Source organism: Paraburkholderia polaris (assembly GCF_012927345.1).
In the GTDB taxonomy this organism is placed as follows: domain Bacteria; phylum Pseudomonadota; class Gammaproteobacteria; order Burkholderiales; family Burkholderiaceae; genus Paraburkholderia; species Paraburkholderia polaris.
In genome coordinates, this window is the sequence record NZ_JABBGJ010000017.1 from 1 (window position 1) to 112,855 (window position 112,855).

The following is a 112,855-nucleotide window of genomic DNA, read 5'->3' on the forward strand; positions in this document are numbered from 1 at the left end:
TCTCCAGCACCACCCTGAACTTGTCGGCGCTTGACCATCGATCGCTGGTTTTGCCATTGCCCGGCATGAATTTCCCTGTCTGTCTTGCACTTTGCCGCCAGGTCCGTAGCGTCACCGTCGTGATGCCCGTCGCTCCTGACAACTCGATGACCGCACGATTGAACGGCGGCATCATCTGCTGGATTGCCCATTCCCGGGTTTCCGCTGAATAGCGTTTCATTTCCCATTCGCTGTCCGCCCCCCATCTTTACATCAATCGGTTCGGGTGAGGCGACAACTAGCCTGACATGGAGGGCCGCCGCAAAGAAAGATAAGCAAAGAAAGCGGCTCAAACCGCTCATGCTAAGTGGGCACCGTGGCCTGCAAGTGGTAGTGGCTCCGTAGAATCTGTGTTCGTGCACCTGCATGCGCTAGTGACAAGGGTGTCATTCTTCCGGCGGCGCTGCGCGCGCCGAAGCGTACTTCACCAAACCGTCCGCTAGTCTTTGCGCGCGCCTTCAATTCGGCATAGGCCTTGCTGCATTCAATTGAACGCGAAAACGAGGATAACCGACATGCCGGAATACGCCGCTGTTCCCACGCCTCCCCTCCCGATGCACGCTCACCGTCCCGAGCCAATCGAGCCGCCATCGCCGCCGCCGGATCCGGGCGAGCCCGACACGATTCCAAATCCCAGCCCGACTCCGGACCCCATCGAACCGGTCGCGCCGCCGATCGGCGATCCGCCGCCACAACCCACGCAAACGCCACAAGCCAGCGAGCGTCTGCCGTCGCGCGCTGTGAGCATGCACCTCTGACACGCTCCGTGCGCTGGACCACAGTCCGGCGCCGCGAATTTATGTACTTGTTACAAAGCCGGCGCATCTTTTACAGGCAATTTACCGTCGTGAACCCTACACTGAATTGATGCCGTCTCGATGGCGGCGCGCTTCCCGTGGAGGCATCGATCATGAGACATCCAGCACTGCGACGTTCCGCGCGCCACTCGAAGCGCGACTCCCGACCGGCCACCAGCAAGAGCAGCCCGGAAGAGTCGCCGGACCCGGCCGCGCAGAATCGCGTCGCGCCCGATGCGCCGCCAGACGGCGAGCACAATCAGGGCGGCGTGCGTCGGGAAGGACTGGAGTACCAGCGCGATCTCGGCTCGGAACAGGACGCATGAACCCGTCTGACAGCAGGTAAGAAGGGTTCCGGTTTCGTCGTACAAAGCAGAAAAAACTTCTTCGCGATGCGTCGATATCGCGCGTTTCTGCTCGTTCGTCACATTTGCATACATTTTTATTTTCAGCATCTCAAAAAACGGCACGCGACTTGCGTGCACCTTCTTGGCACATATCCGTATGCAACGAAACAACTGACTAGGTGGAGCACCAATGAGCAGACTGATCGTGGTATCGAATCGTGTGGCGCCGACCCAGGAAGGCCGCCCCGCAGCAGGTGGGCTCGCGATCGGCGTGCTGGACGCGTTGAAGGAAACTGGCGGCGTCTGGTTCGGCTGGAGCGGTGAAACGGTGAGCGAGTCGTCCCCTCCGGTGATCGAGAAGCAGGGCAATGTGACGTACGCGACGGTGGGCCTCACCAAGCGCGACTATGACCAGTACTATCGCGGCTTTTCGAACGCGACACTGTGGCCGACGTTCCACTATCGCAACGACCTGTCGCGCTACGACCGGCAGGAATACGCGGGCTATCAGCGTGTCAACGCGACGCTCGCCAAACAGCTCAAGGAGCTGCTCAAACCCGATGACATCGTCTGGGTGCACGACTATCACCTGCTGCCGTTCGCGCGATGCCTGCGCGAGCTCGGCGTGAAGAATCCAATTGGCTTCTTCCTGCATATCCCCTTTCCGGTGCCGGAAGTACTCCGCACGATTCCGCCGCACGAGGAATTGGTCAAAGCCATGTGCAGCTACGACGTGGTCGGTTTCCAGACCGAGGCGGACCGCCAGTCGTTCGTCGACTTTATCGAGCGCGGCCAGCACGGCACCTCGAGCGAAGACGGCATGGTGCACGCCTACAACCGTTTCCTGAAAGTGGCGGCGTACCCGATCGGCATCTATCCGGACGCGATCGCCAAGGCCGCCGAGCAATTCACCGATCGCAAGCCGGTGCGCAGCCTGCGTGACGGCATGCGCGGGCGCAAGCTGATCATGAGCGTCGACCGGCTCGATTATTCGAAGGGTTTGGTGGAGCGCTTTCAGGCGTTCGAACGACTCCTGCTGAATGCACCGGGTTGGCACGGACGCGTATCGCTGGTGCAGATCGCGCCGCCGACGCGCGCGGATGTGCAGACGTACCAACGCATTCGTCAGACGCTGGAAGGCGAGGCCGGTCGCATCAACGGCCGTTTCGCGCAACTCGACTGGACGCCGATCCAGTACCTGAACCGTAAGTACGAGCGCAATCTGCTGATGGCGCTGTTCCGTCAGTCTCAGGTCGGCTATGTGACGCCGCTGCGCGACGGGATGAACCTGGTCGCCAAGGAGTACGTTGCATCGCAGGATCCGGCCGATCCGGGCGTACTCGTGTTGTCGCAATTTGCCGGTGCGGCCGAGCAACTACCGGGGGCGCTGGTCGTCAATCCGTTCGATCTGTCGCAGATGGCTGAGGCGCTCGAGCGCGCATTGTCGATGCCGCTCGCCGAGCGTCAAGCGCGCCATGCGGACATGATGGCGCCGATGCGCGAGAACAATCTGTCGGTCTGGCGCGATACGTTCCTGGGTGATCTGCGCAACGTCGCGACCGCCTCTTCGGTGACGGCCAAAGCGGTAAAGCTCGCTGACGTGACGGCATCGTCGTAGTCGCATCAGCGGCGGCGCGGCTTTGTTCCAGAGCCGCGCGGGCTGGTCACGTCGAACTGTTTGCTTGCACCCGCTGGAACGTTTACGCGCGCTGCATCACGCGCAACGTACTGACCACGGCGGCGACCGCTGAAAAGCACGCGGCCACATACAGCACGACAGTCGGCCCGTGCTGCGGCGCAATGCCGAAGATCAGCGCGACCAGTGCCGCGCCGAGCGTCTGTCCGGTGAGGCGCGCGGTGCCGAGCATGCCGCTCGCACCGCCGCTGCGCTCACGCGGCGCGGCGGACAACATGGTCCGATTGTTCGGCGACTGGAAGATCCCGAAGCCCGCGCCGCACAGCGCCATGCGCCACGCGATCTGCATGGGTTCGGGATGCGCGCCGAGGGTGGCGAGCAGCAGCAGGCCCACCGTCATCGCAACGAGTCCAACGCCGCCTAGCCAGCCTGACGACACCTTGTCCGACAGTACGCCGGCAATCGGCGCGGCGATGATGATTACCGCCGGCCACGGCGTCATCAGCAAACCGGTTTCTACCTGCGAGAAACCGAGCGTGTCCTGCAACAGAAACGGCAACGACACGAAGGCCAGCATCTGCGCGCAGAACGAACAGACCGAGGTGCCGATCGAGAGGGCGAACACCGGAATCCTCAGCAAATCGATTGGCAGCAGAGGCGCGGACTGGGTCAACTGACGGCGCACAAAGAAGTAGCCGATCACAACCGCGCCGAGTGCTTCCGCGACGACCCAGCCGAAATGCTCGCCATGACCGAGACCGTCGACAGCGAAAATCAGCAGACCGAACACAAACGCGTTCATCACCGCGCTCAGATAGTCGTACGGAGACTCGTGGCCGGGATTCATCGGCAGCGCCTTGAAGCCGCCGACAATCGCCGCGATTCCGATCGGCACATTGATCGCGAACAGCCACGGCCACGAGGCGACAGCGAGCACGCCGGAGGCTACCGTCGGCCCGACTGCCGACGATACCGCCACGACCATCGCGTTGATCGCAACGCCGCGCCCAAGCTGCGCGGGCGGATAGATCATGCGCACGAGCGCGGTGTTCACGCTCATGATGCCCGCCGCACCGAAGCCCTGGACCACGCGAGCGAGCGCGAGCGTCGGCAGCGAGGTGGACAATGCGCAACCGAACGACGCCACGGTGAACAGAATCAGCCCGGCCAGATAGATCCGCCGGTAGCCGATGCGATCGCCAAGCGACGCGAGCGGTAGCAGGGAAATGGTGATGGCGAGCTGGTAAGCGTTGACGACCCAGATCGAGCCGGCTGCGCTCGCATGCAGATTGCGCGCGATGGTCGGCAGCGCCACGTTGGCGATCGCGCTGTCGAGCACTGCCAGCGTGAGGGCGAGGGCGATAACCAGCATCGCCCAGTAGCGTTGCGGAATCGGCAAGCCTTGTTCGGTGCTATCCGCGAGTGGTGTGCCGGCGGCGAGTGGGGTAGCCGAGGCGGCATCGGCCGGCATCGAACTGTCCTTGCGCGATGGTTGTGCGTGCATCGTTCTTTTGGATTTGGGGTGGGGCGGTTCATCGACCCTGCGACCCTGCGATGAACCACGCGCGCTGCGTGCCGCCCTGGAAAGACAAGACGGCACGCAGCGACGATGCCGGCGCCGCAACAGCGTACCGGCATCGCGTCTCACGCATTATTTGAGTTCGTACAGACCGGTGTGGGTGGTCGAGTCGAGTTCGTTCAGATGCGTCATGAAACGCGCTACCGCATTGGTGGTGTCCGCGTTGATCGGCAGGTGCGGCACCTTCAGCGCGTGCAGGCGGAAGATGTAGCGATGCGTCCTGTCGCCACGCGGTGGCGCCGCGCCGCCGAAGCCGACCGTGCCGTAGTCGTTGCGCAACTGCAGTGCGCCTTGCGGCAGCAGCGAGCCATCGGCCTTGCCGGCGTTGCGCGGCAGTGAGCGGGCGTCTGCCGGAATGTTGACGACGACCCAGTGCCAGAAGCCGCTGCCGGTGGGTGCGTCGGGATCGTGAACGGTGAGCGCGAAGCTTTGGGTGTCGGCCGGCGGCGCATCCCACTGCAACGAGGGCGAGATGTTCTCGCCGTCTACGCCGAAGGCCTTGTCGTGATATTCGTGGGCTTTCGGCATAAAGCCGTTGGTGGGGAAATCGTCGGACCAGAGACGGAATTCAGCCATTGTGTGCCTCCCTTCTTGATTGGTTCTGGGATGGTCGGGGCGTGCTTGCTTGCTGCCGGCTTGCCATTGGATTGTTGGCAAGGCGTTAGCCAGGTGTTGCCGGCTTACTGCCCGATTTCTGCAGGTTCGGCACGCAAAAAATGCCCCGAGCTAGCCAATCGAGTGTATCACCAGCGGCCTCCGGATTTGTTCGAACCGGGCAGGCTACAAGCGGCTTTCAGCCGCGCTCCTCGAAGCGTGGCGCGTCGCTCTTCAACCACTCGACAAGCCGCTGCAATACGCCCTCGATATCGCGATTCGCTCCACGCAAAGCACATTCCCACACCACTCCGACGCGCCAGCCAGTTGCGAGTAACGCCGCCTGAACCTTGTCGTCGTTGCTGCGATTGCGGCCGATCTTGTCGCGCCAGAATTCAGGCCGCGTTTGCGGCCACTTGAAAAGATGACAGTCGTGACCGTGCCAGAAGCAGCCGTGCACCAGGACGACAGCGCGGTATCGCGGCAGCACGATGTCCGGACGGCCCGGCAGGTCGCGCGCGTCCAAACGGAAGCGAAAGCCCTGGCCATGCAGCAGGCTGCGGATCAGAATTTCCGGTTTCGTATTGCGGCCGCGAATGCCGGACATCATCCGGCTGCGCGTGGCGCTGTCGACGATATCGACCATCGCTAGCGCCTGGGCAACGGATCGGACCGCGCAGGATCAGACCGCTCAGGAATAGAGCGAAAGGGCTTGCTTCGAACCATTGTGCGTTTCCTCGGCGAGCAGGGTTTGCACGTGCGGCAGCATGATGCGCGCGACTTCCCGCATCACCGGCATGACGACGCTGTTGCCGAATTGCCGGTAAGCCTGCGTGTCGCTGACCGGAATCCTGAAGGTATCGGGAAAACCCATCAGCCGGGCACATTCGCGTGGCGTGAGGCGCCGCGGCCGCAACTGCTCGCCCTGATAGACCAGAATTTCGCTGCCGTCCTTGTGATAACGCGCGGAGAGCGTGCGCGTGACGCTGTCGGGATAAGCCATGCCGAAGCCGAAGCCGTTCCCCGCCGCGCGATGCTTCGCCGCGTAGTTTTGCAGATAGGTCCAGAGATTCGGCGTGAGCGTGTACTTTGCTTGCACGCGTTTGCCGGAGTGGTCGAAAAAGCGATCGTGGTCCCACGGCAGCACCGGTTCGCTGCCGTCCGTGCGATGCAGGATCGAGCCGAGGCGCGGACCGCTTTCCGGCAGACGCAGATCGTCCCAGGAGAACGACGTCTTGCCGCGAAAGCCGACGATGATGATGCGTTCCCGGTGCTGCGGCGTGAAATGCTGGCCGTCGACCACGCGGTAGTGCACTTCGTAGCCGAGTTCGTCGCGCAGGGTCTGCAGGATCACGTCGAAGGTGCGGCCTTTGTCGTGCGAGAGCAGATTCTTCACGTTCTCCAGCAGGAACGCGGCGGGGCGCTTTGCCGCGATGATCCGCGCGACATCGAAAAACAGCGTGCCTTGCGTCGTGCATTCGAATCCGTGCGGGCGGCCTAGGGCGTTCTTCTTGCTGACGCCGGCGATCGAGAACGGCTGGCACGGAAAGCCGCCGAGCAGCACATCGTGGCTCGGCACCTCTTCAGCGGGAAACGAAACGATGTCGCCAATCAGCGCGTGTTCGCCGTCGGCCGGGTAGTTCTCGCGATAGGTTTTAGTGGAGAAATCGTTCCACTCGCTCGTGAAGACGCAGTCGCCGCCGTGCGCCTCGAAACCCATACGAATGCCGCCGATACCGGCAAACAGATCGATAAAGCGGAACTGGGCGCCGTCCGTAGCCGCACTGGCCTTCGCCCGGCCGCTGCTGTGCAGCAGATCGCGCAAAGCCGGTTCGAGCATGGATGGGCACGGCGTTTCGCCTTTTTCCCAGCGGCGCACCGTCTTGATGTCCTTGCCGACGTGCGCTGCGATTTCGCGTTGAGTGAAGCGGGCGCGTGCCTGTCTGAGCAGGTCGAGCGGTGCGGCGAGGGTCACGGAGGTCCTTGCTGGGAATTTTTGCGGACATTATGACCTAAGGTCGTCCCTTTTTCCTATTTTCGCCGACGAGGGGCAGAAAATTTCCGGCAATGCAAAGACCACTTTCGCCTAAATGCGACTGTCACGGTTGGACGTGTAGGCTTGTGGTGTGACGCGAATTCCCCGCGTTGCGACGTGTTCAGGCCGCGACAGGTTTCGCGGCCTTTTTTTAGCGGGGGAGGAGTCGGACTGGCCGGCGCGGAAGGCCGGCCATCAAGGCTTGCAGCGTGTCAGATATTGTCAGATATGACGGTCAGCGGCCATGAGGTGTAGCCGCCGGGGTAGCGCGGCGGCTGCCTGGGCTAGCTCATTCCATACTGGCTGGGGGCTGGCTTCGAACAGATCGAGCTGCAGCAGGAGGCTGTCGACCCCGCACAGTTGCGCATGGGACAGATGGCCGGTGTCGAGCAACTGGTGCAGACGCTTGCGCCAGTAGGTGGCCGGCAGAATCGGTCCGCCCAGATCGCCGTGTAAAGACGGCCGCATCACGCGCCCGATATGCGCGATGTCCTGGTCGATCAGCGCCGCCTGGGTTGAACCCGTCAGCGTAATGAGTGTGCGTTCCATAGCCCCTCCATGGCACCTTTACGGCAGGCTACGGCGGGACTTTAGGGCTGTTTTGAAATATTTTCCGCGACCGGCTTCACCGGGAAAAACGGGCGGGAGGCGGGCGTGGGCACACCCGTTGCTGAGTAGGGGATACTGGCGTAATGTCGCGCCGGCATTCCAAATAGTGGAGCCGAACATGAACAAGGACCAGGTGAAGGGTGTGGGTGAACAGATCAAGGGCAAGGTCAACGAAGCGGTTGGCAAGGCCACCAACAACCCGGGCAAGGAGCTCAAGGGCGACCTTCAACAAGGCGCCGGCAAAGTACAAAAAGCCTATGGCGATGCTAAGGAAGACGCCAAGGACAATGCAAAGCGCAACGCGCCGTAATTCGGCTCGCGGTGTCGCTTGACGGAAAAGGCGCTTCGGCGCCTTTTTCGTTTTTACAGGGCTTTGGGTGTCGGGTTTTGGTTGTCAGGCATCAGGAATCGGCTGCTGGGCTCCAGGCGCCGCGCCGCTTTCGCCTGGGAGTAACCCGGGTTCGGTGCCACGGATGTTCCGCGCGCCGTGCGCCGCCTTTAGACTTGGCGCATCCAAACCCGGAGGAGGCGCCCATGACACCTGAAAAAGTGCTTTCGATGTTCGAACGGTTGTACCTGGAGGGCAAAGTGCCCGTCGACCTCGAAACCACTTGTGCGAGTTTCGCCACCTGGCTGGCAGCGACATGGGAGCAGCTCGATGGCGAGCAGAAGACGTTGTTGCTGACGGTCGGCGCGACGCTCTGGCGCGATGGGTATAACCTGCGCGCCGGTACGGCGACCAAGGATTTGTGGTGAGTCCCGGTGGCTTCTTGCGGTTATGGGGTAGGGAAGCGCGTTGAGTGGCCACGTTCGCGTTGGGGTGTTTGAGGCGAGCTCAAACGCGTTGTGCTGAGTCGGTTTATATTTGTCGGTCGCGCGTTCGGGTGTTTCTTTTCGGCTTTCTGGCTGATCGCCAATTCCCGATTCCCCGATTCCGATTTCCAGCCGCAGCTCTCGCACAAGGGTTACACCATCACCATGACCGATCTTTCCACCTTTCCGATCACGAAGAAATGGCCTGCCGAGCATCCGGACCGGATTCAGCTGTATTCGCTGCCGACGCCCAACGGCGTGAAGGTGTCGATTATGCTCGAAGAGACCGGTCTGCCCTATGAGCCGCACCTCGTGCGCTTCGATACGAACGATCAGATGTCGGCGGAGTTTCTGTCACTGAATCCGAACAACAAGATTCCGGCGATCATCGATCCGAACGGCCCCGACGGCAAGCCGCTGCCGCTGTTCGAATCCGGCGCGATTCTGATTTACCTCGCGGACAAGACGGGTAAATTGATTCCGCAGGATGCCGCTGGCCGTTACGAAGCGATCCAGTGGGTGATGTTCCAGATGGGCGGCATCGGCCCGATGTTCGGCCAGGTTGGTTTCTTCCACAAGTTCGCCGGCAAGGAATACGAAGACAAACGCCCGCGCGACCGCTACATCGCCGAGTCGAAACGGCTGCTTGCGGTGCTGGATCAGCAGCTCGAAGGGCGCGACTGGATTCTGGGCGATACGTACTCCATCGCCGATATCGCGACCTTCCCATGGGTGCGCAATCTGATTGGCTTCTACGAAGCAGGGGATCTGGTCGGGATCGACGACTTTTCGAATGTGAAGCGGGTGCTGGCGGCGTTCGTTGCGCGTCCGGCGGTGGTGAAGGGATTGGACATTCCGAAACGGCCTGCGTGAGTGATTGGTGCGGCCGGGAGGGCGTGGGTTGCTACCGGCCGTAGTTCACTTCGGTTCGCGCGTTCTGCGTGGGCTACGCGTTCCCTTCCATCGAGTCAAGGCAAAGCGTTTGGATCGCCACCCATTGCGCGATAAAGGTCGCGCACAAACTGCTCGCTGACGACGTCCCATGCAGGTGAGCCATAGAGAACGTCTTCAGGATTCTTCTTGCCCTGCGCGTGACGCAAGGTGCGCACGGTCAATTCGAGGGCCATTGCTTCTTCATAAAGCGGGTGGCCCGGGCGGAGGCGGTCGTCGTTGTCCATGCCTGATTTTCGGCGGCCGCTGAGAATACTTTAGGTGTCGGCGGGCGACGCGCTTTTACAAGCCGCATAGATTCCGCGGATACGATCAGGCGAGTCCGGTCTGCACGCAAGGCAGAGTGAGATTTAGCTTCAGCCGTCGCGTATTCAGCAAACGTGGGCAATGACGGCGACAAAAAAGCCCCGCCAGGCAGCGCCGGGCGGGGCTTTTTGAGGTGTTTGGATGTTGCTGATTGGTCCCCCGACAGAACTCACGGATCCAGCTATATGAATCGTCTGGGATTGATTCATGAATTTTATACCCCCACCGATACCCCCAAAAAAGCGTAGCAGTGAAATTTACGGCTTCGGTTTCGCTTGTACGGAGCACCTGCCGGAGCGCCGAAAAGTATGCGGCATTTGTCCCGACATCATCGATACGTCGCGAGCTGGCGGAAGACTGGGTGACCGATAGGTTTCGCAGCGCAGCCGGGTTCCTCATACCATACCCCAACCTGTACAAACTCACAGTACAATCGTCCGCAACCGTTGCCCAATAGCGGCAACCATATCAAATCGCGCCTAGGCTGATCCCGAAAGCCGGGCCCCCACCCGGCCGGCGCGGTCCTCTTCCTGGGATGACTGCAATGGGAAGCAGATGGCTGACATTGATAAAGCGAACGCACGTACTAAATCTGCGCTGATCTCCGCCATGCAGGAAGTACGGCGACAGACGGGAGAGGAGCCGTTGAACGACGAAGAGCTTGCGCAATTATTCGCTGATGAGTCACCAAAAAAGAAGTGGATTGGCCCGAGGCGATCGTCTTCAGTGCTAGAAGATTTCATTGAGGAGACTTACCGTGAGCGTTATGGTCTGAAACAAGATCCGGGCGCCACTGCGAGCCTTGCTCAAAATCTAACGGCGATCGCAGACGCAAACTCGGAAATTGAGCGGCTAAGGGCCGAAGTGGAACAACTGAAGGCTGAGTTGGCACAAGGTAAAGGGGGTGAATCGCTCGCCGACCATCCCAACTGGCCGGAAGAACTTGATATCTCAATTACCGCTTGGCGAGCCGCCGTAAACGGGGCCGCGCAATCTGGACGGAAGCCAGGCGCGTTTTTGCGCGATTGGCTGCGTCAGAACTACGGAACGCTCAAAGAAGAACAGATAAAACGAATAGCGATCGTCGCAAACTGGGACAAGACGCCCGGTCCCAAATAGACCCGAGCCAGTTTCTGCTGTCCAGCCGTTAAACCAAACTGTGATTATCGACGTGGCGAACACCGGGGCCCCTACTCGGTGGGAGCGCTTCTTCATAGGGGGCTTGCGTATTGGGTGTGCAGATGGGTATCAAAGAACTGCTCGAGGAACAGGATCCCGACTTCATTAGTCTTCAGGATCTGTTGGAGCAAATGTCATCGGAAGACGGTTCCTCGGAAGAGGATGCCGCCATGCTGCTTGACAACAAGATTAGGCAGGCTTCCCGAAAGAGCCGTCCAGTACCTCGTTGGCATCAACTGCATCCGCACGGATGGGAAGCCGCGACAACCGACACCGCTGAGCGATTCCTGTCTGACATTGCCGCCTTCGGGTATCCGCTGTGTGACCTCGCCCTCGAGCTTGAGGACGGAGTGCTAATCAGCACTGAGCCGGGTGTGAGTGATTTTGGTTTTCTTCGTTCGGAAATCTACGACTTTCTTGACAGCCGAGGTCTGGAATTGAACCGTGAGGCTCATGCTCCGAGTACCTCGAAGCCATATATGAATCGTTCAGATGATGCCGGACTACCGCAAAATGACTCCGCGCCCTGTCCAGACTCGCCTGGTGATGCATCAATCAGAGATTTACTGCCTGTAGAAAAACGGGGCGCCCCAGAGCACGGCGGAGCTTGGGAAGCCAAACTCGCCTTACTCAATGGCCAACTAAAAGACGCAAGAGCGGAAACCGAGAGGGTGCGGGCCGACCTTATGGCGGCAAGCGAGAAGGATGCGCGGCGATTGCAAGAAGATCTGGATAAATATCGGAGGCTTAATGAACAACTGGCAGCAGAAGTTTCGCGGTTAAATGACCGGTTTGGTGTCGTCGGCGAGACCAACGACATACCCGGCTGGATGAAGCCTTATATCGGTCAGAGGCGTATCGCTTTCTGGGATATTTCGAAAATTCTGGCCGGGATATTACCCAAACAAGTGCCCGTGTTCGACAGCGATAAAGATCAGGAAATTCGCGAGTGGTATGCGGCACTTGAGGAGGCAGACACCGATGGAGAGTTGGGCGAAGTTATGTGGAGTGGGATCAAGGGAGATAATTTAGCTCTTCAAGCGAACGTCCGCCATTGGTGTGCGAAGCGTGGGTACCCTTGGCCGATCCCCGATCCAAACCCGTTGCCGACGACGGACAGCGAAGCACTTGCCGAGATTGAACACCTCAAAGCCGAGGTGGCGGGACTCAAGGCGGAGCTAACCGAAGCAAAGGATGGTGCCGCTTTTGCGGACCATGAAAATTGGCCCTACGAACTCGATCTGGCAATGATCGCGTGGCGGGCCGCATTGTCTGGCGCCGAGCAGGCAGCAAAAAAGCCTAAGGTCTACATGCTCGAATGGCTTGAAAAAAACTACGGCGTGAAGCTCAATCCGACCCAGCGCGATCGCATCGCGACAGTGGCGAACTGGGACAAAACCCCCGGCCCGAAGTAATACCCTGCCTATCTCAAACCCTTGCCACATAAGGGTTGCAGGCACAGCCAGCACCGATACCCAGCCTATCTCGCCCGCCACTGCTCACCGGTTAGGCAGGGTAGGCGACGTATCTTTTGCTTGATGGCCGCCATACGCTGCACCCCATCGCAATTAACGCCCATCAGGGCAAAGGAACAGCGATGGTTAGCAAAGTAGCGAGCGCGCAACCGACCGGTGGCGCGTCCCCGAATAAAGCGAAGCGCACGCCGCGCGCACTCCCGCTTCTGCCCAATCTGGACGCGTTTCCCGAGACGGGCCGTAGCCGTTGGCGCGACATCGAGCCGTTCGTCAGATACAGCCGCGAATGGGCACGTCAACATGAAATGGCGGGCCGCTTCCCGAAGCGCCAGCACATGGGGCGCACAGCCCTTTGGGAAAACTCAGAAATCAAACGCTGGCTTGCTGATCCGGTCAACTACCGCGCGGAAGCCTAAGCGATGCCGACGACCACACAAAAGCAAAAGGGCCGCGACTCTGGCAAGTACGCGACCCCGACGACCACGGCTAATGATACCGCGCTAGCGCTTCGAGAGTCACGCGGCGAATCACGGGTCGATAGTCGGATTATCGCGGCGCACCTCGGCGTCCAGCATGAAAGCTCGATGCGCAGCATCACCGACTACGCCGACGACTTCAAGGCGCTCGGAATACTCCGATTTGAAATCGGAGAAATACAGGGGCGTGGGCAGCCGGAACGCTTCGTGTTGTTGAGCGAGGATCAGTGCTATCTGCTGCTGGCCTACAGTCGCAACACGGATCGCGTCCGCGCGCTCAAGCTCAAGTTGGTGCTGGCATTCCGCGAAGCCCGCGAACGCCGCGCCCTGACCGACGCAGCATACCTGCCCGGTTATCACGCCTTGCACGACGAGGTGATGGCGCTGGCCCAACTCGCTCACGACCGAGGCAGCGTGGCCGGAGACGACGTGTTCCATTGCAACGCCAACAAGCTGGTCAACAAGGCGGCAGGCATTGGCGCTGGGATGCGCGACAAGCTCACGGATAGCCAACAGTTGATGGTTATCAACCTGCAGGCTGTGATCCGCAATACGATCCATGCCGCGATCTCCGGCGGTGCCGACCACAAGACGGCGTATCAACAAGCGAAGGATGCGGCCATGTCCTTCGCCGCGACGGCCGGCAGGTTGCTCGGAGGTGTGCAATGAACCGCAACTCTGCCGCCGCCCAGCGCGAACGCTTACTCGCCGCAGCAAACCAAGCGGGGGGTTGCTTAATGGCCGAAAAAAACTTGTTGACGCCCGTAAACCGGCAGCGCTATTCTGTGCTCGTCGCTGAAACAACAGCGACCAGGTTTGGCGACCTGAGAATGTTGGCGGACAACCGCCTCAGCGCGGTTTTTTTACGTCCGTACGCCTTCGCGCGCCCCTACGATCAACGGGCGGGCCTGGGTGGGGAGACCTTCGGGTCTGCCGGTGCCAACGTTCCGGTTCGCCAACCCCGTCCAGTGCCCGCCCACCCATTTGGCGATGGGAAGCGGGCTTTCAACCCCAACGTTGGAGGCCGCATTATGTTGCGCCGTACCCCCGCTCGTTCTGAGCAAACTCAAACACCTGATATCCAACCTGGCGATCGCGTTCGCAGCATCTGGCTTCGTCGCACCGGAACCGCCGTCAAAGTCTATCCCGATGGCTCAGCCGCCGTTCGCTGGGACGACGGCGACAAAACACTCAAGCATCAAACGATGCCGCAGCACGTGCTCGAGTTGATCGAGCAGCTGGCCCGCAGTCGCTCCAACCACGCACCTCTCCCGAATAGTCTCACCGAAAGATTTCCACTCTTCGCATACGCTGGCCGCAATGCTGCCGAGTTGTGGCTCGTTGGCGCACCGATGAGCATGGCCGACTCCCGTGATCTCCGCTTCCGCAACCTGGTAGCCGGTGACACGGTTTTCGCGGGCGATGCCGCACGCCGCGAAGCATTCAATGACGCATTTGCCCGTCAGATCGCTGTGTCGATTGCTCAGAAGTCCCGTGCGGAGGTGCGCCATGGCTAAGACCATTGTCGACAAAATGCCGACTCGCGCTGACGTGCTGCGCGAAGCAACCGACGATCTGGGCGCTGTGGCTGAAGTACTCGGCTGGATCAACACTCTGGTCCTTCACATCGACGAGCACACCGGGAGTCAAGATTCGGATCCATGGCTGCAACTTCTACGAATCAAAGAACTGGCAGGCCTAGCGCGGTATCTCTCCACGAGTTGGCGCGGCGAGGCCGAAAACATGGCCAGCAAGTTCGAAGAAGCGCTTACGGAGGTGCGCCATGCATAAGCAACTCTCCGCAACCGAAATGGCAAAGCGTGCTGCGGCTGAGTTGGCCGGTGCGCAACGCGCCATCGAGCAGGCGAATGCTCTTTTTGGAGTGATTCAAATGCTAGTCAACTGCGGCGACCCAGCACAGATTTTTCTCATGGCGCAAATTGGCGGTGAGATGACTGGCTATTCCGCAGAACGCGCGGAGTCGGAAAGCGAATATTTTGCAGGGGCCGGCCATGATTAAGCTTCCTACGTTCGAACACTGCCCGAAGGATGGCACCGTAAGCGTGACACATAGCGGATACGACATTCGCACCTATGCCGAGGTGCGCTCCGGACAACTAACCGCGCTTCTATCGGTGTTCCAATCATGCAAATTGGATGACGAGCACGCGGACATGGTCATCGTCTACGGCTTGGCCGAGGAACTCGCTCGCGAAGTCTCGGGCCTCGTTGAGACGTTCACGCGGACTGATTGCCTGGAGGTGAGCCATGAATAAACCCGATCAATCCCTCAGCAATCTTGATCGCGCTCAAAAATTGGCAACCCAACTCGACGCGCTACTTGCAGTCACCACAGGCGAGGTGGGCGAAAGCTTTCGCATACTCTCCGACTCTTTGCAGAACGGTTTCCTGTGGGCCTGTTCAGACATGGCGGGTGAATTGGCGAACATCATTGGCGAGATTGGGGTGCGCCATGAATAAGCCCACTCCACGTTACGAGCAAACCGATTTTGGCCTGAAGGTAATTTACGTTAGCGGCACGGTGTCGGTCGTTCGAGCATCCGTTTGCCAAAACCCTGTCGGCGAAGCCGCGGTCATTTCCGAGCGCCTGTACGCGCTCACAAACCTTCTGACCGGGCCGTCGGGCGCCGAGGCATTCGACAATATTCTGTCCCACGAGCAGCAGTCGATTTTCGAGATCCTCCATAGCCTTGCCGCTGAAACGGCGGCGCTGTCGGTGATGGCGCGCGATCTGGATTGCGGGTTTTCGCGTGACCACTCCGATGAGGACTCCTCATGGGGGGGCGAATGAACGCAATCGTAGATGAGCAGCAACGCGTCGAAGCGGCGCTTGCGACAATTCCTCCAGACGTAGAGCGCGAACAGTGGTGGCGTGTCGCTGCGGCCCTTAAGGATGAGATGGGCGACGCGGGGTTCGACCTATTCGACGCGTGGAGTCGGGGTGCTGAGGCGTATGTCGTAACGGACGTAAAAGATACGTGGCGCTCCGTGCAACCGGGCCGCGGTATTGGGATCGGCACCTTGTTTGATATCGCGAAGAAGCACGGCTTCGACACTCGGTCGCATCCATCCGTGCCGATCGATTCCGCCGAGTTCGAGCGGCGACGCACGGAGCGTCAGGCCCGAGCCAGGCATGCCGAGGAGAAGCGCGCGAGGGAACGGGCGCACGCGGTAACGCTTGCACTCGCCGTCTGGAGCAGGGCCAAGCCGGCAGAGGATGACCACGCTTACCTGTTCCGCAAGGGGCTGGCCGCTCCGCAGACACTGCGCGAGATTAGCGCCGACAAGCTGGCCGGCCTGATCGGCTATAAACCGTCGTCATCGAACGAGGTGCTGACGGGGCGCATCCTCGTCGCTCGTGTGCACGTTGGTTCGATTGTCACGACCCTTGAATTTATCGATGAGGCCGGACGCAAATCGGCACTGTCTGGTGGTGCCAAGGCTGGCGGGCACTGGGCGGTAACAAAGATAGGACCCGGTATCGATCGCATCCTCATCGGCGAAGGCGTAGCAACCGTGCTTTCCGCTCACGTTGCGACCGGCTGTGCGGCCGTTGCGGCACTGTCAGCAGGCAATCTAAGAAAGGTAGCTGAAGCAATGCGACAGGATTATCCGGCGGCGGAGATCGCCGTGCTGGGCGATATTGGAAACGGTCAGGAACAAGCGTTCGAAGCCGCGCAGGCTGTCGGCGGTGCCCTCGCTCTGCCCGATTTCGGATCTGACCGGCAGGAAGATCAAACGGACTTCAACGACCTGCATGTCGCGCTTGGTGCCGATGCGGTGAAGCGTTGCATCGACGTGGCTGTCGCGTCAACCGACGAACCGGAGTCCACGGTGGTCGATTCGCAGGCCGATGCTCAATCCGCCGACCGATTAATCGATGACCTGAGCTTTCCGGGACTGGATGAACGCCCATGCTGGCGTGTGTATGAAGGGTGGCACAGGGTAGGCGGGAGCAAGGTCAAGCCGGGAGTTTACTGGCATGGAGTGAAGCCGGGGAAGAATGACTCACCGCCCGCGATGATCGACAAGTGGATCTGCACGCCGATGACGGTCAAGGCCGTGACGCGCAACCGTGAGGACGCCGAGTATGGACGGCTCCTTGAAATCCTTTCCCCTGCCGGTAAGCGGAAAAAGTGGGCTATGCCCATGTCCATGCTCGCGGGGGATGGCAATGAGGCTCGCGGTGTACTGCTGAGCGAGGGGCTGGTGTTCGACCTGCACGACAAGGGCGCGATTCTTCGCTATATCGCCGGTCAGTTTCCCAAGGAGACAATGCGAGCCGCCAGCGTAACCGGCTGGCACGACGATGCATTCGTTTTGCCGGATGCGGTGATTGGTGCGGACGATATCTGGTTTCAGGCATCAGGCCGCACGGCACCCTATGCGAGCGCCGGCACGTTTGAGGGCTGGTGCGAACTCGCTGCGCTGGCGACGGGCAATCCGTTGCTCATGCTGGCGATGTCGGCGGCACTGGCGGGTCCGCTGCTAGGTTCGCTAAACGTCGACGGCGGCGGCGTGCACCTGTATGGCGATTCATCAAGTGGCAAGACTACTGCCCTGCTGGCGGCAATCAGCGTATGGGGCGGTCCGGCGTTCAAACGGACGTGGCGCGCCACGGCAAACGGGCTCGAGGGCGCTGGCTCGCTCCATTCCGACACTCTGCTTGCGTTGGATGAGTTGGGCGAGATCGACCCGAAAAGCCTGTACGAATCAGCATACGCACTTATCAATGGCATGGGCAAAACGCGAGCTAACCGGCACGGCGAGGCGCGGCAGGCGACACGCTGGCGCGTATTCCTGCTGTCGACCGGCGAGCTTACGATCGGGGCGCGAATGGGCGCCGGCGGCATCGAAGCCAAAGCCGGTCAGGAGTTACGCATTCTGGACATTCCCGTGAATGGTGCTTACGGCTTATTCGACGATCTACGCGGGCGGCCCGCTGGGGGTGTGCTGTCGGATGACGTTCGCAACCTTTCCGCGAAGCACTACGGCCATGCAGGGCCTCGATTTGTTGAAGCACTGGTCAGTAACCTGCGCACCGGCTTCAGACTGACCGACTCGCTTCAACCGCTTGTCGACCGCTTCGGTGCGGCGGAGGGGCAGGAGCGGCGGGCGGCGCGGACCTTCGCTATCTGCGCGCTGGCAGGCGAACTGTCTGTGCTGTGGGGCGTGACGCCGTGGGTCAGTGGTGAGCCAATTCAGTCCGCGATCCACGCTTTCAATCTCTGGCGCAATCGTCGCTCGACCAACGGCCACAGCGCGGAGCACGCGGCGATCCTGCGCGCCGTCTCCGACTTCATCGACAGACACGCCGATAGCCGATTTTCCAGTATCGAGGGCAGCGCGGACCTTGTTCGCGACCGAGCGGGGTACTGGAAGCAGGACGGCGGCGGCAGGCTGTACCTGTTCACGTCCGGCGGCCTGCGGGAAGCGACGAAGGGTTACGACATGTCTCGCGTGACGGCAGCGCTTGCGAAGGCTGATGCGCTTGACAGCGAATCCGGGCGGCATACGAAAAGCACGCGTACCCCAGACGGTCGAAAGACGAAGCTGTATCACGTCAACCCGGAAAAGCTGACAGAGGGCGAATGATGCAAGTGCTATCGCAATTTCGATCGGGGACAACGGGGACAACGGGGGCGGCCTTATGTGGCAAGCCTTGCAGGCGTCCCCACTTCACGAGATCTACCGGGGACACCGGGGACGAGTTGTACTCCGGATGGACGCCGGATACACGTTTGTCCCCGCCGCCCCCACTAGCCCAACAGCAATGGGGACACGGCAAATCCTTGTGCAGCAAGGCTGTCCCCACCGTCCCCGCTGTCCCCACTCAAAACGCTGGAGGCAAATATGCTTTCTAAGAAGATCGATGCGGCACAGGTTCAGGACGGCCGTGATCAGCCAGAGATCGAATGGCCAGCTTGCCTAGATTTCGCCGTCAGTTACGGTATGGGGCGACACATCGACTCCGATGATGCGCTTTCCGAGCGCTTCTCGTGGACGGTAGAGCCACGCTACCGAGGTTTGTTCTGGCCGTGGCGCGAAAGCATGACTGTGCTGGACGCCCGCTATATGCGCGTGGACTTGATCGGCATGATCGAGGAACTAGCGGGACTTGAGTGCTGGCCGAGCTCACTGCTGGACGAGGTGCTGGCTACTGCTGTGCGCGCTCCATTGTCGGCGTTGTTGCCCGACTTGTACCACTTCAACGAACGACTGTCGGCGGCGCGCGCTGAGGCTGCGACGCGAACCGCACTGGACCAGTCGCAGTGGGGGCATACCGATGACCATTGATATGGATGCGCTTCGCAAATCCGGGCTTTGCTTGGCGATCGCAGCGACCGGCACGGCAGTTTGTATCTCGGTGCTCGCCGGATGGCAGCGTGGCGGCTGGCTGTCGGAGCGCCTGCTGTGGGTCGCGATCGGCGCGGTGCTGGTCGTAAGTGCTCATCTGCTGCCAGCACTCTGCAAAGCCTCGCCCGTTGCGGTTCGCTGGGTTGGGGGAATCCTATGGGCTGCATGCATGGTTGCGACTTGCTACGGTCACGCCACATTCTTCCTGATGGCTCAGCAGCACGCCGGGGAGGTTCGGGCCGCGGTAGTCGCGGTGCCCGCCAGCATCGTCACGACCGGTCGCGGCTTGACGGAGATTGCCGATGAGCGTGCTGCGACGGTCGCTGAGCTTGCGACCTTTACGGCGCAGCGGTGCATCGGCGGGTGCGCGACGGCGCGGGTGAAGCGGGCGACGCTCACGGCACAGCTCGACGCGCTTGACGTAGAAGCGACTGAAACGAAACGACGGGAAGCGGCCGAAGACCGGCTGACAGTTCAGCAGGATCATGCCGTGACGCTGCGTGACGCGATGCGCGCCGATCCAGTCACAACTAGGGTAGCGGCGTTCGTCGGCATCCCGGAGTCGCGGGTTGACCTGGTGTCAGGGTTGGCGTTTGCCGGCGTGCTCGAGGGCGTCGCCTGTTTGCTCTGGTTCGTGGCCTTTCAGGCCCGTGACTCAGGGGCGGCCGGCGCAGTCACGTCCGCTCAGACCGCGCCAGTCACGGCGAGTAACGAGGCAGTCACGACCCGTCACGCGCCGGTCGACGAGCTTGTGACGCTTCAGTCGGAAGATCCAGAAAGCGAGGTGACGCGACTGGCGAGCGAGATCGCAGCCGGACGTGTGCGCGCGACCGTGGCGGATATTCGGCGGTATCTCGGTTGCTCACAGGCGAAAGCGGCGGCACTGCGCCGGCAATTCAGTGAATCGGCAGTGAACCAATGACCGAAGGTAACGAGGAGAAGAATGATTGGCGGACTGCAAACGGCAAGCTGTACGGCACGGCGACGAGCAAGACCGGCGCGAGCAACAGCGCGAGGTGACGGCTTTGCTTCGGGCCTGCATGACTGGCTGAAACGTATTTGAAAGTACAATTCGACTACGCGCACACTGGCCAAGGGCTATGTCACAAGTTCGTAGCCGTCAATCGACAGGATGAAGCGCGAAATGTCTTCTCGCTCAAGGTAATAGGCCGGAAGGCGCGTAACACTATTGAGATGCGCGTACGCCAGTCGGTGATTGCCGTCGATAACCACGTACGTTCCGTGCCACGATCCATCATCTCGAACCTCTGTCATGCCACTCGAGTCGGGGCCAACATCGGCCACGATTATTGGGCGCTTTAGTGCGCCACTCTGGGCGACAGTTTCGACATGGCTCCGGCTAAGGGTAACGCGGTCCCGTCCCGAGGTTGGCGTTGACTCATCGTCGAATCGTAGCATCTCAGTTAAATACCAATCCATTAAACCTTTCCCGATGTAGGTCAGGCGCGGGATTAGCAACCGTTGTTCGATTTCAGACAGAATGGCTGATATGTCGTACACGGTCGACTTCCATTCGAACGTCTCTGACTTCGACTCTTTGCTACCCATGGCGTCACCTAATGAGGTCAATTGGCCGCAGTGTAAGAGCGAGTGTCAGGAATAGCCACCCCGCCATTTCAGACGTTAGAGAAGAGTCATGTAGCTGCCTGTGACGCTCCGACTTCGCAGCGCCGACGCGATGACCGGAGAAATTGAGATTCAGCGCCAGGTGCCGCTCGATACGTGGCTGCACGAGAACGCAGGCGCGCGGACTATCTGGCGCTTCGGCAGTCCGCGTCTGATTGACCCCGCCGACACGGGCAAATGGTTACGGCGGCACGAAGCGAGACTGACCGTGCGGGGCGCGGTGATGCGCTTGGGCGCTGCGTGACGGATTTCGGAGCCGACGCTCCGCCCGGCGCTGTTCGAGATACTCGGCGAGGAGCGTGAGCGCGCGAGCAAGACAAGGCCGTGACGGGATTTACCTTGACCCAGCCTTGACGGATTCCGATCGCTCATTTCCCTGAAATCCTTGCTAGGCGGTTCTTTCAGGGAAACCGGCGCACATTGCGGTCAAAGTAAACCGGCCTGACGCTGGACCCAGATTGCGCGGGCGGCGCGCTGGTTTCAGATAGCCGTGTCTTCCTTGCATCCTCCGACGGCGGTAGTATCTTGTTCCGTCGTCATGCCGGGAAAAATCTCCATGTAGGTAGTGGCAGCGCGCATCCTCGCCATATCAGGCCCGGAAACGCGCCAGGTAATAACGGCGGGTACACCGCGCGGCCCCGATACCTGATATTGCGGACCTGAGTCGCCCTGGCATACTCGCTGCACGGTGACCCCTGCGCTTTCGAGCGCTTGCCGAATATCGCCAGTGCATACGCTCGAATCAATGGACGTGCAATCGTTTGTGCCGATGCCGATCTGGGTCAAGCCATCACCTTTGGGAGCGATATGAATATCGCCAATTGCGCCGTTCTCGAACACTAGGATGCCGTCACGGCTTGGTATATCGCTCTGCTTGGTCCATTTCACTGGCAGACCACCGCTGTTTGTCCACGCCGCCTGCGTGCCTGCGGTTGATAGCAAGGCAGCGGCCAGTTTTCCGATGCTCACCACAGGCGTACCGCACTCATATCTGTTGCGCGATGGATTGCATATCATGCTGTCACTGCCATGCGCTGTCACGGCCGCAGCGACCCGCTGTTCGACAGTCGCCGGGTTAGCCTGCCGCTCAGTTGCGGACGAGTTCACGGAAGCTGCTCGACTGGGACCATAACTTCCGTCATAGCCGCCGTCCGGCTTCTCCCATGCGCTGAATCGATAGTTCTTGTCGACGTGGCCGTCGTCCCAAGAAACGGAAATCGTGCAGTCGATTCGGTAGCGGCCATTACCGATTTGACGTGCATGGGAATTGCCGGTCGGAACGATTCCCATGATTTTCGGGCCGTCCGAAGCGATGTGGAGCAACTGCGGTATAGCCGACAACTCCATGGAATTTGCCATTGGCGCTCGGCAGTTCTCTGGCATCCCTTGGGCGAACGACAGCGTTGGCACCGCCAGCAGTGCAGCAATCCACAAACGATTCATCATGGTCCCCTCTTGGTCTGTGTTCGTTCTCTAGATTCTATCGAAGACGACTTCGAGATTAGAAAACGCCGAATTTTGCCGCAAATTAGTTCGCACTTTTCCGCGCGGTTTCGAAACGGTCGGATTGGCGGGAAGGCATGGGCGGCAAAGGGGAAAGGGCCGGCGCGGCCGGAAGTTTCGGAACGATTTCCGCGCAGATAAGTACGCAGATAGATCCGAACGCCGAGCGCAACATTACGGCATAGCTTGCGAATTGCATACATTGAGGCGCGGTATGCACGGCCGAGGTACGCAGCGCGGTACGCACGGAAAGTTGCAGGCTGACGGACAAAAAAGCAGGTTCGCACCGCAGAGGTTCGCAGCAAGGTTCGCAGCGAAACCGATGGTTACCATCGCGCGGTTACCAAGCGGTTACCAAGCGGTTACCACGGTTTCGAGCGTTTTCGAAACAACTCCATATACGGTATCGGCAGCGTGTGCGCCGAGTTTCTTTAGTCCCTAAAGGGCTGCGTGGATAGTCGCGAAACAAACCTCATGAATACAGTGGTTTGAAACAACCCCATGGACGACGGACATGGCTCGTCGAAGCACCCCAAAACCGTCGTCTACCTTGACAGCGCCTTTGCGGATCGGGGGGGCGCCGGAACCCCTTGCTGACGGAGGCCTCCAGAGAATTGGCGCCGCTCGGCATAAATGTCGTCGGATAACGCGAAGCCACAATACGATAATCCACGGGCTGCGGTAGATTTGTCGTACCTAGCAAAAAATAAGCGGTCAAATGGGGAGGGGGAACAAATGATAAAGATAACGGCGACACTTGGCTGCCTCAGCGTAGCAGTGTTGATTTTGTCTGGATGTGGAAAGGATTCGGGGAATCAGCCATCAGTTGCCAGCCAGCCGGCTTCTGCGCCCCCAGTTGCCGCGACGCCCGTACCGGCGCCCGCTCCTACGCCAGCGCTTGAACCGGCCGAGCCGCAGCCACCGAGCCATAGCTACGCCATGGTCGATAGCGGCACCTACGGGTATGAGCCTGCCCTAAGCGAGGAGGACGTTCGTAACGGGACGGCTACGAAGCCGCTCATCATGATGCGCTATGAGGGCAACAGGAATGGGACGTTTGTAATCCTCATATTGGGCACCGACTTAAATAATCCCGGTTTTGTCAATCGTGTCAGTTGTCACGCACCTTGCGAATTTGCGAAATCGGAAACTCTATCGGGTGACGTCATATTGAAGACGGAGACGCTACGGATTACTCCCGACTCAATCGTGGGAGCGATGTTCCAAGATGCTGTATCTGGACAACTCATTCCTTTTGGCCAGGGACAAGATGGCGGACATATCGCGATGCCGCCCCAACAGGTGGCTACACAACAACCGGCTGAACCGCAGATAGTGGTTGCTCAGCCAACCTCCTCCAGACCAATCTCCGAAGGGACAACGGATATGTGGCTAGGCCCGCTGGACATGAACCTCCGATCATGTCTTGGCACAACCTGTTCAGCATTGATAGTAATTCCAAAGCACGCTAAGGTCAGCGTCGAAACGGCATCAATCCGCAATGTTACGGAAGCATCAGGTGCGCAGACGCCATGGGCTCGAGTCACATACTCAGGTCCGTATTGCGACCCGGCGACGCTGGATCAGAAGGTCGGATGCGTCACACTTCATGAACCAGGTAATCCCATTACTGGCTGGATGAATTACCAACGTCTGTCCGCGACGCCGACCGGGCAGTAGGGCAATGACTATTTGCTGACTCGCCCGCTGCCTAATTGAGAATCCGGCGGCGGCCCTCCACACCAGCATGATGTAATTCTTCGCGCCGGCGATCACATCGCCGGTGGGGTATCTGGGTCACATCCTCGCCCAAATCGTGGGCCATCCAATCAGCCGGGTTGATGAGTTGTTGCCGTGGCGTGTCGCCGCGTCGCTGCGCTCGGCGCCAATCTGACGCAGCCACCCTCCGAACGTTGCTGTCGACCACGGTCGCGATGCAGCGCTTACCTATGTCCGATAACGTTCGATTTCGTACATGTTTCTCAAGTAGTGTACGAAAAATAGCCTTGACATTAAAAGTACATCCTATATGATTCGTACATCGTCAACGTACATCAACGGGGTTCAACAAATGTCACGCACATTCATCTACGCCCGCGTCTCGACATCCGACCAAACTACCGAAAATCAGTTGCGCGAGATTCAAGCCGCCGGCTTTGCGATCGAGGAAGACAAGCGTAAGCAGCGCATCGTTACCGAATGCATTAGCGGAAGCGTTGCGGCGAGCGAGCGGCCCGGCTTCTCGAAGTTGCTGGACCGGCTTGAATCGGGCGACGTACTAATCGTCACGAAACTGGATCGGCTGGGTCGGAACGCGATGGATGTGCGAGCAACGGTCGACCGGCTTTCCGAAATGGGCGTGCGCGTGCACTGCTTGGCATTGGGTGGTGTGGATCTGACGAGCGCTGCTGGCCGAATGACTATGGGCGTGCTTAACGCGGTTGCGGAGTTCGAACGCGATCTGTTGATCGAACGTACACAGTCCGGACTGGCTCGAGCAAAGGCTGAGGGAAAGGTGCTGGGTCGCAAACCGGCTCTCACACCCGAACAGCAGGAGGAGGCCCGCCAGCAGCTAGCCAAAGGTGTTTCCGTGTCAGAACTTGCCCGCATCTACAAAACAACCCGTCAGACCATCATGCGCGTGCGTGCAGCAGGGGAGGCAGTATGAGCGCAGCTATTGAAGGTGGAATTTTCCGTGATGCCCGCGAGGCGCTTGTCTTCGCATTGAACTACCAGTGTGATCAATACGCGACATCGGCATTGGCGCGCCTGGCTCAAGAAGGGGCAATTGGTAGTGGCCGTGGCTTGGTCGGCCTTGATGGGGCGGCGCAAGCGGGTATGGTTAAGTCCCGGCTTCAGTGGATGAGCGACCATTCAGTCGCGGCGTTGATAGCCCGCTGTGTGCCACACCAGGTCAAATGCGACGGTGGCGGCACTGCCGGCGCCCAGCTGAAAGATAGTGCTGTATGGCTGGCTGCGATTGACGAGGTACGCCGGTTTATCGAGACAACACAGGCCCATGCGGTCGTGGTCGACGTTGTGGTTGTAGCCGCCATCCGGAAATTCTTTGGCGAGCGCAAAACGGTTCAGGAGATCGCTGACCACGCCCGAATGCACCGCGTCACAGCAAACCGGCAAATCCTGCTCATCAAAGCCGAGCTGGAAAGGCTCGAGGTCGAAGCGTGGGCCGAGCTTGATAGTTCACTTCGTGCGGCAGGCATGATCCAGTAAGGACTACTGAAAAAGTTCTTGCGCTACAAAACGAGGTATGTTCTAATTCAATTTAGATACATTGAAGAAGTGCGCCCAGTCTGGCGCGCTTCGAGATGGGCCGCGGATCGCTCCGGGGTCCAGTAGTTGAGAATCAGATGTTCAATCGGCCATAGCGCCGTCCACCGGGACTATCCAGACCCCGGCAAGTCTTCCGTAGTACCTCTCAAACTAAAACTAAAACTCGCGTCATCCCACCCGGGCCGCGTTCGTGCGTCCTCTTCTCCTCAACTCCTCCAAAGGAGCGATTCGCCGTGTCTCAAGACGCAATTGAATACCTAGATACGCACCAGGTTGCGCAGCTTTTTTGCGTTAAACCACAATCCATTAATGCCCGGATTTGTCGAACCGGGTCTCTGTGGGGCGTTAAACCCCTAAAAGCGCCTAATCGCCGCAACCTGTTTCTCTCGGCAGAGATCCACGCATTGATCACCGAACGCCGTATGTCTGACGACAGCGCCAAGGCGGAATAAGGAGATCGCGCAATGAATGAACGAAAAAAAAGCCCGCGCGGTGCGAGCTTTCCTAAAGAGCCTGTGATTCGTGGGGGCGAATCCACAGCGTCAATTCAAATGCGGATGGGTCGATATTATCACGCGCTCCGGCAGTTCTGGAAATCAAATGGCATTGACGTCCAATCGACTGAAACGACCGCGCAGTGCGAGCGGCTGGCGGCAATTTTGCGTCTGCAGGGCAGCCGTGGATTGGGTTCGTTAGAGGGTCGCGCAGCCGGCGGGTTCGTGCAATTGCCGACGCGAATATCCGACCTGAAAGAAGACGGGTTCGATATTGCGAGCATCCCTGAAAACAAGCACGGCGGCGATGGCTTGTTTCACATGAGAACGGCTCGTTACGTCTTGATCTCCGAACCAAAGCGGGCGGCAGCATGAAGGATCGCAAGGGTAAAGGAAGCGAGCGCTTCGTCGGCGTTCCGTTTTGGGTGATGAACCATCCTTCATTTCGAGCAGCGTCGCACCGATCGCGCGCGCTCCTGCTAGATGTGCTGCTTCAGTACAACGGCCGCAACAACGGCTCGTTAGTCATCTGCGATAAGGCGTTAAAACCGTTGGGCTGGAATAGTCGGGACGGTCTGACCAAAGCAAAGCGCGAACTGGTCGAGTTGGGGCTGCTGGTGGAGACTCGGCAGGGCGCAAAACCGAATCGCGCGGCCTGGTACGCGCTGAGCTGGCGACAGCTTGATGTGAAGGACGGGCTAGATATCAGTGTCCGTTCCTACGTCACTTTGGCGGCACAAAAAATTGAAGTGAGACCCCCGCACGGCGGTCTAGAGCCCGCCAGCATACGACCGTCACACGGTCAAAGGGTTGAGCTTGCTAGACCGCACCACGGTCCTATGCGCGCAAATTCCGATACCCCGCCTAGACCGCCACACGGTCAGTATCTAGAGGTTGCCATACCCAGTGCAGCGAATGAGGGGGTGCAGCATGCCTGAGGTCAGGGAAGCGAGCACCGTTGACGTGCAGGCGCGCATTCGTCACCTCGAGCAAAAGCGTGGTGATCTGTGGTCCATTGCTGGCGGGTCAAAGTCGGCGGCGAACATTTACCGGGCATTCCTGGATGGGCGGCGGTCACCGTCTGATGCATCGCTCGCTATGGCGGCATTCGAGGGTTTCGACCTGATGGACCGTTACCGTCACTTGCTGGCGGAAAAGCTCACGCGAGCGGCAATCGCCAAAGCACAGGCCAAATGCCTGACCGACGAGATCCGGAGGCTTCGGGTTGGGGATGCCCCATGAGCGCTATCTGGGTACACATAGAGTCATCGGACGAAGCCGGACACGCCTGGGTGCGTCACCGGGCCCGTCCTAATCCCGCCTGGATGCCGCGGGCCTATATCCGCGCCGACAAGCTGAACTCCTATCTGTTGTCGATACTGGACGCGACCAAACCAAACACGGAAACATCGGAATGAAGCTATTCAACAAAAACAGCAACTCAGACACGACGACGGACAGCGCAAAGCGTGACGTGACGATTACCGCCGAGGCACCGCGTTTACCGAGCCATGTGGTTGCCGAGACGGACGACGCCCGCTGGAAAATACCCCTCACGCTCGATGAGCAATACCATCTTGCGCACGAATATGAGCGCGGCGTAAGCGACGAGGCGCGGGTGCTGCGCGACTTTCTCGAGCTCATGTACCAAGGCAGTGATGGTGGCGCGGTACGGCTTACCGTCGAGATCAAGCTTGAAGGTCCGGGCGAGGTATCGTTGGTAGCCACCCCCAGCGGGCACGGGAGCGTAAGCAGGGCGGTTGCCCCATCAATGAAGTACGCGGATGTAGGCCGCCATATCCTCGGATGGGTAGCGGAGGCGCAGACCCGCCCCGATTTGGTAGCGGACCTTGTGGCCTCACTCGCTGACGAACAGGAGTGAGCGTGGCGTCGACAAAGAAACCACGTGCGAAAGAGAGGGCACAGGCCAGCGAGCGGGTTAGCGCGGTTGACCGGTTGTGTATCGTCCTGACCAAGGCGTTCGACGCCAACGCCAAGGAAGACGACCGAGGCCGAGCCATTGGGGCTGTTAGCCAGCTACTGGACGGTGCGCGCCGTCGCGGGTTTGCGAACACGGGTGCCCTGCTGACAATGGCCGCCAACGGCGCGGAGGCGCGATGCTTCGAATCGCTGGCACGGGAGGCTATGGCCGGCGCCACGGATGAGGAGCTGGAAGCGGCCATTGGCCAACTACGGGAGGGCGGTAAATGAAGAAAAGAAACCCGGAAGCAATCGTGCCAGCAGACCCGCCCGCCACGGTGCGGACGCCGGAGCAAGCCAAGTTGAGATCTGAGAGGCTGGCGCGTATCACAGTGTCCGGACAATTGGCGTCCACGCAATTGATGAGTATGTTCGTCCCGCCACTGGCTACCGAATCAATCCCGATTGGCGAGCTTGCTGAGGCGCTACGCGGTCTGACGGGGCAGGTTACTGCCGGCGATATGTCGGGCGTAGAGGTGTTGCTCGTCAGTCAGGCCGTTGCGCTCAATACGCTGTTTGGGGAATTTGCCCACCGTGCTTCTGTGAATCTAGGTACTCACCTGGGTGCAACCGAAAGCTATATGCGCCTTGCCCTGAAATGCCAGCAGCAATCGGCAAGCACTCTGCGGACATTGGGTGATATCAAAAACCCGCGTGCGCCGGTCTCGTTCGTGAAGCAGGCGAATATCACGAGCGGTAATCAGCAAATCAACAACCACGGCACCGCGCCCACCGCGACCAGTACGCACGCGCACACGCGCACGGGAGAAAAGCCGGTCCCGACGAACGAACTATTGGAGCATCAGGATGGCGAAAGGCTGGACACCGGAGCGGCGAGCGGCTCAAGCCGAGGCGATCAAACGATGGCGGCCGTGGGAGCGGTCCACAGGACCGGCGACTGACATAGGCAAAGCTATTGCTTCACAGAACGCACACAAACACGGACTGCGTGGCCGCGAGTGGATCGAGATGCGCAAGCGCATGAACGACATGTTGCGTTCCTGCCGGAAGCGTCTGGAGGAGCTGTGAGTGATTGCACCGTAATCCGTGCCCGCCGCGGCGCAGCCCGCATCGATCCGCGCAAATAACAATCGGCTGCCCACATCGATAAATTGATCATGCGCAGTGGTCGAAAGCCAAAACACATGGAAGCCAAAATGATCCTTAACGGAAAAGCACTTAATACCACGCCACTCATTGTGCGTGCTGTAACTCCCCAGCAAGAAAATGACGCCACGCATACGGACGAAGATGCATCGCGAACCGAGCAGCCCGCGGAGCATGAGCGATGCGCCAAGTTTCTTGCCAACGAGCAGGAGGTGTCATAGGCAACTCACCCACACGTAGATCGCCACACCCTCCAGATAGCTTGGCGGCATCGCCGCCGGACATCAACATAGGCCGCCTTCGGGTGGCCTTTTCATTTCCCGTCCGCATTCGCGGCACTTCCTGAGGTAATACAGACATGACGACTTACGTCATTGCGAACAACGTCAACACGCAGCTCGCCTCGGCGATCTCGTCGGCGTCGACCACCATCGCTCTATCGAGCGCTGCGAACCTGCCGACTCTTTCGGCCGGCCAGATCATGCCGCTTACGCTCAACGATGCGTCGACGGGGCTGAACTACGAAATTGTCTATGTGACGGCAATCAGCGGAAGCTCGCTGACCGTGACGCGCGCGCAGGAAGGCACAAGCGCACTGAACTGGAATGTGGGTGACTACGCTTATTGCGCGTTCACGGTAGGGACGACGGCGGTTTCGACGGGCAATCCGTCGAATACGTTTCAAGTCGCCCCCGGCACCGCAAGCCAGCATGCCGTGCAGCTGGGGCAGGCCTTGGGGCTTGGGCAGTCTTGGACAGTCCTTACTGGTTCACGAGCGGCCGGCACGACCTACACAAATTCGACGAGCAAACCGATTTTCGTGATGGCGACCGTGAGTATCGCCAGCGGTGGAACGGCCAGTATCTCCGTGAATGGCGTAGTTGCGTCCACCACGGGCGGCCCGGTTTCACCGGGTATGGCGGCATGGGTGGGGGCAGTTGTCCCGCCCGGACAATCATATGTCGTATCTCTTTCCGGAACACCCGTTCCTACGCTTACGGCGTGGGCTGAATTACGTTAAGGCGAAAAAATGCAGACTTTCATTGATACAACGAATCAACAGGTTTGGGCATTTGAAGATGACGTCGTCGTTTCACAGACTTCGGGTGGCGCGTACGCATTTACGGCAGCGGAGGGATTTACCCTTGCGGTCCCTGCAACTCTCAAGCCGTACACCGTGCCCGAGCCGACAGAGGCTGAACTTGCTGCGAAGGCCCTGCTTCAGTCTGCCATGGCAGCCATGGCAGCCGGGCTGACTATTGCGAGCACTGCGACGCAGGCGATTGATGCCACCTACGCCGTCGACCAAGTGAGCCAGATGGACATCATCGCCATCGAAACGAGCCTGAACGCCGGAAAGGGCTTCCCTGGAGGTGCTACGACGTTTAACTACCCGGATACGTCGGGCATGATGCACACGTTCAGTGAAAGCAATTTCACGGACTTCGCCGCCGCAGTGCGTGATTACGTCTATGCGCTGAAGTCGGTGATTGCTGGTAGCTCGAGCGCGCTGCCAACGGCGTCGACAACCATCGCTTAAACTAACGACGGAGAGACGGGCGCCTTCGGGCGGCCCTTCTATTTTTGCCTGCCGGTGTTTGGTGGCGGCAACAGGTCCGCGATCGGGCGCGCATCTGCCCACTCCTCCACCTCTCGCACCAACCAGGCAACCCGGCGCCCAGACAAGAGCCGTGGTTCTGGGAATGTCTTTTCCCGGACCATCTTCTGTACGGTCGTGGGGGACAAGGAAAGCGCTTCGGCCACGCCCGAGAGATCAAGGTAAATTGGCTTCATCGTGACGATGGTGCGCTGAGATTTGGTGGCCACTCGTTTCTCCCTTGCCAGTTCGAGTCCGGTCCCCAGCACTAGAAGTGCCAGTATGTCAGTGTACGAAATTAACGTACGAATTGGCGTTGATGTACAAAATGGCATTTGCTAATTTTCGTACAGAGCATTTACCGATGTACGTAACCGGTCGTCATCGGACATGTCCGTCCCCGCGGCGGTGAGGAGTCCTATGCGAGCGTTGCTGCGGTCGTCACTATCGACCGCACATACTCGCACATCCCTGACTAGCCACCGCTTCCTCGGCCTCGCTTCGACGACCCTCATTGAGCAAGGGTTCAATCCAGACCGGATAGAGCGGCGGCTTGTGCAGTCGGAACGCGACGAGGAACGCGCAGCCGACAACGACGCCCAGTGCTTGCCGGAGCCCCGGAAGATGATGCATGGCGGGGCGACTATCTGCATCTGAAAAAGGGGCATAATGCGATGCCAGAGGCCGTCGAGCAGTCCTGATACCCAAGCGCCAGAAGTACCGGAGGCGGCTATCTGCTAAAAAATAACCTTCGGGGGACATATGGAACGCTTGGCGGTACTCCTGTTGCTGTCGTTTTCGCTGGTTTCAGCGAACGCGGCATATCAACATCCCAGAGAATCAGAGCTCCGGGAGCATGGGCACTACACAAACCGGAGTGGGCATAAAGTCCACTCGCCTGCTCACGCGACCAATGGCGGCGTTCCGACCGGTGCCACGGCACACTGCGGCGACGGCACCTATAGTTTCAGTGAACACCATTCAGGAACATGCTCTGGCCATCGCGGCGTTGCGGAGTGGGAGTGATGCCGGAGCTAAGGAAGTGCCTGAGGCAGTGAGTCCGTAAATAGACTAAAATGACAAGTCAATTCGAAACGATAGCGATCCGTTATGAGGGCGGCGATGCTGCCAATCATGAGATCGATCTCAACCAGCTTGGATTGTCCCTCCAGGGTTTTGCGCGTATCCTGGCTGTATGCGCAAACTTCGTGGAAACCGGGCGATACAACAAGCAGTTCGACAGCCTGTCGGTGAAGGTGCTTGCGAGGGAGCCGGGCGAGCATCAGTGCTACGAGGTATGGGCGACAATCACGAGCGCCCTGTCCTCGGGAACCTTGTGGACGGGCGTTGGAGCCGGTGCAACGCTGCTTGCCCCTGTGATTGGATATGTACTTAGTCGGCGCGACCAACAAGAGATGAAACTGCTAAAGGATGCTCTTGATAAATCGCTGGCGAATCAGGCCGAGACTACCGGCAAACTGATTGCGACCATCGAGAAGATGGCAGATGCCCTAGGTCCGGCTGCCAGGTCTGCACTTGCGCCGATCGGGCGCTCTGTTTCGAATATTGATCTGCACGAAGGCGCGACACGTTTCGTATCGGCTGACGAAACTCTCAAGGAGCATTTCGCCAAACCGTCTGCGTCAAAGTTCGAATCGACCAGAAAATACTCCGGCCTGATTTCCGAAATGGACATGAAAACCGGTGGCTGTAAGGTTTCATTCCCGGACGACGAAACACGCATCCAGGCAGAAATCACCGATCCCATTCGGGCGCTTCCAAACAACGCCTATGCGATGGCGTTTGCCAGCCAGACGCCGCTTGCATTCATGGCGAAGGCGGAGATGGATGAGGACGGTGCGATTGCCAAGCTTTACATCAGTGATTTGGCGTAGTCCGCATCTCCGGCGCTCACCGCGTCCAAGTTAGCAACTAGCCCCGCCCCGAGCGGGGCTTTTCACTTCTGCATTCCAAAAAAGAAGCCGCGGAAACACTGCGGCCCAAACCACACGCGGTAGATCACCGCGCACCCAGCGTCGCATAGGCCACCCATGCCGGCAATCGGGTTTCTGGTCTGAACAACACCTCCCTTGACTTCTACGGGCCGCATATCCGCTGCCGCCGCGGAAACCGCTAAGAAACGACAATCAGGCGTCGAGCGGGTCACTCTTCGAATAAAGAACCGCAGTCCGCCATTTTGGACGGAAGGTCTCGTCTTGCTTCTGGTTTCCGAAAATCACGCCTTCGGATCTTTACGGTCGTGGGTGCTGTGAAGTCCGTGCGTCGTGCGCCTCCATGCTTCGTCGGCGCGTTGCTGCGCCGATTGGAGAGTATGGGCGACCCCTCGTTTGCTCTTCGGTGCGGGTGCCAATGCCGAAGTCAGACCGGAAAGTGTCCGGCGGACGGTCTTAGCGACCATAGCGCGCTCCGCATTCGTGTCGGGATGGTAAGTCTAGGCCTTTACGTGCAGCTCGCGATACTGTACGTTTACACAGTACTTTGACGAGGCCACTATGGACGAGAGAGAACGCCTCGCGCGCAACCGTGCCCCGTACGATCCCGCCACGCCCGGAGAGTCGGGGACGATCCACTACGCGCTCAAAACAGTGCTAATGGGGATCAGGCAGGCCTGCGTGATTATCCGCGGCGTTCGCATTAGCAACGAGACTCAAGACGCACTGGAATCGCTCGAGCGGGCCCGGCACGAACTGGACGGGTTCATCCGCCGGGAGGATCGAAATGGCAGATGACCTGCGGCGACAACTCCGCGAAGTTGAGCAAGCGCTAATGGCGCTCGACGGCGTCATTGCAGTACGACGGGAATACGTGGCACTGCGAGAGCGGGTTGGCTGGTGTGAGCGTGATCTTGCGGGCTTGGAAGCGCTGGTGGATGCGGCTGAGAAATTGCGATCGCAACGCGACGGACTGGAGACGAGAATTGCATGCCGGGGCGTGTAGATCAGCCGCGACTCGGAGCTATGCCTCCACAGAAGCCAGCCGCTTAGCCGCGAAGCTGATCGCATTCCTTCTGGGCTTCCGCCCGCCGCGCGTCAATGTAGTCGGCAAGATCCTGGATGTGGACTCCCTTCGCTGACTTCTGGCTCTTCTCGATGCGGACAAGCGGCAGCGCGATTTCCCCAAGTGCGATCTTGCGCACGAGTTTGTCGACCTCCAGGTGCGGGAAGTAGTCTCGGCACACTGTGTCGATCGGTATGATTGCCCTCGCGTCGTACTGGGCCAGAAGCAGGAAGACGGTTTTCAAGTTAATCCTTTCCTGATGGAGGCGGCAACAGGTCCGATACCGGCCTCGCTTCCATCCATTCCTCGAGCTCGCGCACGAGCCATCCGACGCGCCTCCCCGACAGTTGGCGGGGCTTCGGAAATCTGCCCTCCCTGACGAGGCGCCTAACGCCCGTGGCGGACAGCGAAACCGCGTGCGCTGTGTCTTCGAGATCGAGACACAGCGGCTTCATCGTGACGATGGTTTTCTTCTTTCCTTTAGCGTCGGTAATGTCCAAGGCTTCTTTTCCTTAAGGCTGCCGTCGTTATTGTAAACATCCGGTTGCCACTTCTTTGTCTGTTGGTCCGTCAATGCCTGCGGCACCGACTTCCGCCTTGGCATTGGCTCGCTATGCGGCCCCGTGAAATACGCGCGAGCGATGATCGGCCGGCCTCGGGCATTTACCCAGAATGGAATGCCACTTGTGCGCATCCATTCGGCCTGCAACTCCTCGCGCCTTTTGCCGCGGCGCCCCGTCTTGATGCCGGTCAGTTCGGCGACTTCTTCTTCCGTCAGGAACAGTTCGCTCATCGTGATCCACCTGTCATCCGCCGGATCTTCTGTACCACCGGATCGAAGTACTCGGCATCTGGGCTGCAAAAATAGGACCGTCCGACCTTGGTGGGCATCGGATAGATCTTTCCCGCCTTGACCCAGCTTAATAGTGTGTGCCGATGCGGCGCATATTCACCGAATGTTTCTTCCGCCCATACAGCGATGGGGATTAGTTTGGGGCGTCGCTTTGTTGTTGTCGTGGGTGCCGGCGCTGGAGGCGGAGCCTTTGCGCGCGCTTCCGTCACCGCTTTCACGAATCTTTTGTCACCGTCTTCAATACTGCGGCTCACGCGCTCGAGGAAAGGCAGTTTGCGGGCATCCTTTTCCTCTCTGAGCCATTCGAGGTACTCGGTAACGTTCAGTTCGAACTCGCCTGCGCCGACACGACGGAAATGCCGGTCGCGCTGGATGCGACCGTTCCGCATCTGACTTTTGATTATCCTCAGGCTGCGGTTCATTACCGCTGCTGCTTCCTCGAGCGGTAGCCAACGGTCTATCTTCTTGTCCGCCATCACCTGTCCCTCCGTAATCGGACTAGCGCGACCTTCTGTGCGCCACCACTCCTCGATCAGGTCAGCTTGCCAGCGCAAAATCCGAGGCGCCAGCCGGACCGAAGGAGGGAAGTCAGCAGACCATCATGCCATGCCGGCGAACTACCTTAGGCCGCGACGGATCGCGTCACTTTGCAAAATCGGGCGTAAGACCAATGCCGTCGCGAAAATGGATATGCGTCACTCTGTAATCGCGATCGTCATACTGGAAGCGGCGCATGTCGGAGATCGGCCGGCAGCGAAAAAGTGGTTGCGGAACCGTACTCGTCCAATTAACCTGTGCAGGCACAGCTCGCCTCGGATGGGGCATCGACGTCCGCTGGAACATATCCAGCCATTAAGTGAAAGCTCGCATTGCGGGCGCGGTGACTAAGTCTCCGTTTTTTAATCGAAAGTTGGGCCCGACACCTAAAATCCGTCCGCAGTTTCCCGACGGCATGTGAAGAAGCGCCGCCGCCCGGTGGCGCTGCTGCTTTCTGCGTTCTGCAGGAGGCTTACCCCGTAATCCGTTTGTTCGTGAAAAGCCGCATGCCGGCTATCAACTTGAGACGTGCGCTTCCCCAAGCGCCATCGCCACGTCTTGGCTCGTTTGCCCATCGCCTCGCTTCGAGGCATCGGGCGGCGCCGCCGTGCGCGTGCGCCGGAATCGGTGTCCAGCAGTACCGGGCACCCATCAATTAACGAGGTCGGGCCGTGGCGCCCCCGATCGGTCGAGAAAAGCCACATTCACGGTAACAAACGGGGGAAGTGTCCTCCCGCCGCGCGGCCGCCCTAACGGGCCGTCGTGCCGCGGGCTACGTCGGCTTGCCGACGCAGAACACTCCCGAACTCACCAGCTCGAGGCTCGTGCCCCTGTTTGTTGTCTCCCCAGCGTGCGCGCTGGCACACCGTGGCCCATCGGGGGAGGCAACCTGGGGTCGAGCCTCAAGACTGGATTGTCGGGGGTACGCATGTCTCATCAATCACTGACGGCTGACCTGTGCCGTGCCGCGCGCCGTGCGCGTGGCAAACAGGCCGACGACACCCGGAGGGGTAGGGAGCAGGCGTTCGCGCGCTTTGCCCAGTTCCTCTGGAACGCGGGTTACCAGATTCACACGGTAGGGCAGATCCGGGAGAAGCATTTCAGGGCCTGGATCGATGACATGGTCGCGCGCGCTCGCTCAAAGCGGACAATCGCGAACAACGCGACGCACATTCGCACGGCGCTTGAGGGCATCGGACGGCGCCCGTTTGCGGACAAGGTCAGCAACGCCTCGCTCGGCGTTGCTGGCGCCAGCCGCGCTGGCACCAAGCGGCCGATGGGGCCGGACGTCTTCGAGACGTACCGCGTCGAGGTTGCTGTGACCGATCTCGGAGTTGCACTGGTAATGGAGCTTCAGTTTGAGCTCGGTCTGCGCGCCGAAGAGGGCGTCCAGTCCGTGAAGTCGCTCGCGGACTGGCATCGTGCGCTTACCAATCCGATTGGCGATGGCTTCGTAACCGTCCTCCACGGCACCAAAGGCGGAAAGACGCGCCGCGGCCCGCCTCTGGACCGGGAGCGGGCAGCGGAGATCGTGCGGCGCGCGATGGAGTTCAGCAGGCAGCACCGCGGCAGGCTCGTGCGCAAGCCTGACATGGAGAAAGCTATGGAGCGCTACCACTACGTGGCGGGCAAGGCCGGCATGAAGGGTGAGAATGCGCCACACAGCCTTCGCTACTGGTACGCGACCGAACACCTGCGACGTCTCAAGGCAGCGGGCGTATCGCGCCGCGAGGCGGCCGCCGCGGTGTCGACGTGGCTCGGGCATGGTGATGGCCGTGGGACGTGGGTCGAGCTTGTATATGGGCGCGAAGAGCTCGCCGGCGGGGAGGTGAGCAATGGCTAAGCGTGTCGACTCATTGCCACTGATCGGGCTCTCCCGCTGGAAGCAGATTGAACCATTTGTTGGCGTTTCTCGGGAGACTTGGCGCAAGTTGTGTCTCGAGGGGCGGGCACCGCGTCCGATTCGGTTGTCGCCGCGGTGCACAGTCTGGGACAACTGCGAACTCCTGAGATATCTTGCTGACCCGCTGAATTACCAACCTGCGTACCACGACATTCACCATGCGGCGGTGGGCAAAGCTATCGGTTAGGAACGCCTATGGGGATGATCGTCGCGCCGGCTTGGAGCGCATCCAGGTGGTCCGCCCAATGCTGCATCATCTTGCGGCGATCGGGCAGAAACTCTGCATGCACGTACGCAGCTGTGACCTGGTTGCGTTCAGCGTGCGCGAGCTGCCGATCGACAAGGTCGCGGCTGTAGCCGAGTTCGCGCAGCACCGTTGCCGCGAGCCCTCGAAAGCCGTGTCCCGTCATGCGCGACTTGTACCCCATGCGATACAAGGCGTAGAGCATCGTATTGTTCGAGATCGGCCGGCGTCCTTGGACGCTGTGGAACACGTGCTGCTCCGCGCCGTTCAGCTTGCGCAACTCCTCGAGCAGTTCAAGCGCCTGGCGTGACAGCGGCACAATGTGCGGATCGCGCATCTTCATTCGATCGGCTGGAATCCGCCATTCTGCGGCCTTCTCGTCGAACTCGGTCCACTCCGCCTGGATCATCTCGGTCGTGCGCACGAACGTGAGCGCCATGAAACGCAGCGCTAGGCGCGTCACCACGTCGCCCTGATAGTCCTTGATGTCGCGCATCAGCTGCGGAATCTCCATCGACTTCACACGCGCCATATGCTGCACCCCGGCATTCTTTTTGAGTACCGTCTCGGCGTCGATGTCACTGGCGGGGTTGCGCGAGCACCGCCCGGTCATGATTCCGTACTGGAAGACTGCGCGCGAACGCTGGAGCACGCGCTTGGCCGTTTCTCGGACACCGCGGGCCTCGACGGCGCGCAGGATTTCGAGCATTTGGGGCGCCTCGATGTCGGCAATCGGGTTGGTGCCGATCTTCGGGAAGACGTCGACTTCGAGCGAATTAATCACCTTGCCGGCGTAGACCTCTGTCCAACCGTCGCGTTGAGACTCGAACCACTCTCGCGCAACTCCTTCGAAAGAAGATGTGGCTTCCAGCGCGCGTAGCCGTTTTGTCTCCTTCTTCTGCGCGGACGGGTCAGTGCCGGCTGCCAACTGCTGCCGAGCGACAAGGCACGCCTTTCGCGCATCCGCGAGCGATACCTCCGGATAGACGCCAAACGCCGCCACTTTCTCCTTTCCGTCGACTCGGTACTTCATCCGCCAGTACCGGGACCCGTTGGGCATGACCTGGAGGTACAGGCCTTTACCGTCTGCGAGGCGATAGGGCTGCTCGGCCGGCTTCGCCTTTCGTACCTGCAACTCGGTCAGTGAGGCGATCTGCTTGGGCATGTGCGGTTTTGGGGGTATCGGTTTTGGGGGTATGTGGTGATAACCCCACCGATACCCCCAAAACATCTTGCTTGTATTGGGCAACCTTTGGCAATGATGGCAGCAAAAAGCCCCGCAGCGCAAGGCTTGGCGGGGCTTTCTAGGCAAACTTGGGAGGTGCTGGGAACTAAGATGGTCCCCCCGACAGGAATCGAACCTGTATCTAGCGCTTAGGAGGCACTTGTTCTATCCATTGAACTACGGGGAGAGGACCGAACCAAAATAATCGCTGCAATCCCGCCGACTAACAACCCCGGCAGGGACCAGGCGAGTCCAAATTCGCCAGCGAGCGCAGAGTATATCAAACACGCCCAGCCGCGAGGAGGGCTGCAAAGCCCGTCCCACAGAGCAAACGGCCCAGCGGGCATCACCCACTGGGCCGCGCGAACCGCCCGGCGCACTACCGCAGCACTACGTCAAGCAGCGCACCCCCGGTTCAATCGAGCTCACTCAGAATTCCACTACCGCAAACTCCGCCTTGCCCACATCGCACAGCGGGCAGCGCCAGTCGTCCGGAATCGCGGCGAAGCGCGTGCCCGGGGCGATACCTTCTTCGGGAAGGCCTTCTTCTTCGTTGTAGATCCAGCCGCAAATCAGGCAGACCCAGCTCTTATATTCAATCACTTCAATGACTTCGCTCACGACGTACTCTTCTTTGGTTCAATGCAATGATCCGCCAAGTCTGCCCCTTTTTTGGGCACGGCGGCGACCCGCAATATTACCGGAATTTGTCAATTGGGCCGCTAATTACCCATGCGGCATCGCCGCAAAGCGCCTGAGACATGTCCGGGCCCGCGTGACGGACCCGTCATACACAGCGTGTATGCTCTGATCCGCAGCTCATCTTTTGGACAGGCGCAGCGGGCGCCTGGCATGCCTTGCGACGATCGGCCTCAGGTAACCGGAGCCGCAATCGACGCCTGCATGGCCCGCGCATGACTCTTGTTTCCCAAAAAGGAGAAAAACGATGTTTAAAAACAAATGGTTGGCCGGTACGGTACTGGCCGGGTTGCTCGCTGTATCGGGCGCGGCGCAGGCCGCAAGCGTGTCTTTTGTGCAGCCGCCGGACGGCGCAACCGTCAGCAATCCGGTGCACGTCGTGTTTGGTGTCGACGGCATGACGATCGCGCCGGCCGGCACGATGACGGAAGGCACGGGCCATCATCACCTGCTGATCGACGGCAAGCCGCTTCCCAAGGGCGAAGTGATTCCCGCCAACGACAAATCGCTGCACTTCGGCAAGGGCCAGACCGAAACCGATCTGACACTGCCGCCGGGCGACCATACGCTGACGCTGCAATTCGGCGACGGCATGCATCGTTCGTATGGTCCGGAATTGAGCAAGACCATCACCGTGCACGTAAAGTAACGTGACGGGTGAGGCGGCTGGGCGTGCGCGAGCGCCGTCCGGCCGCGTTTTCCGTTTTGTATCCTGGCTTGCGCAGGGCTTGAACGCAGTCGGGTCCAGTCTGCCTCGGGCCTGAGTACGGTTCATCCCCGTTTTGCAAGCCGGCCATTTGGCCTATCTCTTCCGGCATACAGGCACCCGCCCGTGCGCCCGGTACAATGAGCAGTTCCGACTCATCGCTGTCTTCTCCAATTCTCCATGTCGCTTTACACCATTACCGGGGCCCAACTGGCGTTCGGTCACGTCGCGTTGCTCGATCACGCGGATTTCTCTCTCGAAGCGGGCGAACGCGTTGGGCTGATCGGCCGTAACGGCGCGGGCAAGTCGTCGCTGTTGAAGATCGTTGCCGATCTGACCAAGCCGGACGACGGCCTCGTCACGCGCCAGCAAGGTCTGACTTCGGTCTACGTGCCGCAAGAGCCGGAGTTCGATACGGACGACACGGTGTTCGAAGCGGTCGCCGCCGGCCTGACCCACGCCCGCGAGCTGCTGGATCAATACGACGCGGTCGCTAATCAGCTTGCCGACGAGCCGGAAGGCCCGGAGCACGACGCGTTGATGTCGCGCATGAACACGCTGCAATCGGCGCTGGACCATTCGGACGCCTGGAACTGGAGCACGCGCGTGGCCACCACGCTGCAGCAGATCGGTTTGAATGGCGAGGCGCGGGTCGGTTCGCTGTCGGGCGGGATGCAAAAGCGCGTGGCGCTGGCGCGCGCGCTGGTGGTGCAGCCGGACGTGTTGCTGCTCGACGAACCGACCAACCACCTGGACTTCGACGGCATCCGCTGGCTCGAGGAACTGCTGGTCTCGCTGCGCGCGGGCCTGCTTTTCATCACCCACGATCGCGCGTTTCTCGACCGTGTCGCCACGCGCATCGTCGAACTGGATCGCGGGCGTCTGCTGTCGTATCCGGGCAATTTCAGCGCCTACCAGACCAGGAAGGCGCAGCAGCTTGAGGTCGAGCAAGTCGAAGCGGCCAAGTTCGACAAGCTGCTCGCGCAGGAAGAAGTGTGGATTCGCAAGGGCGTGGAAGCGCGCCGTACGCGCAGCGTCGGCCGGATCGCGCGGCTCGTGCAGATGCGCAATGAGCGCGCCGAGCGCCGCAATGTGCAGGGCAACGTCAAGCTCGACGTCGGCCAGGGCGAGAAGTCCGGCAAGATCGTCGCGGAACTGACCGACGTCACCAAGCGCTACGGTTCGCGCACGGTGGTCGATAATTTCACGGCTACCGTGATGCGCGGCGACAAGATCGGCTTCGTCGGTCCGAACGGCGCGGGCAAGACCACACTGCTGAAGATGATCCTCGGTGAGTTGCCGCCGGACGAAGGCACGGTGCGTATCGGCACCAATCTGCAGGTCGCGTACTTCGACCAGATGCGCGCGCAGCTCGATCTGGACAAGAGTCTCGCCGATACGATCAGCCCGGGTAGCGAGTGGGTCGAAGTCAACGGCCAGAAGAAGCACGTGATGAGCTATCTTGGCGACTTCCTGTTCGCGCCGGAACGCGCGCGTTCGCCGGTCAAGTCGCTGTCGGGCGGCGAGCGCAATCGCCTGCTGCTGGCGCGTCTGTTCGCGCGGCCGGCCAACGTGCTGGTGCTCGATGAACCGACCAACGACCTCGACATTCCGACGCTCGAACTGCTCGAAGAACTGCTCACCGAGTACGACGGCACCGTGCTGCTGGTCAGCCACGATCGCGCGTTTCTGGATAACGTCGCGACCTCGGTGATCGCTTCGGAAGGCGCCGGCAAGTGGCGCGAGTACGTCGGCGGCTTTACCGACTGGCAGATTCAGCGCGACCGCTCGCAGCAGATGGCGCAGGAAGCGCAGAAGGAAGCCGCTAAAGAAGTGGCATCGAAAGACGGCAGCGCAAGCGGCGCGGGCCGCAATACGCAGCGCGCCGCCAAGCTGTCGTTCAAGGATCAGCGCGAACTCGAGGCGTTGCCGGCGAAAATTGCCGCGCTCGAAGCCGAGCAGAAAACCATCGGCGCTCAACTCGAAGACGGTTCGGTCTTCGCGAAAGACGCTCAGGAAGGCACGCGTCTGACTGAGCGCTACGCCGCGATCGACGAGGAACTGCTGATCGCGCTGGAACGCTGGGACGAGCTGGAAAACAAGCGCAAGTGATGCACGGGGGCGGCGCGATCCGAGGTTGCGCCGATCCCATGCGGCGGTCGGGTGCCGCAGCCAGGCAGAGGTCCCGTCACAGTTTTTTCACGGTCCCGCAGCGGTCTTGTCGCGGTCGCATAATTGGCCGAAGCTGTGCGCCGCCCCTTATCCAAACGGCCAATCCCGCACGTCGTGAATTGCCGCCTGTATCGAAATCAGTAAAATACCCCGCGAACAGGCTTCCCCCGGCGTTCGCACCGGGGCCGTTGCCGGGCTGCGGAGCCCGCATCGAGCCGCCGTCGAGCGCGCCCATGGGGAGTCAGGCGACAAAACAGCTTGCCCGCACTGCGGGCACCCCACCTAACCCCGTTGTTTCGTTTCGCTTTTTTTGAAAACTCAACGCATTGTCCACGGACCTGTCCACAGGTCCTGTGGACAACGATGAACCGACGCACCCGAGTCAACCATGTCTACGAAAAAGCCAAACGCCGCGTATAGCGAAGCGTCGATCAAGGTGTTGAAGGGCCTGGAGCCGGTCAAGCAACGGCCCGGGATGTACACCCGCACCGAAAATCCGCTGCACATCATTCAGGAAGTTATCGACAACGCGTCGGACGAGGCCCTCGGCGGTCACGGCCGGCAAATCACGGTCACGCTGCACGCGGACCATTCGGTCTCGGTCGAAGACGACGGCCGCGGCATTCCGTTCGGCCTGCATCCGGAAGAAGGCGTGCCGGTCGTCGAGATCGTTTTCACGCGCCTGCACGCGGGCGGCAAGTTCGATAAAGCCGCCGGCGGCGCGTACACGTTCTCGGGCGGCCTGCACGGCGTCGGCGTGTCGGTCACCAACGCGCTGTCCACGCGCCTCGACGTCACCGTGTGGCGCGACGGCAAAGTCGCCGAGTTGAGCTTTGCCAACGGCGACGTCGCGAAGCAGCTTGAAGTGCGCGCCGCGACCAAAGGCGACAAGAAGTCCGGTACGCGCGTTACCGCGTGGGCCAATCCGAAATACTTCGATTCGCCGAACTTGCCGCTCGGCGAACTGCAACGTCTGCTGCGTTCGAAAGCGGTGTTGTTGCCGGGTGTCGAAGTCACGCTGATCAACGAGAAAACCGGCGAAACGCAAACCTGGAAATACGAAGACGGTTTGCGCGGCTACCTGCTCGAAGGCATGAACGGCAGCGATCTGCTGATTCCGCTGTTCGAAGGCGAGCGCTATGTCGAAAATTCACGCGCCAGCGAAGAGACGTTTGCTGAAGGCGAAGGCGCCGCATGGGTCGTTGCATGGAGTGAAGAGGGTACGCTGATGCGCGAGTCGTACGTCAACCTGATTCCGACGCCTGCGGGCGGTACGCACGAATCCGGTTTGCGTGACGGTCTGTTCCAGGCGGTGAAGAGCTTTGTCGAGTTGCATAACCTGCAGCCGAAGGGTGTGAAATTGCTCGCCGAAGACGTGTTCGCGCGCGTGTCGTTCGTGTTGTCGGCAAAGGTGCTCGATCCGCAATTCCAAGGGCAGATCAAGGAGCGCCTGAATAGCCGTGATGCGGTGAAGCTGGTGTCGTCGTTCTCGCGGCCTGCTTTGGAGCTGTGGCTGAACCAGCACGTCGAGCACGGCAAGAAACTCGCCGACCTCGTCATCAAACAGGCGCAGGCACGTACGCGTGCCGGCCAGAAGGTCGAGAAGCGCAAGAGCTCGGGCGTCGCCGTGCTGCCGGGCAAGCTGACCGATTGCGAATCGACGGAAATCGGCCGCAACGAACTGTTCCTCGTCGAGGGCGATTCGGCGGGTGGCTCGGCGAAAATGGGTCGCGACAAGGAATACCAGGCAATCCTGCCGCTGCGCGGCAAGGTGTTGAACACGTGGGAAACCGAGCGCGACCGCCTGTTTGCCAACAACGAAGTGCATGACATCTCGGTGGCGATCGGCGTCGATCCGCATAGCCCCGACGACAAGGTGGATCTGTCGAATCTGCGCTACGGCAAGATCTGCATTCTGTCGGATGCTGACGTCGACGGTTCGCACATCCAGGTGCTGCTGCTCACGCTGTTCTTCAAGCATTTCCCGCAGCTGATCGAACGTGGGCATGTGTGTGTGGCGCGTCCGCCGCTGTTCCGGGTCGATGCGCCCGCGCGCGGCAAGAAGCCGGCGCAGAAGCTCTATGCGCTCGACGAAGGCGAGCTCGAAGCGATTCTCGACAAGCTGCGCAAAGACGGCGTCCGCGATACGCAATGGTCCATCAGCCGCTTCAAAGGCTTGGGCGAAATGAGCGCCGAGCAGCTGTGGGACACCACGATGAACCCCGACACGCGGCGCCTGACGCCGGTGGCGCTCGGCGAACTCGACTATGACGCCACAGTGGCGCGCATGACGATGCTGATGGGCAAGGGCGAAGCGGCGTCGCGGCGCAGCTGGCTGGAAGAAAAAGGCAACGAAGTGGAAGCGGATATCTGAGCGAGCGTTCTTAACGACGCTCTGCCTTCGCACGAAACTTCACGCCAAACACGGATACGGAATCTAGATGGACGACGATAACACTCTCGACCTTTTCACCGAGCCGCCGCCCCCGGAAGGCGACTTCCTGACGCTCGGCAACTATGCGGAACGCCAGTACCTCGACTACGCGGTGAGCGTGGTCAAGGGCCGCGCGCTGCCTGACGTATGCGACGGCCAGAAGCCGGTGCAGCGCCGCATCCTGTTCGCCATGAACGACATGGGCCTCGGCGACAACGCCAAGCCCGTCAAGTCGGCGCGCGTGGTCGGCGACGTGCTGGGTAAGTACCACCCGCACGGCGACCAGTCGGCGTACGACGCATTGGTGCGTCTTGCGCAAGATTTTTCGATGCGCTATCCGCTGATCGACGGCCAGGGTAACTTCGGTTCGCGCGACGGCGACGGCGCAGCGGCGATGCGGTACACCGAAGCGCGCCTGACGCCGATCGCGAAGCTGCTGCTCGATGAGATCGACCAGGGCACGGTCGATTTCATGAAGAACTACGACGGCGAGTTTGAAGAGCCGAAGCTGTTGCCCGCGCGCTTGCCGTTCGTGTTGCTGAACGGGGCATCCGGCATTGCAGTGGGGCTGGCCACGGAAATCCCGTCGCACAATCTGCGCGAAGTCGCAGCGGCTGCGGTGGCGATGATCCGTAATCCGAAGATCGAGCACGCCGAGTTGATGCAACACATCGCCGGGCCGGACTTTCCGGGCGGCGGCCAGATCATTTCGAGCGACGCCGAGATCTCCGCAGCCTACGAAAGCGGCCGCGGCAGCCTGAAAGTGCGCGCTCGCTGGAAGATCGAAGAGCTCGCGCGCGGCCAGTGGCAACTCGTAATCACCGAACTGCCGCCGAATACGGCCGCGCAGAAGGTGCTCGAAGAAATCGAAGAGCAGACCAACCCGAAGATCAAGCTCGGCAAGAAGACGCTCACGCCCGAACAGTTGCAGACCAAGCAGACCATGCTCGCGCTGCTCGACGCCGTGCGCGACGAGTCGGGCAGGGACGCGCCGGTGCGTCTCGTGTTCGAGCCGAAGTCGAGCCGCATCGATCAAACCGAGTTCGTCAATTCGCTGCTCGCCCATACGAGCCTCGAATCGAACGCGTCGCTCAATATGGTGATGGTGGGCGGCGATGGCCGGCCGCGTCAGAAGGGCTTGAGCGAAATCATCCACGAGTGGATCGCGTTCCGCTTCGCGACGGTCACGCGCCGCACGCGTCATAGGTTGAGCAAGGTCGACGACCGGATTCATATCCTCGAAGGCCGGATGATCGTCTTTTTGAATATCGACGAAGTCATCCGCATCATCCGCGAATCGGACGAACCGAAGGTCGCACTGATGGCCGCGTTCGGGCTTTCCGATCGTCAGACCGAAGACATTCTCGAAATCCGCTTGCGTCAGTTGGCGCGGCTCGAGAAGATCAAGATCGAGAAGGAACTGTCCGAGCTGCGCGACGAGAAGGCCAAGCTCGAAGAACTGCTCGGCAGCGAATCGGCGATGAAGCGTCTGCTCATCAAGGAAATCGAAGGCGACGCGAAGCAATACGGCGACGAGCGCCGCACGCTGATCCAGCAGGAAAAGCGCGCCACATTCGAAGCGCGCGTGGTCGACGAGCCGGTTACGGTGGTGGTGTCGCAAAAGGGCTGGGTCCGCGCGCTGAAGGGTCACGGCCTGGATGTGGCCGGCTTCACGTTCAAGGCCGGCGACGGACTCTACGCAGCGTTCCAGTGCCGCACGCCGGATACGCTGGTTGCGTGGGGCAGCAATGGCCGTGTCTATTCGGTGGCGGTTGCCTTGCTGCCGGGTGGGCGGGGCGATGGCGTGCCGGTCACGTCGCTGATCGAACTCGAATCGGGTAGCCACCTGATGCATTACTACGCGGCTTCCGCGGATCAGGCATTGCTGCTCGCATCGAGCAACGGCTTCGGCTTTATCGCCAAGGTCGGCGACATGGTGAGCCGCGTGAAGGCCGGCAAATCATTTATGACGATCGACGCGGGTGCCGCGCCGCTCGCGCCGATGCCGATGCTGCCGGATGCGACGCACATCGCGTGTCTGTCTTCAGGTGGGCGCCTGCTGGTGTTCGGCCTGGACGAGATGAAAACGCTCTCGGGCGGTGGACGCGGCGTCACGCTAATGGCGCTCGACGACAACGAAACGCTGCTGCAGGCACTGTCCATCAACAAAGCGGGCGTGGTGTTGATCGGCACGCGTCGCGGTGGACGTGTCGACGAAGAGAAGCTGAGCGGCGCCGCACTCACGCCGCAGATTGGCAAGCGGGCGCGCAAGGGGCGCGCGCCTGAGAGCAAGATGAAGCTCGACGGTATGCGTCCGGTGCTCGCCGCGTAACTGTAGTAGAAGTAGATGGAAGTAGGGTACGGCCAGGCATGAACGCGGCGTGTGCTTCGAAGCGCGAGCAGCAACATCGCGCTTTGAAGCGCACGCCGCGCGTAGCAAAAATACGGGGTGCAGCGCCGTCGCGGTATCGGGCGCGCTGCAATAACAACTACAAAGAATGTGAAGACGCTGCCAGCACACGGAACTGCACGCATAGCGCGCGGTCGAATGCGCTCAATAGCCGCTACTAATATCATTCGTCATAAGCGGTGTGGCGTCGTCGGGAGAGGAAAACAACATGAACAAAGCTATCGAACTCGCACTCTTTTTGCATCTGCTCGCGGTCGCGGTGTGGGTGGGTGGGATGGTGTTCGCACATTTCTGTCTGCGTCCGGCCATTGCCGATCTTTCGCCGCAACTGCGCTTGCCTTTGTGGGAATCGGTGTTCGGCCGCTTCTTCAACTGGGTCGCCGCAGCCGTGCTGGTGATTCTCCTCACCGGTGGCTTTCTGCTGATGCAATTCGGCGGCGGTCACGCCACGTGGCCGTTGCACGCCATGGCCGGTCTCGGCATCGTGATGATGCTGATCTTCGGGCACATCCGCTTCGCTGTGTTCCCGCGCATTCGCCGCGCGGTGCAGGCGCAGAAGTGGCCGGACGGCGCGCAGGCGGTCGGCACGATCCGGCGTCTGGTGCTGGTGAATATCGTGCTGGGCGTAGTGACGATCGGTGTGGCTGTGCTGTCGCGCGGGTTCTGAAACCCGGCTTTTTACGGTCGACCTCGGCGCGTGCTGTGAAGTATGGCTTTACGGCGTGGCCGTGACTGGTGGCTCCGAAGCTCCGAGCGCGTATGAAGGCCCGCTATCAGGCGCGTGCCACTATCGCCTACGGCGTGGCGCCGAAGGCAAGCCACAACCCACACACGATCGCCACGGTCCCGTACACCGCATATACCGGCACCTTGAGCTTCGCGAAGCACATGCCGGAGAACAGCGCCGTCACCAGATACACCGGTTTGAACGGCACATGCCCCGCGATACGCAGCACGGCCACCGCCAGGAACGCGGTGGTGACCGCGCGCAAGATACGCATGCCGTGCTCGAAACGCGGATTGGCCTTCAACTGATGCAGATGCCGCTGCGCCAGCACGACGAGGCAGCCCGACGGCACAAAGAGCGCAAGCGTAGCAATCAGCGCGCCTGCCCAACCATCGACCAGATAGCCGAAGAACGGCACTACATTCAACAGCGGTCCGGGCGATAGCGGGGATAGCGAAAACGCCAAGGTGAAGTCGTTATCCGACACACCGATCGCCGGCGTGACGAACAGCGTCTTGAGTACCGGCAACGCCGAGAAACCGCCACCAAATAACGTCATGCCCGCACCGGCCAGCCGCGGCCATAGCAGCGCCAGTTCATAGCGATGCGGCAACGGCAGTGCGAATATCACCAGCAGCACGCACAGTGCGGCCAGCATGTGCCAGTCGCCGCGCCCGAGCGACACCACGATGCGCGTATTACGGACTGGACTGACCAGCCAGCCGGTGCCGAAAGCCGCGCTGAGCATCCCCACGTAGGCCGCGGGGCTGTGCGCATAGAAGAGCGCCACACACCCGAACACCGCCGCGGTCCATTCGAGCTTGCCGCGCACCAGTGCGCGTGTCTGTTTGTACCAGGTGATCGCGATCAGCGTGGCCAGCACCATGCTGAAATGATTGAGCAAAGTTTGAGAGGCAGCGGCGCGCACGAGCGGCGTGCGATAGAAGATCGCGAACAGCGTCATCAGCGTGAAAAAGGGCAGCACGCTTGCGACGCCCGCCACCCAGGCGCCGGCACGTCCACGCAGCGCGTGCCCCAGTTGCACGGCGACGTTGCAGCCCACCGGTCCTGGCACCATCCATGCGAGCGCGATCAGATCGGAAAAGGCCACGCGCGAGAGCCGTCCCTCGCGTTCCACGTAGTGATTTTCAAGTTGCGCCATCAGCGCGAGGCCGCCCCACGACAGCGCCGACAGGCCGAACACGACCCGGAACAGCGTCCGTAGCGGCTCCCGTTTCCCTCGTCTGGCGGCTTCCTGGCTCGTGATCGTCTGCATGGCGCCGCGGGCCCCCGCACGCGCGCGGCCCACCCTTTGAGATCATCATTATGTGTGTTGGCGCGGCCGATGACCGGCGTCGCACCGTAACGCAGTACAGCGTGAATGTAGCTGGTTTTGTAATGCAGCGGTTGGATAAGCGGGCGGCTCGCCGGTTATAGGCTGTATGCGGCTCACTGGTGTGTCGCAAGCGCCAGCGCCGAACTACCTACGCCGGGCCGTCAGCCGTCAGCCGCCAGGCGTGCAGGTCGCGCTCAGCTATTGGTGCTTGTGCTCGTGCTGGACACGCTGCTGGTGCTATCGATGTCACGCGCGGGCTGCCGCCCCTTCATGCCACACACGCCGAAGCGTTCGAGCAGTGCCGGAATCGCGTCGACCGGCACCGGACGCGAGAACAGGAAACCCTGCGCCTCAATATGGCCAAGCGCGGCGAGCCACGCAATCTGCTCTTCGGTCTCGGTGCCTTCGACCACCACCGTGAGCCCGAGCGAACGCGCCAGGTTGACGATCGCGGTGACCATCACGCACACGCTGCGGTCGCCGGGAATCGCCTGGACGAACGAACGGTCCACCTTCAGCGTGTCGACCGAGAAGCGGTTCAGGTAGGACAGCGAGGAATAGCCTGTGCCGAAGTCGTCGAGCGCGATGCGCACGCCGAGGCGCTTCAACGCGAAGATCTTCTCCGACACGAGTTCCGGATATTCCATCATCGCCGTCTCGGTGATTTCGAGTTCCAACCGGCGCGCGGAGATGCCGCTTTCCTCGATTGCGTGTGAGATGGTTTCGTACAGATCGCCGCGCCAGAACTGCACCGCGGAGATGTTCACCGCGAGCGACAGCGTGTCGTAGCCCTGTTGCTGCCACAACGCCAATTGACGGCAGGCGGTTTCAATCACGAAGTCGCCGATCGGCACGATCAGGCCGGTCGACTCGGCGACCGGAATGAATTCGTTGGCCGGAATCAGACCGTGTTGCGGGTGGTTCCAGCGCACCAGCGCTTCGAAACCGGTGATGCAGCGGCGCGTCAGATCGATCTTCGGCTGATAGGCGAGAAACAGTTGGCCTTCGGCGAGCGCGACGCGCAACTGCTGTTCCCACTTCATCAAATGGTCCGCACGGTGCGACAAATGCGGCGAATAGAACTGGTAGCAGTTCTTGCCCGCGTCCTTCGCGCTGTACATCGCCAGGTCGGCTTTTTTCAGCAGGTCGATTTCACTCTCGTTGGCGACCGAGTAGAGCGCGATGCCGATGCTTGCATGCAGTACGAACGAACTGCCGCGCACTTCGAAAGGCTTGGCGAATGCTTCGGCCGCCGCTTCGGCGAGTGTGACCGCGCGCTTTTCTACGTCGTCGCCCTTGATCACCACGACGAACTCGTCGCCGCCGATGCGGCTCAACGCGCCGCCGTCGCCAACCGCGCCGGCGAGGCGCGAGGCCGTCATTTGCAACACGATGTCGCCGGCGTTGTGGCCAAGCGTGTCATTAACGGTCTTGAAGTTGTCGAGGTCGATGAAGAGAATCGCGAGGCGCCCGAGATTGGAAGGCTGCGCCACGTCGTGCCGTAGCGTTTGCAGCGTCGCATAGCGATTGCGCAAACCGGTCAGCAGATCGTACTCGACCAGATGCGTCATCTCGCGCTCGCGCCCGAGCAGCTTGCCGATCAAACCGGTGGCCACCGCGAAGAAGCTCAACATCGCGAGCGAGATGAAGCCGGCCATCAGCAGATAGACGTTGCGCGTGTGGTTGTAGTCGGCGAATTCCTCGGCTTGCGACAGGCCCACCAGCACGCCGAGCGGATAGCCGTCGATATGCCGGTACGAGACGATACGCGTGACGTTGTCGATCGAATCGACGTAGGTGCCCGACACATGCTCCGAGGTCGGATATGAGCCGCTCGCCGAGAATGAGCCGTTGGCACTGTCGGCGCTGCCCGTGCGGCGCGCCAATACGGTGCCGTTGTCCGAGATCACTGCGATCACGCCTTCGCGGCCAATGGCCGCGTTGTTGTAGAAGTCGCTAGTGAAATAGCTTGGGTCTTCGGAGACCACCACGACCCCTGCGAAGGAGCCGTCGGGATGATTCAGACGCCGCGTCATCTGCAAGGTCCAGTGGCCGGATATGCGGCCGAGTACCGGCTTGCTGATATACAACTGGTCGTCGTTTTCGTGTTCGTGGACCTTGAAGTGTTCGCGGTCCGACAGGTCGATGTGCTTGGGATTGAGTTCGGCCGTGTTGGCGATCAGCGTGCCGTGCTCGTCGATCAGCGACACCTGCACCAGCGTCTCGCTTTGCACCACGCCTTTTTCGACTGTGCTGGCGAGATCGAAATGATTCGGCGTTTTCTCGAACTCGTATTTAACGAAGCGGGTAATCTGGTCGACCTGGTGAATCGCCTTGACCGTGTGCTGCTCCAGCGCCGCGGAGAGAATCGCGGCAGAGGCCGTCGCTTCACGATTCGTGGCTTCTTTCTCAACCGACAGACGCGCGAAGATCACGGTCCAAAGCAGGATCAGCACCAGCACGCCGAGCGCGGGGATGGCGAGCAAGGCACGGCGGCGCGACACGGCCGGATCGCGGCGGGGTTTGGTTTCGCGCTGGTCGGAGAAGCGGAACTGGCTCATCGGGTGGCCCGTTCCCTGGTGCCGGCCAATTGCAACTGCGCGAGCGTCGACTGCGCTAATTTCATGGGTGGCTGCATGGTGACCAAGGTGCCGGTACTGCTGCGCAGGGGAAGAGAGCGTGGCGTCGTGCCTGACCATCCGCAGGTAATCGGGTACGTTTCGATATTACTTAATGCCACTGGATTAAGGAAGGGTCCGCGCATCGGGTATACGCGGGCGCGACAGACCGCCCCAGCCGGACGAATTCGCAGCCGGCGCGGCCAGCCTTGGGGCCGCAGCCTGGCAGTCGTTTTCGAATATTTCATCGGGCTCCGGAATTCAGGTGTGCCAGGCCTCTCGTCATGCATGACGCATTAATCGTGCAGGCGGTGCGGCGTTTTGTGCTTAAGCGTGGCCGGAAGCGGCGAGACACGGTCGACGTTCAGCGGCAGGACAGCGGTCGCGAGGCTGCAATCGCGAGCCGCGCCGGTCATGGCAACCGGAACGTGCCGTCGACGATCGTTACCGACGGCCCACCGATCCACGTCTTGCCGGCTGCGTCGTCGTAGTGCACCGAAACGTTGCCGGCGCGGCCCAGTACGGTGCCTTGGCGGGCCGTGTAGTGTGAGCCCGGGCGCAACTGCTGGGCGCTCAGGAGGCCCGCGACCGCGGCGTTCGCGCTGCCCGTTACCGGATCTTCGCCGACGCCGAAGCCGCCGCCTGTCATCAGGCAGCGCACCTCGAAAGTGGCCGGCCCGTCAGCGTCGTGCGGTCCGTAGACGGCTAGGCCATGAGTGTCCATCGCATGCACGATGTCGGCGAGCGCAGCGGCATCAGGTTCGAGTGCGAGGCAGTCGCGCGCTGAATTGACGCGCACCACGAGCCATGGCGCACCATTGTCGACCGCGCAGGGCGTTGCACTGAAATCGATCGCATCGCTACGCAAAGCCGTAGTCAGTGCCGCGTACTGATCTTGGGGAAGCGCCGTGACGCGCGCGGGCGGCGCGGCGAAAGCCCATCCGCCTTGCGTCTGGCCGGCCGATCCAGATTCAGTTAGCGCTTGCAAGTCGACGAGACCCACGCCGCATTGCTGTACCAGCTTGCCGGCCTGCTTCGGTCGATACCCACTTTCGAGCAACGCATGCGCGGTGCCGAGTGTCGGATGACCGGCGAACGGCAATTCGCCATGCGTCGTGAAAATACGCACGCGATAGTCGGCGGCCGGGTCGGTCGGCTTCAGCAGGAAGGTGGTTTCGGACAGATTGGTCCAGTGCGCGATCGCTTGCATCTGATCCGTATCGAGCGCATCGGCGTCGAACACGACCGCAAGGGGATTGCCTTTGAACGGCACCGACGTGAACACGTCGACCTGTTTAAAACGAACGGTGTTGGCGGGCATCGGGCGCAATCCGGAGAATCCAGCAAATGGGTAGGATTCGCGGATTCTATCTGGTGCCAAAGGAACGATCTACCTCGCCGCAAAAGCAAAACGCGCCGCAGGTGACAGACACCTCGCGACGCGTTCAGTAAGTTCAGGACGATCCGCTGGGCGAACCAGCAGCCGAACCTGTTGGCATGTGTTATTCGACTTCGGCGATCATCTCGATCTCGACGCATGCGCCGAGCGGAATCTGCGCGACGCCGAACGCCGAGCGTGCATGCTTGCCGCGCTCGGCGAACACGTCCGCGACCAGTTCGGACGCGCCGTTGGTGACCAGATGCTGCTCCGTGAACTCCAGCGTCGAGTTGACGAGGCTCATCAGTTTAACGATGCGCGTGACGCGGTTCAGATCGCCCACATGCGCGTGCAGCGTGGCGAGCAGGTCGATCGCGATCGAGCGTGCGGCGGCCTTGCCTTCTTCGGTGGTGAGCGTGGCGCCGAGCTTGCCGGTCCACACCTTGCCGTCCTTCTTGGCGATGTGACCGGACAGGTACACCGTGTTGCCGCTTTGCGCGCTCATCACATAGGCGGCTGCGGGAGCGCCTGCGCTCGGCAATTCGATGCCCAGTTCCTTAAGCTTGTCGTACACATTCGTTTGAGCCATGGTGTGTCCTTGGTCAGTAGTGGAATTCGGTAACCCGGCGGGGCCGCCGGGGTCGCTTAGACCTTCGCGCGGATCAGCGCCGCGAGACGCGATACGCCTTCGTCGATCTTGGCCGGCGGCACCGTCACGAACGACAGGCGCAGCGTGTTGTGCTGGGCTTCGCTCGCGAAGAACGGACCGCCTGGCACGAATGCGACGTTCTGCGCGACAGCTTCTTCGAGCAGCTTCATGCTGTCGATCTGTGCGGGCAGATTGACCCACACGAACATGCCGCCTTCCGGACGGTTCCAGCTTACGCCTTCGGGCATGTAGCGTTCGAGCGAGGCGAGCATTGCCGCGCATTGGTCGCGATACAGCTCGCGAATGGTCGGCACGTGCGTGTCGAGGAAGCCATCTTTGATCACTTCGTACACGATGCGTTGCGTGAAGCTCGGCGTGTGCAGATCGGTGGCTTGCTTGGCCTGCACGAGCTTGAAGATCAACTCTTCGGGCGCAATGATGTAGCCGACCCGCAGGCCCGGCGCCAGCACTTTCGAGAACGAGCCGAGATGGACGATGTGATCCGGCGCCATCGACAGCATGGTGGGCAGCGGCTCACCGGCGTAGTCGAGCGCGCCGTAGGGATCGTCTTCGATCACCGGGAACGGTGCGGTCTTCGCAAACGCGGCCAATGCACGGCGGCGCTCGACCGGCAGGCGGCGGCCCGTTGGATTCTGGAAGTTCGGTTGCGCGTACAAGAGGCGTGCGCCGGCCGTCAGTTCGGGCGTCAGCGCCTCGGGAATCAGGCCTTGCTCGTCGGTCGGCACCTGCACGTAGCGTGGTTCGTACATCGAGAACGATTGCAGCGCGCCGAGGTAGGTCGGCGTTTCGACCAGCACGGGGCTGTCCGGGCACACCAGCACTTTGCCGAGCAGGTCGAGCGCTTGTTGCGAGCCGGTCGTGATCAGCACCTGCGAAGGGCGAATCTGCGCGCCGTTCACCGAATAGCGTTGGGCAATCCATTCGCGCAGCGGCAGGTAGCCTTCAGTCGCGCTGTATTGCAAAGCCGCGGCGGGCGCGTCGCGCAGAATGCGGTCGGATGCTTCGCGCATGCGTTCGGCCGGGAAAGTCGCCGGCGAGGGCAGGCCGCCCGCGAACGAAATGACTTCGGGCCGTTCCGTGACCTTCAGGATCTCGCGGATCGCCGAGCTCGTGAGCTTGCGCGCGCGTTCGGACAGTTGCCACGTGGGGGCTTTCAAGTCGCTTTGGTCCATGGTCTCCTCTGCTGGTATCTCTGGAACCGGTCAAAACTGCAATTATCGCGCGAGTTGGCGACCCGCGCGCGCTGCTTATTTAAGGGTCCGTAGACCCTCGGGTGTTTCAAATTCGGCGATGAGCGCCGCTGCGCCTTCTGTGGCCTCGAGTGCGATCAGGTGCGCCGCGCCCAGCCAGTGCAATTGCGCAGCAATCACGTCGGCTTGCGGATGTGCTGCTTTCAAAGCTTTCAGTGCAATGTCTGTTTCCGGCAATACCGCCGACGGATGCCGCGGCGTGTCCCACTGGATCAGCGACGGCAACACGCCGTCGCCGGCGCCTTGCCACGCGGGGAACGCGCCGTCGTCAGGCACCGACAGCCCCCAGCTGAAATCGCCACGCGTCATCGGCACGATCGGTGCAAGGCGCTGCGGGTACTGCGTCTGCCACGCCGCGAGCCGCTTCGGGCGGTCGACTCGCGCGACCCAGTGCGACAGGTACGGCCCTTTCTCGAGCCGCGCTTGCGTCGCCGGGTCGTCGAGCGCGAACAGGCGAGCACGGGGCGCGGCACCCTTCGTGGGTTCCGCGGCCTGCGGGTCGACCGCGATTACCTCCAGATACACGCCGCCCCACAGGTTCAACAGGCGATTGTGCGTGCGCATCAGCGGATGCGTGCCGCCGCCGGCCGGTGCGACGCCGAGCGTGTCGGCAACGTACTGCGTGCCCTCGTCGAGGGTACGGGCGGAAATCACGAGGTGATCGAGACGGAGCGAATGGGCAGTCATGGCGGATCAGGAAAACGGTTTCTGCGGTAAGCCGGAACGCGCGCCGGATGCGGCAGCAGCGTTGCCGGGGTCGTAAGCATAACCGTTTGCCGGGTCGGCGGGGCAGGCGGATGGCGTTTGGGCTGGTCTTGTCCGGTGCCGCTCGCGTGCAATGCATGCCGCCCGAGCCGCTTCATCATCCGTTGCTTATCTCAAATGTAGCCTTGAATGTAGCGGCGGCGACCGGCACAGTAACGGTACAATCGATTCAATACTCTACGGTACAGTTGGAGCCCGTTATGTCCGTCCCGCTTGCCCAGATTCCTACCCCGCACGATACGGCCTCGCTGACGCTGGTCGAGCAGCTCGTCCAGTGGGCGCGCCGCCGCATCGAGGAGCGCGTGTTCCGTCCCGGCATGCGCATGCCGTCGATCCGCAAGCTGGCGCAGGACAAGGGCGTGTCGCGCTTCACCGTGGTCGAGGCGTACGAGCGCTTGGTGGCGCAGGGCTATCTGGAGTCGCGGCGCGGTTCCGGTTTCTATGTGCGTGAACGATTGGGCGGTGCGCCGACGGCTGAGATCCACACGATCGCCGCAGCGGCGCCCGCGCCGGCCACGATCGACGTCGTCTGGCTGCTGCGCAATATGCTGCATACGGGCGCGCGCCCCGAGCGCAGCCCGGGTCTGGGCTACCTGCCGGGGCGCTGGCTCGACGGCGATCTGATCACCAACGCGCTGCGCACGCTCGGCCGGCAAAGCGGCGCGCAGATGCTCGGCATCGGCACGCCGCAGGGCTTTTTGCCGCTGCGCCAGCAATTGCAGACGCGGCTGGAGGAGCTGGAAATCGGCGCTTCGCCGGATCAGATCGTGATGGTCTCCGGCATTACCCAGGCAATTGACCTGATTTCGCGGATTTACGTGAAGCCAGGCGATGCGGTGATCGTCGGCGATCCCGCCTGGTTTCAGATGTTCGGGCGCTTCGCGTCGCAGGGCGCGCGGTTGGTTGGCATGCCGTACACGCCGGATGGGCCGGACCTCGACGCGCTCGAGTCGATCGTGCAGACGTGGCGGCCGAAAATGCTGGTGATCAATTCGGTGCTGCAGAATCCCACCGGCACGTCACTCACGGCCGCGCAGGCGTTCCGCATTCTGCGTCTCGCCGAGGCCTACGACTTCATCGTCGTCGAAGATGATATTTACGGCGATCTGTGCCCGCCGAGCAATCCCGGCACGCGGCTCGCGAGCCTCGACCAGTTGAAGCGGGTGATTTACCTCGGCAGCTTTTCGAAGACGCTCGCGCCCAATCTGCGCGTGGGTTTTATCGCCTGCGCGCCGGAGGTGGCCACGGCCGTCAGCGATCAGAAAATGCTGGTCGGCATGACGAGCCCCGAACTGAACGAGCGCGTGCTCTACAAGATTCTCACCGAGGGCCACTATCGCCGGCATGTCGAGCGGCTACGCGCGCGGCTCGACGGCGTGCGCGAAAAATCCGTGCGGATGCTCGAGAAGACCGGCATGAAACTGTTCCTGACGCCCACGGCAGGCATGTTTCTGTGGGCCGACACCGGCGTCGATGCGAGCGCGCTGGCGGCCGCCGGCCACGAAGACGGCTTTCTGTTGACGCCCGGGAGCCTGTTTTCTCCGCAACAGTCGCCGACCACGTGGATGCGCTTCAATATCGCCAACTGCGGCGATCCTGAGTTGTCGACGTTCCTGTGCCGCTATCTGGACAGTGTTGTGCGGCGCGCCTCTTGAAAGCGTGCCGGCTTGCCCCAATTTAGGCGGACAACCCAGCTGCACGGCGTCCGGCGTCCGGCGCCGGCGATCCAGTCCGCTGGCGTGCAAAAAAGCGCCGACCGCGGCTGAAGCAGCCAGCGGCCCAGCGTCGCACCTGACTAGAACCCCATTCGTAACAGAGAGGAAGTCCGACCATGGCACAAGAAACCATGAGCTTTCAGGCAGAAGTTAAACAACTTCTGCACCTGATGATCCATTCGCTGTACAGCAACAAGGAAATCTTTCTGCGCGAGCTGATTTCGAACGCGTCCGACGCGGCCGACAAGCTGCGCTTCGAAGCGATCGAAAACAGCGCGCTGTACGAAAACGATCCGAATCTGCGGATTCGCGTCTCGTACGACAAGGCCGCGCGCACCATCACGCTCGACGACAACGGCATCGGCATGAGCCGTGACGAAGCGATCGCCAACCTCGGCACGATCGCGCGCTCGGGCACCAAGGAATTCTTCGGCAAGCTCTCCGGCGACCAGCAGAAAGATGCGGCGCTGATCGGCCAGTTCGGCGTGGGCTTCTACTCGGGCTTCATCGTCGCGGACAAGATCACGGTCGAAACACGCCGCGCCGGCTTGCCGGCCTCGGAAGGCGTGCGCTGGGAAAGCGCGGGCGAGGGCGATTTCGCGGTGGAGCAGATCGAACGTGCCGCGCGCGGCACGACCATCACGCTGCATCTGCGTGCCGATGAAGACGAACTGCTGTCGTCGCATCGTCTGAAGTCGATCATCCAGAAGTACTCGGATCACGTCGCGCTGCCGATCCTGATGGCGAAGGAAGAGTGGGACGCCGAAAAGAGCGAGATGGTCACGAAGGACGAGGACGAGACCGTCAACCAGGCGAGCGCGCTGTGGACCCGTTCGAAGAACGACATCACCGAAGAACAGTACAAGCAGTTCTACCAGCACCTCTCGCACGATCATCAGGATCCGCTGACGTGGACGCATAACCGCGTCGAAGGCCGCAGCGAATACACGCAACTGCTGTACGTGCCGACGCATGCGCCGTTTGATATGTTCAACCGCGATCATCGCGGCGGCCTGAAGCTGTACGTCAAGCGCGTGTTTATCATGGACGACGCCGAGCAACTCCTGCCGGCGTATCTGCGTTTCGTGAAGGGCGTAGTCGATTCGGCTGATTTGCCGTTGAACGTGTCGCGCGAAATCCTGCAGGAAAGCCGCGATGTGAAGGCGATCCGCGAAGGCGTGACCAAGCGTTCGCTGTCGATGCTCGAAGAATTGGCCAACTCCGAGAACGACGCGGATAAGGAAAAATACGCTGGCTTCTGGAAGGAATTCGGTCAGGTGCTGAAGGAAGGCATCGGCGAAGACTTCGCCAATCGCGAGCGTATTGCGAAGCTGGTGCGTTTTGCATCGACCCATACGGAATCGCCGGAGCAGACCGTGTCGCTCGCCGACTACGTCGCGCGGATGAAGCCCGAGCAAACGAAGATCTATTACGTGACTGCCGACACCTGGCAGGCCGCGACCCACAGCCCGCATCTTGAAGTGTTCCGCAAGAAGGGCGTGGAAGTGCTGCTGCTGACCGATCGCGTCGATGAATGGATGCTGTCGTTCCTGAACGAATTCGACGGCAAGCCGCTGCAAAGCGTCGCGCGTGGCGATCTCGATCTGGGCGCGCTGAATGACGAAGAAAAGCAGGCGCAGGAGAAGGTCGGCGAAGAGTTCAAGCCGCTCGTCGATAAGATGAAAGAAGCGCTGAAGGACAAGGCCAAGGACGTGCGCTTGACGTTCCGCCTGACCGATTCGCCGTCCTGCCTCGTGGCGGACGACGGCGAAATGAGCGGCTATCTGCAGCGCATGCTGAAGGCCGCCGGCCAGGACGCGCCGTCGTTCCACCCGATTCTCGAAGTGAATCCGGAGCATGCGCTGGTGAAGGGCTTGCATGCAGACAGCGCGAATTTCGACGACTGGTGCCATCTGCTGTTCGATCAGGCGCTGCTTGCCGAAGGTGGCGCGCTGGAAGATCCTGCTAGCTTTGTGAAGCGTACCAACGCGTTGTTGTTGGCGCGTGCGGGTTGAGTTTTCGAGTTTAAATTGAGCTTGGACCGGCGTCGCTTTGACGCTTGTGTTTGAAAAATGCGCTGCTTCGGCAGCGCATTTTTTTTATCCTATTGCCTCACCGCCGAACTGTCCGGCGGAGCGTTTGCGCAGGTACTTGGCTGCGCCGCGGCAAGGTTTTAGTGTGCGGGCGCTTGCCCATGCAAATGACGCACTTGCGAAAGCACGGAGCCGGCCAGTTCCTTGGCCTCGATGCAGGAATGATGGTCGGCCAGTACTTTCGCCGCGAGACTGCCGATCGCCGTGCTTGTCTGTTTAGACGTGTGGTGCTGCGCGAGCGCAGAACCGGCAAGTTCCTTTTCCTGATACAAGGCGCCCGGGCGCCGCAAAACGACCGCGGCCAGATGAGCGATGCGGTCGGAAGTTTCTTTTGAGTTCGTCGTATTCAAGCCTTTACTCCTGTGTGTTTTTTGTCGATTCAGACGAAGCTTCTTGCTGAAAAAATCGCCTGAAAAATAATTATGGTTAACTAATCAAAACTCTTCAACGATCATAAATTGAGATTGGTTTATGAGATGTAAAAGCGCCAATTTGTCTTATGCTCGCGCGTTCGAAACTCAGAGGCTTAGAGGATTATTTGCAATCTTTAGGCTGCTTATGCACTGAGTCTTATTTCTGCGATGACGCATCCACGCAACCCCGCGTTGCGACCCACTCCTCGTATTTCCATGTCCGACTCTGCCTTGGCGAAAGCCGCCGATCCTGTTCATCTGTTGTTGTCCATTTTGCGCGAGCAAGGCTTCGATGCCGCCGCGCGATGCGCCGTCGAGTTCGCTGCGCAAGGCGTGACGCCGCAGTTGCACGCGGACTTGTGCGCGAGCGCGGGCCGCTTCGAAGAGGCCTATCACAGCGCATCGCAAGCGCAGGCCGTGACGAGTGGTGCGCGTCATGCACGGCTGGCGCTCTTCGCCGATGCACTCGGCCATGCCGAGGCTGCGCAGCGCAACAGCGAACTAGCGGTGGCTGCTCATCCGCATGCTGCGACGATCGACTGGATTGTCTGGTTGATCGATCACTGCGGCGCGCATTCGGCGGCGGCGCACATGCTGCGCGCGTATGAGCGGCACGTGCCGCAGGACGCGCGTGCGTCGTGGTGGCTGGCGATTTCGCTGGCAGCGCAAACGGATGCGAGCGCGCGAGCCGAGCGTCGCCAGGCGTTGCTGCGGGCCTATGCGCTGGATCCGTCGATCCACCCCGCGTTGCCGTTGCAACTCGTGTTGGCGTTCCGGGAGATACGCGATTGGCAGACGGTTGAACGTGTTTGTCGCGAGATGCTCGCGCGCAATCCGACCGATGCCGAGATGGCCTGGCAATTGAGCCACGCGCAATGGCAGTGCAACGACGCAGCCGCGGCAGAGGCGACCATGCGCGCCGTCGATGCCGCCGCGCCCGGCAACGCCGACGTATTGGCTGCAACCGGCATGTATCTCGCCGAGCAGGCGCGCTACGACGAGAGCGAAGCGGCACTGCATGCGGCGCTCGTGCTCGATTCTTCGACGGTGCAGGCGGCGGTCGATCTGGCCGACCTGGAGCTGCGGCGCGGTGCCTGGGCGAGCGCATGGCCGCGCTTCGAGGCGCGCCTGACGCGCGACGACCGCGAGGCGAACAACGTGGTGGCCGTCATGGGACGCATGGCGCCGCGCTGGCGGGCTGAGCCGCTCGCCGGCAAGACGCTGCTCGTGCACAGCGAGCAGGGCAATGGCGACGACATCCAGATGGTCCGATTCGTCCCGGAGCTTGCGGCGCGGGTGCGCGACGAGGGCGGCCGACTGGTGCTTGCGGTGCGCCGGGCATTGCAGCCGCTGTTGGCTCGCTATTACGCCGATTGCGTGTCTATCGAAGACGGGCCACTTGGCAAGCCACACTACGTATTGCCGATTATGAGCATACCGTCCGTGCTCGGCTTGCGGCCTGAGCGGGTTGGCGGTGCGGCCTATCTGCACGCCGATGCGAACAACGTAGCGAGATGGCGCGAGCGGATAACGGCGTGTGCTGCGGATGCAAAGCTGCATATCGGTCTCGTGTGGTCGGGCAGTCCGACACACCGGCGCGACGCGAAGCGATCCATCCCGCTGGCGGCGCTGGCGCCGATACTGGCGCAGCCCGATGTCGTGTTCCATCCGCTGACGCCAGGACGCAGCGCCGATGTGATGGCTGTGACTGCGCAGGGCCATCGCTTTTGCGATCTGACCGGGCACTACGAAGCCGGTTTCGATGACGTCGCGGCACACCTCACCGCGCTCGATGCGCTCGTGACGATCGACAGTGCGCCGCTGCATCTCGGTGGCGCGCTGGGGCGTCCTGTGTTGGCGATGCTCGATCACGTGTCGCACTGGTGTTGGGGCAATCAGGAGGTGCAGCCTTGGTATGACTCTGTCGAGCTGTTCAGGCAGCCGCAGCCGGGAGAGTGGGGGGCGGTGGTCGAGCGGGTGGCGGCCCGTTTGCAGGCGATGTTAAGCGCGCGATAGTTGTTCGCGCGAATCGCGCTGAAACTGGAAGGTCACATCTATAAGAACGCACACGTAAAAACGCCCGCATGATACGGGCGTTTTTACGAGACCAGCATCAGGTGGCGAATGCCTACTTCCGCCCCATCAGCGTATCCATCGTCTCGCCGCGCACCAAAATCTCCGTGCGCCGGTTCAACGCGCGCCCGTCGGCCGTATCGTTGCTCGCCACGGGGTTGTTATACGCGTAGCCCTTAGTGCGAATGCGCTCCGTCGTCACGCCGCGTGCCACCAGCGCATACCCTACCGCAATAGCGCGCTCTTCCGAGAGTTGCTGGTTATATTCGAGCGTGCCGACGTTATCGGTGTATCCCTCCACCACGATCGGCTTCTTGCTGCGTTTGAGCAACACAGCGGAGCGGTTGATCACCATGGCCGCGTCGCCGCGTACTTCGGATTTACCGAATTCGAACAGCGCGGCCTCCGGCAGCTTCACCGATACACCACCGGCGACCGGCGCCACCTCGATGCCGACCGCCTTATTCAGCGACGTTTCCGTATCGCGGTTGAGCGGTGTTGCGCAACCCGCCATCAGCAGGACCGACATTGCGCATGCTGTTGTGCCGAGGAACGTTCTCATGTCTCTTCTTCTCCTTCTCTATCCGATCAAATGGCGCGCCCTTCGATCGCAGGCGAGCCGCCGACTTTGTAAAGCACGAAGGTTGTAACGCGCGTCGCTGGCGAGGGAGAATCGGAACTATCTGAAATCGACAATCTTATTGAGGCGGGTCAGCATCCGAAGGGCTGTCAATGGAACTTCCTGACGGGAGAGTAGTGCGAGGTCGGCAATGCTCTGACGGCCGCGCCGTTATAATCCGACACCATGCCTATCCGTTTCGATGCCGCCGACGCCCACTGGCGTGTCGGTCCCTTACCCGGTTTTAGCGCCGCCCAGAAAGACTGGCTGACGCGCGGTGGTTCATTGACCGCGCATCTGCGCACGCTTGGCGCGGTCGCGGTGCGCGTCACGCGCGAAGCCATCGCGCTGCCGTGGACCGACGAGCACGCCGCGCTCGGCCTCGCGCCGCGCGCGCCGGTGTGGGTTCGGGAAGTGGTGTTGTCGGTCGACGGTGTGCCGTTTGTCGCGGCGCATAGTGTCGCGCCGCTGGCCGCAAGCGTCGGCGTATGGCAGGCCACGCGCCGGCTGCGCACCCGGCCACTCGCCGAGTTGCTCTACAGCGATAGCAGCGTCGCGCGTTCGTCGCTGGTGAGCCGCAGGTTGACCGCGCGCCATCCGCTGTATCGACTGGCCGTGCAGGAGATCGGCACAACGTCGCCGCATGCGCTGGTCGCGCGCCGCTCGGTGTTCGAGCGCCACGGTGCGCCGTTGATGGTGACTGAATGCATGTTGCCCGCGCTGTGGGCGCATCTGGCGTCTACGGCGAGCAGATCGTCTGCGCACACGGTGTCGGCGCAGGCGCCGCAGCGCACCCATGTGCGGGAACATGGCCGGCCGCTCGAGCATACGGTGTCGCGCGCTCATGGCGCACCGCGTGCGGAGCCCGAAAATCATGCCGAACAGGGCGCGCGTGAAGCCGGGCACGCTCCGGCATCAGACAGCAAGGTGAAGCGCTGATGCTGCGCGGCTTTCCCCCCGTCGTCGCGGCGGATACGCATACGCTGATACTCGGTACTTTTCCCGGCGAGGCATCGCTCGTGGCGACGCAGTATTACGCGCATCCGCGCAACCAGTTCTGGCGTCTGCTCGGCACGGTACTCGACGAACCGCTTCCCGAGCTCGCCTATGAAGAGCGTTTGCGCCGCGTGCTATCGCACGGCATCGGCGTGTGGGACGTGCTCGCCGCCTGCGAGCGCGAAGGCAGTCTCGACGCGGCAATCCGCAACGCCAGCCCCAACGATTTCGCTTCGCTGCGTGCCCACGCGCCGAAGCTTGCCAAAGTCTGCTTCAACGGCAAGACGGCGGGCCGCTTTGCGCCGGTGATCGGTGAAGCCGGTTACGCCACCCTCGTATTGCCTTCGTCGAGTCCGGCGAATGCTATGCTCTCGTTCGACCAAAAATTGTGCCTCTGGCGCGACATCCTTACATGACGAAATTGATCAAGCGTGCTTCGGCTGAAGCGCGTGCCTTCCGCAATCAAGACGCTGACGCCGCCGGCAGCAAACAGAAAGTAGTGCGCAACAAAAAGCGCACGCTGCACGACGACGACCTGCACGACGCGCCGCAAATCGAAGCGCCGCGCAAGCCGCGTTTCGCGCCGGTCACATTCTCGGAAGAGGGCGGCGTGCGCTTCCTGCATTTCGGCACGGAATGGGTGCAAGGCGCGATGCGTCTGCGCAAACCGGATCACATCGAACTCGAATACGCGCAGCAGATGATGGCCTGGCTGCTGTTCATCGAAACGCCCAAGCGGATCGTGCAACTCGGTCTGGGCGCTGCGGCGCTGACCAAGTTTGCGCACCGCTTCCTGAAGCACGCGAAGGTCGAGGCGGTCGAAGTGAACCCGGCGGTGGTCGTGGCCGCGCGCACGATGTTCGAACTGCCGCACGACGACGCACGTCTGACCGTGCACGAAATGGACGCATGGGACTTCGTCAACGACCGCGCTAACCACGGCACGATCGGCGCGCTGCAAATCGATGTGTATGACGCAACCGCGCGTGGCCCGGTGCTCGACAGCGTTGGCTTCTACCGCGCAGTGCGCGCATGTCTGACCGAAGCGGGCGTGGTGACGATCAACCTGTTCGGCGACCATCCGAGCTTCGTGCGGAACATGAAGCGTTTGAACGAAGCGTTCGACGGCCGCGTCGTTGCGTTGCCGGAAGTTCATGACGGCAACCGGATCGCGATCGCCTTCTCGGGCCCGGCGCTCGACGTGCCGTTCACGGCGTTGCAAGCGCGCGCAAAGTTGATCGAAACGGAACTGGGCTTGCCGGCACGCAAGTGGATCAAGGGTCTGCAAGAATCGACCGGGCAGAAGGAAGGCTCGTTCTCGATCTGATGAGTGAAGCAGTCGGGCCGGGCAAGCCGGCCCGCTTGCACAGATCGAAAAGCCTGCTGCCGCCGTGCTGTAAGTGTCCGCGCCGGGCGAAGCGCTGCCGGATGGCCTCAGCGGCAAGACCGGCGCTCCAACAGAATCAACCGTGTCGATCCAACTGGCGCCGGAGCCGTCTAGCGCTGTGCACAGCCGCTTCTCCCTTTAGGCCGTACCCGCCGCAGTACAAAAGTCTAATCTTGCCGTTGCGCCCACGCGACGGTCCTCAGCGTCACAACCCATCGCGCATCGCCCATCGCGCAGCCTATCGACGTCGCGCGTGAGGGCTCATCTGCGAGCGAGGCATAGGGCGCCCGGCCTGAGGCTTGTGTCCTGCCGCCGCACCAGTATCGCGTCCCGCGGCGAAGCCTTGTCCCGCCCCCTCGAAGCACCAGCCCACCTGCCTCAGAAGCACATCCCGCCTCGGGTCGTCCCTGCTTGACCGGACGTTCGCCGCTCCTATACTCTTTCGAAGCTTTCGGGGCGCCCGTGGCCATCCGCTGTGGGATCCACCACCCGTCAAAACACGGGCCAACATTTCAATAATAGGGAAGAGGAGACGTCATGGCTCACGACGCCGACGCGAACAAGGCCAGCAAGCACTGGCTCTGGTTGCTGCTGTTGCCCTGGATCGCAATGATCTGGGTGCCGTCATATAACAAGGTCGAACCGCAGTTGTTCGATTTTCCGTTCTTCTACTGGTACCAGCTCCTGTGGGTGCTGATCAGCGCGGTTATCACGGCGCTCGTGTACTTCAAGACCAAGACCCGCTCAGTGGGCAAACCGGGCAGCTCGCAAGGGGGCGCAAAATAATGAACGCCACCGCAACCTTCGTCTTCGTCCTGTTTTTCATCGGCGTTACCATTCTTGGCTTTGTCGCGGCCCACTGGCGCAAGGGCGACCTGGCCCATCTGGAAGAGTGGGGCCTCGGCGGCCGGCGCTTCGGCACCATCGTCACGTGGTTCCTGCTGGGCGGCGACCTGTACACCGCCTACACCTTCATCGCCGTGCCGGCGCTGGTGTTCGGTGCGGGCGCAACGGGCTTCTTTGCGCTGCCGTACACGATCCTGATCTATCCGTTCGCGTTCGTCGTGTTCCCGAAACTGTGGAGCATTGCCAAACGTCAGGGCTACGTGACATCGGCCGACTTCGTCTCGGCTCGCTACGGCAGCCGCATGCTTGCGCTGGCGATTGCCGTGACCGGTATTGTCGCGACGATGCCGTACATCGCGCTGCAACTGGTCGGTATCGAAGTGGTGATCGGCGCGTTGGGTTTCGACACCAAGGGCTTCGTCGGCGATCTGCCGCTGATCATCGCCTTCGCGATTCTGGCGGCGTACACGTACACGTCGGGCCTGCGCGCGCCGGCCATGATCGCGGTCGTCAAGGACGTGCTGATCTATATCGTGATCTTTGCCGCGATCATCGTGATTCCGCCGCAACTGGGCGGCTTCGGTCACATCTTCAGCGTAGTGCCGCCGGCCAAGCTGCTGCTGAAGGCGCCGGACGTGTCGAGCCTGAACGGCTACAGCGCGTACGCGACGCTTGCGGTCGGCTCGGCGCTCGCGTTGTTCCTGTACCCGCACTCGATCACCGCGGTGCTGTCGTCGAAGTCGGGTAACACGATCCGCCGCAATATGGCGATGCTGCCGGCTTACTCGCTGGTGCTCGGTCTACTCGCGCTGCTGGGCTTCATGGCTTTGGCCTCGGGCGTGAAGGACATGCCGGAATTCGCGCCGTACTTCAAGGCGTTCGGCCCGAACTTCGCGGTGCCGGCGCTGTTCCTGCACTTCTTCCCGTCGTGGTTTGTCGGTGTGGCGTTCGCGGCGATCGGCATCGGCGCGCTGGTGCCGGCGGCGATCATGTCGATCGCGGCCGCGAACCTGTACACGCGCAACATCCACAAGGAGTTCGTCAACCGCAACATGACGAACGAGCAGGAGACCAATGTCGCGAAGCTGGTCTCGCTGATCGTCAAGGTCGGCGCGGTCGCGTTCATTCTTGGCCTGCCGTTGACGTACGCGATCCAGCTGCAGTTGCTGGGCGGTATCTGGATCATCCAGACGCTGCCGGCCATCGTGCTGGGTCTCTACACGCGTGTGCTCGACTACCGCGGCCTCCTGATCGGCTGGGCGGTCGGCATCGCAACGGGCACGTGGATGGCGATTTCGCTGAAGCTGGCGGGCTCGATCTTCACGATCCACCTGTTCGGCATGGCGATCCCCGGCTATGCAGCGGTGTGGTCGCTGATCGTCAACCTGGTGGTCTCGGTGGTGGTGAGCCTGCTGGTGCGGATGTTCGGCATGCAGCGTGCCGAGGACCGTACTCGTCCGGAAGATTATCTGGACGTGGTCGAAGGCTAAGTCAGCCGTTCCGTCCCGCCTGAAAAAGCAACGCCCGCAGATTAAAGTTTGCGGGCGTTTGTCTTTCCGGGGCACTCCAGGGCAGGATAGCGGAACCGTCCTTCAAAGCGTCCGTCGCGCGAGCTATGGCTTCTGCCGATTCCCGCCGTGTAATTGTCCGCCGCTCGGCCATTAGCCGTATGGTCCGAACGATCACGTCGCCGTACTACCGCTATCGCCACGCGAAGGTGCTGCATAGCCTGCGCGTCGGCGTCGCGATGCTGGTGTCGATTCTCGCCACCACCGGGATCGACATTCCCCACGGCATCTGGTCGTCGGTGACCCTGCTGGTGGTGATCGGCGGCTTGCAGCATCACGGCAATATCCGCAAGAAGGCCGCCGACCGGGCGGCGGGAACCCTGCTCGGCGCGGCGATCGGGCTTCTGCTCATCCTGACGCAGAATCTGACCGGCTCGCTACCGCTCACCTATGTACTGATGGCGATCGTCGCGGGGGTCTGCGCGTGGTTCGCTATCGGTTCGTCGGGGTATATCGGCCTGCTGACGGCGATCACGATGTGCATCGTCGCGGGACATGGCGACAATCTGATCGACGTCGGCCTATGGCGCACGCTGAACGTGCTGATCGGCATTGTGATCGCGTTGGCGTTTTCGTTCGCGTTGCCGCTGCACGCGACTTATTCGTGGCGCTATGGGATTGCCGCCAATTTGCGCGACTGCGCGCGGATCTACAGCCGTTTGCTGGAAGGGGAGACGATCAGCGAGGACGAGCAGGTGCAACGCTTCCTCGCGATCAACAAGCGGCTGGTTCAGTTGCGCTCGCTGATGCCTTCGGTGGCGAAGGAGATCGATGTGCCGCAGGCTAAGCTCGACGAGATTCAGCGGCTGCATCGGTCTGTGCTCAGTTCGCTGGAATTGCTGGCGACCGGTCCGCTGATGCGCGCCGATGCTGCGGCGCGCGCTGCGTATGCGCGGGAGTGCGGCGTCGAGGTGCACGCTGTGCGCGCCATTCTGCTTGCGATGGCGCGCGGCTTGCGCTTTGGCCGCGCGACGCACTTCGGCATTCCGGCCGCGTCACCGCTCGCACCGGCGTGCGGCGATGCGGCATTTAACTTGCCGCCCGACTTGCAAGGGCCGTATTGGCTCGGGCAGCGGCTTGCTGAACAGGTGGACCGGCTGCGCGCTTTGCTGCTGGAGACTGAGCCGAACTGGAACATCGAGCGGCATTCGCGCACTTCGCTGAAGGCTTAGCTCTTCACTTTGGCCGGGTGAGGCGGCGTGGCGGCCTGACAGGCTGCGGCTACATACAGCATGGCTGCTGCATGGTTACGACGATCGCGTAGGCAGACCACCGCAGCGGCAACCGCCGAAGCCGCAACCGCCGAACCCGCAACCGCCGAAGCCGCCATGCGTAACGCGCTCAGGCGTCTGGTATCGTCACCATCCACGCGAGACCGAAGCGGTCCACCACCATCCCGAAGCCCTTGCTCCAGAAAGTGGCTTGCCACGGCATCGTCACGGACCCGCCGTCGGCCAGCGCGTTGAAATATTTCTCGCCCGACTCGACATCGTCTGCCGTCAGGGAGAGGCTGAAGCCGCTGAACGTCGCCTGGGGGTCGCAGTGGCCGTCGGAGGCCATCCAGTTGGTCGAGCCGAGCTTGATCGTGGCGTGCATGATCTTTTCTTCCAGGCCGGGCCGCGGCTGGTTCTGCGGGTCGGGGTTCGGCGGCGCGTCCTTATAGCGCATCAGTAGCAATACCTCGGCGCCAAGCTTCTCGGTGTAGTACTTGAGCGCTTCTTCACAACGCCCGTTGAAAAATACGTAAGGCTGAACGTACATGATCGTCTCCCGGAATATGGGTCAGCGGCGCCGCGTTCCTTCGGCAAATGGCAGCGAGGGAGAGCGGGCGTGCAGACGATTGTAGTCGTCCGTTGGGGCGGCGATTGTGACATTGTGTCGGCGGCAAGCGGCAAGCGGCAAGCGGCAAGCGGCAAGCGGCAAGCGGCAAGCGGCAAGCGGCAAGCGGCAAGCGGCAAGCGGCAAGCGGCAAGCGGCAAGCGGCAAGCGGCAAGCGGCAAGCGGCAAGCGGCAAGCGGCAAGCGACAAGCGACAAGCGACAAGCGACAAGCGACAAGCGACAAGCGACAAGCGACAAGCGACAAGCGACAAGCGACAAGCGACAAGCGACAAGCGACAAGCGACAAGCGGCGGGCAGCAAGCAGCAAGCGACAAGCGACAAGCGACAAGCGGCGGGCAGCAAGCAGCAAGGCGCTGCGGCGCGGGGCGCTTCCAACCCGACTCGGTAAACGGCATGCGGCCCTGAACCGGAAAGGCTCAGGGCCGCATGTTTGACCGCGTGCTTAAGCTATACGGCAGTGGGCTTTAACGCAACGCTTCGATCAGCTTTTCCAGCTTGACGGCGTCTGCCGCAAACGCGCGGATACCTTCAGCGAGCTTTTCGGTCGCCATGGCTTCGTCGTTGACGAGGAAACGGAACGACGATTCGTCGACCGGCACGCGTTCGATATCTGCGCCGTTGCCCATTTCAGGCGACAGCTTGCGCTCGACCTTCTCGGTGCTCTCCTGCAGCTTTTGCAGCAGATCCGGGCTAATGGTCAGCAGATCACAGCCGGCCAGTTCCAGAATCTGGCCCGGGGTGCGGAAGCTCGCGCCCATCACCTCGGTCTTGTAGCCGAACTTCTTGTAGTACGCATAAATGCGGCGCACCGATTTGACGCCAGGATCGTTGGCGCCGCCGTCTTTCGCTTCGTCCCACGCGCTGCCGGCGTTCTTCTTGTACCAGTCGTAGATGCGGCCGACGAACGGCGAGATCAGTTGCGCGCCCGCTTCGGCACAGGCGGCAGCCTGCGCAAGCGAGAACAGCAGCGTCATGTTGCAGTGGATGCCTTCCTTCTGCAGCACTTCGGCCGCGCGGACGCCTTCCCACGTGGAGGCCAGCTTGATCAGCACGCGTTCGCGGCCGATGCCGTGATCTTTGTACAGGGCGATCAGCTCACGGCCCTTGGCGATCGACGCTTCGGTGTCGAACGACAGGCGTGCATCCACTTCGGTCGACACACGACCCGGGATGATCTTGAGAATTTCGGTGCCGAAGGCGATCAGCAACTGGTCGATGATCGCGGCGACCGGCTTCGACGCGTGCGCTTTCACGGTCTTTTCGAGCAGCGGCTTGTAGTCGTCTTTCTGGACGGCCTTCAGAATCAGCGACGGATTGGTGGTCGCGTCCTGCGGCTTGTACTGGGCAAGCTGCTGGAAGTCGCCGGTATCGGCCACGACAGTGGTGTATTGCTTGAGTTGATCGAGTGCGGTTGTCATGTTCGAGCCTTCATGGCGCGTGCGCCGTGGTTCAGGAGAAATGAGGTCGCCACCGGACGGAAAAGACAAAACAGTTCCGGCGGCCGCGGGTCACGCTGCAGCGTTCGTCCGCCATGTTGCCGGGAAATTTTGACGGAAAGCGCTGCCGGATGCTTCTATTCTATGGCGGATCGCCTGATGCAGTATTGACACTTGCCCGCGGTGATCCGTTCACACGGATTTTGGGTGACGGCTTTCGGTGCCGGTTTCAGGCAACGGCCTCTGGCATCGACTTCTGGCACCGACGTCCATTGACTCCCGGCGTCGACTTCTGACACCGATTCGCCGTCGACAATGTGCCGCCCGCCAATTTCGGCCGACGATTCAGCCGCGCCGGGCGTTCAGCACCAGTTGCGTCAGCACGCCCGCCACCAGCCCCCAGAACGCCGAGCCGATCGACAGCAGCGTGAGGCCCGAGGCCGTCACCATGAACGTCACCAGCGCCGCCTCGCGCTGCTTCAGGTCCTGCATCGCGTTGGCGAGGCCGCTCATGATCGAGCCGAACAGCGCCAGCGCTGCGACGGAAACCACCAGCGCCTTCGGCAAGGCGGCGAACAGCGCGGCGATGGTTGCACCGAAAATCCCGGCGATCAGATAGAAAATACCGCACCAGACCGCTGCGGTGTAACGTTTGTCGCGATTTTCGTGCGCTTCGGGGCCGGTACAGATCGCCGCCGTAATAGCCGCAAGATTGATGCCGTGCGAGCCGAACGGCGCGAGCAGCAGCGAGGCGATGCCCGTTGTCGAAATCAGCGGCGCGGAAGGCGTGGTGTAGCCGTCCGCGCGCAGCACGGCGATCCCCGGCACGTTCTGCGACGCCATCGCAACGACAAACAGCGGAATGCCGATGCTAATGCTCGCCGCGACCGAAAACACCGGCATCGTGAACACCGGATGCGCGAGCGCGACGTGAAAGCGACTGAAGTCGAGCAGCCCGAGCGCACCGGCGGCGGCCGTGCCGACGATCAGCGTCGTCACAATCGCATAGCGCGGCGCGAGGCGTTTGACGATCAGATAGGTGAAGAACATCGTCAGCACGAGCGCGGTCTGGAACTGCGCCGCGCGGAAAATCTCGATGCCGATCTCGAACAGAATGCCCGCCAGCAATGCCGAGGCGATGCCTGCCGGGATTTTCTTCATCAGCGTATCGAACCAGCCGGTCAGGCCGACCACCGTCAGCAACACCGCGCAGACGATGAACGCGCCGATCGCCTCAGGGTAGGCCACATGCGGCAGCGACGACACCAGCAGCGCCGCGCCGGGCGTCGACCATGCAATCACGATCGGCGCGCGAAAGCGCAGCGAGAGGCCGATGGTGCAGACGGCCATGCCGATCGACAGCGCCCAGATCCACGACGAAATCTGCGCATCGGTGAGATGTGCGGCCTGGCCTGCCTGGAACATCAGCACAAGCGAGCTGGTATAGCCCGTCATCATCGCGACGAAGCCGGCGACGAGGGCGGACAACGACGTATCGGCAAACGGTCTGAGCCGCCCGGGGTGTGCGTTGACAGGGGACAAATCGGGCGATGAAGACGGATTCATGCTGAAGCTTTCTTATAGTTGGAGTGAAAACGTGACCGGATTATTTGCTCAACATGCGCATCGCCGTTTCGAGTCCGGCGAGGGTGAGCGGATACATGCGGTGACCGAGCACTTCCCGGATCGCGCTGACCGACTGCCGGTACGCCCACAAACCTTCCGGCTCCGGATTGAGCCACGCGTAATGCGGGAAATGATCGGCGAGGCGGCGCAGCCACACGGCGCCGGCTTCGGCGTTGTTGTATTCGACCGAGCCGCCCGGTTGCAGCACTTCGTACGGGCTCATGGTCGCGTCGCCGACGAAGATCAGTTTGTAGTCGGGTGTGAACTTGTGCAGCAGGTCCCACGTCGGCATGCGCTCGGCATGACGACGGCGATTGTTCTTCCACAGGAAGTCGTACACACAGTTGTGGAAGTAATAAAACTCGAGATGCTTGAATTCGGCCTTGGCGGCGGAAAAGAGCTCTTCGGTGCGCTTGATGTGATCGTCCATCGAGCCGCCCACGTCGAGCAGCATCAGCACTTTCACCTTGTTGTGCCGCTCTGGCACCATCTTCAGGTCGAGCCAGCCGGCGTTTGCCGCGGTGCTGCGGATCGTGTCGGGCAGATCGAGCTCTTCGGCCGCGCCTTCGCGGGCGAAACGGCGCAGGCGGCGCAGCGCAACCTTGATGTTGCGCGTGCCGATTTCGACCTGGTCGTCGTAGTCGCGATAGGCGCGCGCTTCCCACACCTTCACCGCCGTGCGATTGCCCGCCGCGTCGCCGCCGATGCGCACGCCCTCAGGGTTATAGCCACCGTTGCCGAACGGCGAGGTGCCGCCCGTGCCGATCCATTTGTTGCCGCCTTCGTGGCGCTCTTTCTGTTCGTCGAACAGTTCTTTCAGGCGCTCCATCAGCTTGTCGAGGCCGCCCATCGCTTCGATCTGCGCCTTTTCTTCGGGCGACAGATCGCGTTGCAGCTTCTTCTTCAGCCAGTCGAGCGGGACGTCGAAAGCGAGCTCCGAGGCTTGCGCGACGCCGTTGAAATACGCGCCGAACGCCTGGTCGAACTTGTCGAAATACTGCTCGTCCTTGACCAGCGTGATGCGCGCGAGATAGTAGAACTCGTCGAGCGACGGCGCGATCACATTGGCTTTCAGCGCCTCGAGCAGCGTCAGGTATTCCTTCACCGACACCGGCAGTTTGGCGGCGCGCAGCGAGTAGAAGAAGTCGATCAGCATGCTGTGTCCTCGGCGGCGTCTGGCGTGCGGGGGAGTGCGGTCCGCAGTGCGATCCTCAGTGAGGTGTGCGGTGCGGTCATCCGTAAGCGCGTCAGAGGGCGCACCGCTGCGCCGCTCGGCGTGCTCCTCGCTATGCTCATCGACGGCGCGTTCACGGTACGAATGGTCTTAACGGTTGTTGCGGTTCATGAAGATCAGCCGCTCGAACAGGCTCACGTCCTGCTCGTTCTTCAAGAGCGCGCCGTGCAGCGGCGGGATGATCTGCTTCTGGTCGGACGAGCGTAGCGCTTCGGGGGGAATGTCTTCGGCGAGCAGCAGCTTCAGCCAGTCGAGCAGTTCCGACGTGGACGGTTTCTTCTTCAGACCGGCGACGTTGCGCAACTCGAAGAAGCTCTGCATGGCCGCGGCGAGCAGTTCCTTCTTGATGCCGGGGTAGTGCACCTCGACGATCTGCTGCATCGTCACCGGGTCGGGGAACTTGATGTAGTGGAAAAAGCAGCGGCGCAGGAACGCGTCGGGCAGCTCCTTCTCGTTGTTCGACGTGATGATCACGAGCGGGCGCTGTTTCGCGCGAATCAGCTCGTGGGTCTCATACACGTAGAACTCCATGCGGTCGAGTTCGCGCAGCAGGTCGTTCGGGAATTCGATGTCGGCCTTGTCGATCTCGTCGATCAGGAGCACCGTCTGCTCGTCCGACTCGAACGCCTGCCACAACACGCCCTTGACGATGTAGTTGCGGATGTCCTTGACGCGCTCGTCGCCGAGTTGCGAGTCACGCAGGCGCGACACCGCGTCGTACTCGTACAGGCCTTGCTGGGCCTTGGTGGTGGACTTGATATGCCATTGCAGCAGCGGCATGCCGAGCGCGGCGGCGACCTCTTCGGCGAGCATGGTTTTGCCGGTGCCGGGTTCGCCCTTGATCAGCAACGGGCGCTTCAGCGTCATCGCGGCGTTGACCGCGAGCTTGAGGTCGTCGGTGGCGACGTACTGCGATGAGCCTTCAAAACGCATGGCGAGATGCTCTTTTTTGGGAAAAAACCCAGTATAAGTCAGAAGGCCTGTTGCGCTGAAACGGGCTCGCGTATGGTTTCACCCGCAGTGTCGGACGCCGAAGCGGGCGCCCATGCGGCGCTCGCGAGCGGCCCGTACTCGCCCGGCGTGCCCGGTGGGCGGGCGCGCCGGGCGTTGTGGGCAAGACCGGCCGGATCGCGGTGGTTGGCACAAAGCCATGCGGAACAGGCGCGGCGGAGCAAAAATGGCGCTAGCTGTGGTTTTGCGGCGGCCGGATGCGCCGCTGGCCCCGCGCGGTGGACGTTCGGCGCGGCGTCGCGGTACAATTAGCCCGATTTTTTTGGCCTGCGTGGCTACCCTATAAGAATAACGGCGCGGGCCGTTGCCTTTTCGGGCGCCCGTTTCCCCTCAAGCCAGGTTACATGCTATGAATAAATTCGTCGGCAAACACGTCGTGATCGCAGCGCTGTCGGTGCTCGCGGGCTATGCGGCCAGTGCGCAGGCAGCGGATGTCGTCGGCAACGCGAAGGCGGGCCAAGGCAAGGTCGCGATGTGTATTGGCTGCCACGGCATCCCTGAATACCGCACGGCTTACCCTGAGGTCTACCGCGTGCCCATGCTTGGCGGCCAGAATCAGGCGTACCTCGAAAACGCGTTGCACGCCTACAAGAAGGGCGACCGCCATTTCGAAACGATGCGCGCGATCACCACGTCGCTGTCGGATCAGGACATCGCCGACATCGCTGCCTACTACGCAGCGCAAAATTCCTCTTCGAAGAGCAATCCCGACAAGTGATCGGCTGCGGTCATCCAACCGGTCACTCAGCTATTTATATTCGCGGGATAGGAGAATTCATGAATAAGCCCCAACAGGCACTTCATACGGTGTTCAAGGCTGCATGCGCGTCGGTGGCAGTCATCGGTCTGGTTGCAGCGAATGTGGCGCACGCCGCTGACGCCGGCAACGGCAAGGTGCTGGCCAGCAACCACAACTGCGCGGCTTGCCATGGCGTCAACCTGAACAATCCTGTGAGCCCGGAATATCCGAAGCTCGCCGGTCAGCATGCCGACTACGTCTACTGGGCGCTGCGCCAGTACCAGATGGGCAACGGCAACCCGCACCTCGGTCGCAACAACGCGATCATGCAGGCGCAGGTGCAAAGCCTGTCGCCAAGCGACATGAAAGACATCGCGGCCTACATCGAATCGTTGGACGGCGCTCTGGTGCAGAAGAAGTAATCGCGTCCCGCCGTTTTTGCGCTGCTTTCAGATTGAACGACACCCCGCTTCGGCGGGGTGTTGTGCTTTTGAGGCTGGGGTTTGGTGCCGGGAGCGGGGTCGGGCAGCATGCTAACCGCTGAGCCCGCTGAGCCCGCTGAGCCCGCTGGGTCGCTTCAGTCCCGCGTGGCGCGTTGCTCGATACGCTGCAAGTAAGCGTCCGTGTCCGGCGGGGTGCCGGTGCGCTGGGCTTCCCAGATGGTTTCGCCGAGGCAGTCCATGATCGCGTGCTGCGCCTCGTGGGTCGAGCCGAGGCGGGCGGCGAGCCGTTCGTGCGCCGCGCGGATGCCCGGTGGCTGGTCGATCGACAACTGTTCGGTGATCGCCAGATGCATCGACAGATGCAGGAACGGGTTGGTCTGGCCGCGTTCGGGCGAGTAGTCCTGCGCCTGGGCGGCTTCCGTGCTGGTTAAGTCGGCGTGATATTCCGGATGCTCGACGATCCAGTCGGCAGCGATCGCTTCGAGCGGCGTCAGAATCTCGCCTTGACGCTGTTTGCGCCAGGTGTCGGTGAAAAATTGGCGGACTTCGTCGCGGCTGGGATTGAACATCGTGGGAGCGGTGTGTTGGGGTGAGGCGGATTGGAAGGGGGTGATTTTACGCCGAGGCAGGCCGGCTTGCTGGCGGCGCGTCAGCGGAACGGAGCGCGGCGCAGGCTGCGGGCGCTTCTTGGTGCGTGCAACGTATGCAACATACAAACACGCCACGGCGATGCGGCGTCCTCTCGTGCGCTCGCCGAATGGCACCGCCCTCAAAGATCCGGCGGCGGCGTCTTGGGCCGGAATTCGCACAGTGGCTCGATCACGCAATGCCAGCATTCCGGCCGGCGCGCTTTGCATACGTAGCGGCCGTGCAGAATCAGCCAGTGGTGAGCATCCTGCTTGAACTCGGCGGGCGTGAATTTCTCCAGCGCTGCTTCGACCGCGCGCACGTCTTTGCCTGGCGCGAGCCCGGTTCGATTCGCAACCCGAAAGATGTGCGTATCGACGGCGATGGTCGGATGACCGAACGCCGTATTCAGGATCACGTTCGCCGTTTTACGGCCGACCCCCGGCAAGCTTTCGAGCGCTTCACGATCCTCCGGCACTTCGCCGCCGTACTGGTCGAGCAGAATGCGGCAGGTTGCGATCACATTCTTCGCCTTGGTCCGATACAGGCCAATCGTCTTGATGTAGCCGGCAACCCCTTCTTCACCGAGATCGAACACTTTCTGCGGCGTGTTCGCGACCGGGAACATCTTGCGCATCGCCTTGTTCACCGAGACGTCGGTGGCCTGCGCCGACAGCAGCACGGCAATCAGCAGTTCGAACGGTGTGGTGTACTCGAGTTCGGTCGTGGGATGCGGGTTGAGACTCTGAAGCGTCTCGTAGATGGCGCGGCGTTTGTTCGCGTTCATGCGCAGCGTAGAGTCAAGGGTTAGCGCTTCGTTGGCGGAATATCACTGTTACCCGCGGTGTTGTCCGCGGCGAGTCCGAGACGGCGGCGGCGTGCTTCGGCGGCATCGATCTGCGCCTGCACGTCGGCGCTGACGCGCTCCGTATTTTGCGGGCCCTGGCCCTTGGCGGCCAACTCTTCCTTCTTCTGACGCGCACGCTCGAGCGCGGCCTGGATGATCGCGCGTTTTTTCGCTTCAGCGGAGTCCGTTGCGGGCACAGTGGGTGTTGCCGAGGCACCGGTTTCCCTTGCTTGAGCGGGCGTGCTGCTGGCCGCTCGCCGCGCTGCAGCACGCGCTTCGGCCGCTTCGCGTTCGCGAGCGAGGCGGGCTTCACGCCGGTTGTGACGTTCGCGAGCGGCGTCGGCCTGGTCCTCGCTCCATGCGTCCCATCCGGTTGCCTCGCCCGTGACAGACGGCATTGCGATGCAATCGACCGGGCAGGGCGGCACGCATAGGTCGCAACCGGTACAGAGCTCGGCAATCACCGTATGCATCTGTTTCGGTGCGCCAACTATTGCATCGACCGGACAGGCCTGCATGCACAGCGTGCAGCCGATGCAAACTTGTTCGTCGATAACCGCCAACGGACGGGGCCGTTCGACACCGTTGGCGGAATTGAGCGGAATCACCGGTTTGCCGAGCAGTGCGGCGAGGCGGGCGATGCCTTCGGCGCCGCCCGGCGGACACTGGTTGTAGTTGGCTTCGCCATTGGCGACGGCTTCGGCATACGGACGGCACGCCGGATAGCCGCACTTGGTGCATTGCGTTTGGGGCAGCAGATCCTCGATGCGGTCTGCGAGTGTTTTGGAGTCGATCACGGTCACAACGTTGGTGCTTGCCTTGCGGCCGCGTAGCTTGAACTAAATAGCACATTATCGCCGATTTCCCCGATTGCCATCCGCAATCCATGTGCCATAATCGAAGCGCTTTTTCGAAAGACCGCATAAGGGTGTTCCCCCAACCAGCCCGTTCAGTGCTGTCGGTGCAAGGCCCGAGGAGAGGCCGGCGGCGCGATCCGGATAACGCGGCTCACGAAGACGATGCCACCATGAATCAGCCGAAAATCAAAAGAGATCCTGAAGGCACGCGGCGCCGCATTCTGCTTGCGGCGGCCGAAGAGTTTGCAAATGGAGGGCTGTTCGGCGCGCGCGTCGACCAAATCGCCCGCCGCGCGGAGACTAATGAACGCATGCTCTATTACTACTTCGGTAGCAAGGAGCAGCTTTTCACTGCTGTACTCGAGCACGCATTCAGCGCGCTCAATGAAGCGGAACGAACGCTCGAATTGAACGGTGTCGCGCCGGTCGAGGCGGTGACGCGTCTTGCGCATTTTGTTTGGGATTACTACCGCGATCATCCCGAGTTGCTGCGTCTCGTCAACAACGAGAATCTGCATGAGGCACGTTACATGCAGAAGTCGACGCGCATCCGCGAAATGATCTCGCCGATCGTCGCCACGCTCGGTGGCATTCTTGAGCGCGGTCAACGCGCGGGGCTGTTTCGCACCAACGTCGATCCGCTGCGCTTTTACGTGACGCTGTCCGGCATGGGCTACTACATCGTATCGAACCGCTTCACGCTCGAAGCGACACTCGGTCGCGATTTCAGCAGTGCGAGCGAACGCAGCGAAGTCATTCAGATGAACACCGAGTTGCTGCTTGCGTATCTGTTGCGGAAGTAAGCTGCAGCGTAGCTGCGCGCAAACGCCATAACACGCGTCATAAGAAGGATCAGAAACGACAACGGCCTCTGAAGAAGAGGCCGTTGTTTATATCCTTGCGCGCGGTGCTCAGGCTTCGACTTTTTCCTTCGCTACCTTCGGCGCTTTGTTGTGCTCGAGGATGAAGTCGCGCAACTGCGGATAGATGATGGTGCGCCAGCGGCGGCCCGAGAAAATGCCATAATGGCCGCATTTTTCCGCGGTGAAGTGACGCTTGTTCCCCTCCGGAATGCCGCTGCACAACTCTTGCGCGGCGAACGTCTGACCGTCGCCGGAGATATCGTCCAGTTCGCCTTCGATCGTGAAGAGCGCGGTCTTCTTGATGTCCTGCGGACGCACCCGTTCGCCCGCGACGTCCCACGTGCCTTCGGCCAGACGGAATTCCTGGAACACCACGCGGATCGTGTCGAGGTAATAGTCCGCGTCCATGTCGAGCACGGCGTTGTACTCGTCGTAGAAGCGGCGATGTGCTTCCGCGTCGTCTTCGTCGCCGCGCAACAGGCTCTGGTAATAATCCCAGTGCGAGGCTGCGTGCCGTTCCGGGTTCATCGCGACGAAACCGGTGTGTTGCAGGAAGCCCGGGTAAACCTTGCGGCCCACGCCCGGATAGTTCGGCGGCACCGTGAAGATCACGTTGTTTTCGAACCACTCATACGAGTGCTGCGTGGCGAGCGAGTTGACCGAGGTCGGGCTCTTGCGCGCGTCGATCGGGCCACCCATCATCGTCATGGTGCGCGGCGTGTCTTCGCCGCGGCTCGCCAGCAGCGAAATCGCGGCGAGCACCGGAACCGTGGGCTGGCACACCGAGATCACGTGCAGATTCTTCGCGCCGATGTGGCGGATGAATTCCTGGATGTAGGCGATGTAATCGTCGAGATGAAACTCGCCTTCTTCGAGCGGCACCATGCGTGCGTCGATCCAGTCGGTCAGGTAGACCTTGTGGTCTTGCAGCAACGTGCGCACCGTATCGCGCAGCAGCGTGGCGTGGTGCCCTGACAACGGTGCGCACACCAGCACGACCGGTTCATCTTTCAATTGGGTAACAGCGTCGCTGTCGTCCGCGAAACGCTTGAAGCGCATGAGGCGGCAGAACGGCTTCTCGATGATGGTCTGTTCGATGATCGGGATGTTATGACCATCTTTAACAATCTGATGCAGGTTGAACTCAGGCTTTTCGTAATCTTTGCCGAGCCGGTAGAGGAGTTCGTAACCGGCAGAGAGGCGTGTGGCACCGGGCACATAGGCCAATGGGCTGGCGGGATTCGCGAATGATTTCGACGCGGCCTGGGCCCAGGCGGTGAGGGGGCTCAACATCGCCCGCTGGAATTCGTGCAGTTGGTAGAGCATGGGTGCTCCGTTTAAGCGGTTCGCATGGGGCTTGGCAAACACGCGTGTGGCGTTGCGGCAGGCCGTATTGGTTGTGGGCACATTGATTTTCGGCCAACAGTCTGCTCGATCATACTGAACAAAGCGTACTTGTGCAATGCAGCAATTTGCGCGCGGGCTACGCGCAAACCGTCATTAAATCATGGTACTGGCGATGCTGCCGCGCCGCTATCAGGGGTTGCCGCAGCTTCAAGTTCCTCTGCCATGGTGCCGTTATGCGGCGGTTGTCCGGTCGTCTGGGCCATTGCCTGTTCATGTTTCATCAGGTTCAGGCCGGTGTGCACCAGCGCCACATGCGAAAACGCCTGCGGGAAGTTGCCGACCAGGCGCTTCGCGGCCGGGTCGTACTCTTCCGCGAGCAGACCAACGTCATTGCAGAGGCCGAGCAGCCGTTCGTACATCGCGACAGCTTCATCGATACGGCCCTGTAAGGCGAGGTTGTCCACCATCCAGAACGAGCACGCGAGGAAGGTGCCTTCGCCGGGCGGCAGGCCGTCGTCGAATTCGGTGGTGCGGTAGCGCATCACGAAGCCGCCGTGCATCAAGTCCTTTTCGATCGCCGCAACCGTGCCTTTGATGCGCGGATCGTCCGGTGGAAGGAAGCCGACCAGCGGCATCAGCAGGACGCTCGCATCGAGCTGGTCGCTGCCGTAGGACTGGGAGAATGCGTTGAGCGCCGGATTCCATGCCTTTGCGCAGACTTCCGCGTGGATTTTCGCGCGGGTTGCGCGCCATTCATCGAGTGGGCCTTCCAGCTTGAACATTTCGGCCGACCGAATGGCGCGGTCGTAGGCGACCCACGCCATCACCTTGGAGAAGGTGAAGTGCTGGCGGCCGCCGCGCGTTTCCCAGATGCCTTCGTCCGGCTCTTCCCAGATCGTGTCGAGGTGGCCGAGCAGCGCGCGCTGCACGTTCCATGCGGTGTCGTCCGCCTGCAGGCCGCCGACCCGCGCGAGATGCAGCGCGTTCATTACTTCGCCGTAAACGTCGAGCTGGCGCTGGCCGACCGCGTTGTTGCCGATCCGCACGGGTTTGGCATCCTGATAGCCCGGCAGCCAGTCGATTTCGAACTCGGGCAGGCGCCGCTCGCCGGCAATCCCGTACATGATCTGCAGTTGATCGGGCGCGCCGGCCATCACGCGGCCGAGCCAGCTGCGCCACGCGCGGGCTTCGTCGTAGTAGCCGCCGCGCATCATCGCGAGCAGCGTGATGGTGGCGTCGCGCAGCCAGCAGTAGCGGTAGTCCCAGTTGCGCGTGCCGCCCAACTGTTCCGGAAGAGACGTGGTGGGCGCGGCGACGATGCCGCCAGTCGGCTCGTACGCGAGCGCCTTCAGCGTAATCAGCGAACGGCGGATCGGCGCGGCCCATCTACCCTCGACAGTGCTGCGCGCCGACCATTCGAGCCAATGGTTCTCGGTGCGTGCAAGCGACGTGTGCGGATCGCGGCCCGGCGGAATGCGCAGATGCGAGGCCGCATAGGCCAGCGAAAACGGCACGCGCTCACCTTCGCTCACAGTGAACTCGGCGACGGTTTTCATGTTCTCGCCGCGCAACTCGACCGGCGTGCGCAGCACCGCGGTGTCGGGGCCGACTATCGCCTTGACGCCGCTGTCGTGCTTCAGGCGATCGACCCACGGAATCGAAAAGCCGTAGTCGAAGCGCAGCACCAGTTCCATCTGCATACGCACCGTGCCGCGTTTGCCGACCACGATCCGTACCATTTCCGACCAGCCGTTGCCAGGCGGCATGAAGTCGATCAGCGTGACCGCGCCTTCGGCCGTTTCGAAATCGGTCTCGAGCACGAGGGTTTCGCCGCGATAACGGCGCGTGATCCTGGGCGGCGTATCCGACACCGGCGAAATCAGCCAGCGGCCGTTGTCAGGCGTGCCGAGCAGGGCGGCGAAGCAGGCGCCGGAGTCGAAACGCGGCCAGCAAAGCCAGTCGACGGAGCCTTCCCGGGAGATGAGCGCGGCCGTGTGGCCGTCGCCGATGAGCGCGTAGTCTTCGATGAGTGCGGGCATGGGGCGTGTCTGTTTTACGCGCGGCGAAGGCCGCCGCGCTTGGGGGCGTCGTTCTTACCCGACTCGCGCGATGCGTTTTGGTTCAGCACGCAATGGGGCGAAACGCGAGTTGGTAATTGTCAAATCACTGCCTACAATCAATTTTCATGCCGATGCGCGGAGCTCTCCGGATCATGCACCGGCCTTGCCCATGGCGCATGCAGACGCCACTTTCGAGGACCGAAGCTATGCTGAACCCGTCGAAATCCGATTGCATCACGATTCTCTCAGCCGCCAGCGAACTGGCTGACGATTCGATGTTGCCGCTCGAACATGGCCGGCTGGGCCTGAGCCGCAACGGCATGCTGGCCGCGGCGGCCTTTCTGATCGAACGGGCCTGCTTCCGGCGTCATCAGGAAGGTGACGGTCATTATGCCGTCGGCGGATTGTCGTTGCAGGGGCGCTTGCGTCTCGACCAGCTTTCGAACGGCTGACCATCCGTTGCGCGGCTTGCGCCGCGCGGCTGTCTTGCATCCGGCGCTCCGTGTCTGGCGCGGATCTGTCGCGCACGTACCGTTTCGCTGTGCCAATTGTTGCGCTGCCGCAGCCGCCATCAATCCGCGCGCCACTTCCCATCCCGGCACCCGATTCGTGCAAGACGTTACCGGGCCAGCACTGCACCCGGTCGCGCGTCCCTTCCTGCTCATCTTGCTGACTGCCGTCGCCTAGAAGTGCGACGCCCCCACGCCAAAAATCCCAATGATGCCGATGATGATCAGGTAGAGCGCGACGATGTAGTTCAACAGGCGCGGCATGACGAGAATCAGAATACCGGCGATCAACGAAACCAGCGGGCCCAGGCTGAGTGTGACGTTCATGAAGACTCCGTAGTGTGAGATGCGTGAGACGCGATTGAAAAAACTTATACTTGCTTTGATAAAACAATTCGACCGATTGCGCGGCGGACCAGAGACACCATTACAACCGAATCAACCGAATAACCGATGTCCAGGAGGTCATATGCTTCGTAGTCACCGGGTCGCAGTGCACGCCATTTCAAACTCTTCTTTGCCTTCTGCTGCTCAATCCACCTCATGGCGCGACGGGCGGCCAGCTCCTCTGCGCTCCGCCCGCTCGATAATAAAAGGTTTCGTGCTCATGGTCTCGATTGTTGCTTCGCATGCGTTTGCGCAAGATTCCGGCCCGGCTCCCGCCGACGGCGTCTATGACATGCTGGTTGGCACCTACACCGGGGGCAAGAGCGAGGGCCTGTACGTCTATCGCTTCGACACGAAGACGGGTGAAGCGACCCGCGTGTCGGTCGCGCAGACAGTCAACCCGTCGTACCTGGTGGTGAGCCGCGACCGGCGCTTCGTCTATGCGGTCAACGAATTGCCCGGCGACAACGGTCCGGCGACGCAACGCGGCGGCATCAGCGCGTTTCGCTTCGATGCCGCGAGCGGCCAGCTGACCTTTCTCAACAAGGTCTCGTCGGACGGCAATGACCCGTGCTATCTAAGCCTGTCGCCGGACGGCAAATATCTGCTGACCGCGAACTACTCGGTGGCGGCCGATCCGGGCGGCAGCTTCGCGGTGTTCCCGTTGCAGGCGGATGGCCAGGTGGGCGCGTCGGTGCTCACGGTGCATCATGAAGGCGGCGGTCCGGTGAAGGGACGTCAGGACAACTCGCACGTTCACTCCACCGTGTTCTCGCCGGACGGTCACTACCTGTTCGCGCAGGATCTGGGCGCCGACAAGCTTTACTCGTACCGGTACACGCCGGACGGAAGCCGCGGCCTGTTCGGCCCGACCGACTGGCGTTACACCCAGGAGAAAGCAGGCACGGGCCCGCGTCACCTGGTGTTCGGCGCGGACGGCAAGCATGCGTATCTGACGAGCGAACTGGCCGGCACGGTCAGCACCTTCAACTACGCCGACGGCAAGCTCACGCAGGTGCAGACGCTCTCGTTGACCGAGCCTGGCTTCAAGGGCGCCGTGGGCGGCTCGGCGATTCATCTGTCGCCGGACGGGCGTTTCCTGTACGCGACCAATCGCGGCGATGCGAACGATATCGTGATCTTCTCGGTCGATCCGGCCAACGGTCATCTGAAGAAGATCGGGCATCAGCCGAGCCTCGGCAAGTCGCCGCGCGAATTCGCGATCGACCCGACCGGCAACTGGCTGATCGTCGGCAATCAGAACAGCGGCACGGTGTATGTGTTCAAGCGCGATCAGCAGAGCGGCTTGCTCGAAGCTAATCCGAAGCGGATTGAGATCGATTCGCCGGTGGACTTCAAGTTGGTGTCGCCTTCGTGAGGTGGGGTTGCGGGCGGGCGCCGTGCTAGAAGACGGGCCGCATCGGGCAATGCTGTTTTTGAGGAGAGCCGAACGGCGATGATGACAGCGGGCTTCTAAGTTGTTGCCGCCGCCTTGGGCTATGCTTCCGTCGGGGCGGTTCTGGACAGCTCTTAATCAACGTTTCCGAAGTTTCGGACAGAAATTTCTGAAATAATATCGACCGGGCCGATTTAGCCTGCGCGGGTAAGCGCGTGCTACATCGTGCGGCTTATACTCAGAAAGCCGTCGAGACAACGACGGTTCAGGCTTGGCAGCCTGAGTCACTGAAACCCGCGCGCCTGCTTCGGCAGGTCGTGCGTTTGCATCCGCACGCCTGTTTTCCATGGGCGGGCTGTAGCAAGGAGACCTTCGGGTCTGCCGGTTTGTGGTTTCAGTACCGGTCTGCCAACTTTGTTACGTGCCCGCTCACCCTATCTGTTAGCAAGTGTCGGGCGATTCAGGAACGAACCGGAAATCGCACCATGACAAAAATCACTAAACAGCTTCAAACTGCGTCACGTCCCCCGGTCGACGCACTTCAGTACGAGAAGCTCGCGCTTTCAACTTTCCACTTATGCGATCAGCAACTTGGCCAGCTTAATCGGCTGGTTAATCTGGCAAGCACAATCTATCGATGCCCGACCGTGACACGCGACGAACGGCAAAGCCAGCGCGCATTGCTGGAACTCCTGGTAGAGACGGTCGAAGGATATAAAAGTGATCTTGTGCGTGATCGCGAGTTGTATCAGGTCATCGCGCTTGATGCTAAAGGTGTACCTGAAAGCCGTATCACCGCGAAGCATGCCGCAGGCCTGCTTGCTAGTGCAGCAATAGCACATGCTGCAACGAGCGCAAGCATGTCTGTCGCACCGCTAACCAATGCTGACGCATAGCGCATAACCATGCGGTAGTCGCTGTAGCGTTGAGGGGGCTTTGCGTCCCTGTGAGAAATAAAGGCGTGAAGCGATCCACGCCTTTTTCTCATCGCCACGCTCATCTCTGTGGTGGTGGCTCGGTCATGCACGGTCAATGCGACGCCGTCTCTTCGTTCCTGCCAAGAACCACAGACCGACTGCAACGCAATCAGATTTTTCGGAATTGTCGTATATAAAAATATTTCACTCTCCTTAAAAATGCTTTCGCCTTCATCGGCGAAACGAACAACTAAAGGGAGAAAAATGAAATTCCGGACATGCCAGAGTGGCTCGGCCAGCATGCGGTGCCGCTTCCTCGCCGCATTCATGTTGTTACTGGTGGCGTTTGGTGCAAACGCGACCGACTGCTTCACGCTGTACTCAAATTCGGGCGCAACGCCCGGTACCAAGTCCTGCCGCCTCGACGTGGTCAGCAATACACCCGGTGGCATGGGGAACTATGCGTGCATCAACGACATCGCGCAGATCGACCAATGGTGTTCCGTTCCTGCGACGGATGAGCCAGAACAAAGCTGTCCGGTAGCCGATCCGGTTTATCCCGGCAATGGCGCGGTCACGCTGACGGAAGCGGATTTCGTCAGCGGCGACGATATTCCGATGCCGTTCACGCGCACCTATCGCTCCAAACCACTTGCGAAGAATGCGATCTCGATGGGACCGGTCTGGTTCCATAGCTGGCAGCGCAGCCTGGACCTCGCAAGTGCGAGCAGCGGCAGTTCATCAAAGGTTATTGCGTATCGCGCGAATGGTGAGCCTGTCACGTTCAACTGGTCGGCGGGCACTTGGCGCACGGCTGGCTTTACTGGTCTCGCACTCGCGCAGAACGCGTCCGGCTGGACGCTTACTGATCTTCAGACGGAGACAGTCGAGTCGTACTCGGCGCAAGGGGTCCTGCTGTCGGAGGAGACGAAGACCCGGTTTATCCGCACGGCAACCTACGATGCATCGGGCCTGTTAACCGCCATCACTCAGCATGCTGCCGGCACGGACGCGAACAAAGACATTACGCTTCGACTCGACTATGACGACAAGCGTCGTCTGTCTCGCCTGAACGATCCTTTGGGAAGGATGACGCAGTACGGTTACGACGCGAATGGCAATCTCGTTTCTGTTACGTGGCCGGATGGGTACACGCACCGTTACGCCTATGAAGATTCCCGGTTCAAGAATGCGCTGACGGGAGAGATCAACGAAGTCGGCACGCGTGTCGCGGCGTGGACTTATGACGCGCAAGGTCGGGCGGTGGCGGTCGACCATCCTGACTCTGCACGCAATGTGCAGTTCGCGTATAGCATCGGCTCGACGGTTATTACTGGCAGCAAGCGCACCACCACGTTGAATATGTCGTCGATTGGCGGCGTGCTGCGGCCGACCACTAGCACGTCGGCGGCGGGAAATGCGAGCAGCGCATGGGATGCGTCGGGCAATCTGCTGAAAGATTCCGACGCAAGCGGCGGAACGTCGGAATACAGCTACGACGATGCGGGACGTCCAATCAAGGCGACCGTTAAGCGCGGCTCGGCGACTTCGATATCCACGATTCGCTATGCCGATGCGACGAGCCTGCGTCCGTCGATGATTGCGTCGCCGAACCTCATTCAGTCATTCGTCTACGACGCTCGCGGCAACACGACAGGCATCGCCGAGACGCCGACGAGCGACGCGACCGGAATCCAGGGCTTCGATGCACCGAAGCCTGAAGGCGCCGTGACGACGGCCTACGGCATGACGTACGACGCGACGAATCGGCTGTCGTTTGCCCAGCAACTCGCCGCTGGGAAGGTCGTTGCTCAATGGGTCGTGACGCGTGATGCGACCGGGAATGTATTTTCAATCTATCCCGTGGAGCAAGACGTCGCCAGTGAGGCGATTTCGCGCGATGCCGCTCACCGGATCGAGTACGGCTACAACCCGACCGGCGACTATTTCCTGCGCTACGACCGGCGTGGACGAATCGACCTCTTCAAGTTTCAGGAGGATGCAAGTCCTGCGAACGGTGGTGTCCGGCGCATTTTAAAAGTCAGGTTCACGTATTCGCCCGATGGTCAGGTCGTGTCACGTACGGGCACGGTTGCCAGAAACGGCAGTCTGCTCGACCTGAACGACGGTACGGATATTCCGGTCGGCGACGAGGAAATCAATCAGTGGATTGATAACTACAACTATGGGGACTCGCCTATAGCGCCACCGGCAAATCTTCAGGGCGCACGTCGGCTTCTCGGTGCTTCTTCGCTTTCGACTTCGACTGTTTGTGGTGGTTGCCATTTTTCGGCGGGGCTGATTGACGGCGCGGCACGGGGAATCGTGATTGTCTGGCGACTCGTCAATAATCCGGCTGTCAAATACGGCATCAGTCAAGGCGCAAGGAAAGCGGCGGAGAACTGGGACCGTATCAAGCAGATGTGCAAGCCCGCGGCTGAGACGGAGGTGGATGGGATTCCGCCGGGGCGGATTACGTCGGAATACACTGATATCACGGTGGGGGGTAGTATTCGCAACATCCGAACTGATGTAGGCAAGGCGGAATTCGAAGCTAACCTTGTAGAGAGCGGCTATGTGAAGACTCTTAGTAAGGATGGCAGAGCAGATATTTTTTCAAAGGATGGGGCCCGTTACACCGTCCGGGAAGATTCCAATGCAGGATATCCTACCGCTGAGTATGTTCCCCCCGGCGCACCGCGCGGCACAATTAAGATACGACTTCCAAAATGAGCGATATTGACTTTATTAGTGATTCTGCGACGTTCTTGCCGCTGTGGGAGCGTGCGAATGCAAGTACGAAAGCACTGGTCAACATTCCGTCGACGGACTTGCTTTATTTCGATGCCGTCGATATATCAACTCAAAAATTCTTCGATCTTGTTCGAGCCATGCTTGCCTTCAAGGGCGCGGGGGATTTTGCCTCGCTAGTACTGAAGCCGGATCCGTTTGGTTACTTTCACTTTCATTTTGGCAAGTATCCTGGTTTTGTGCATCGTGCTGAACACACCGATGATGACTTCTTTGAGTCATGGCAAAAGGATCCTGGCGACAGCCCGGCGGACTGTCTTTGGGCCAACTCAGAACGATATGCTGTGTTGCCGATCCCTGGAGATTGGTTCGTGTATGCGGACAGAAAATGGGAGATGGGCGTGTTATCGGGCCCTCCGGAAATTCTTTCGTTTGCCCGCAATTTCTATCCATTTTTTGTTGATCCGGGGGAAGGGTTCAAGATGGTTGAATAGAACTATAGATACAGGCTGTCGTCAGCAAGCCAAAAGGCGCGATTGTCGCGCCTTTATGCGAGCCGTCAAAAAGAGTGGATACAGGTGGATGAGACTCCGCTGGAGCGGATCACATCCGGTAATACATTGATATCGCCGTGGGTCGTGGGCGGCAGATCAGCTTGATTAAAAATTCGTTTTGGATGGGAAAAAAATGAATCGACAAAAAGGCAACTTTCTAAACAATCTGGAAGATTTCTTGCCGTTATGGGATCGCGCGAATGCGGCGATCCAGACTTTGGCCCACTCTGCGCGGACCGAACCGACGCTTTATTTCGACTCGATCGATATCTCTACCCCGACATTTTTCTTCTTTATTCGTGCGCTCCTGGCGTTCGAGGGCGCGGATACTTTCGTCGTACTTGCCCTCCGTCCGGATCCGTTCACCTATTTCCATCACCATTTCAAAAAATATCCAGCTTTCTTCGTTGGCCCTGAGCACAGTGTCGACGACTACTTCGCATTTTTAAATGCTGATCCGGGCGACAGCTTGGCGGACGCGTTGGCGAGCAACGCACAACGCTATGCGATTTTGCCGATCAATGGGAGCTGGTTCGTGTATGGGAATTGGAGCAAGGAAATGAGCGCCCTAACCGGACCGCTCGATGTTCTCAAGTTCAGTCGCGGGCACTATCCTTTCTTCCTTTACCCAGGTCCGAATATTCAGATAGTCGACTAGAGCTAGATACAAGCTGCTATGGACAAGCTAGAAGGCGCGGTTGCCGCGCCTTCTTCTGATGCGGCGTAGAACTGCTACCTGTCACTACGTGGCGGCGGCAGCCCGTTTCCTACCTGCAGCAATTCCACCCGCCGCATACTCATTCCGCCGCGCCCGGCGCCAATACCTCACGGCTACCGTTAATCCCCATCGCAGACACCAAACCCGCCGTCTCCATCTGCTCGACAAGCCGCGCCGCGCGGTTATAGCCGATGCGTAATTGCCGCTGCACCGACGAGATCGACGCACGCCGCGTGCGCACCACGAAGGCCACCGCTTCGTCATAAAGCGGATCGGCTTCGGCATCTGGCGAATCGCCGAACAGATCGGGCGACGCGCCCTCGGTGGCCGGCCCGTCGAGAATGCCTTCCTCGTATTGCGGTTCGCCGAACTGCTTCAGATACTCGACGATCCGATGCACTTCCTCATCGGCGACAAACGCGCCGTGCACACGCTGCGGGTAACCCGTGCCTGGCGGCAGGAACAGCATGTCGCCCTGGCCGAGCAGCGATTCGGCGCCCATCTGATCGAGAATCGTGCGCGAGTCGATTTTCGACGATACCTGGAACGCCACGCGCGTCGGAATGTTCGCCTTGATGAGGCCGGTGATCACGTCCACCGACGGACGCTGCGTCGCCAGAATCAGGTGAATGCCGGCGGCGCGCGCCTTCTGCGCGAGACGCGCGATCAGCTCTTCGATCTTCTTGCCCGCGACCATCATCAGGTCGGCCAGCTCGTCGATCACGACGACGATCAGCGGCAGCGGCGCGAGCGGCTCGGGTGCTTCCGGCGTCAGCGAGAACGGGTTGCCGAGCTTTTTGCCCTTGGCTTCCGTATCGCGAATCTTCTGGTTGAAGCCGGCCAGGTTGCGCACGCCGACCGCGGACATGAGCCGATAGCGCTTTTCCATTTCGCCGACGCACCAGTTCAGCGCGTTGGCCGCCAGCTTCATATCGGTGACGACCGGCGCGAGCAGATGCGGGATGCCTTCGTACACCGACAGTTCCAGCATCTTCGGGTCAATCATGATGAGCCGCACTTCTTCGGGCGTCGCCTTGTACAGCAGCGAGCAGATCATCGCGTTGATCGCCACGGACTTGCCCGAACCCGTCGTGCCTGCAACCAGCATGTGCGGCGCTTTCGCCAGATCGGCGACCACCGGATGGCCGGTGATGTCCTTGCCCATCGCCAGCGTCAACTGCGAATGCGAGTTCTGGTAGACGCTTGCTTCGAGAATTTCGGACAAACGGATCGTCTGCCGCTTGGCATTCGGTAACTCGAGACCCATGCAGGTCTTGCCGGGAATCGTCTCGACCACGCGAATCGATGTGAGACCGAGGCCGCGCGATAAGTCCTTCATCAGGCCGACGATCTGACTGCCACGCACGCCGAGCGCCGGCTCGACTTCGAAGCGCGTGATGACCGGGCCGGCCGAATGGCCGACCACAGTGACCGGCACCTTGAATTCCTGCAGCCGCTGCTCGATCAGCAGACCGGTTTCGATGAGCTTTTCTTCTGAAACGGGTTCGACGTCGGTGTCGGCACACGCGAGCAGATCGAGCGTCGGCAACTCGACCATCGATGCCGCGGGTGCGCGGAATTCGAAGCCGTTGGCCGGGCTGTGGCCGCGCAGCGGCGTGCGCTGGACTGCGGGTTCGGCGGGTTCCGCTGGCTCGGCGGATTCGGCGGACTCGGGCGAAGATTCGGTTGCGAGGTAGGCTGCAGACGGTGCGGTGTGGGTGGCGGGAATGCTCGGTGCGGCCGTTGTGCCTGGTACGCTCGGTGCTGCCTGTGCTGCCTGTGCTGCCTGTGCTGCCGGTGCTGCCGGTGCTGCCGGTCCGCTCGGTGCGTAAGCCAGCCCGCGGGCGGCTTCGTCGACGACGGCGGCAGCGGTTACCGGAGCGGCCTGAACCGCGAAACGCGGGAAGCGAACCACGTTCGACGCGTGCGATATGCTGCTCTGCAGCTCTACTGCGGCGACGGTCGAAGCGTCCGAGGCGGCTGACGAGTTCAAATCGTCCGATACGTCCGATACGTCCGATACGTCCGATAGGGCAGGGGTGTCCGTCGTTTCCGCTTCGACTGGCGCGGCTGCTTCGCTCGCGCTCGCGACGTGCCATGGCGGCGTGGCGTGATGCATCGGCACGAGCGTCGCGGTGTGCGCGTGCGTGGGGGTGATCTGCGCAACGTGCGTCGTTGTGTCCTGCGACGGTGCGGCGGTCGAGCTGGACGACTGCACTTCTTCGGCGCGCATTTCGCTAACGTGCGCTACGACCGCTTTATCAGCAGTAGTAGCCCCATTCGACGCTGCAATTTGTGAATACGCTGAAGGCTGATCAAAGGGCTGCCCCTGCTCAGTGCGCAAAGTTTCGGCACGCGCTGCTTCTGCGGGAACGGCGCTGTTGGCGACATCCGATGCTGCCACCTGTGACGGCACCGCAGCCTGATTGATCGGCTGCTCGCGTTCAGCGGGTGCGTTTGCATTGCTGTCGCTCTGATTCGGGAATTGCGTCGGTTCGTCTTCAACAAATGTTGACACGTCCGTTTGCGCGCCGCTCGCTTCCAACTGGGCTGCAAAGATTTGAAACGGTGTGGGCGTGGGTACCGGTGCTGCATACTGCTTGGCTGGTGCTGGTGCTGGTGCTGGTGCTGGTGCTGGTGCTGGTGCTGGTGCTGGTGCTGGTGCTGGTGCTGGTGCCGCCTCTGCCTGTGCGGGTGCTTCTGCCTGTGCGGGTGCCTCTGCCTGTGCCGGTGCCTCTGCCTGTGCCGGTGCCTCTGCCTGTGCCGATGCCTCTGCCTGTGCCTGTGCTTCTGCCTCCGCCGGTGCTTCTGCTCGTGCCGATGCCTGTGCTTGTACTGATGCCGATGTCTCCGCTGGCGCCGATGCTTTTGCAAGTGTCGATGGCAATGCGGATGTGGGCGCCGCTGCGGCGACCAACGGTGTCTGGATGATCGGCGGCTCAATCGGCCATTGAACGACGGGCTCGATGCTTTTCTCGATCGGCGCCTCGAATGCGGCTTCCATCCGCGGCGGTTCAACTGGCGGCTGCGCTTCAACCGCCCGCTGCGCTGACGTATGAGTCGGCGCAGCTTCGGCTTCGTTCTGCGAAGGCATGCTGGCGCCCGGGACTGCGGCCTGTTCAATCTCGCTTACACGCGACGAAGCCAAGCCCGAGTGCCCAGCCTCGACCGGTGGCTCGGTGCTCAACGGAGTCGTCGTGGCCATCGTGTTGTCTGCGCCGCTGCTGCGCGCGAGGCTGACGCCGGCGATATCGGTCCAGCGTGCGGCGTTTTCCGCGATGCTGCGAAGCGTCTCCTGGACGCTGGCGGGCGGCGTGACCTTTTGCGCTGTGGCCATCGGTCGCGTATAGCTGGGTGCCGGCGCACTGAACGATGCAGGGCGCCGCGTGGGCTGCGCCGGCGTGATGTTGGTGTTCGCGCGCGAAGCGGGCGGGAATGGCTGCTGGGCCGCCGTGGAGCGACTTCCTTGGAATCCTCCAGCGGCTGAACCTTGGGTAGTCGACGGACGGCCTGCGCTAGCCGGGGCGTTCATCGCCGATCCGGCTGTCGAACCCGGTGCCATCCGCGCTGCCGCCATGGCGTGCGCCGCCTGTGTCGTCTGTGCCGCAGCAGCCGAAGTGGCGACTGCATCCGCGAAACCGGCACCACCCATCATGCCCGAGCCAGCCGCCGGCGATCCCACCCGACGTTGCTCGCCAGCCGAGCGTCGACCAACCTGCGATGCGCCATCGCGAGCCAGAGTCGCTGTCGCTCCTGATCCCGCAGTCGAACCGGCTACAGTTGTGGTCGCGCGCGGCGCGGTTGCCGGCTCACGCAGCCATCCGGCCGGCGCAACCGGCTCGGCCGGCATCCATGCAGCCCTGTCCGTGTTCAGCGAGTGCGGCTGTGTTGGCGTCTGCGCCTGCATAGGCACTGGCCGCGGCGGCTGGCGCGGCGGCGTCCCGGCGGATGTACGCAGCACCGGCTCCGCTTGGGCAGCCTGACTGCGCGTCTTCACTGCGCCGGTGCGCCAATTCGCCCCGGCGCCGCGCGCCGTTGCGTCCCTGGTCGTCGCTGCGCCAGCTGCGCCTGTTGCACCAGCCGCACCGCCAGCCGCAGCCGCAACACGGCCACTCGCCGGCGGCCGCCAGACGGTCGGGCGCGCATAACGTCCATTGCTTTTTGGCGCCATCGTATTGGTGGACGGCGACACGTGCGACGGCAAACCGTCATCGACGCTGCGATGGCGGCGCGCTTCCTCGTCGCGTTTGGCAAGGCCGCGTGACAGGCCGAGGCCGAATGCCCCATCGGCCCACACGGCGACGTCGCGCCAGCGGAAGTCGACCAGCCAGGGCAGGCTGATCACGAGCAGGGCGAGCGCCGCGAGCGGCGTGCCGATATGGCCGAGCAGATGACCGAAGCCCGCCGCCAGCGCATGGCCGAAGCCATTCACGCCGGCCGCGCCGATCAGCGACGCCTCCAGCGTGCAGCTCGCCAGCATCACGCAGACGAAGCCGAGCCAAAGGCGGATCGTGCCGGGGCCGCGCAAACCTGCGCCGCCCGGCAGCACCGACTTCACGAGGCGCCACAAAAGAGGAATAAACCAGACGGCTGACCCGCCGAACCAGCCGAAAACTACCGTGTGCATACTAGACATCAACAAATGACGGACGCGCAAGAACGCAATCCGTCGAGTTTAACCGGCGAAGCGCGATGCTTCGAAGGCAGACACAAGTATGCTTGCGTCAAATGGAACGATCCGCGTACTAATCACTTGACGCTGCGGTCGAACGTGAGCGTGTCGCCGTTATCGAGCACGAGTTGCATCTGCTGCGGCGCACGCATCTGCACGCCGGTGCGGTCGATGTGCGTCAGCGCGTCGAGATACGAACCTTCGATCTGTCCGCCCGGCGTCATGCATGCCATGCGCGTGCCACCCAGGGTGCCGAAGCTCAGCTTGCCGTCTTTCAGCGCATACGAGCCCATGTAGCGGTTGCAGCCGGAAAAGCCGCTGGCGTGGCGCTGACCTTTGTCGGTGGAGAGTACGAGCGTGATCGGCGCGCCCTGATCGGCAGACGGAATCGCGCGTGCTGTGCCGTCGGCCTGTTTCCACCCGCTGAGTACCCAACTGGTGTCGTCGAGCAACTGGGTCGCGGCCGGGTTGAACGGATCGGGAGGTGCGGCTTCCGAGTCGAGATGCTTCGGCATGGCGCACGCGCTGCAGAGCGCGGCGACGCTCAACGCGGCGATGGCCGTGCGCGCATAAGGGATGAAGCGCGCAACACCTCGCGCGGAGGAGCTTTGGAGCATGGCGTCATTCCTCTTCAAACTGGCGAAGGCGTAAGGGTAACGCACTAAGCTCGCCGCACGCGAGCGCAACGGCGTGAGAGCGGACTTAAACACGTGCGTCGCAGCGTGCGCCGCAGCGCCCTCTGCGCGCCTTACGTACGGATAGCAACGCGGACCCGGCGAACAAGGCGCGGCGCGGGGCTCACGACATCGGCGCATCGGGTGCGGTTCGGGGTGCGCATGTTAACATCGTGTTCTACCCAATCCCACTCTCATCCGACTTTTATCTGGAGACCCCATGCAGATCGGCCAACGGATCGGCACGCCCCTTTCTGAATCCGCCACGCGCGTCATGCTGCTCGGCGCCGGCGAGCTCGGCAAGGAAGTGATCATCGCGCTGCAACGGCTGGGCGTCGAAGTGATCGCCGTCGACCGTTATCCGAACGCGCCGGGCCACCAGGTCGCGCATCGCTCGCACGTGATCGACATGACCGACCGCGCTGCATTGCGCGCGCTGGTCGAGCAGGAGCGCCCGCATCTGATCGTCCCCGAGATCGAGGCGATCGCAACCGACGCGCTCGCCGCCATCGAAACCGACGGCCTCGCCGAAGTGATCCCGACCGCGCGCGCCACGCAACTTACGATGAACCGCGAAGGCATCCGCCGTCTGGCCGCTGAAGAACTCGGCCTGCCGACCTCGCCGTACGCGTTCGCCGATTCACTCGAGGAACTGCGCGCGGGCATCGCCAAGGTCGGCTATCCGTGCGTCGTGAAGCCGGTGATGTCGTCGTCGGGCAAGGGGCAGTCGGTGTTGAAGAGCGACGCGGATGTCGAAACCGCCTGGCAATACGCGATGGCGGGCGGCCGCGTGAATCACGGCCGCGTGATCGTTGAAGGCTTTATCGACTTCGAATACGAAATCACCCAGCTGACCGTGCGCGCGATCGATCCGGCGAGCGGCGAAGTCAGCACGTATTTCTGCGACCCGATCGGCCACGTGCAGGTGGCGGGCGACTACGTCGAATCGTGGCAGCCACAGCCGATGAGTCCGCTCGCGCTGGAACGTTCGCGCGAAGTGGCGCACAAGGTGACTGCGGCATTGGGCGGCAGGGGTCTGTTCGGTGTGGAACTTTTCGTGCGCGGCGATGACGTATGGTTCTCGGAAGTCAGCCCGCGTCCGCACGATACGGGTCTGGTCACGCTGTGCTCGCAACGCTTCTCGGAGTTCGAACTGCATGCGCGCGCGATCCTCGGCTTGCCGGTGGATACGTCGCTGCGGGCGCCGGGCGCGTCGGCGGTGATTTACGGCGGTCTGGACGAGACGGCTATTGCTTTCGAAGGCGTCGCCGCGGCGTTGGCCGTGCCGAATGCGGATCTGCGTCTCTTCGGCAAGCCGGAGAGCTTCGTCAAGCGCCGCATGGGCGTGGCGCTCGCCACCGGCGAGACAATCGACGAAGCACGCTCGCGCGCCAAGCAGGCCGCGGCGGCGGTACGGCCGGTTTCCACGAAGTAACGCGCGTCGATGCGTGCTGCGGATTGCCGCAGCACATTGACGTGTGATGCTGATCTGCCATGCGGTCACCGCGCGTTTCGCAAGCTGGTTGCGCGCAAAACCCGGCTTATGAAGTTCGTCGACGTAGAGGTATGTATGACCCTGGAGTCCCGCAAGAACATGCGGTTTGGAAGGTTGGGCCGTTTCGGCGCATTTGGCGTGCTGCTCGCGCTCTGTGCTGGGCTGACAGGGTGCGGTCTCGCCGCTGCGCCGTGCCGGGTTGCATCCGCTGGGTTGAAGATCGTGCCGCTGGTCGGGCATGTGGCCGCCGCGCCGACCGACGCCTGCGCCAGCGTGATCGATCCATAAGCAATCCACGACCGGTTCACGATGGCGTCCGTGAGCGTTCCGGACTCGCAACAGAGCCGCAACCCCGGCGGCAAACACTGTCGCAGCGCAAGGCGCGCCGCCGGTGCTTGATGTGCAACAACGATCGAGGCATCTCATGAAGAAATGGCTTGTTGCAGTCACTATGGGAGTGGGTCTCGCGGCGCTGTACGGCAATGCATGGGCCGCGCCGTTGAACCTCGCCGAGATTCAGGCCAAGAATCGCCAGACGCACAAATACACCTGTGCGACCGGCAAGATTCTGCAAGTGACCTACTGGAACACGGCGAACGGCCAAAGCTTTGCGCTCGTCCCTGTAAAAGGCCAGCAACTGCTGTTCGTCAACACGATATCGGCCTCCGGCGCGAAGTATCAGGCCGGCAGCTACACCTGGTGGACCAAGGGCCCGCGCGCCGACCTGTACGACGCGACGGACGGCGAAAACGCCCCGCCGATGCTGTCCGACTGCGTCACCATCAATCGCTGAGCATGATGCGTCGTCTTTCTTCAAAGACGCCGCCTGCCTCACCTTACGTTTGCTTCTGCCTTGCGGCGCTGCCCGCCTGCGCGCATCCTTTCCGTTCGAGTAGTAAGCTGTCCGGCATGGCATCCGCTGTACCGACCTGCCATGCCGCGCGCCGCACGCGTCGCGTTGGCCGTCTTTGTCGTCGTCTTCGATCGTCCGATACCGGACCTCAACGGGCGGGCTCATGGCCCGCGTCCGTTTCATCAAGCGAGACCCTCCATGAAAGCATCGGACCTGTTCGTCAAATCGCTGGAAGCCGAAGGTGTCGAGTACGTGTTCGGCATCCCCGGTGAAGAAAATCTCGATCTGCTCGAATCGCTGCGCCGCTCGAAAATTCGCCTGATTCTTACGCGTCACGAACAGGCAGCCGGTTTCATGGCCGCCACGTATGGGCGTCTGACCGGGCGCACCGGTGTGTGTCTGGCCACCCTCGGGCCGGGCGCGACCAACTTCGTGACCGCCGCTGCGTATGCCCAGTTGGGCGGCATGCCGATGCTGATGGTGACCGGACAAAAGCCGATCAAGTCGAGCAAGCAGGGGCATTTTCAGATTGTCGACGTGGTGCGGATGATGGAGCCGCTCACCAAGTACACGCGGCAGATCGTCTCGATCGCCAACATTCCAGCCGCGGTGCGCGAGGCGGTGCGTCAGGCGGAAGAAGAGCGGCCTGGCGCCACGCACCTCGAATTGCCTGAAGACGTCGCGCACGAAGAAGGCGACGGCCATCCGATTCCGAAGAGCTACAGCCGCCGTCCAGTCGCCGAAGAAAAAGCGGTGGCGCGTGCGGTCGAGGCGATCACGAAGGCGAAGCATCCGTTGCTGATGATCGGCGCGGGCGGCAACCGCAAGACCACCACCAAGATGTTGCGCGAATTCGTCGACCAGATCGGCATTCCGTTTTTTACGACGCAGATGGGCAAAGGCGTGATCGATGAATCACACCCGATGTGGCTCGGCAACGCGACCTTGTCCGACGGCGACTTCGTGCACCGCGCGATCGACCACGCGGATTGCATCATCAATGTCGGCCACGACGTGATCGAAAAGCCGCCGTTCTTCATGCGCAGCGGCGATGCCGGCGAGAAGACGGTGATTCACGTCAACTTTCTCGGCGCGGAAGTCGATACGGTGTATTTCCCGCAGATCGAAGTGGTCGGTGACATCGCCAACGCGGTGTGGCAGCTCAAGGAAAGTCTCAAGGAGCGGCAGGAGCACTGGGACTTCACGCGCTTCAAGGAGATCAAGCAGCACTTCGAAGCGCATCTGGTCAAAGGCCAGCACGACGACCGTTTCCCGATGTACCCCGTGCGGATCGTCAACGACGTCTACGAGACCACGCCGGTGGACGGCATCGTGTGTCTGGACAACGGCATGTACAAGATCTGGTTCGCGCGCTACTACCGCGCGCACGAACCGAATTCGCTGCTGCTCGATAACGCGTTGGCGTCGATGGGCGCCGGCTTGCCGTCCGCGATCGCGACCAAGATCGTGCACCCGGACCGCAAGGTCATGGCGGTGTGCGGCGACGGCGGCTTCATGATGAATTCGCAGGAGCTGGAAACGGCAGTGCGTCTGAAGCTCGATCTGGTGATCCTGATTTTGCGCGACGACGCGTTCGGCATGATTCGCTGGAAGCAGGAAAACATGAACTTCCCGGACTACGGCATGACGCTGAGCAACCCGGATTTCGTCGCGTATGCAGAGAGCTACGGCGCGAAGGGTCATCGCATTGAATCGGCCGCGGAATTCGCGCCGCTGCTGCGCGAATGTTTCGCAACGCCGGGTGTGCATGTGATCGATCTGCCGATCGACTACTCGGACAACGAGCGCGTCCTGAATCGCGAGATCAAGCGGCTCTCCGCACAACTATGAGCGCAACGGTGATGGACGAAACAGCCACGAGCGGCAGCGGGGCATAGCCCTTGCTCGCTGCATGGCGGATGTCAGGTATTGGATCAAGGAGAACGCGTCATGTTGAACAAGACTTACCCGTACTACCTCGCAAACGTTGCGGTGGCCGCCAACACCGATCTCGAAGTCACGGATAAATTCAGCGGCGAGGTGGCGACCCGCGTGGCGATGGCGGACGCGACGGCGATCGACAAAGCGATCGGCTATGCCGTCGAGGCGATGCCGGCGTTGCGCACGTTTCCGCCGTTCAAGCGCCAAGCCGTGCTCGAACATTGCGTGAAGCGGTTCCGCGAGCGTTACGACGAACTGGCGCTTGCGCTGTGTATCGAAGCCGGCAAGCCGATCAACGACTCGAAAGGCGAGGTCACGCGTTTGATCGATACGTTCAAGGTGGCGGCTGAAGAGTCGGTGCGCATCGACGGCGAGATCATCAATCTGGAGATTTCGCCGCGGGCGAAGGGCTATCACGGCTATGTGAAGCGTGTACCGATCGGTCCGTGCTCGTTTATCTCGCCGTTCAATTTTCCGCTGAACCTGACTGCGCATAAGGTCGCGCCGGCGATCGCGGCGGGCGTGCCGTTCGTCTTGAAGCCGGCAAGCCGCACGCCGGTCGGCGCGCTCATTATGGGCGAGATTCTGGCGGAAACCGACTTGCCGAAAGGCGCGTTCTCGATTCTTCCGGCCCATCGCGACGGCGCTGATCTGTTCACCACCGATGAGCGTTTCAAGCTGCTGTCCTTCACCGGCTCGCCCGCGGTGGGCTGGGAACTGAAGAAAAAGGCTGGCAAGAAAAAGGTAATTCTGGAGCTGGGCGGCAATGCGGCGGCGATCGTCGATGGCGATCAGGGCGAGAAGCTCGACTACGTGGTCGACCGGCTGGCGTTCGGCGCGTTCTATCAGTCGGGGCAAAGTTGCATCGGCGTGCAGCGGATTCTGGTGCATGCGAAGGTCTACGACGCGCTGCGTGAGAAGCTGATCGCGAAGACCAGGTCGCTTGTCATGGGCGATCCGAAGGACGAAAAGACCTTTGTCGGGCCGATGATCTCCGAATCCGAGTCCAAACGCCTCGCCGGCTGGATGGACAGCGCGGTGCAGGCTGGCGCGAAGATCGTCGCGGGCGGCAAGGTGGAAGGCGCGATGTTCGAGGCCACGCTGCTCGAAGGCGTGAAGCGCGACACCGATCTCTATCGCAAGGAAGCCTTCGGTCCGGTGGCGATTCTGGAGCGTTTCGACGATTTCGACGCCGCGCTGGCCACCGTCAACGACAGCGACTTCGGCCTGCAGGCCGGCGTGTTCACCGACTCGCTCGCCCATGCGCACCGCGCATGGGATGTGCTCGAAGTGGGCGGCGTGGTGATCAACGACGTGCCGTCGTTCCGGGTCGACAACATGCCTTATGGCGGCGTGAAGGATTCCGGACTCGGGCGCGAGGGCGTGCGTTATGCGATCGAGGATATGACCGAGATGCGCTTGATGGTGATGCGCGAGACGTGGTGACGGGGCAGTGCGGCGGCGCATGACGATGATGCGGTCGCCTTCCGGGTCTTCGCGTCTTCTTCGGGTATTCGGGGCTCAGTCGTGGTGTGCGCTGTCCGTGCACCCGCGTCGGACATCCTGCGGCGGGGTTGGGGCGAACCGGACTGTCATGCATCTGTCGCACGTGCGCACTACGCTGCGTGCGAGGCGTTCCGACCCTCGCTGGCTGTCTTCCGGAGCCGGCGCGGACGGCCCGGTGAGCGGCTCGCCGGCCGGCTTTCGTCTGCGTAAGCAGAAAGCCGGCAGATGCGCCATGAGTGTTTTTGCTGAAGTGCTACAATACCGGCCTTTCCGGCGGGTGTTTCCGCCGGCCGGAGCCGGCCGCATTTTTTCCCGTAATACTGACGGGTCCCGTGCGGAACGCCGTGGCTCCGCCTTCATCCTGATGCCCTCTGCGGTTCCGACCGCTGCCGCGCGCACCGCGCCAAGCGCATTTTTAGCGAAAGCCACCATGTCCGACACAGCCGTCACGCCCAGCACTGCGACTTTTGATCAATTCGGTCTCGCGCCCGACATCCTGAAAGCCGTCAAAGAATCGGGCTACACCATCCCTACGCCGATCCAGGAGCAGGCGATTCCCGTCGTGCTGGCCGGCCGTGACATGATGGGCGCCGCGCAAACCGGTACCGGCAAGACCGCGAGCTTCTCGCTGCCGATCATCCAGCGTCTGCTTGCGCAGGCCAGCACGAGCGCATCGCCCGCCCGCCATCCGGTGCGCGCGCTGATCCTTACGCCGACCCGCGAACTCGCCGACCAGGTGGCGGCGAACGTGCAGTCGTATGCCAAGCACACGGCGCTGCGCAGCGCCGTAGTGTTCGGCGGTGTCGATATGAATCCGCAGTCCGAGCAGCTGCGCCGCGGCGTCGAAATTCTGATCGCCACGCCGGGCCGTCTGCTCGATCACGTGCAACAGAAAACCGCCAACCTCGGCCAGGTGCAGATCCTCGTGCTCGACGAAGCCGACCGGATGCTCGACATGGGCTTCCTGCCGGATCTGCAGCGCATTCTGAACCTGCTGCCGAAGGAACGTCAGACGCTGCTGTTTTCGGCCACGTTCTCGGGCGAAATCAAGAAGCTTGCCGCCACGTATCTGCGCGACCCGCAGACGATCGAAGTCGCGCGCAGCAATTCGACTGCGACCAATGTGACGCAGATCGTTTATGAGGTCGCCGAGGGTGACAAGACCGGCGCTGTCGTTAAGTTGATTCGTGACCGCGGCCTCAAGCAGGTGATCGTGTTCTGTAACAGCAAGATCGGCGCGAGCCGTCTGGCGCGGAGCCTGGAGCGCGATGGCGTAGTGGCCACTGCGATTCACGGCGACCGTACCCAGAACGAACGGATGCAGGCTCTGGATGCGTTCAAGCGTGGCGAGATCGAGGCATTGGTGGCGACTGACGTTGCCGCGCGTGGTTTGGATATTGCCGAGCTGCCCGCCGTGATCAATTTCGATCTGCCGTTCAATGCGGAAGATTATGTGCACCGGATCGGGCGCACCGGGCGTGCTGGCGCGTCGGGCGATGCGTTGTCGCTGTGCAGCCCGAATGAGCGTAAGCAGCTTGCCGATATCGAGAAGCTGATCAAGCGGCCTTTGGATGTGCAACACCTGACTGTGGACACGCCGGTGCGGCATCACCATGAAGAGCGTCCGCCGCGGCGTGAGCGTGTTGATGGCCGTGCAGAGGGTCGTGACGAGCGGGGCGGTCGCCGGCGTTCAGGCGCTTCGTCCTCGGGTTCGTTCGATCGGCCGCATCATCATCGCGCGCAGCCTGTGGATGATTTCTTCCTCAAGCCTTATGAGCCGTCGGCGGCTTCCGTTCGGAAAGTTGAAGAGGCGGCCGCCTCTTCCGCTGCGGCTCCGCAGAAGTCTTCTTCCAAGCAGCCGTTGGCTGCGCTGCTGGGTGGGTTTGGGATGCCGAGGAAGTCGCCTTCGTCTTCCTGATTTTGGGTTTTACCAATCAGTCTTGTTGTTTTTGGTGTTTCCGATTTTTGCGTTTCTTTCCGAGCGGTTTATTAGCGCTGCCTCTGTTCGGGGCGGCAGCGACTTCTTGCTGTAATCAAATTCGTGCGCTCATGCGCGCTGCCCATGCTGCCGTCGCGGCAGCATAAAAACCCTCCAGCGTCGCATGCGCGGTCCCGTCTAGTTCAAGACCCAGATGACGCGCGGCTGCGCTCAGCGCTTCAAGCGGGTTGTCATTGTCTAGCGCGGTTGCGCCATTTTGCTTGCTGAGTTTTTCGCCCTGTTCGTTCATCACGACAGGTACATGCAAATACTCCGGCGTCGAAACGCCCAGGCAACGCTGCAGGTAGATCTGGCGAGCAGTTGAATCCATCAAGTCCGCGCCTCGCACAATGTGCGTAATGTCCGCGTCCGCATCGTCGACCACCACCGCCAGTTGGTACGCCCACTGGTCGTCAGCTCGCCTCAGGACGAAGTCGCCGACCTCGGTGGCGAGGTTCTGCGTCTGCTTGCCCTGCCAGCGGTCTTCGAATGTGATCGCCGCCGCATCGCCGTCGGGGACGCGTAGGCGCCATGCGCGCGCGGGTTTGCCGTGCAAGCCGCTGCGGCAGGTGCCGGGGTAGGCGAGCGTGGTGTTGCGCGCGTGCGCATTCAATAATGAATCGGCGATCTCCTTGCGCGTGCAGCCGCATGGATAGATCAAACCGGCAGCCTTAAGTTGATTCAGTGCTTCCTGATAGCGCGCGATGCGGCGGCTTTGCCAAACCGGTGGCGCGTCCGCATGCATGCCGAATCGTTCGAGGGTCGCCAGAATGTCCTCGGCCGCGCCCGGGACGGTGCGCGGACCGTCGATGTCTTCAACACGCACAAGCCACGCACCGTCATGGGCGCGTGCGTCCAGCCAGCTTGCAAGCGCGCTCACCAGCGAGCCGAAATGCAACGGCCCGGTAGGCGACGGCGCGAAACGTCCACGATAGGTCATCGATCAAATGAGTGAGATTGCTCTCATCACGCGGCGCGCGCCGCCTTGCTGTCCGGATGGCACTCCGGACACGTCTTGCCCGCGACGTACATTGGCGATTGTTGTGCCTCGGGCGTCACCACCGCGCGGCAGCCGAAGCATTGCGCCGTTGCGGTCGGCTCCAGTTGCGGATTGAGCGCGGTGCGGTAGTCGAACACGAAGCAGTCGCCGTGATAATGCGCGCCGCCGACTTCCTCGAAATACTTCAGGATGCCGCCTTCGAGTTGGTACACGTTTTCGATGCCAACTTCCTTCATGTGGATCGCAGCCTTCTCGCAGCGAATCCCGCCCGTGCAGAACGACACCACCGTCTTGCCTTCGAGATCGGCGCGGTTTTGCTCGATCACTTCCGGAAACTCGCTGAATTTCGTAATGCGGTAGTCGAGCGCGTCGTCGAACGTGCCGACGTCCACTTCGAATGCGTTGCGGGTGTCGAGCATCACGACGGGGCGGCCTTCGTCGTCATGGCCGCGGTCGAGCCAGCTTTTCAGCGTGGGGGCGTCGACGAACGGCGCGCGGCCGAGCTCGGGGCGGATCGCCGGCTTTTTCATCGTGATGATCTCGCGCTTGAGCTTGACCAGCATGCGGGTGAACGGCTGCTTGTCCGACAGGCTTTCCTTGAACTGCAGATTGACGAACTTGCCTTCGAACAGCGCGTCGTGACGGATGTAGTCGATGAACGCGTCCGTGGCTTCGCGAGTGCCGGCAACGAACAGATTGATGCCTTCCGGCGCCAGCAGGACGGTGCCGCGCAAGCCGAGCGTATTGCAGCGCTCGGTGACGAGCGGGCGCCATGCGGCGGTGTCTTCGATAGTCGCGAAATGATACGCGGCGAGATTAACGATACTCATGTGTGTCCAGCGGTAAGAAGTGCGCGGCGGCGCGGAAAATGGGGCGCATTGAGCTGCCCGCATCAGGTTCCATGCGGCGCGGCCACGTCGAATAGGGCGAAACTCGTATTATCCCTCAAGCTGGCGCTTCGTCCGACTCGGCCGAATGGCCAGTCTATGGCGGCAGCGCAAATTGCCCGCAAAACATCGGCGTATGGCGCTCTCGCGTTGCGCTCCTAGGCCGAACGGCTAACGCGCGGTTTTGGCCTGAAAACTCCGGAAGGGTGGAGTTACAATGTCGCCCATGTCAGATCCCCGCTTCGTTCATCTCCGCGTCCATTCCGAATTCTCGATTGCCGATGGCATCGTGCGTCTTGACGACGTCGTCAAGGCCGCCGCCAAAGACGGTCAGGGTGCGCTCGCCCTTACCGACCTCGGCAACGCGTTCGGCCTCGTCCGTTTCTACAAGGAAGCCCGCGGCAAAGGGGTCAAACCCATTGCCGGCTGCGACGTCTGGATCACCAATCCGGACGACCGCGACAAGCCTTCGCGTTTGCTGCTGCTGGTCAAAAATCGGCGCGGCTATCTGAATCTCTGCGAACTGCTCAGCAAGGCATCGCTCACCAACCAGTATCGCGGCCGCGCGGAAGTCGAAGCCGGCTGGCTCGAATCCGGTCTGGGTGAAGGCCTGCTCGCGTTGTCGGGTGCGCAACAGGGCGACATTGGTCTCGCGTTCGCCGCCGGCAACGAAGAAGCGGCCAAACGCAACGCTTTGCATTGGGCGAAGGTGTTCCCCGGCGGCTTCTATATCGAACTGCAACGGTGCGGCCAGCCAGGCGGCGAGCAGTACGTGCAGCAGGCGGTTGCGCTCGCTGCATCGCTGAAATTGCCGGTGGTGGCCACCCATCCCATGCAGTTCATGACACCGGACGATTTCACCGCGCACGAAGCGCGTGTGTGTATTTCCGAAGGCGATATCCTGGCGAATCCGCGCCGCTCGAAGCGCTTTACGTCCGAGCAGTATTTCCGCACGCAAGAAGAGATGGCGGGGCTGTTCGCGGATATTCCGTCGGCGCTCGCCAATAGCGTCGAAATCGCCAAGCGCTGCAACCTGACCCTCGAACTCGGCAAGCCGAAGCTGCCGCTCTTTCCGACACCCGACGGCATGTCGCTCGACGACTACCTCGTGCAATTGTCGAAAGAGGGCCTCGAAAAGCGTCTCGAACAGTTGTACCCAGATGCGGCCGAGCGTGAGACGCAGCGCGAAACGTATTACCAGCGCCTCGAATTCGAGTGCGGCACGATCATCAAGATGGGCTTTCCCGGCTACTTCCTGATCGTTGCGGACTTTATTAACTGGGCCAAGAACAACGGCGTGCCGGTCGGGCCGGGCCGGGGGTCGGGCGCAGGTTCGCTGGTCGCGTATGCGCTCGGCGTGACCGACCTCGATCCGCTGCGCTACAACCTGCTGTTCGAACGGTTCCTGAATCCGGAACGGGTCTCGATGCCCGACTTCGACATCGACTTCTGTCAGCACGGCCGCGACCGTGTGATTCAGTACGTGAAGGAGAAGTACGGCGCGGACGCCGTGTCGCAGATCGCAACCTTCGGCACGATGGCGGCGAAGGCAGCGGTGCGGGATATCGGCCGCGTGCTCGATCTCGGCTACATGTTCACCGACGGCATCGCCAAGCTGATTCCGTTCAAGCCTGGCAAACACGTCACCATCGCGGACGCGATGAAGGAAGAGCCGCTGCTGCAGGAGCGCTTCGACAACGAAGACGAAGTGCATCAGCTGCTCGAACTCGCGCAGCGCGTGGAAGGCCTCACGCGTAACGTCGGCATGCACGCCGGCGGCGTGCTGATCGCACCCGGCAAGCTGACCGATTTCTGCCCGCTCTATACGCAGGGCGACGAAAGCGGCGTCGTGAGCCAGTACGACAAGGACGACGTCGAGGCCGTCGGCCTCGTGAAGTTCGACTTTTTGGGTCTCACCACGCTGACGATTCTGGATTGGGCCGAGCGCTATATCCGCCGTCTCGATCCGTCGAAGAAAGACTGGTCGCTCGCGCAAGTGCCGCTCGACGACGCGGCGTCGTTCTCGATCCTGAAGAAAGCGAATACGGTCGCCGTGTTCCAGCTGGAAAGCCGCGGCATGCAAGGCATGCTGAAAGACGCCCAGCCTGACCGTTTCGAGGACATCATCGCGCTGGTCGCGTTGTACCGTCCGGGCCCGATGGACCTGATCCCTAGCTTCTGTGCACGTAAGCACGGCCGCGAAGTGGTGGAGTATCCGGATCCGCGCGTCGAATCTGTTCTGAAAGAGACCTACGGCATCATGGTCTACCAGGAGCAGGTGATGCAGATGGCGCAGATCATCGGCGGCTACTCGCTCGGCGGTGCCGACTTGCTGCGCCGCGCGATGGGTAAGAAGAAGGCCGAGGAAATGGCCGAACACCGCGAGCTGTTCCGCCAGGGCGCCGCGAAGAACGGCCTGACCGGCGACAAAGCGGACGAAATCTTCGACTTGATGGAGAAGTTCGCGGGCTACGGCTTCAACAAGTCGCACGCGGCGGCGTATGCGTTGCTTGCGTACTACACCGCATGGCTGAAGGCGCACCATCCGGCCGAATTCATGGCGGCGAATATGTCGCTCGCTATGGACGACACGGACAAGGTCAAGATCCTGTTCGAGGACTGTCTCACGAACAAGATGGCCGTGCTGCCGCCGGACGTCAATCTGTCGGCGTACCGGTTCGAGCCAGTCGCGGAAGCGGATGGCAAGCGGTCGAAAACAATCCGCTACGGTCTCGGCGCGATCAAGGGCAGCGGCCAGAACGCGATCGAAGAAATTATCCGCGCGCGCGAAGAAGGTCCGTTCATCGACATCTTCGACTTCTGCAACCGGGTCGACCGCCGGATCGTCAATCGCCGGACGGTGGAAGCATTGATTCGCGCTGGTGCGTTCGACACGCTGCACGCGAACCGCGCGCAGTTGATCGCCTCCGTCTCGCTGGCAATGGAAGCCGCCGAGCAGGCCAGCGCCAACGCGATGCAGGCTGGCCTGTTCGACATGGGCGATGCGCCGTCGCAAGGTCACGAACTGGTCGACGAGCCGGAATGGCCGGAAAAGAAGAAGCTGCAGGAGGAGAAGGCCGCGCTCGGCTTCTACCTGTCGGGCCATCTGTTCGACGCGTACAAGGACGAAGTGCGTCGTTTTGTGCGCCAGAAAATCGGCGAACTGAAGGAAGGACGCGACAAGCTGGTCGCCGGCGTGATCGCGTCGCTGCGTACGCAGATGACCCAGCGCGGCAAGATGCTGATCGCGCTGCTCGACGACGGCACCGGCCAATGCGAAGTGACGGTCTTCAATGAGACCTTTGAAGCGCACAAGCAACTGTTCAAGGAAGACGAATTACTGGTGGTGCAGGGCCAGGCGCGTAACGACGCATTCACGGGCGGCATCCGCTTCACGGTCGATACGGTGATGGACCTCGGCCGTGCGCGCTGCCGTTATGCGGAAGCCGTGAAGGTGCAGATGAACGGTAACGCGGACGCGTTGGCGTTGCGTCGCGTGCTGGAAGCGCATAGCGCGGGCAAGGACGAGCCGCAAGCTGCGCCCGCGCCGGCGGCGTCATCGCGTGGTGGCAGTGGCGGCGGTGGTGGCCGCAACGGCGGCGGCTATGGCGGCGGTGGTGGCCAGCGTCAGGCTGTGCAGATTCCGAACGGCCTCGCCGTGCAGGTGGTTTATCGCAGCGAGAATGCACAAGGTGAAATGCGTCTGGGCGACGCGTGGCGCGTAAAGCCGACCGACGAATTGCTCGCGGCGTTGCGCGGTGAGTTTGCCGGAAGCTCGATCGAAATCGTTTATTGATGGCTAGTTTGCCCGCGCGGATAGCATCGGTCGCGCGGGCAAAACCGATCAATTTTCGTGGCCCAGATGCTATGGTTGCTCATGCCAGGCGTATTGCCGCTTGACCGTTGCTAGCGAATGCGGTGCGGCGACAGTGAGCAGTCGTTCCGAAAACGGCTCAGCAACGGGGCCGAGCGCCCGGGCTGTCAACGAGCCTTGGCCTCTAGCGCCGCGTCGTCTCCCCCATTCGCGCCAGCTTCAAAAACCGGTAGTACACCGTTTCCGCGTTGAACACCGCGATCATGAAACCCGCGCGGCCGTCGAGAAATCCACGCCGCAGCACATAGGTCCGCACGAAGGCCCAGGCGCTGCGCCCAAGCGCTTTGCCAAAACTGCCGCGCTTGCCTGCCGCGTGACGTTGCTGCGCACCCGCTGTCGAATACGCGTCGAGCTTGCGCAATACGCCTTCGAAGTCCTCGTAGGAGTAGTGCATCAGCTTGCCGGCCAGACGCTGCGACGGTGTGTCGAACACCAGGCGCTCGTGCACGAGGTCGTCTGAAAAACGCGCGGCGCCACGTTTGAACAGGCGCGGAATCCAGTCCGGATACCAGCCGCTGTGGTGAATCCAGTGGCCGCAAAAGCTCGACAACCTGTCCACCGCGTACACATCGGCGGTGGGAGCGGCCAGCGCCGCGCGGATCGCCGCAGCCAGTTCCGGCGAGACGATCTCGTCGGCGTCGAGCGAGAGAATCCAACTGGTGGTGAGTGCGTCTACCGCGCGGTTCTTTTGCGGACCGAAGCCCGGCCAGTCGGTTTGCTCGAGCACGCGCGCGCCGTGGGCTCGAGCAATGTCCGCGGTACCGTCGGTGCTGCCGCCGTCGATCACGACGATCTGATCCGCGAAGGCCACGGCCTGCAGGCATTCGGCCAGTCGCGCCGCCGCGTTTTTAGTGATGATGGCGACGCCGAGGGTGGTTTCTTGCATACCTGATTTGGGTGGAACGTGCAGGGTGTCGGAATGGGTCGCGCAAGTATACAACCCGCCCGATCCATAACCCCCGGCCGCGATCCCCAACCGTTTACAATGCTGTTTTTTGATATTCCGCGCGTCAGGCATCCGCCCGCTGTGCGGATGCCGTCCCGCATTCTCAGAGGATTCCTTGAGCGCGAAGCCAACGTTAAGCAAACCCATCGGTTCAGGTGAGGCATCGTCGCCTGCCGTCGTCTTTCGGCGCTTGTGGCCTTATATCAAGCCGCTGATGTGGGTGGTGGTCGGTGCGATCGTCGCAATGGCCGTGAGCGCCGGCACCGACGCAGCGATTCCCGCGTTGCTCAAACCACTGCTGGACAAGGGCTTCGGCGCCCACGCCAGCGACAACGCCAAGTGGTTCGTGCCGGTTGCGGTCATCGGCCTTGCGCTGATTCGCGGCGTGTCGCAATACGCGTCCGGTTATCTGCTCGCCTACGTGTCAAACAAGATTCTGCTCGAACTTCGCCTGAAGATGTTCGATCGCATGATCCACACCAGCGTGGCCTTCTTCCAGCGCGAAACCGCGAGCACGGTGATCAACGCGATCGTCTTCGAGGTGAACCAGATTCTCAACGTGCTGTTGAGCGTGATGGTCACGCTGGTGCGCGATTCGCTGACAGTCGTCTTCCTGCTCGGCTACCTGTTCTATCTGAACTGGCGCCTGACGCTGATCGTCGCGGTGCTGCTGCCTGGGATCGGCTGGCTGGTCGGCAAGATCAACCGTCGTTTGCGGCGCCTGAACCGCGAGCATCAACTGCTGACCAATGAACTGTCGTACATCGTCGAAGAGACGGTGGGTGGCTACAAGGTCGTCAAGGTCCACAACGGCGAGCAGTATGAGACGGATCGCTTCACGGCGATGAGCAAGCGTCTGCGCGGCTACGCCATGCGCATGACTGTCTCCGGCGGCCTCGCGCAACCGTTGACGCAGTTCCTGTCGTCAATCGCGCTCGCCGTGGTGATTACGATCGCAGTGGTGCAATCGTCGTCGGATCAGACAACAGTCGGCGGCTTTGTGGCGTTCGTCACGTCGATGCTGCTGATCATTTCGCCGCTGAAGCACCTGATGGACGTGAACCAGCCGTTGCAACGCGGCATGACGGCGTGCGAGCTGATTTTCGGTCTGATTGACGAGCCGTCCGAACCGGAGGGCGGCGGCAAGCCGCTCGACCGCGCCCGCGGCGAAGTGGAATTCCGCGACGTATCGTTCACTTACGGCAGCAATGCCGCGCACAATCGCCACACGCTCGACCACGTGTCGTTCAAAGTGGCGCCGGGCGAAATGGTCGCGCTGGCGGGCCCGTCGGGCAGCGGCAAGACCACGCTGGTGAACTTGCTGCCGCGCTTTTTCGATCCGACCGGCGGCGAGATTCTGGTCGACGGCGTCGCGCTGCCGGAATACAGCCTGCACGCGCTGCGCAGCCAGATCGCGATGGTGAGCCAGGACGTGGTGCTGTTCAACGACACGGTGGCCAACAACGTCGCTTATGGGCAGACGGCCGATCCGGACAAGGTCAAGGCGGCGCTGCGCGCGGCGAACCTGTGGGATACCGTCGAGGCAATGCCCAATGGCATCGATACCCTGGTCGGCGACAACGGCATGATGCTCTCGGGCGGCCAACGCCAGCGTCTGGCGATCGCGCGCGCGATCTACAAGGACGCGCCGATCCTGATCCTCGACGAAGCCACCTCGGCGCTGGATTCTGAATCCGAACGCCACGTGCAGGCGGCGCTGGAAACCTTGATGAAGGGCCGTACCACGCTCGTGATCGCGCACCGTTTGTCGACCATCGAACGGGCCGACCGGATTCTGGTGATGGAAGCAGGGCATATTGTCGAGCGCGGCAGCCATCGCGAACTGCTGGCGCAAGGCGGGCTGTACGCGCATCTGCATCGCATCCAGTTCCAGCAGGACGCAGCCTGATCAGTCTTGGTTTGGCCTGATTCGGCTTGTGCCCGGCCTGCTGGCTTGACCCGGCCTGATTCAACCTGATTCAACCTGATTTGCCGAATTCAGTTTGATCCAGCCCCGATTCGGGGTAATCGAGCCCGATTCGGCTCAATGTGCCCGAGTCCGGTCGGATCTGGCCAAATTCCACGCATGTCGACATAACCGGCCGGGCGGCGCCACGGCAGGCGCCTACCGGCCGCTGCCGGCAGGCAATCCCGGCATCTCCCGCGCTTCGCACCCGCTCCCTTACAAACGCTTGTTTCGTCGGCCTTTTTAGTTCGCTTTTTCGGGATAGTGTTGTGTTTTAGTCTCAGTTTATTGCGCTTTTTTTACACTAAACGCATGCTTGGCGGCCTGCGACCGGATTCCGCAGAGGAGAACCCATTAGCGATGCATCACGACGACCCCACCGGCAAGCCACTCGTTTCGATTGCGCTTGCGACGTATAACGGCCGCACCTATTTGCCCGAACTTCTGGCTTCCCTGGAAGCGCAAAGCTGGCCGAATCTCGAGGTGGTGGTCTCCGACGACGCTTCCACCGACGGTACGCCGGAATTGCTGGCCGCATATTCCGGCCGCGTGGCGGTCCGCTTGGTGGCAAGTGGGGAACGCGTGGGCATCGTGCGCAATTTCGAGCGTGCGCTGGCAGGCTGCCGCGGCGAATATGTCGCGCTGGCGGATCAGGACGACGTGTGGGCGCCTGAAAAGCTCACTGACCTGATGCGCGATCTGCAAGCCGTGGAAAGCGCCCGGGGTATCGCCACGCCGGCCATGGCGTTCTGTGACATCGAGTTGGTGGATGCGACGCTGTGCCGTCTGTCGGCGTCGCTCTTCGATATCACGGCGAAGTCGCGCCGCGCCGAGCGTCTGCGGGATTTTCTGCTAAGCAACCATATCCCCGGCTGCGCCATGCTGGTCAACCGCGCCGCGCTCGACCGCGCGCTGCCGTTTCCCGCCGGCATTGTGATGCATGACTGGTGGCTGGCGATGGTGGTGGCGTCATTCGGCGAGATCCGTCACGTGGCGGCGCCGCATCTGAAGTATCGCCAGCATGGGAGCAACGCGGTCGGCGCGAGTGCGACCAATCAGCGGTCAGTGGCCGGTGCGCGCGACGAATGCAAGGGCAAAGCGGCCGAGCGGCGGGGTGCCAGCAAGCGGCGCCAGATCGACGGCATCGCGGATCAGATTCAGTTGTTCGGGCGGCGTTTCGGGGCTGAACTGCCGCTCGACGCGCGCGACGATATGAACGCGTTTTCGCGCGGTATCGAAAACTGGCGCGGCGCGCTCGAATTCGTGATGTTCAGCCACACCGGCGAGACCTTCCTGCGGGCGATGAAGATGATGCGGCGCTTGCGCAAGAGTCTGCTGAGCTTCGGCGTCGAGGCGCAGCAGCCGTTCGGCCGTCGGCTGCGTCGGCGGCGCAGCCTATCGTAGAGCATGTAA

The 112,855-nt window shown here is 61.5% G+C and carries 107 protein-coding genes, 1 tRNA gene and 2 pseudogenes; 69 read left to right on the top strand and 41 right to left on the bottom strand.

Annotation, left to right across the window (positions count from 1 at the left end; genetic code table 11):
- A pseudogene (locus tag HHL24_RS16940) lies at positions 1-220 on the bottom strand (IS3 family transposase); the annotation flags it as partial.
- A 334-nt stretch (positions 221-554) separates the two neighbouring features.
- On the opposite strand from HHL24_RS16940, the gene HHL24_RS16945 reads away from it, so the two are divergent.
- The 3 genes from HHL24_RS16945 to otsA all read left to right on the top strand — a co-directional run bounded on the left by HHL24_RS16945 (position 555) and on the right by otsA (position 2,801).
- A complete protein-coding gene (locus tag HHL24_RS16945; protein WP_169486595.1) occupies positions 555-797 on the top strand; it encodes a hypothetical protein in 243 nt (80 codons plus the stop codon).
- 152 nt (positions 798-949) lie between these two features.
- On the top strand, positions 950-1,162 hold the full coding sequence (locus HHL24_RS16950) for a hypothetical protein (protein WP_169486596.1): 213 nt from the start codon (positions 950-952) through the stop codon (positions 1,160-1,162).
- 211 nt (positions 1,163-1,373) lie between these two features.
- Positions 1,374-2,801, top strand: coding sequence for an alpha,alpha-trehalose-phosphate synthase (UDP-forming) (gene otsA, locus HHL24_RS16955; RefSeq protein WP_169486597.1), 1,428 nt, complete (start codon positions 1,374-1,376; stop codon positions 2,799-2,801).
- 82 nt (positions 2,802-2,883) lie between these two features.
- On the opposite strand, the gene HHL24_RS16960 is transcribed toward otsA, so the two are convergent.
- The 5 genes from HHL24_RS16960 to HHL24_RS16975 form a co-directional block, all read right to left on the bottom strand.
- Positions 2,884-4,323 (bottom strand): MFS transporter, encoded by a 1,440-nt coding sequence (locus tag HHL24_RS16960; RefSeq protein WP_169486598.1) that lies wholly within the window; start codon positions 4,321-4,323, stop codon positions 2,884-2,886.
- A 147-nt stretch (positions 4,324-4,470) separates the two neighbouring features.
- Positions 4,471-4,974 (bottom strand): YbhB/YbcL family Raf kinase inhibitor-like protein, encoded by a 504-nt coding sequence (locus HHL24_RS16965; RefSeq protein ID WP_169486599.1) that lies wholly within the window; start codon positions 4,972-4,974, stop codon positions 4,471-4,473.
- Between the two features lie 217 nt (positions 4,975-5,191).
- The gene (locus HHL24_RS43625) at positions 5,192-5,638 is read right to left on the bottom strand and encodes a very short patch repair endonuclease (RefSeq protein WP_206002896.1); all 447 of its coding nucleotides are present in this window, start codon (positions 5,636-5,638) and stop codon (positions 5,192-5,194) included.
- A gap of 45 nt (positions 5,639-5,683) precedes the next feature.
- Positions 5,684-6,967, bottom strand: coding sequence for a DNA (cytosine-5-)-methyltransferase (gene dcm / locus HHL24_RS43630; protein ID WP_329606685.1), 1,284 nt, complete (start codon positions 6,965-6,967; stop codon positions 5,684-5,686).
- Positions 6,968-7,249: 282 nt separating this feature from the next.
- Positions 7,250-7,576: a hypothetical protein gene (locus HHL24_RS16975; protein WP_169486600.1), complete on the bottom strand. Its 327-nt coding sequence runs from the start codon at positions 7,574-7,576 to the stop codon at positions 7,250-7,252.
- A 178-nt stretch (positions 7,577-7,754) separates the two neighbouring features.
- On the opposite strand from HHL24_RS16975, the gene HHL24_RS16980 reads away from it, so the two are divergent.
- From HHL24_RS16980 to HHL24_RS16990, 3 genes are all read left to right on the top strand, one after another.
- A complete protein-coding gene (locus HHL24_RS16980) occupies positions 7,755-7,946 on the top strand; it encodes a CsbD family protein (protein ID WP_035552219.1) in 192 nt (63 codons plus the stop codon).
- 224 nt (positions 7,947-8,170) lie between these two features.
- Positions 8,171-8,392, top strand: coding sequence for a hypothetical protein (locus HHL24_RS16985; protein ID WP_169486601.1), 222 nt, complete (start codon positions 8,171-8,173; stop codon positions 8,390-8,392).
- Positions 8,393-8,614: 222 nt separating this feature from the next.
- Complete coding sequence (locus HHL24_RS16990) at positions 8,615-9,322, top strand: glutathione S-transferase N-terminal domain-containing protein (RefSeq protein WP_169486602.1); 708 nt, start codon at positions 8,615-8,617, stop codon at positions 9,320-9,322.
- A gap of 95 nt (positions 9,323-9,417) precedes the next feature.
- On the opposite strand, the gene HHL24_RS16995 is transcribed toward HHL24_RS16990, so the two are convergent.
- Positions 9,418-9,627 carry a hypothetical protein gene (locus HHL24_RS16995; RefSeq protein WP_169486603.1) on the bottom strand — a complete coding sequence of 70 codons (210 nt, stop codon included), beginning with the start codon at positions 9,625-9,627 and terminating at the stop codon, positions 9,418-9,420.
- 634 nt (positions 9,628-10,261) lie between these two features.
- Between HHL24_RS16995 and HHL24_RS17000 the strand changes: the two genes are divergently transcribed.
- The 13 genes from HHL24_RS17000 (at position 10,262) to HHL24_RS17060 (ending at position 20,136) form a co-directional block, all read left to right on the top strand.
- Positions 10,262-10,825 (top strand): hypothetical protein, encoded by a 564-nt coding sequence (locus tag HHL24_RS17000; protein ID WP_169486604.1) that lies wholly within the window; start codon positions 10,262-10,264, stop codon positions 10,823-10,825.
- Between the two features lie 122 nt (positions 10,826-10,947).
- Positions 10,948-12,300 (top strand): hypothetical protein, encoded by a 1,353-nt coding sequence (locus HHL24_RS17005; protein WP_169486605.1) that lies wholly within the window; start codon positions 10,948-10,950, stop codon positions 12,298-12,300.
- Between the two features lie 182 nt (positions 12,301-12,482).
- On the top strand, positions 12,483-12,776 hold the full coding sequence (locus HHL24_RS17010) for a helix-turn-helix transcriptional regulator (protein WP_206002897.1): 294 nt from the start codon (positions 12,483-12,485) through the stop codon (positions 12,774-12,776).
- A gap of 3 nt (positions 12,777-12,779) precedes the next feature.
- The gene (locus HHL24_RS17015) at positions 12,780-13,505 is read left to right on the top strand and encodes a Rha family transcriptional regulator (RefSeq protein WP_169486606.1); all 726 of its coding nucleotides are present in this window, start codon (positions 12,780-12,782) and stop codon (positions 13,503-13,505) included.
- On the top strand, positions 13,502-14,353 hold the full coding sequence (locus tag HHL24_RS44060) for a hypothetical protein (RefSeq protein ID WP_230417491.1): 852 nt from the start codon (positions 13,502-13,504) through the stop codon (positions 14,351-14,353). The genes HHL24_RS17015 and HHL24_RS44060 overlap by 4 nt, the downstream gene beginning before the upstream one ends.
- The gene (locus HHL24_RS17025; protein WP_169486607.1) at positions 14,346-14,627 is read left to right on the top strand and encodes a hypothetical protein; all 282 of its coding nucleotides are present in this window, start codon (positions 14,346-14,348) and stop codon (positions 14,625-14,627) included. Before HHL24_RS44060 ends, HHL24_RS17025 begins: the two co-directional genes overlap by 8 nt.
- Positions 14,620-14,856, top strand: a complete 237-nt coding sequence (locus tag HHL24_RS17030; protein ID WP_169486608.1) for a hypothetical protein — start codon at positions 14,620-14,622, stop codon at positions 14,854-14,856. The genes HHL24_RS17025 and HHL24_RS17030 overlap by 8 nt, the downstream gene beginning before the upstream one ends.
- Positions 14,849-15,112, top strand: coding sequence for a hypothetical protein (locus tag HHL24_RS17035; protein WP_169486609.1), 264 nt, complete (start codon positions 14,849-14,851; stop codon positions 15,110-15,112). Before HHL24_RS17030 ends, HHL24_RS17035 begins: the two co-directional genes overlap by 8 nt.
- On the top strand, positions 15,105-15,317 hold the full coding sequence (locus HHL24_RS17040; RefSeq protein ID WP_169486610.1) for a hypothetical protein: 213 nt from the start codon (positions 15,105-15,107) through the stop codon (positions 15,315-15,317). The genes HHL24_RS17035 and HHL24_RS17040 overlap by 8 nt, the downstream gene beginning before the upstream one ends.
- Positions 15,310-15,648: a hypothetical protein gene (locus HHL24_RS17045; protein WP_169486611.1), complete on the top strand. Its 339-nt coding sequence runs from the start codon at positions 15,310-15,312 to the stop codon at positions 15,646-15,648. The genes HHL24_RS17040 and HHL24_RS17045 overlap by 8 nt, the downstream gene beginning before the upstream one ends.
- Positions 15,645-18,452: a DUF927 domain-containing protein gene (locus HHL24_RS17050; RefSeq protein ID WP_169486612.1), complete on the top strand. Its 2,808-nt coding sequence runs from the start codon at positions 15,645-15,647 to the stop codon at positions 18,450-18,452. Before HHL24_RS17045 ends, HHL24_RS17050 begins: the two co-directional genes overlap by 4 nt.
- Before the next feature lie 258 nt (positions 18,453-18,710).
- Entirely contained in the window at positions 18,711-19,154 is a 444-nt protein-coding gene (locus HHL24_RS17055) for a hypothetical protein (RefSeq protein WP_169486613.1), read from the top strand.
- Entirely contained in the window at positions 19,144-20,136 is a 993-nt protein-coding gene (locus HHL24_RS17060; protein ID WP_230417492.1) for a hypothetical protein, read from the top strand. The genes HHL24_RS17055 and HHL24_RS17060 overlap by 11 nt, the downstream gene beginning before the upstream one ends.
- A 176-nt stretch (positions 20,137-20,312) precedes the next feature.
- On the opposite strand, the gene HHL24_RS17065 is transcribed toward HHL24_RS17060, so the two are convergent.
- A complete protein-coding gene (locus HHL24_RS17065) occupies positions 20,313-20,783 on the bottom strand; it encodes a ParB N-terminal domain-containing protein (RefSeq protein WP_169486614.1) in 471 nt (156 codons plus the stop codon).
- 100 nt (positions 20,784-20,883) lie between these two features.
- Between HHL24_RS17065 and HHL24_RS17070 the strand changes: the two genes are divergently transcribed.
- The gene (locus HHL24_RS17070) at positions 20,884-21,105 is read left to right on the top strand and encodes a hypothetical protein (RefSeq protein WP_169486615.1); all 222 of its coding nucleotides are present in this window, start codon (positions 20,884-20,886) and stop codon (positions 21,103-21,105) included.
- 236 nt (positions 21,106-21,341) lie between these two features.
- Here the strand turns inward: HHL24_RS17070 and HHL24_RS17075 are convergent, their stop codons facing one another.
- Positions 21,342-22,307: a hypothetical protein gene (locus HHL24_RS17075; RefSeq protein WP_169486616.1), complete on the bottom strand. Its 966-nt coding sequence runs from the start codon at positions 22,305-22,307 to the stop codon at positions 21,342-21,344.
- A gap of 1,840 nt (positions 22,308-24,147) precedes the next feature.
- Between HHL24_RS17075 and HHL24_RS44805 the strand changes: the two genes are divergently transcribed.
- The 12 genes from HHL24_RS44805 (at position 24,148) to HHL24_RS17130 (ending at position 30,776) form a co-directional block, all read left to right on the top strand.
- Positions 24,148-24,258 carry a hypothetical protein gene (locus HHL24_RS44805; protein WP_329606688.1) on the top strand — a complete coding sequence of 37 codons (111 nt, stop codon included), beginning with the start codon at positions 24,148-24,150 and terminating at the stop codon, positions 24,256-24,258.
- A gap of 177 nt (positions 24,259-24,435) precedes the next feature.
- Positions 24,436-25,032: a recombinase family protein gene (locus tag HHL24_RS17080; RefSeq protein WP_169486617.1), complete on the top strand. Its 597-nt coding sequence runs from the start codon at positions 24,436-24,438 to the stop codon at positions 25,030-25,032.
- A complete protein-coding gene (locus HHL24_RS17085) occupies positions 25,029-25,595 on the top strand; it encodes a hypothetical protein (protein ID WP_169486618.1) in 567 nt (188 codons plus the stop codon). Before HHL24_RS17080 ends, HHL24_RS17085 begins: the two co-directional genes overlap by 4 nt.
- Positions 25,596-25,888: 293 nt before the next feature.
- Positions 25,889-26,107: a DNA-binding protein gene (locus tag HHL24_RS17090; RefSeq protein ID WP_169486619.1), complete on the top strand. Its 219-nt coding sequence runs from the start codon at positions 25,889-25,891 to the stop codon at positions 26,105-26,107.
- Between the two features lie 12 nt (positions 26,108-26,119).
- Entirely contained in the window at positions 26,120-26,524 is a 405-nt protein-coding gene (locus tag HHL24_RS17095) for a helix-turn-helix domain-containing protein (RefSeq protein WP_169486620.1), read from the top strand.
- Positions 26,521-27,087 carry a hypothetical protein gene (locus HHL24_RS17100; protein ID WP_169486621.1) on the top strand — a complete coding sequence of 189 codons (567 nt, stop codon included), beginning with the start codon at positions 26,521-26,523 and terminating at the stop codon, positions 27,085-27,087. The genes HHL24_RS17095 and HHL24_RS17100 overlap by 4 nt, the downstream gene beginning before the upstream one ends.
- On the top strand, positions 27,080-27,391 hold the full coding sequence (locus HHL24_RS17105; protein ID WP_169486622.1) for a hypothetical protein: 312 nt from the start codon (positions 27,080-27,082) through the stop codon (positions 27,389-27,391). The genes HHL24_RS17100 and HHL24_RS17105 overlap by 8 nt, the downstream gene beginning before the upstream one ends.
- Positions 27,392-27,563: 172 nt before the next feature.
- Entirely contained in the window at positions 27,564-28,031 is a 468-nt protein-coding gene (locus HHL24_RS17110; protein WP_169486623.1) for a hypothetical protein, read from the top strand.
- Between the two features lie 2 nt (positions 28,032-28,033).
- Complete coding sequence (locus HHL24_RS17115) at positions 28,034-28,360, top strand: hypothetical protein (protein ID WP_169486624.1); 327 nt, start codon at positions 28,034-28,036, stop codon at positions 28,358-28,360.
- The gene (locus tag HHL24_RS17120; protein WP_169486625.1) at positions 28,357-29,031 is read left to right on the top strand and encodes a hypothetical protein; all 675 of its coding nucleotides are present in this window, start codon (positions 28,357-28,359) and stop codon (positions 29,029-29,031) included. Before HHL24_RS17115 ends, HHL24_RS17120 begins: the two co-directional genes overlap by 4 nt.
- 563 nt (positions 29,032-29,594) lie before the next feature.
- Positions 29,595-30,257, top strand: a complete 663-nt coding sequence (locus HHL24_RS17125; protein WP_169486626.1) for a hypothetical protein — start codon at positions 29,595-29,597, stop codon at positions 30,255-30,257.
- A gap of 9 nt (positions 30,258-30,266) precedes the next feature.
- Positions 30,267-30,776, top strand: coding sequence for a hypothetical protein (locus tag HHL24_RS17130; protein WP_169486627.1), 510 nt, complete (start codon positions 30,267-30,269; stop codon positions 30,774-30,776).
- Between the two features lie 38 nt (positions 30,777-30,814).
- On the opposite strand, the gene HHL24_RS17135 is transcribed toward HHL24_RS17130, so the two are convergent.
- Positions 30,815-31,063 carry a helix-turn-helix transcriptional regulator gene (locus tag HHL24_RS17135; protein ID WP_329606690.1) on the bottom strand — a complete coding sequence of 83 codons (249 nt, stop codon included), beginning with the start codon at positions 31,061-31,063 and terminating at the stop codon, positions 30,815-30,817.
- A 532-nt stretch (positions 31,064-31,595) separates the two neighbouring features.
- On the opposite strand from HHL24_RS17135, the gene HHL24_RS17140 reads away from it, so the two are divergent.
- The 4 genes from HHL24_RS17140 to HHL24_RS17155 all read left to right on the top strand — a co-directional run bounded on the left by HHL24_RS17140 (position 31,596) and on the right by HHL24_RS17155 (position 33,791).
- Positions 31,596-31,859: a DUF3761 domain-containing protein gene (locus HHL24_RS17140; RefSeq protein ID WP_169486628.1), complete on the top strand. Its 264-nt coding sequence runs from the start codon at positions 31,596-31,598 to the stop codon at positions 31,857-31,859.
- 50 nt (positions 31,860-31,909) lie between these two features.
- Positions 31,910-32,728, top strand: coding sequence for a DUF7946 domain-containing protein (locus HHL24_RS17145; protein ID WP_169486629.1), 819 nt, complete (start codon positions 31,910-31,912; stop codon positions 32,726-32,728).
- 618 nt (positions 32,729-33,346) lie between these two features.
- A complete protein-coding gene (locus tag HHL24_RS17150; protein ID WP_169486630.1) occupies positions 33,347-33,583 on the top strand; it encodes a hypothetical protein in 237 nt (78 codons plus the stop codon).
- A complete protein-coding gene (locus HHL24_RS17155) occupies positions 33,573-33,791 on the top strand; it encodes a hypothetical protein (protein WP_169486631.1) in 219 nt (72 codons plus the stop codon). Before HHL24_RS17150 ends, HHL24_RS17155 begins: the two co-directional genes overlap by 11 nt.
- Positions 33,792-33,834: 43 nt before the next feature.
- On the opposite strand, the gene HHL24_RS17160 is transcribed toward HHL24_RS17155, so the two are convergent.
- Genes HHL24_RS17160 through HHL24_RS17175 form a run of 4 tightly spaced genes read right to left on the bottom strand, consistent with a single transcriptional unit; the run spans position 33,835 to position 35,180 of the window.
- Positions 33,835-34,095 carry a pyocin activator PrtN family protein gene (locus tag HHL24_RS17160; protein WP_169486632.1) on the bottom strand — a complete coding sequence of 87 codons (261 nt, stop codon included), beginning with the start codon at positions 34,093-34,095 and terminating at the stop codon, positions 33,835-33,837.
- A gap of 1 nt (position 34,096) precedes the next feature.
- Complete coding sequence (locus HHL24_RS17165) at positions 34,097-34,306, bottom strand: helix-turn-helix transcriptional regulator (protein ID WP_169486733.1); 210 nt, start codon at positions 34,304-34,306, stop codon at positions 34,097-34,099.
- A complete protein-coding gene (locus HHL24_RS17170) occupies positions 34,303-34,644 on the bottom strand; it encodes a DUF4224 domain-containing protein (protein WP_169486633.1) in 342 nt (113 codons plus the stop codon). Before HHL24_RS17170 ends, HHL24_RS17165 begins: the two co-directional genes overlap by 4 nt.
- Positions 34,641-35,180, bottom strand: a complete 540-nt coding sequence (locus tag HHL24_RS17175; RefSeq protein WP_206002898.1) for an excisionase — start codon at positions 35,178-35,180, stop codon at positions 34,641-34,643. The genes HHL24_RS17170 and HHL24_RS17175 overlap by 4 nt, the downstream gene beginning before the upstream one ends.
- A gap of 989 nt (positions 35,181-36,169) precedes the next feature.
- Between HHL24_RS17175 and HHL24_RS17180 the strand changes: the two genes are divergently transcribed.
- Positions 36,170-37,084 (top strand): integrase domain-containing protein, encoded by a 915-nt coding sequence (locus HHL24_RS17180; protein WP_169486634.1) that lies wholly within the window; start codon positions 36,170-36,172, stop codon positions 37,082-37,084.
- Positions 37,085-37,320: 236 nt separating this feature from the next.
- Here HHL24_RS17180 and HHL24_RS17190 read toward each other — a convergent pair whose 3' ends face one another.
- From HHL24_RS17190 to HHL24_RS17200, 3 genes are all read right to left on the bottom strand, one after another.
- Complete coding sequence (locus HHL24_RS17190) at positions 37,321-38,553, bottom strand: tyrosine-type recombinase/integrase (RefSeq protein WP_169486636.1); 1,233 nt, start codon at positions 38,551-38,553, stop codon at positions 37,321-37,323.
- Between the two features lie 172 nt (positions 38,554-38,725).
- Positions 38,726-38,800, bottom strand: a tRNA-Arg gene (locus HHL24_RS17195).
- Between the two features lie 242 nt (positions 38,801-39,042).
- Positions 39,043-39,234 carry a rubredoxin gene (locus tag HHL24_RS17200; protein WP_169486637.1) on the bottom strand — a complete coding sequence of 64 codons (192 nt, stop codon included), beginning with the start codon at positions 39,232-39,234 and terminating at the stop codon, positions 39,043-39,045.
- Between the two features lie 325 nt (positions 39,235-39,559).
- Between HHL24_RS17200 and HHL24_RS17205 the strand changes: the two genes are divergently transcribed.
- The 5 genes from HHL24_RS17205 (at position 39,560) to HHL24_RS17225 (ending at position 47,701) form a co-directional block, all read left to right on the top strand.
- Positions 39,560-39,961 carry a DUF4399 domain-containing protein gene (locus HHL24_RS17205; protein WP_169486638.1) on the top strand — a complete coding sequence of 134 codons (402 nt, stop codon included), beginning with the start codon at positions 39,560-39,562 and terminating at the stop codon, positions 39,959-39,961.
- A gap of 237 nt (positions 39,962-40,198) precedes the next feature.
- Positions 40,199-42,130: an ATP-binding cassette domain-containing protein gene (locus HHL24_RS17210; protein ID WP_169486639.1), complete on the top strand. Its 1,932-nt coding sequence runs from the start codon at positions 40,199-40,201 to the stop codon at positions 42,128-42,130.
- Positions 42,131-42,578: 448 nt separating this feature from the next.
- Complete coding sequence (locus tag HHL24_RS17215; protein WP_169486640.1) at positions 42,579-44,564, top strand: DNA topoisomerase IV subunit B; 1,986 nt, start codon at positions 42,579-42,581, stop codon at positions 44,562-44,564.
- Positions 44,565-44,631: 67 nt separating this feature from the next.
- Positions 44,632-46,956 (top strand): DNA topoisomerase IV subunit A, encoded by a 2,325-nt coding sequence (gene parC, locus HHL24_RS17220; protein ID WP_169486641.1) that lies wholly within the window; start codon positions 44,632-44,634, stop codon positions 46,954-46,956.
- 286 nt (positions 46,957-47,242) lie between these two features.
- Positions 47,243-47,701 carry a CopD family protein gene (locus HHL24_RS17225; RefSeq protein ID WP_169486642.1) on the top strand — a complete coding sequence of 153 codons (459 nt, stop codon included), beginning with the start codon at positions 47,243-47,245 and terminating at the stop codon, positions 47,699-47,701.
- A gap of 127 nt (positions 47,702-47,828) precedes the next feature.
- Here the strand turns inward: HHL24_RS17225 and HHL24_RS17230 are convergent, their stop codons facing one another.
- The 6 genes from HHL24_RS17230 to HHL24_RS17255 form a co-directional block, all read right to left on the bottom strand.
- Complete coding sequence (locus HHL24_RS17230; RefSeq protein WP_169486643.1) at positions 47,829-49,037, bottom strand: chromate transporter; 1,209 nt, start codon at positions 49,035-49,037, stop codon at positions 47,829-47,831.
- 254 nt (positions 49,038-49,291) lie between these two features.
- The gene (locus HHL24_RS17235; RefSeq protein ID WP_169486644.1) at positions 49,292-51,658 is read right to left on the bottom strand and encodes a bifunctional diguanylate cyclase/phosphodiesterase; all 2,367 of its coding nucleotides are present in this window, start codon (positions 51,656-51,658) and stop codon (positions 49,292-49,294) included.
- A 469-nt stretch (positions 51,659-52,127) separates the two neighbouring features.
- Complete coding sequence (locus tag HHL24_RS17240; protein WP_169486645.1) at positions 52,128-53,036, bottom strand: PhzF family phenazine biosynthesis protein; 909 nt, start codon at positions 53,034-53,036, stop codon at positions 52,128-52,130.
- Positions 53,037-53,217: 181 nt separating this feature from the next.
- Positions 53,218-53,682, bottom strand: coding sequence for a RidA family protein (locus HHL24_RS17245; protein WP_169486646.1), 465 nt, complete (start codon positions 53,680-53,682; stop codon positions 53,218-53,220).
- Between the two features lie 56 nt (positions 53,683-53,738).
- Positions 53,739-54,935 (bottom strand): aminotransferase-like domain-containing protein, encoded by a 1,197-nt coding sequence (locus HHL24_RS17250; protein WP_169486647.1) that lies wholly within the window; start codon positions 54,933-54,935, stop codon positions 53,739-53,741.
- Between the two features lie 75 nt (positions 54,936-55,010).
- Positions 55,011-55,700 carry a VOC family protein gene (locus HHL24_RS17255; RefSeq protein ID WP_169486648.1) on the bottom strand — a complete coding sequence of 230 codons (690 nt, stop codon included), beginning with the start codon at positions 55,698-55,700 and terminating at the stop codon, positions 55,011-55,013.
- A gap of 278 nt (positions 55,701-55,978) precedes the next feature.
- Between HHL24_RS17255 and HHL24_RS17260 the strand changes: the two genes are divergently transcribed.
- A complete protein-coding gene (locus tag HHL24_RS17260) occupies positions 55,979-57,433 on the top strand; it encodes an aminotransferase-like domain-containing protein (protein ID WP_169486649.1) in 1,455 nt (484 codons plus the stop codon).
- A gap of 176 nt (positions 57,434-57,609) precedes the next feature.
- Positions 57,610-59,508 carry a molecular chaperone HtpG gene (htpG, locus tag HHL24_RS17265; RefSeq protein ID WP_169486650.1) on the top strand — a complete coding sequence of 633 codons (1,899 nt, stop codon included), beginning with the start codon at positions 57,610-57,612 and terminating at the stop codon, positions 59,506-59,508.
- Positions 59,509-59,666: 158 nt separating this feature from the next.
- Here the strand turns inward: htpG and HHL24_RS17270 are convergent, their stop codons facing one another.
- Complete coding sequence (locus tag HHL24_RS17270; protein ID WP_120347728.1) at positions 59,667-59,936, bottom strand: hypothetical protein; 270 nt, start codon at positions 59,934-59,936, stop codon at positions 59,667-59,669.
- 279 nt (positions 59,937-60,215) lie between these two features.
- Between HHL24_RS17270 and HHL24_RS17275 the strand changes: the two genes are divergently transcribed.
- Entirely contained in the window at positions 60,216-62,015 is a 1,800-nt protein-coding gene (locus HHL24_RS17275; RefSeq protein WP_169486651.1) for a tetratricopeptide repeat-containing glycosyltransferase family protein, read from the top strand.
- 112 nt (positions 62,016-62,127) lie between these two features.
- On the opposite strand, the gene HHL24_RS17280 is transcribed toward HHL24_RS17275, so the two are convergent.
- The gene (locus tag HHL24_RS17280; protein ID WP_169486652.1) at positions 62,128-62,634 is read right to left on the bottom strand and encodes an OmpA family protein; all 507 of its coding nucleotides are present in this window, start codon (positions 62,632-62,634) and stop codon (positions 62,128-62,130) included.
- 243 nt (positions 62,635-62,877) lie between these two features.
- Here HHL24_RS17280 and HHL24_RS17285 point away from each other — a divergent pair, with 243 nt between their 5' ends.
- From HHL24_RS17285 to HHL24_RS17310, 6 genes are all read left to right on the top strand, one after another.
- Complete coding sequence (locus tag HHL24_RS17285; RefSeq protein ID WP_169486653.1) at positions 62,878-63,630, top strand: chorismate--pyruvate lyase family protein; 753 nt, start codon at positions 62,878-62,880, stop codon at positions 63,628-63,630.
- Entirely contained in the window at positions 63,630-64,103 is a 474-nt protein-coding gene (locus tag HHL24_RS17290) for a DNA-deoxyinosine glycosylase (RefSeq protein WP_169486654.1), read from the top strand. The genes HHL24_RS17285 and HHL24_RS17290 overlap by 1 nt, the downstream gene beginning before the upstream one ends.
- The gene (locus HHL24_RS17295; RefSeq protein ID WP_169486655.1) at positions 64,100-65,014 is read left to right on the top strand and encodes a class I SAM-dependent methyltransferase; all 915 of its coding nucleotides are present in this window, start codon (positions 64,100-64,102) and stop codon (positions 65,012-65,014) included. Before HHL24_RS17290 ends, HHL24_RS17295 begins: the two co-directional genes overlap by 4 nt.
- Positions 65,015-65,611: 597 nt before the next feature.
- Complete coding sequence (locus HHL24_RS17300) at positions 65,612-65,860, top strand: DUF3311 domain-containing protein (RefSeq protein ID WP_169486656.1); 249 nt, start codon at positions 65,612-65,614, stop codon at positions 65,858-65,860.
- On the top strand, positions 65,860-67,410 hold the full coding sequence (gene mctP / locus HHL24_RS17305) for a monocarboxylate uptake permease MctP (protein WP_169486657.1): 1,551 nt from the start codon (positions 65,860-65,862) through the stop codon (positions 67,408-67,410). Before HHL24_RS17300 ends, mctP begins: the two co-directional genes overlap by 1 nt.
- Before the next feature lie 125 nt (positions 67,411-67,535).
- Positions 67,536-68,660 (top strand): FUSC family protein, encoded by a 1,125-nt coding sequence (locus tag HHL24_RS17310; protein WP_206002899.1) that lies wholly within the window; start codon positions 67,536-67,538, stop codon positions 68,658-68,660.
- Positions 68,661-68,829: 169 nt separating this feature from the next.
- Here HHL24_RS17310 and HHL24_RS17315 read toward each other — a convergent pair whose 3' ends face one another.
- From HHL24_RS17315 to HHL24_RS17335, 5 genes are all read right to left on the bottom strand, one after another.
- A complete protein-coding gene (locus tag HHL24_RS17315) occupies positions 68,830-69,249 on the bottom strand; it encodes a VOC family protein (RefSeq protein ID WP_169486659.1) in 420 nt (139 codons plus the stop codon).
- A gap of 543 nt (positions 69,250-69,792) precedes the next feature.
- Entirely contained in the window at positions 69,793-70,746 is a 954-nt protein-coding gene (gene tal, locus HHL24_RS17320; protein ID WP_169486660.1) for a transaldolase, read from the bottom strand.
- A gap of 363 nt (positions 70,747-71,109) precedes the next feature.
- Positions 71,110-72,330, bottom strand: coding sequence for a benzoate/H(+) symporter BenE family transporter (locus HHL24_RS17325; RefSeq protein WP_169486661.1), 1,221 nt, complete (start codon positions 72,328-72,330; stop codon positions 71,110-71,112).
- A 40-nt stretch (positions 72,331-72,370) separates the two neighbouring features.
- A complete protein-coding gene (locus HHL24_RS17330; RefSeq protein WP_169486662.1) occupies positions 72,371-73,546 on the bottom strand; it encodes a vWA domain-containing protein in 1,176 nt (391 codons plus the stop codon).
- 168 nt (positions 73,547-73,714) lie between these two features.
- Positions 73,715-74,557, bottom strand: a complete 843-nt coding sequence (locus tag HHL24_RS17335; protein ID WP_012432267.1) for an AAA family ATPase — start codon at positions 74,555-74,557, stop codon at positions 73,715-73,717.
- A 427-nt stretch (positions 74,558-74,984) separates the two neighbouring features.
- Between HHL24_RS17335 and HHL24_RS17340 the strand changes: the two genes are divergently transcribed.
- Positions 74,985-75,353 carry a c-type cytochrome gene (locus HHL24_RS17340; protein WP_169486663.1) on the top strand — a complete coding sequence of 123 codons (369 nt, stop codon included), beginning with the start codon at positions 74,985-74,987 and terminating at the stop codon, positions 75,351-75,353.
- 59 nt (positions 75,354-75,412) lie between these two features.
- Positions 75,413-75,796, top strand: a complete 384-nt coding sequence (locus HHL24_RS17345; protein ID WP_169486664.1) for a c-type cytochrome — start codon at positions 75,413-75,415, stop codon at positions 75,794-75,796.
- A gap of 155 nt (positions 75,797-75,951) precedes the next feature.
- On the opposite strand, the gene HHL24_RS17350 is transcribed toward HHL24_RS17345, so the two are convergent.
- The 3 genes from HHL24_RS17350 to rsxB form a co-directional block, all read right to left on the bottom strand.
- Positions 75,952-76,386 carry a DUF1841 family protein gene (locus HHL24_RS17350; protein ID WP_054035021.1) on the bottom strand — a complete coding sequence of 145 codons (435 nt, stop codon included), beginning with the start codon at positions 76,384-76,386 and terminating at the stop codon, positions 75,952-75,954.
- Positions 76,387-76,586: 200 nt separating this feature from the next.
- Positions 76,587-77,231, bottom strand: coding sequence for an endonuclease III (nth, locus tag HHL24_RS17355; protein ID WP_074285000.1), 645 nt, complete (start codon positions 77,229-77,231; stop codon positions 76,587-76,589).
- Between the two features lie 20 nt (positions 77,232-77,251).
- Positions 77,252-78,088, bottom strand: a complete 837-nt coding sequence (gene rsxB, locus HHL24_RS17360) for an electron transport complex subunit RsxB (protein WP_169486665.1) — start codon at positions 78,086-78,088, stop codon at positions 77,252-77,254.
- Positions 78,089-78,318: 230 nt separating this feature from the next.
- Here rsxB and HHL24_RS17365 point away from each other — a divergent pair, with 230 nt between their 5' ends.
- Positions 78,319-78,951 carry a TetR/AcrR family transcriptional regulator gene (locus HHL24_RS17365; protein ID WP_169486666.1) on the top strand — a complete coding sequence of 211 codons (633 nt, stop codon included), beginning with the start codon at positions 78,319-78,321 and terminating at the stop codon, positions 78,949-78,951.
- Positions 78,952-79,059: 108 nt separating this feature from the next.
- Here the strand turns inward: HHL24_RS17365 and HHL24_RS17370 are convergent, their stop codons facing one another.
- Both HHL24_RS17370 and HHL24_RS17375 read right to left on the bottom strand, forming a co-directional pair.
- On the bottom strand, positions 79,060-80,337 hold the full coding sequence (locus HHL24_RS17370) for a polyhydroxyalkanoate depolymerase (protein ID WP_169486667.1): 1,278 nt from the start codon (positions 80,335-80,337) through the stop codon (positions 79,060-79,062).
- A gap of 179 nt (positions 80,338-80,516) precedes the next feature.
- Complete coding sequence (locus HHL24_RS17375) at positions 80,517-82,397, bottom strand: glycoside hydrolase family 15 protein (protein WP_169486668.1); 1,881 nt, start codon at positions 82,395-82,397, stop codon at positions 80,517-80,519.
- Between the two features lie 227 nt (positions 82,398-82,624).
- Between HHL24_RS17375 and HHL24_RS17380 the strand changes: the two genes are divergently transcribed.
- The gene (locus HHL24_RS17380) at positions 82,625-82,870 is read left to right on the top strand and encodes a hypothetical protein (protein WP_054035019.1); all 246 of its coding nucleotides are present in this window, start codon (positions 82,625-82,627) and stop codon (positions 82,868-82,870) included.
- Positions 82,871-83,101: 231 nt separating this feature from the next.
- Here the strand turns inward: HHL24_RS17380 and HHL24_RS17385 are convergent, their stop codons facing one another.
- Entirely contained in the window at positions 83,102-83,254 is a 153-nt protein-coding gene (locus HHL24_RS17385) for a DUF3096 domain-containing protein (protein WP_073429502.1), read from the bottom strand.
- A 142-nt stretch (positions 83,255-83,396) separates the two neighbouring features.
- Between HHL24_RS17385 and HHL24_RS17390 the strand changes: the two genes are divergently transcribed.
- The 5 genes from HHL24_RS17390 (at position 83,397) to HHL24_RS17410 (ending at position 89,590) form a co-directional block, all read left to right on the top strand.
- Positions 83,397-84,692, top strand: coding sequence for a lactonase family protein (locus tag HHL24_RS17390; protein ID WP_206002900.1), 1,296 nt, complete (start codon positions 83,397-83,399; stop codon positions 84,690-84,692).
- A gap of 503 nt (positions 84,693-85,195) precedes the next feature.
- On the top strand, positions 85,196-85,606 hold the full coding sequence (locus tag HHL24_RS17395; RefSeq protein WP_169486670.1) for a hypothetical protein: 411 nt from the start codon (positions 85,196-85,198) through the stop codon (positions 85,604-85,606).
- 240 nt (positions 85,607-85,846) lie between these two features.
- Positions 85,847-88,360, top strand: a complete 2,514-nt coding sequence (locus HHL24_RS17400; RefSeq protein ID WP_230417493.1) for a DUF6531 domain-containing protein — start codon at positions 85,847-85,849, stop codon at positions 88,358-88,360.
- Complete coding sequence (locus tag HHL24_RS17405) at positions 88,357-88,872, top strand: hypothetical protein (protein WP_169486671.1); 516 nt, start codon at positions 88,357-88,359, stop codon at positions 88,870-88,872. Before HHL24_RS17400 ends, HHL24_RS17405 begins: the two co-directional genes overlap by 4 nt.
- A gap of 193 nt (positions 88,873-89,065) precedes the next feature.
- On the top strand, positions 89,066-89,590 hold the full coding sequence (locus HHL24_RS17410; protein ID WP_169486672.1) for a hypothetical protein: 525 nt from the start codon (positions 89,066-89,068) through the stop codon (positions 89,588-89,590).
- A 139-nt stretch (positions 89,591-89,729) separates the two neighbouring features.
- Here HHL24_RS17410 and HHL24_RS45080 read toward each other — a convergent pair.
- Positions 89,730-91,274 (bottom strand): annotated as a pseudogene (locus tag HHL24_RS45080) (DNA translocase FtsK); the annotation flags it as partial.
- A 3,125-nt stretch (positions 91,275-94,399) separates the two neighbouring features.
- Positions 94,400-94,939: an META domain-containing protein gene (locus tag HHL24_RS17420; RefSeq protein ID WP_169486674.1), complete on the bottom strand. Its 540-nt coding sequence runs from the start codon at positions 94,937-94,939 to the stop codon at positions 94,400-94,402.
- A 277-nt stretch (positions 94,940-95,216) separates the two neighbouring features.
- Between HHL24_RS17420 and purT the strand changes: the two genes are divergently transcribed.
- The 6 genes from purT (at position 95,217) to HHL24_RS17450 (ending at position 102,709) form a co-directional block, all read left to right on the top strand.
- The gene (gene purT, locus HHL24_RS17425) at positions 95,217-96,431 is read left to right on the top strand and encodes a formate-dependent phosphoribosylglycinamide formyltransferase (RefSeq protein WP_169486675.1); all 1,215 of its coding nucleotides are present in this window, start codon (positions 95,217-95,219) and stop codon (positions 96,429-96,431) included.
- A 135-nt stretch (positions 96,432-96,566) separates the two neighbouring features.
- Complete coding sequence (locus HHL24_RS17430; RefSeq protein WP_407947512.1) at positions 96,567-96,779, top strand: DUF6726 family protein; 213 nt, start codon at positions 96,567-96,569, stop codon at positions 96,777-96,779.
- A gap of 136 nt (positions 96,780-96,915) precedes the next feature.
- Positions 96,916-97,284, top strand: a complete 369-nt coding sequence (locus tag HHL24_RS17435; RefSeq protein ID WP_169486676.1) for an MliC family protein — start codon at positions 96,916-96,918, stop codon at positions 97,282-97,284.
- Between the two features lie 258 nt (positions 97,285-97,542).
- The gene (locus tag HHL24_RS17440) at positions 97,543-99,195 is read left to right on the top strand and encodes an acetolactate synthase large subunit (protein ID WP_169486677.1); all 1,653 of its coding nucleotides are present in this window, start codon (positions 97,543-97,545) and stop codon (positions 99,193-99,195) included.
- A 99-nt stretch (positions 99,196-99,294) separates the two neighbouring features.
- The gene (locus tag HHL24_RS17445) at positions 99,295-100,731 is read left to right on the top strand and encodes an aldehyde dehydrogenase family protein (protein ID WP_169486678.1); all 1,437 of its coding nucleotides are present in this window, start codon (positions 99,295-99,297) and stop codon (positions 100,729-100,731) included.
- A gap of 490 nt (positions 100,732-101,221) precedes the next feature.
- A complete protein-coding gene (locus HHL24_RS17450) occupies positions 101,222-102,709 on the top strand; it encodes a DEAD/DEAH box helicase (protein WP_169486679.1) in 1,488 nt (495 codons plus the stop codon).
- Positions 102,710-102,824: 115 nt separating this feature from the next.
- Here HHL24_RS17450 and gluQRS read toward each other — a convergent pair whose 3' ends face one another.
- Complete coding sequence (gene gluQRS / locus HHL24_RS17455; protein ID WP_169486680.1) at positions 102,825-103,709, bottom strand: tRNA glutamyl-Q(34) synthetase GluQRS; 885 nt, start codon at positions 103,707-103,709, stop codon at positions 102,825-102,827.
- A gap of 26 nt (positions 103,710-103,735) precedes the next feature.
- On the bottom strand, positions 103,736-104,599 hold the full coding sequence (locus tag HHL24_RS17460; protein ID WP_169486681.1) for a sulfurtransferase: 864 nt from the start codon (positions 104,597-104,599) through the stop codon (positions 103,736-103,738).
- Positions 104,600-104,873: 274 nt separating this feature from the next.
- Here HHL24_RS17460 and dnaE point away from each other — a divergent pair, with 274 nt between their 5' ends.
- The gene (gene dnaE / locus HHL24_RS17465) at positions 104,874-108,452 is read left to right on the top strand and encodes a DNA polymerase III subunit alpha (protein WP_169486682.1); all 3,579 of its coding nucleotides are present in this window, start codon (positions 104,874-104,876) and stop codon (positions 108,450-108,452) included.
- Between the two features lie 202 nt (positions 108,453-108,654).
- On the opposite strand, the gene HHL24_RS17470 is transcribed toward dnaE, so the two are convergent.
- On the bottom strand, positions 108,655-109,416 hold the full coding sequence (locus HHL24_RS17470; RefSeq protein WP_169486683.1) for a glycosyltransferase family 2 protein: 762 nt from the start codon (positions 109,414-109,416) through the stop codon (positions 108,655-108,657).
- Between the two features lie 175 nt (positions 109,417-109,591).
- On the opposite strand from HHL24_RS17470, the gene msbA reads away from it, so the two are divergent.
- The gene (gene msbA / locus HHL24_RS17475) at positions 109,592-111,385 is read left to right on the top strand and encodes a lipid A export permease/ATP-binding protein MsbA (protein WP_169486684.1); all 1,794 of its coding nucleotides are present in this window, start codon (positions 109,592-109,594) and stop codon (positions 111,383-111,385) included.
- Positions 111,386-111,802: 417 nt separating this feature from the next.
- On the top strand, positions 111,803-112,846 hold the full coding sequence (locus HHL24_RS17480; RefSeq protein ID WP_169486685.1) for a glycosyltransferase family 2 protein: 1,044 nt from the start codon (positions 111,803-111,805) through the stop codon (positions 112,844-112,846).
- Positions 112,847-112,855: the final 9 nt, after the last annotated feature.

Excerpts from the sequence above, each read along its gene's own strand:
- HHL24_RS16945 (WP_169486595.1), top strand. The coding sequence starts at position 555 with ATGCCGGAATACGCCGCTGTTCCCACGCCTCCCCTCCCGATGCACGCT.
- HHL24_RS16950 (WP_169486596.1), top strand. The coding sequence starts at position 950 with ATGAGACATCCAGCACTGCGACGTTCCGCGCGCCACTCGAAGCGCGAC.
- otsA (WP_169486597.1), top strand. The coding sequence starts at position 1,374 with ATGAGCAGACTGATCGTGGTATCGAATCGTGTGGCGCCGACCCAGGAA.
- HHL24_RS16960 (WP_169486598.1), bottom strand. The coding sequence starts at position 4,323 with ATGCACGCACAACCATCGCGCAAGGACAGTTCGATGCCGGCCGATGCC.
- HHL24_RS16965 (WP_169486599.1), bottom strand. The coding sequence starts at position 4,974 with ATGGCTGAATTCCGTCTCTGGTCCGACGATTTCCCCACCAACGGCTTT.
- HHL24_RS43625 (WP_206002896.1), bottom strand. The coding sequence starts at position 5,638 with ATGGTCGATATCGTCGACAGCGCCACGCGCAGCCGGATGATGTCCGGC.
- HHL24_RS16975 (WP_169486600.1), bottom strand. The coding sequence starts at position 7,576 with ATGGAACGCACACTCATTACGCTGACGGGTTCAACCCAGGCGGCGCTG.
- HHL24_RS16980 (WP_035552219.1), top strand. The coding sequence starts at position 7,755 with ATGAACAAGGACCAGGTGAAGGGTGTGGGTGAACAGATCAAGGGCAAG.
- HHL24_RS16985 (WP_169486601.1), top strand. The coding sequence starts at position 8,171 with ATGACACCTGAAAAAGTGCTTTCGATGTTCGAACGGTTGTACCTGGAG.
- HHL24_RS16990 (WP_169486602.1), top strand. The coding sequence starts at position 8,615 with ATGACCGATCTTTCCACCTTTCCGATCACGAAGAAATGGCCTGCCGAG.
- HHL24_RS16995 (WP_169486603.1), bottom strand. The coding sequence starts at position 9,627 with ATGGACAACGACGACCGCCTCCGCCCGGGCCACCCGCTTTATGAAGAA.
- HHL24_RS17000 (WP_169486604.1), top strand. The coding sequence starts at position 10,262 with ATGGCTGACATTGATAAAGCGAACGCACGTACTAAATCTGCGCTGATC.
- HHL24_RS17005 (WP_169486605.1), top strand. The coding sequence starts at position 10,948 with ATGGGTATCAAAGAACTGCTCGAGGAACAGGATCCCGACTTCATTAGT.
- HHL24_RS17010 (WP_206002897.1), top strand. The coding sequence starts at position 12,483 with ATGGTTAGCAAAGTAGCGAGCGCGCAACCGACCGGTGGCGCGTCCCCG.
- HHL24_RS17015 (WP_169486606.1), top strand. The coding sequence starts at position 12,780 with ATGCCGACGACCACACAAAAGCAAAAGGGCCGCGACTCTGGCAAGTAC.
- HHL24_RS44060 (WP_230417491.1), top strand. The coding sequence starts at position 13,502 with ATGAACCGCAACTCTGCCGCCGCCCAGCGCGAACGCTTACTCGCCGCA.
- HHL24_RS17025 (WP_169486607.1), top strand. The coding sequence starts at position 14,346 with ATGGCTAAGACCATTGTCGACAAAATGCCGACTCGCGCTGACGTGCTG.
- HHL24_RS17030 (WP_169486608.1), top strand. The coding sequence starts at position 14,620 with ATGCATAAGCAACTCTCCGCAACCGAAATGGCAAAGCGTGCTGCGGCT.
- HHL24_RS17035 (WP_169486609.1), top strand. The coding sequence starts at position 14,849 with ATGATTAAGCTTCCTACGTTCGAACACTGCCCGAAGGATGGCACCGTA.
- HHL24_RS17040 (WP_169486610.1), top strand. The coding sequence starts at position 15,105 with ATGAATAAACCCGATCAATCCCTCAGCAATCTTGATCGCGCTCAAAAA.
- HHL24_RS17045 (WP_169486611.1), top strand. The coding sequence starts at position 15,310 with ATGAATAAGCCCACTCCACGTTACGAGCAAACCGATTTTGGCCTGAAG.
- HHL24_RS17050 (WP_169486612.1), top strand. The coding sequence starts at position 15,645 with ATGAACGCAATCGTAGATGAGCAGCAACGCGTCGAAGCGGCGCTTGCG.
- HHL24_RS17055 (WP_169486613.1), top strand. The coding sequence starts at position 18,711 with ATGCTTTCTAAGAAGATCGATGCGGCACAGGTTCAGGACGGCCGTGAT.
- HHL24_RS17060 (WP_230417492.1), top strand. The coding sequence starts at position 19,144 with ATGACCATTGATATGGATGCGCTTCGCAAATCCGGGCTTTGCTTGGCG.
- HHL24_RS17065 (WP_169486614.1), bottom strand. The coding sequence starts at position 20,783 with ATGGGTAGCAAAGAGTCGAAGTCAGAGACGTTCGAATGGAAGTCGACC.
- HHL24_RS17075 (WP_169486616.1), bottom strand. The coding sequence starts at position 22,307 with ATGATGAATCGTTTGTGGATTGCTGCACTGCTGGCGGTGCCAACGCTG.
- HHL24_RS17080 (WP_169486617.1), top strand. The coding sequence starts at position 24,436 with ATGTCACGCACATTCATCTACGCCCGCGTCTCGACATCCGACCAAACT.
- HHL24_RS17085 (WP_169486618.1), top strand. The coding sequence starts at position 25,029 with ATGAGCGCAGCTATTGAAGGTGGAATTTTCCGTGATGCCCGCGAGGCG.
- HHL24_RS17095 (WP_169486620.1), top strand. The coding sequence starts at position 26,120 with ATGAATGAACGAAAAAAAAGCCCGCGCGGTGCGAGCTTTCCTAAAGAG.
- HHL24_RS17100 (WP_169486621.1), top strand. The coding sequence starts at position 26,521 with ATGAAGGATCGCAAGGGTAAAGGAAGCGAGCGCTTCGTCGGCGTTCCG.
- HHL24_RS17105 (WP_169486622.1), top strand. The coding sequence starts at position 27,080 with ATGCCTGAGGTCAGGGAAGCGAGCACCGTTGACGTGCAGGCGCGCATT.
- HHL24_RS17110 (WP_169486623.1), top strand. The coding sequence starts at position 27,564 with ATGAAGCTATTCAACAAAAACAGCAACTCAGACACGACGACGGACAGC.
- HHL24_RS17120 (WP_169486625.1), top strand. The coding sequence starts at position 28,357 with ATGAAGAAAAGAAACCCGGAAGCAATCGTGCCAGCAGACCCGCCCGCC.
- HHL24_RS17125 (WP_169486626.1), top strand. The coding sequence starts at position 29,595 with ATGACGACTTACGTCATTGCGAACAACGTCAACACGCAGCTCGCCTCG.
- HHL24_RS17130 (WP_169486627.1), top strand. The coding sequence starts at position 30,267 with ATGCAGACTTTCATTGATACAACGAATCAACAGGTTTGGGCATTTGAA.
- HHL24_RS17140 (WP_169486628.1), top strand. The coding sequence starts at position 31,596 with ATGGAACGCTTGGCGGTACTCCTGTTGCTGTCGTTTTCGCTGGTTTCA.
- HHL24_RS17145 (WP_169486629.1), top strand. The coding sequence starts at position 31,910 with ATGACAAGTCAATTCGAAACGATAGCGATCCGTTATGAGGGCGGCGAT.
- HHL24_RS17150 (WP_169486630.1), top strand. The coding sequence starts at position 33,347 with ATGGACGAGAGAGAACGCCTCGCGCGCAACCGTGCCCCGTACGATCCC.
- HHL24_RS17155 (WP_169486631.1), top strand. The coding sequence starts at position 33,573 with ATGGCAGATGACCTGCGGCGACAACTCCGCGAAGTTGAGCAAGCGCTA.
- HHL24_RS17165 (WP_169486733.1), bottom strand. The coding sequence starts at position 34,306 with ATGAAGCCGCTGTGTCTCGATCTCGAAGACACAGCGCACGCGGTTTCG.
- HHL24_RS17170 (WP_169486633.1), bottom strand. The coding sequence starts at position 34,644 with ATGAGCGAACTGTTCCTGACGGAAGAAGAAGTCGCCGAACTGACCGGC.
- HHL24_RS17175 (WP_206002898.1), bottom strand. The coding sequence starts at position 35,180 with ATGGCGGACAAGAAGATAGACCGTTGGCTACCGCTCGAGGAAGCAGCA.
- HHL24_RS17180 (WP_169486634.1), top strand. The coding sequence starts at position 36,170 with ATGTCTCATCAATCACTGACGGCTGACCTGTGCCGTGCCGCGCGCCGT.
- HHL24_RS17190 (WP_169486636.1), bottom strand. The coding sequence starts at position 38,553 with ATGCCCAAGCAGATCGCCTCACTGACCGAGTTGCAGGTACGAAAGGCG.
- HHL24_RS17205 (WP_169486638.1), top strand. The coding sequence starts at position 39,560 with ATGTTTAAAAACAAATGGTTGGCCGGTACGGTACTGGCCGGGTTGCTC.
- HHL24_RS17210 (WP_169486639.1), top strand. The coding sequence starts at position 40,199 with ATGTCGCTTTACACCATTACCGGGGCCCAACTGGCGTTCGGTCACGTC.
- HHL24_RS17215 (WP_169486640.1), top strand. The coding sequence starts at position 42,579 with ATGTCTACGAAAAAGCCAAACGCCGCGTATAGCGAAGCGTCGATCAAG.
- parC (WP_169486641.1), top strand. The coding sequence starts at position 44,632 with ATGGACGACGATAACACTCTCGACCTTTTCACCGAGCCGCCGCCCCCG.
- HHL24_RS17225 (WP_169486642.1), top strand. The coding sequence starts at position 47,243 with ATGAACAAAGCTATCGAACTCGCACTCTTTTTGCATCTGCTCGCGGTC.
- HHL24_RS17230 (WP_169486643.1), bottom strand. The coding sequence starts at position 49,037 with ATGCAGACGATCACGAGCCAGGAAGCCGCCAGACGAGGGAAACGGGAG.
- HHL24_RS17235 (WP_169486644.1), bottom strand. The coding sequence starts at position 51,658 with ATGAGCCAGTTCCGCTTCTCCGACCAGCGCGAAACCAAACCCCGCCGC.
- HHL24_RS17240 (WP_169486645.1), bottom strand. The coding sequence starts at position 53,036 with ATGCCCGCCAACACCGTTCGTTTTAAACAGGTCGACGTGTTCACGTCG.
- HHL24_RS17245 (WP_169486646.1), bottom strand. The coding sequence starts at position 53,682 with ATGGCTCAAACGAATGTGTACGACAAGCTTAAGGAACTGGGCATCGAA.
- HHL24_RS17250 (WP_169486647.1), bottom strand. The coding sequence starts at position 54,935 with ATGGACCAAAGCGACTTGAAAGCCCCCACGTGGCAACTGTCCGAACGC.
- HHL24_RS17255 (WP_169486648.1), bottom strand. The coding sequence starts at position 55,700 with ATGACTGCCCATTCGCTCCGTCTCGATCACCTCGTGATTTCCGCCCGT.
- HHL24_RS17260 (WP_169486649.1), top strand. The coding sequence starts at position 55,979 with ATGTCCGTCCCGCTTGCCCAGATTCCTACCCCGCACGATACGGCCTCG.
- htpG (WP_169486650.1), top strand. The coding sequence starts at position 57,610 with ATGGCACAAGAAACCATGAGCTTTCAGGCAGAAGTTAAACAACTTCTG.
- HHL24_RS17275 (WP_169486651.1), top strand. The coding sequence starts at position 60,216 with ATGTCCGACTCTGCCTTGGCGAAAGCCGCCGATCCTGTTCATCTGTTG.
- HHL24_RS17280 (WP_169486652.1), bottom strand. The coding sequence starts at position 62,634 with ATGAGAACGTTCCTCGGCACAACAGCATGCGCAATGTCGGTCCTGCTG.
- HHL24_RS17285 (WP_169486653.1), top strand. The coding sequence starts at position 62,878 with ATGCCTATCCGTTTCGATGCCGCCGACGCCCACTGGCGTGTCGGTCCC.
- HHL24_RS17290 (WP_169486654.1), top strand. The coding sequence starts at position 63,630 with ATGCTGCGCGGCTTTCCCCCCGTCGTCGCGGCGGATACGCATACGCTG.
- HHL24_RS17295 (WP_169486655.1), top strand. The coding sequence starts at position 64,100 with ATGACGAAATTGATCAAGCGTGCTTCGGCTGAAGCGCGTGCCTTCCGC.
- HHL24_RS17300 (WP_169486656.1), top strand. The coding sequence starts at position 65,612 with ATGGCTCACGACGCCGACGCGAACAAGGCCAGCAAGCACTGGCTCTGG.
- mctP (WP_169486657.1), top strand. The coding sequence starts at position 65,860 with ATGAACGCCACCGCAACCTTCGTCTTCGTCCTGTTTTTCATCGGCGTT.
- HHL24_RS17310 (WP_206002899.1), top strand. The coding sequence starts at position 67,536 with ATGGCTTCTGCCGATTCCCGCCGTGTAATTGTCCGCCGCTCGGCCATT.
- HHL24_RS17315 (WP_169486659.1), bottom strand. The coding sequence starts at position 69,249 with ATGTACGTTCAGCCTTACGTATTTTTCAACGGGCGTTGTGAAGAAGCG.
- tal (WP_169486660.1), bottom strand. The coding sequence starts at position 70,746 with ATGACAACCGCACTCGATCAACTCAAGCAATACACCACTGTCGTGGCC.
- HHL24_RS17325 (WP_169486661.1), bottom strand. The coding sequence starts at position 72,330 with ATGAATCCGTCTTCATCGCCCGATTTGTCCCCTGTCAACGCACACCCC.
- HHL24_RS17330 (WP_169486662.1), bottom strand. The coding sequence starts at position 73,546 with ATGCTGATCGACTTCTTCTACTCGCTGCGCGCCGCCAAACTGCCGGTG.
- HHL24_RS17335 (WP_012432267.1), bottom strand. The coding sequence starts at position 74,557 with ATGCGTTTTGAAGGCTCATCGCAGTACGTCGCCACCGACGACCTCAAG.
- HHL24_RS17340 (WP_169486663.1), top strand. The coding sequence starts at position 74,985 with ATGAATAAATTCGTCGGCAAACACGTCGTGATCGCAGCGCTGTCGGTG.
- HHL24_RS17345 (WP_169486664.1), top strand. The coding sequence starts at position 75,413 with ATGAATAAGCCCCAACAGGCACTTCATACGGTGTTCAAGGCTGCATGC.
- HHL24_RS17350 (WP_054035021.1), bottom strand. The coding sequence starts at position 76,386 with ATGTTCAATCCCAGCCGCGACGAAGTCCGCCAATTTTTCACCGACACC.
- nth (WP_074285000.1), bottom strand. The coding sequence starts at position 77,231 with ATGAACGCGAACAAACGCCGCGCCATCTACGAGACGCTTCAGAGTCTC.
- HHL24_RS17365 (WP_169486666.1), top strand. The coding sequence starts at position 78,319 with ATGAATCAGCCGAAAATCAAAAGAGATCCTGAAGGCACGCGGCGCCGC.
- HHL24_RS17370 (WP_169486667.1), bottom strand. The coding sequence starts at position 80,337 with ATGCTCTACCAACTGCACGAATTCCAGCGGGCGATGTTGAGCCCCCTC.
- HHL24_RS17375 (WP_169486668.1), bottom strand. The coding sequence starts at position 82,397 with ATGCCCGCACTCATCGAAGACTACGCGCTCATCGGCGACGGCCACACG.
- HHL24_RS17380 (WP_054035019.1), top strand. The coding sequence starts at position 82,625 with ATGCTGAACCCGTCGAAATCCGATTGCATCACGATTCTCTCAGCCGCC.
- HHL24_RS17385 (WP_073429502.1), bottom strand. The coding sequence starts at position 83,254 with ATGAACGTCACACTCAGCCTGGGCCCGCTGGTTTCGTTGATCGCCGGT.
- HHL24_RS17390 (WP_206002900.1), top strand. The coding sequence starts at position 83,397 with ATGCTTCGTAGTCACCGGGTCGCAGTGCACGCCATTTCAAACTCTTCT.
- HHL24_RS17395 (WP_169486670.1), top strand. The coding sequence starts at position 85,196 with ATGACAAAAATCACTAAACAGCTTCAAACTGCGTCACGTCCCCCGGTC.
- HHL24_RS17400 (WP_230417493.1), top strand. The coding sequence starts at position 85,847 with ATGCTTTCGCCTTCATCGGCGAAACGAACAACTAAAGGGAGAAAAATG.
- HHL24_RS17405 (WP_169486671.1), top strand. The coding sequence starts at position 88,357 with ATGAGCGATATTGACTTTATTAGTGATTCTGCGACGTTCTTGCCGCTG.
- HHL24_RS17410 (WP_169486672.1), top strand. The coding sequence starts at position 89,066 with ATGAATCGACAAAAAGGCAACTTTCTAAACAATCTGGAAGATTTCTTG.
- HHL24_RS17420 (WP_169486674.1), bottom strand. The coding sequence starts at position 94,939 with ATGCTCCAAAGCTCCTCCGCGCGAGGTGTTGCGCGCTTCATCCCTTAT.
- purT (WP_169486675.1), top strand. The coding sequence starts at position 95,217 with ATGCAGATCGGCCAACGGATCGGCACGCCCCTTTCTGAATCCGCCACG.
- HHL24_RS17430 (WP_407947512.1), top strand. The coding sequence starts at position 96,567 with ATGACCCTGGAGTCCCGCAAGAACATGCGGTTTGGAAGGTTGGGCCGT.
- HHL24_RS17435 (WP_169486676.1), top strand. The coding sequence starts at position 96,916 with ATGAAGAAATGGCTTGTTGCAGTCACTATGGGAGTGGGTCTCGCGGCG.
- HHL24_RS17440 (WP_169486677.1), top strand. The coding sequence starts at position 97,543 with ATGAAAGCATCGGACCTGTTCGTCAAATCGCTGGAAGCCGAAGGTGTC.
- HHL24_RS17445 (WP_169486678.1), top strand. The coding sequence starts at position 99,295 with ATGTTGAACAAGACTTACCCGTACTACCTCGCAAACGTTGCGGTGGCC.
- HHL24_RS17450 (WP_169486679.1), top strand. The coding sequence starts at position 101,222 with ATGTCCGACACAGCCGTCACGCCCAGCACTGCGACTTTTGATCAATTC.
- gluQRS (WP_169486680.1), bottom strand. The coding sequence starts at position 103,709 with ATGACCTATCGTGGACGTTTCGCGCCGTCGCCTACCGGGCCGTTGCAT.
- HHL24_RS17460 (WP_169486681.1), bottom strand. The coding sequence starts at position 104,599 with ATGAGTATCGTTAATCTCGCCGCGTATCATTTCGCGACTATCGAAGAC.
- dnaE (WP_169486682.1), top strand. The coding sequence starts at position 104,874 with ATGTCGCCCATGTCAGATCCCCGCTTCGTTCATCTCCGCGTCCATTCC.
- HHL24_RS17470 (WP_169486683.1), bottom strand. The coding sequence starts at position 109,416 with ATGCAAGAAACCACCCTCGGCGTCGCCATCATCACTAAAAACGCGGCG.
- HHL24_RS17480 (WP_169486685.1), top strand. The coding sequence starts at position 111,803 with ATGCATCACGACGACCCCACCGGCAAGCCACTCGTTTCGATTGCGCTT.